Source organism: Exiguobacterium sp. 17-1, assembly GCF_023096305.1.
Taxonomy (GTDB): domain Bacteria; phylum Bacillota; class Bacilli; order Exiguobacteriales; family Exiguobacteriaceae; genus Exiguobacterium_A; species Exiguobacterium_A sibiricum_A.
Genome location: NZ_JALIGJ010000001.1, coordinates 230,687 through 346,029, shown reverse-complemented (window position 1 = coordinate 346,029; position 115,343 = coordinate 230,687). Strand labels below are relative to the sequence as shown.

At 47.8% G+C, this 115,343-nt stretch carries 104 protein-coding genes and 2 riboswitches (2 of these 106 running past the window's edge); of the genes, 41 read left to right on the top strand and 63 right to left on the bottom strand.

The window, feature by feature from the left end; translation table 11 throughout:
• The 10 genes from flgL to MUN34_RS01595 all read right to left on the bottom strand — a co-directional run.
• On the bottom strand, positions 1–536 hold the 5' portion of the coding sequence (gene flgL, locus MUN34_RS01640) for a flagellar hook-associated protein FlgL (RefSeq protein WP_247856729.1). Its footprint begins 424 nt before the window's first position; 536 of the gene's 960 nt are visible here — the first part of the coding sequence; its start codon is at positions 534–536; its stop codon lies off the left edge, out of view.
• A gap of 7 nt (positions 537–543) precedes the next feature.
• Positions 544–2,073, bottom strand: coding sequence for a flagellar hook-associated protein FlgK (gene flgK, locus MUN34_RS01635; RefSeq protein WP_247856728.1), 1,530 nt, complete (start codon positions 2,071–2,073; stop codon positions 544–546).
• A 12-nt stretch (positions 2,074–2,085) separates the two neighbouring features.
• The gene (locus MUN34_RS01630; RefSeq protein ID WP_247856727.1) at positions 2,086–2,493 is read right to left on the bottom strand and encodes a flagellar protein FlgN; all 408 of its coding nucleotides are present in this window, start codon (positions 2,491–2,493) and stop codon (positions 2,086–2,088) included.
• A 95-nt stretch (positions 2,494–2,588) separates the two neighbouring features.
• On the bottom strand, positions 2,589–2,837 hold the full coding sequence (gene flgM / locus MUN34_RS01625) for a flagellar biosynthesis anti-sigma factor FlgM (RefSeq protein WP_026827527.1): 249 nt from the start codon (positions 2,835–2,837) through the stop codon (positions 2,589–2,591).
• A gap of 36 nt (positions 2,838–2,873) precedes the next feature.
• A complete protein-coding gene (locus tag MUN34_RS01620; protein ID WP_152538817.1) occupies positions 2,874–3,095 on the bottom strand; it encodes a hypothetical protein in 222 nt (73 codons plus the stop codon).
• A 201-nt stretch (positions 3,096–3,296) separates the two neighbouring features.
• On the bottom strand, positions 3,297–3,944 hold the full coding sequence (locus tag MUN34_RS01615; protein ID WP_247856726.1) for a ComF family protein: 648 nt from the start codon (positions 3,942–3,944) through the stop codon (positions 3,297–3,299).
• A complete protein-coding gene (locus MUN34_RS01610) occupies positions 3,941–5,155 on the bottom strand; it encodes a helicase-related protein (RefSeq protein ID WP_247856725.1) in 1,215 nt (404 codons plus the stop codon). The genes MUN34_RS01615 and MUN34_RS01610 overlap by 4 nt, the downstream gene beginning before the upstream one ends.
• 159 nt (positions 5,156–5,314) lie before the next feature.
• The gene (locus MUN34_RS01605; RefSeq protein ID WP_026827525.1) at positions 5,315–6,160 is read right to left on the bottom strand and encodes a DegV family protein; all 846 of its coding nucleotides are present in this window, start codon (positions 6,158–6,160) and stop codon (positions 5,315–5,317) included.
• A 134-nt stretch (positions 6,161–6,294) separates the two neighbouring features.
• Positions 6,295–6,990, bottom strand: coding sequence for a response regulator (locus MUN34_RS01600; RefSeq protein WP_012371334.1), 696 nt, complete (start codon positions 6,988–6,990; stop codon positions 6,295–6,297).
• A complete protein-coding gene (locus tag MUN34_RS01595) occupies positions 6,987–8,159 on the bottom strand; it encodes a sensor histidine kinase (RefSeq protein WP_026827524.1) in 1,173 nt (390 codons plus the stop codon). The genes MUN34_RS01600 and MUN34_RS01595 overlap by 4 nt, the downstream gene beginning before the upstream one ends.
• Positions 8,160–8,257: 98 nt before the next feature.
• Here MUN34_RS01595 and MUN34_RS01590 point away from each other — a divergent pair, with 98 nt between their 5' ends.
• The 3 genes from MUN34_RS01590 to MUN34_RS01580 all read left to right on the top strand — a co-directional run bounded on the left by MUN34_RS01590 (position 8,258) and on the right by MUN34_RS01580 (position 10,390).
• The gene (locus tag MUN34_RS01590; protein WP_026827523.1) at positions 8,258–8,899 is read left to right on the top strand and encodes a YigZ family protein; all 642 of its coding nucleotides are present in this window, start codon (positions 8,258–8,260) and stop codon (positions 8,897–8,899) included.
• Between the two features lie 68 nt (positions 8,900–8,967).
• Positions 8,968–9,999 (top strand): LCP family protein, encoded by a 1,032-nt coding sequence (locus tag MUN34_RS01585; RefSeq protein WP_247856724.1) that lies wholly within the window; start codon positions 8,968–8,970, stop codon positions 9,997–9,999.
• Positions 9,974–10,390 (top strand): GNAT family N-acetyltransferase, encoded by a 417-nt coding sequence (locus MUN34_RS01580; RefSeq protein ID WP_247856723.1) that lies wholly within the window; start codon positions 9,974–9,976, stop codon positions 10,388–10,390. Before MUN34_RS01585 ends, MUN34_RS01580 begins: the two co-directional genes overlap by 26 nt.
• 127 nt (positions 10,391–10,517) lie before the next feature.
• Here MUN34_RS01580 and chrA read toward each other — a convergent pair whose 3' ends face one another.
• Genes chrA through MUN34_RS01560 form a run of 4 tightly spaced genes read right to left on the bottom strand, consistent with a single transcriptional unit; the run spans position 10,518 to position 14,412 of the window.
• Complete coding sequence (gene chrA, locus MUN34_RS01575) at positions 10,518–11,678, bottom strand: chromate efflux transporter (protein ID WP_247856722.1); 1,161 nt, start codon at positions 11,676–11,678, stop codon at positions 10,518–10,520.
• Between the two features lie 54 nt (positions 11,679–11,732).
• Positions 11,733–12,854: a DUF418 domain-containing protein gene (locus tag MUN34_RS01570; protein ID WP_247856721.1), complete on the bottom strand. Its 1,122-nt coding sequence runs from the start codon at positions 12,852–12,854 to the stop codon at positions 11,733–11,735.
• A 55-nt stretch (positions 12,855–12,909) separates the two neighbouring features.
• On the bottom strand, positions 12,910–13,953 hold the full coding sequence (locus MUN34_RS01565) for a glycosyltransferase family 4 protein (protein WP_247856720.1): 1,044 nt from the start codon (positions 13,951–13,953) through the stop codon (positions 12,910–12,912).
• A 57-nt stretch (positions 13,954–14,010) separates the two neighbouring features.
• Positions 14,011–14,412 (bottom strand): Rok-like winged helix domain-containing protein, encoded by a 402-nt coding sequence (locus MUN34_RS01560; RefSeq protein ID WP_026827517.1) that lies wholly within the window; start codon positions 14,410–14,412, stop codon positions 14,011–14,013.
• 292 nt (positions 14,413–14,704) lie between these two features.
• On the opposite strand from MUN34_RS01560, the gene MUN34_RS01555 reads away from it, so the two are divergent.
• Entirely contained in the window at positions 14,705–16,186 is a 1,482-nt protein-coding gene (locus MUN34_RS01555) for an N-acetylmuramoyl-L-alanine amidase family protein (protein ID WP_247856719.1), read from the top strand.
• Positions 16,187–16,333: 147 nt separating this feature from the next.
• Here the strand turns inward: MUN34_RS01555 and pgmB are convergent, their stop codons facing one another.
• A complete protein-coding gene (pgmB, locus tag MUN34_RS01550; RefSeq protein ID WP_026827515.1) occupies positions 16,334–16,996 on the bottom strand; it encodes a beta-phosphoglucomutase in 663 nt (220 codons plus the stop codon).
• 276 nt (positions 16,997–17,272) lie between these two features.
• Between pgmB and secA the strand changes: the two genes are divergently transcribed.
• A complete protein-coding gene (secA, locus tag MUN34_RS01545) occupies positions 17,273–19,633 on the top strand; it encodes a preprotein translocase subunit SecA (RefSeq protein WP_247856718.1) in 2,361 nt (786 codons plus the stop codon).
• Entirely contained in the window at positions 19,617–20,375 is a 759-nt protein-coding gene (locus MUN34_RS01540) for an SLAP domain-containing protein (RefSeq protein WP_247856717.1), read from the top strand. Before secA ends, MUN34_RS01540 begins: the two co-directional genes overlap by 17 nt.
• A 50-nt stretch (positions 20,376–20,425) precedes the next feature.
• On the opposite strand, the gene MUN34_RS01535 is transcribed toward MUN34_RS01540, so the two are convergent.
• Both MUN34_RS01535 and MUN34_RS01530 read right to left on the bottom strand, forming a co-directional pair.
• Positions 20,426–20,758: an Asp23/Gls24 family envelope stress response protein gene (locus MUN34_RS01535; protein WP_235188816.1), complete on the bottom strand. Its 333-nt coding sequence runs from the start codon at positions 20,756–20,758 to the stop codon at positions 20,426–20,428.
• Positions 20,759–20,809: 51 nt separating this feature from the next.
• Positions 20,810–21,877, bottom strand: coding sequence for an acyltransferase family protein (locus MUN34_RS01530; RefSeq protein WP_247856716.1), 1,068 nt, complete (start codon positions 21,875–21,877; stop codon positions 20,810–20,812).
• A 43-nt stretch (positions 21,878–21,920) separates the two neighbouring features.
• On the opposite strand from MUN34_RS01530, the gene MUN34_RS01525 reads away from it, so the two are divergent.
• A complete protein-coding gene (locus MUN34_RS01525; RefSeq protein ID WP_247856715.1) occupies positions 21,921–22,661 on the top strand; it encodes an SGNH/GDSL hydrolase family protein in 741 nt (246 codons plus the stop codon).
• 363 nt (positions 22,662–23,024) lie between these two features.
• A complete protein-coding gene (locus MUN34_RS01520; protein WP_247856713.1) occupies positions 23,025–23,498 on the top strand; it encodes a hypothetical protein in 474 nt (157 codons plus the stop codon).
• A 60-nt stretch (positions 23,499–23,558) separates the two neighbouring features.
• Here MUN34_RS01520 and MUN34_RS01515 read toward each other — a convergent pair whose 3' ends face one another.
• Both MUN34_RS01515 and MUN34_RS01510 read right to left on the bottom strand, forming a co-directional pair.
• Positions 23,559–24,158 carry an alpha/beta hydrolase gene (locus MUN34_RS01515; RefSeq protein ID WP_247856711.1) on the bottom strand — a complete coding sequence of 200 codons (600 nt, stop codon included), beginning with the start codon at positions 24,156–24,158 and terminating at the stop codon, positions 23,559–23,561.
• On the bottom strand, positions 24,155–25,093 hold the full coding sequence (locus MUN34_RS01510; RefSeq protein ID WP_247856710.1) for a ring-cleaving dioxygenase: 939 nt from the start codon (positions 25,091–25,093) through the stop codon (positions 24,155–24,157). The genes MUN34_RS01515 and MUN34_RS01510 overlap by 4 nt, the downstream gene beginning before the upstream one ends.
• Positions 25,094–25,270: 177 nt before the next feature.
• Between MUN34_RS01510 and MUN34_RS01505 the strand changes: the two genes are divergently transcribed.
• From MUN34_RS01505 to MUN34_RS01495, 3 genes are all read left to right on the top strand, one after another.
• Positions 25,271–26,164: an ABC transporter ATP-binding protein gene (locus MUN34_RS01505; RefSeq protein WP_026827506.1), complete on the top strand. Its 894-nt coding sequence runs from the start codon at positions 25,271–25,273 to the stop codon at positions 26,162–26,164.
• Positions 26,154–27,356, top strand: coding sequence for an ABC transporter permease (locus tag MUN34_RS01500; protein WP_026827505.1), 1,203 nt, complete (start codon positions 26,154–26,156; stop codon positions 27,354–27,356). The genes MUN34_RS01505 and MUN34_RS01500 overlap by 11 nt, the downstream gene beginning before the upstream one ends.
• Before the next feature lie 66 nt (positions 27,357–27,422).
• Complete coding sequence (locus tag MUN34_RS01495) at positions 27,423–27,854, top strand: hypothetical protein (RefSeq protein ID WP_026827504.1); 432 nt, start codon at positions 27,423–27,425, stop codon at positions 27,852–27,854.
• A 104-nt stretch (positions 27,855–27,958) separates the two neighbouring features.
• On the opposite strand, the gene MUN34_RS01490 is transcribed toward MUN34_RS01495, so the two are convergent.
• From MUN34_RS01490 to MUN34_RS01455, 8 genes are all read right to left on the bottom strand, one after another.
• Complete coding sequence (locus MUN34_RS01490) at positions 27,959–28,588, bottom strand: helix-turn-helix domain-containing protein (RefSeq protein WP_026827503.1); 630 nt, start codon at positions 28,586–28,588, stop codon at positions 27,959–27,961.
• 25 nt (positions 28,589–28,613) lie between these two features.
• Entirely contained in the window at positions 28,614–30,548 is a 1,935-nt protein-coding gene (locus MUN34_RS01485) for an ABC transporter permease (RefSeq protein ID WP_247856709.1), read from the bottom strand.
• Positions 30,514–31,278 (bottom strand): ABC transporter ATP-binding protein, encoded by a 765-nt coding sequence (locus tag MUN34_RS01480; protein ID WP_026827501.1) that lies wholly within the window; start codon positions 31,276–31,278, stop codon positions 30,514–30,516. Before MUN34_RS01480 ends, MUN34_RS01485 begins: the two co-directional genes overlap by 35 nt.
• On the bottom strand, positions 31,271–32,263 hold the full coding sequence (locus tag MUN34_RS01475) for a sensor histidine kinase (RefSeq protein ID WP_026827500.1): 993 nt from the start codon (positions 32,261–32,263) through the stop codon (positions 31,271–31,273). The genes MUN34_RS01480 and MUN34_RS01475 overlap by 8 nt, the downstream gene beginning before the upstream one ends.
• Positions 32,260–32,946, bottom strand: a complete 687-nt coding sequence (locus tag MUN34_RS01470) for a response regulator transcription factor (RefSeq protein WP_026827499.1) — start codon at positions 32,944–32,946, stop codon at positions 32,260–32,262. Before MUN34_RS01470 ends, MUN34_RS01475 begins: the two co-directional genes overlap by 4 nt.
• An 82-nt stretch (positions 32,947–33,028) precedes the next feature.
• Positions 33,029–34,945, bottom strand: coding sequence for an FtsX-like permease family protein (locus MUN34_RS01465; RefSeq protein ID WP_247856708.1), 1,917 nt, complete (start codon positions 34,943–34,945; stop codon positions 33,029–33,031).
• Positions 34,932–35,696, bottom strand: a complete 765-nt coding sequence (locus MUN34_RS01460) for an ABC transporter ATP-binding protein (protein WP_282104270.1) — start codon at positions 35,694–35,696, stop codon at positions 34,932–34,934. Before MUN34_RS01460 ends, MUN34_RS01465 begins: the two co-directional genes overlap by 14 nt.
• Positions 35,697–35,855: 159 nt before the next feature.
• Positions 35,856–36,359 (bottom strand): PTS sugar transporter subunit IIA, encoded by a 504-nt coding sequence (locus MUN34_RS01455; RefSeq protein ID WP_026827496.1) that lies wholly within the window; start codon positions 36,357–36,359, stop codon positions 35,856–35,858.
• A 174-nt stretch (positions 36,360–36,533) separates the two neighbouring features.
• Between MUN34_RS01455 and MUN34_RS01450 the strand changes: the two genes are divergently transcribed.
• Positions 36,534–38,240, top strand: a complete 1,707-nt coding sequence (locus tag MUN34_RS01450; protein WP_026827495.1) for a M3 family oligoendopeptidase — start codon at positions 36,534–36,536, stop codon at positions 38,238–38,240.
• Positions 38,241–38,429: 189 nt separating this feature from the next.
• On the opposite strand, the gene MUN34_RS01445 is transcribed toward MUN34_RS01450, so the two are convergent.
• Both MUN34_RS01445 and MUN34_RS01440 read right to left on the bottom strand, forming a co-directional pair.
• Positions 38,430–41,231: a putative bifunctional diguanylate cyclase/phosphodiesterase gene (locus tag MUN34_RS01445; protein WP_247856706.1), complete on the bottom strand. Its 2,802-nt coding sequence runs from the start codon at positions 41,229–41,231 to the stop codon at positions 38,430–38,432.
• A gap of 128 nt (positions 41,232–41,359) precedes the next feature.
• The gene (locus MUN34_RS01440) at positions 41,360–41,782 is read right to left on the bottom strand and encodes a CBS domain-containing protein (protein WP_012371366.1); all 423 of its coding nucleotides are present in this window, start codon (positions 41,780–41,782) and stop codon (positions 41,360–41,362) included.
• A gap of 176 nt (positions 41,783–41,958) precedes the next feature.
• Between MUN34_RS01440 and MUN34_RS01435 the strand changes: the two genes are divergently transcribed.
• The 3 genes from MUN34_RS01435 to MUN34_RS01425 all read left to right on the top strand — a co-directional run bounded on the left by MUN34_RS01435 (position 41,959) and on the right by MUN34_RS01425 (position 46,728).
• The gene (locus MUN34_RS01435; protein ID WP_247856705.1) at positions 41,959–44,205 is read left to right on the top strand and encodes a methyl-accepting chemotaxis protein; all 2,247 of its coding nucleotides are present in this window, start codon (positions 41,959–41,961) and stop codon (positions 44,203–44,205) included.
• 165 nt (positions 44,206–44,370) lie between these two features.
• Positions 44,371–45,525: a helix-turn-helix domain-containing protein gene (locus MUN34_RS01430; protein ID WP_247856704.1), complete on the top strand. Its 1,155-nt coding sequence runs from the start codon at positions 44,371–44,373 to the stop codon at positions 45,523–45,525.
• 21 nt (positions 45,526–45,546) lie between these two features.
• Positions 45,547–46,728 (top strand): CDP-glycerol glycerophosphotransferase family protein, encoded by a 1,182-nt coding sequence (locus MUN34_RS01425; RefSeq protein WP_247856703.1) that lies wholly within the window; start codon positions 45,547–45,549, stop codon positions 46,726–46,728.
• A gap of 274 nt (positions 46,729–47,002) precedes the next feature.
• Here the strand turns inward: MUN34_RS01425 and MUN34_RS01420 are convergent, their stop codons facing one another.
• The 11 genes from MUN34_RS01420 to MUN34_RS01370 form a co-directional block, all read right to left on the bottom strand.
• Entirely contained in the window at positions 47,003–47,311 is a 309-nt protein-coding gene (locus MUN34_RS01420) for a hypothetical protein (protein ID WP_247856702.1), read from the bottom strand.
• Between the two features lie 16 nt (positions 47,312–47,327).
• A complete protein-coding gene (locus tag MUN34_RS01415; RefSeq protein WP_247856701.1) occupies positions 47,328–47,972 on the bottom strand; it encodes a hypothetical protein in 645 nt (214 codons plus the stop codon).
• 178 nt (positions 47,973–48,150) lie between these two features.
• On the bottom strand, positions 48,151–49,515 hold the full coding sequence (gene rlmD / locus MUN34_RS01410) for a 23S rRNA (uracil(1939)-C(5))-methyltransferase RlmD (protein WP_247856700.1): 1,365 nt from the start codon (positions 49,513–49,515) through the stop codon (positions 48,151–48,153).
• Positions 49,516–49,544: 29 nt separating this feature from the next.
• Complete coding sequence (locus MUN34_RS01405; RefSeq protein WP_012371373.1) at positions 49,545–50,513, bottom strand: diacylglycerol kinase; 969 nt, start codon at positions 50,511–50,513, stop codon at positions 49,545–49,547.
• Positions 50,514–50,659: 146 nt separating this feature from the next.
• A complete protein-coding gene (gene gatB / locus MUN34_RS01400) occupies positions 50,660–52,093 on the bottom strand; it encodes an Asp-tRNA(Asn)/Glu-tRNA(Gln) amidotransferase subunit GatB (RefSeq protein WP_026827489.1) in 1,434 nt (477 codons plus the stop codon).
• Between the two features lie 13 nt (positions 52,094–52,106).
• Positions 52,107–53,549 carry an Asp-tRNA(Asn)/Glu-tRNA(Gln) amidotransferase subunit GatA gene (gatA, locus tag MUN34_RS01395; RefSeq protein ID WP_026827488.1) on the bottom strand — a complete coding sequence of 481 codons (1,443 nt, stop codon included), beginning with the start codon at positions 53,547–53,549 and terminating at the stop codon, positions 52,107–52,109.
• Positions 53,550–53,565: 16 nt separating this feature from the next.
• Entirely contained in the window at positions 53,566–53,856 is a 291-nt protein-coding gene (gene gatC, locus MUN34_RS01390) for an Asp-tRNA(Asn)/Glu-tRNA(Gln) amidotransferase subunit GatC (protein WP_026827487.1), read from the bottom strand.
• 201 nt (positions 53,857–54,057) lie between these two features.
• Positions 54,058–55,278, bottom strand: coding sequence for an Nramp family divalent metal transporter (locus MUN34_RS01385; protein ID WP_247856699.1), 1,221 nt, complete (start codon positions 55,276–55,278; stop codon positions 54,058–54,060).
• Between the two features lie 153 nt (positions 55,279–55,431).
• Positions 55,432–56,943 carry a sodium/proline symporter PutP gene (gene putP / locus MUN34_RS01380; protein WP_282104268.1) on the bottom strand — a complete coding sequence of 504 codons (1,512 nt, stop codon included), beginning with the start codon at positions 56,941–56,943 and terminating at the stop codon, positions 55,432–55,434.
• A gap of 72 nt (positions 56,944–57,015) precedes the next feature.
• Positions 57,016–58,560 (bottom strand): L-glutamate gamma-semialdehyde dehydrogenase, encoded by a 1,545-nt coding sequence (gene pruA / locus MUN34_RS01375; protein ID WP_114595027.1) that lies wholly within the window; start codon positions 58,558–58,560, stop codon positions 57,016–57,018.
• Positions 58,561–58,687: 127 nt separating this feature from the next.
• The gene (locus MUN34_RS01370; RefSeq protein WP_247856698.1) at positions 58,688–58,975 is read right to left on the bottom strand and encodes a HesB/YadR/YfhF family protein; all 288 of its coding nucleotides are present in this window, start codon (positions 58,973–58,975) and stop codon (positions 58,688–58,690) included.
• A 113-nt stretch (positions 58,976–59,088) separates the two neighbouring features.
• Between MUN34_RS01370 and MUN34_RS01365 the strand changes: the two genes are divergently transcribed.
• The 4 genes from MUN34_RS01365 to MUN34_RS01350 all read left to right on the top strand — a co-directional run bounded on the left by MUN34_RS01365 (position 59,089) and on the right by MUN34_RS01350 (position 63,290).
• On the top strand, positions 59,089–59,931 hold the full coding sequence (locus MUN34_RS01365; RefSeq protein WP_247856697.1) for a hypothetical protein: 843 nt from the start codon (positions 59,089–59,091) through the stop codon (positions 59,929–59,931).
• A 12-nt stretch (positions 59,932–59,943) separates the two neighbouring features.
• Positions 59,944–60,393 (top strand): thioredoxin-dependent thiol peroxidase, encoded by a 450-nt coding sequence (gene bcp, locus MUN34_RS01360; protein WP_247856696.1) that lies wholly within the window; start codon positions 59,944–59,946, stop codon positions 60,391–60,393.
• A 327-nt stretch (positions 60,394–60,720) separates the two neighbouring features.
• Entirely contained in the window at positions 60,721–62,370 is a 1,650-nt protein-coding gene (locus MUN34_RS01355; RefSeq protein ID WP_247856695.1) for a peptide ABC transporter substrate-binding protein, read from the top strand.
• Between the two features lie 269 nt (positions 62,371–62,639).
• The gene (locus tag MUN34_RS01350; RefSeq protein ID WP_247856694.1) at positions 62,640–63,290 is read left to right on the top strand and encodes a homing endonuclease associated repeat-containing protein; all 651 of its coding nucleotides are present in this window, start codon (positions 62,640–62,642) and stop codon (positions 63,288–63,290) included.
• Between the two features lie 211 nt (positions 63,291–63,501).
• Here MUN34_RS01350 and MUN34_RS01345 read toward each other — a convergent pair whose 3' ends face one another.
• Positions 63,502–65,199 carry a GGDEF domain-containing protein gene (locus MUN34_RS01345; RefSeq protein WP_247856693.1) on the bottom strand — a complete coding sequence of 566 codons (1,698 nt, stop codon included), beginning with the start codon at positions 65,197–65,199 and terminating at the stop codon, positions 63,502–63,504.
• 129 nt (positions 65,200–65,328) lie between these two features.
• Here MUN34_RS01345 and MUN34_RS01340 point away from each other — a divergent pair, with 129 nt between their 5' ends.
• Positions 65,329–65,937 carry a YktB family protein gene (locus tag MUN34_RS01340; protein ID WP_247856692.1) on the top strand — a complete coding sequence of 203 codons (609 nt, stop codon included), beginning with the start codon at positions 65,329–65,331 and terminating at the stop codon, positions 65,935–65,937.
• A gap of 32 nt (positions 65,938–65,969) precedes the next feature.
• On the opposite strand, the gene MUN34_RS01335 is transcribed toward MUN34_RS01340, so the two are convergent.
• The 6 genes from MUN34_RS01335 to MUN34_RS01310 form a co-directional block, all read right to left on the bottom strand.
• Positions 65,970–66,479 carry a hypothetical protein gene (locus MUN34_RS01335; RefSeq protein WP_247856691.1) on the bottom strand — a complete coding sequence of 170 codons (510 nt, stop codon included), beginning with the start codon at positions 66,477–66,479 and terminating at the stop codon, positions 65,970–65,972.
• A gap of 134 nt (positions 66,480–66,613) precedes the next feature.
• Entirely contained in the window at positions 66,614–67,687 is a 1,074-nt protein-coding gene (locus tag MUN34_RS01330; RefSeq protein WP_247856690.1) for an ABC transporter substrate-binding protein, read from the bottom strand.
• Between the two features lie 3 nt (positions 67,688–67,690).
• Positions 67,691–68,494, bottom strand: a complete 804-nt coding sequence (locus MUN34_RS01325; RefSeq protein ID WP_026827475.1) for an ABC transporter permease — start codon at positions 68,492–68,494, stop codon at positions 67,691–67,693.
• Positions 68,491–69,297 carry an ABC transporter permease gene (locus MUN34_RS01320; protein ID WP_247856689.1) on the bottom strand — a complete coding sequence of 269 codons (807 nt, stop codon included), beginning with the start codon at positions 69,295–69,297 and terminating at the stop codon, positions 68,491–68,493. The genes MUN34_RS01325 and MUN34_RS01320 overlap by 4 nt, the downstream gene beginning before the upstream one ends.
• Positions 69,297–70,394 carry an ABC transporter ATP-binding protein gene (locus tag MUN34_RS01315; protein WP_026827474.1) on the bottom strand — a complete coding sequence of 366 codons (1,098 nt, stop codon included), beginning with the start codon at positions 70,392–70,394 and terminating at the stop codon, positions 69,297–69,299. Before MUN34_RS01315 ends, MUN34_RS01320 begins: the two co-directional genes overlap by 1 nt.
• A 13-nt stretch (positions 70,395–70,407) precedes the next feature.
• Entirely contained in the window at positions 70,408–70,953 is a 546-nt protein-coding gene (locus MUN34_RS01310; RefSeq protein ID WP_247856688.1) for a helix-turn-helix domain-containing protein, read from the bottom strand.
• A gap of 185 nt (positions 70,954–71,138) precedes the next feature.
• Here MUN34_RS01310 and MUN34_RS01305 point away from each other — a divergent pair, with 185 nt between their 5' ends.
• Genes MUN34_RS01305 through MUN34_RS01295 form a run of 3 tightly spaced genes read left to right on the top strand, consistent with a single transcriptional unit; the run spans position 71,139 to position 73,171 of the window.
• Positions 71,139–71,984, top strand: a complete 846-nt coding sequence (locus tag MUN34_RS01305; protein WP_026827472.1) for a DegV family protein — start codon at positions 71,139–71,141, stop codon at positions 71,982–71,984.
• Positions 71,985–72,043: 59 nt separating this feature from the next.
• The gene (locus MUN34_RS01300) at positions 72,044–72,772 is read left to right on the top strand and encodes a TspO/MBR family protein (protein ID WP_026827471.1); all 729 of its coding nucleotides are present in this window, start codon (positions 72,044–72,046) and stop codon (positions 72,770–72,772) included.
• A 51-nt stretch (positions 72,773–72,823) separates the two neighbouring features.
• Entirely contained in the window at positions 72,824–73,171 is a 348-nt protein-coding gene (locus MUN34_RS01295; protein ID WP_247856687.1) for an iron-sulfur cluster biosynthesis family protein, read from the top strand.
• Positions 73,172–73,427: 256 nt separating this feature from the next.
• Here MUN34_RS01295 and MUN34_RS01290 read toward each other — a convergent pair whose 3' ends face one another.
• The 3 genes from MUN34_RS01290 to MUN34_RS01280 all read right to left on the bottom strand — a co-directional run bounded on the left by MUN34_RS01290 (position 73,428) and on the right by MUN34_RS01280 (position 76,969).
• Positions 73,428–75,470 (bottom strand): putative bifunctional diguanylate cyclase/phosphodiesterase, encoded by a 2,043-nt coding sequence (locus MUN34_RS01290; protein WP_247856686.1) that lies wholly within the window; start codon positions 75,468–75,470, stop codon positions 73,428–73,430.
• 192 nt (positions 75,471–75,662) lie between these two features.
• On the bottom strand, positions 75,663–76,424 hold the full coding sequence (locus tag MUN34_RS01285) for an anti-sigma factor (protein WP_247856685.1): 762 nt from the start codon (positions 76,422–76,424) through the stop codon (positions 75,663–75,665).
• Positions 76,424–76,969 (bottom strand): RNA polymerase sigma factor, encoded by a 546-nt coding sequence (locus MUN34_RS01280; protein ID WP_247856684.1) that lies wholly within the window; start codon positions 76,967–76,969, stop codon positions 76,424–76,426. Before MUN34_RS01280 ends, MUN34_RS01285 begins: the two co-directional genes overlap by 1 nt.
• 226 nt (positions 76,970–77,195) lie before the next feature.
• Between MUN34_RS01280 and MUN34_RS01275 the strand changes: the two genes are divergently transcribed.
• The 4 genes from MUN34_RS01275 (at position 77,196) to MUN34_RS01260 (ending at position 79,806) form a co-directional block, all read left to right on the top strand.
• Entirely contained in the window at positions 77,196–77,459 is a 264-nt protein-coding gene (locus MUN34_RS01275) for a metal-sensitive transcriptional regulator (protein ID WP_012371399.1), read from the top strand.
• Between the two features lie 148 nt (positions 77,460–77,607).
• Positions 77,608–78,132, top strand: coding sequence for a YceI family protein (locus MUN34_RS01270; protein WP_026827466.1), 525 nt, complete (start codon positions 77,608–77,610; stop codon positions 78,130–78,132).
• Between the two features lie 40 nt (positions 78,133–78,172).
• A complete protein-coding gene (locus MUN34_RS01265) occupies positions 78,173–78,976 on the top strand; it encodes an SMP-30/gluconolactonase/LRE family protein (RefSeq protein WP_247856683.1) in 804 nt (267 codons plus the stop codon).
• A 101-nt stretch (positions 78,977–79,077) separates the two neighbouring features.
• Complete coding sequence (locus MUN34_RS01260) at positions 79,078–79,806, top strand: MBL fold metallo-hydrolase (RefSeq protein ID WP_247856682.1); 729 nt, start codon at positions 79,078–79,080, stop codon at positions 79,804–79,806.
• A 99-nt stretch (positions 79,807–79,905) separates the two neighbouring features.
• Here the strand turns inward: MUN34_RS01260 and MUN34_RS01255 are convergent, their stop codons facing one another.
• Positions 79,906–81,516, bottom strand: coding sequence for an alpha-glucosidase (locus tag MUN34_RS01255; RefSeq protein ID WP_247856681.1), 1,611 nt, complete (start codon positions 81,514–81,516; stop codon positions 79,906–79,908).
• A 164-nt stretch (positions 81,517–81,680) separates the two neighbouring features.
• On the opposite strand from MUN34_RS01255, the gene MUN34_RS01250 reads away from it, so the two are divergent.
• From MUN34_RS01250 to MUN34_RS01235, 4 genes are all read left to right on the top strand, one after another.
• Positions 81,681–82,868 carry an aminotransferase class I/II-fold pyridoxal phosphate-dependent enzyme gene (locus MUN34_RS01250; protein ID WP_247856680.1) on the top strand — a complete coding sequence of 396 codons (1,188 nt, stop codon included), beginning with the start codon at positions 81,681–81,683 and terminating at the stop codon, positions 82,866–82,868.
• A gap of 62 nt (positions 82,869–82,930) precedes the next feature.
• Positions 82,931–83,034: riboswitch (SAM riboswitch) on the top strand.
• A gap of 83 nt (positions 83,035–83,117) precedes the next feature.
• The gene (locus tag MUN34_RS01245; protein WP_247856679.1) at positions 83,118–84,131 is read left to right on the top strand and encodes a methionine ABC transporter ATP-binding protein; all 1,014 of its coding nucleotides are present in this window, start codon (positions 83,118–83,120) and stop codon (positions 84,129–84,131) included.
• On the top strand, positions 84,121–84,786 hold the full coding sequence (locus MUN34_RS01240; RefSeq protein ID WP_026827460.1) for a methionine ABC transporter permease: 666 nt from the start codon (positions 84,121–84,123) through the stop codon (positions 84,784–84,786). Before MUN34_RS01245 ends, MUN34_RS01240 begins: the two co-directional genes overlap by 11 nt.
• Positions 84,787–84,820: 34 nt before the next feature.
• Entirely contained in the window at positions 84,821–85,636 is an 816-nt protein-coding gene (locus MUN34_RS01235) for a MetQ/NlpA family ABC transporter substrate-binding protein (RefSeq protein ID WP_247856678.1), read from the top strand.
• A gap of 279 nt (positions 85,637–85,915) precedes the next feature.
• Here the strand turns inward: MUN34_RS01235 and MUN34_RS01230 are convergent, their stop codons facing one another.
• Positions 85,916–86,800 (bottom strand): CAP domain-containing protein, encoded by an 885-nt coding sequence (locus tag MUN34_RS01230; protein WP_247856677.1) that lies wholly within the window; start codon positions 86,798–86,800, stop codon positions 85,916–85,918.
• Between the two features lie 355 nt (positions 86,801–87,155).
• Here MUN34_RS01230 and MUN34_RS01225 point away from each other — a divergent pair, with 355 nt between their 5' ends.
• The gene (locus tag MUN34_RS01225) at positions 87,156–87,512 is read left to right on the top strand and encodes a hypothetical protein (protein ID WP_247856676.1); all 357 of its coding nucleotides are present in this window, start codon (positions 87,156–87,158) and stop codon (positions 87,510–87,512) included.
• Between the two features lie 23 nt (positions 87,513–87,535).
• Here MUN34_RS01225 and MUN34_RS01220 read toward each other — a convergent pair whose 3' ends face one another.
• A complete protein-coding gene (locus MUN34_RS01220) occupies positions 87,536–90,283 on the bottom strand; it encodes a chitobiase/beta-hexosaminidase C-terminal domain-containing protein (RefSeq protein ID WP_026827456.1) in 2,748 nt (915 codons plus the stop codon).
• A 754-nt stretch (positions 90,284–91,037) separates the two neighbouring features.
• Between MUN34_RS01220 and MUN34_RS01215 the strand changes: the two genes are divergently transcribed.
• Together MUN34_RS01215 and MUN34_RS01210 are read left to right on the top strand one after the other, a co-directional pair.
• The gene (locus MUN34_RS01215) at positions 91,038–93,071 is read left to right on the top strand and encodes a thioredoxin domain-containing protein (RefSeq protein WP_247856675.1); all 2,034 of its coding nucleotides are present in this window, start codon (positions 91,038–91,040) and stop codon (positions 93,069–93,071) included.
• 198 nt (positions 93,072–93,269) lie between these two features.
• Complete coding sequence (locus MUN34_RS01210) at positions 93,270–96,854, top strand: SH3 domain-containing protein (protein WP_247856674.1); 3,585 nt, start codon at positions 93,270–93,272, stop codon at positions 96,852–96,854.
• A 119-nt stretch (positions 96,855–96,973) separates the two neighbouring features.
• Here MUN34_RS01210 and MUN34_RS01205 read toward each other — a convergent pair whose 3' ends face one another.
• From MUN34_RS01205 to MUN34_RS01185, 5 genes are all read right to left on the bottom strand, one after another.
• Entirely contained in the window at positions 96,974–98,059 is a 1,086-nt protein-coding gene (locus tag MUN34_RS01205; RefSeq protein WP_247856673.1) for a universal stress protein, read from the bottom strand.
• Positions 98,056–98,577: a potassium-transporting ATPase subunit C gene (locus MUN34_RS01200; RefSeq protein WP_026827452.1), complete on the bottom strand. Its 522-nt coding sequence runs from the start codon at positions 98,575–98,577 to the stop codon at positions 98,056–98,058. The genes MUN34_RS01205 and MUN34_RS01200 overlap by 4 nt, the downstream gene beginning before the upstream one ends.
• Before the next feature lie 13 nt (positions 98,578–98,590).
• Complete coding sequence (gene kdpB / locus MUN34_RS01195; RefSeq protein WP_247856672.1) at positions 98,591–100,654, bottom strand: potassium-transporting ATPase subunit KdpB; 2,064 nt, start codon at positions 100,652–100,654, stop codon at positions 98,591–98,593.
• A gap of 17 nt (positions 100,655–100,671) precedes the next feature.
• Positions 100,672–102,312, bottom strand: coding sequence for a potassium-transporting ATPase subunit KdpA (gene kdpA, locus MUN34_RS01190; RefSeq protein ID WP_247856671.1), 1,641 nt, complete (start codon positions 102,310–102,312; stop codon positions 100,672–100,674).
• Between the two features lie 323 nt (positions 102,313–102,635).
• A riboswitch (cyclic di-AMP (ydaO/yuaA leader) is annotated at positions 102,636–102,787 on the bottom strand.
• Positions 102,788–103,027: 240 nt separating this feature from the next.
• The gene (locus MUN34_RS01185; protein ID WP_026827449.1) at positions 103,028–103,222 is read right to left on the bottom strand and encodes a hypothetical protein; all 195 of its coding nucleotides are present in this window, start codon (positions 103,220–103,222) and stop codon (positions 103,028–103,030) included.
• Between the two features lie 170 nt (positions 103,223–103,392).
• On the opposite strand from MUN34_RS01185, the gene MUN34_RS01180 reads away from it, so the two are divergent.
• Positions 103,393–103,872, top strand: a complete 480-nt coding sequence (locus MUN34_RS01180) for a glutathione peroxidase (protein ID WP_026827448.1) — start codon at positions 103,393–103,395, stop codon at positions 103,870–103,872.
• A 105-nt stretch (positions 103,873–103,977) separates the two neighbouring features.
• On the opposite strand, the gene MUN34_RS01175 is transcribed toward MUN34_RS01180, so the two are convergent.
• Together MUN34_RS01175 and MUN34_RS01170 are read right to left on the bottom strand one after the other, a co-directional pair.
• Positions 103,978–104,547, bottom strand: coding sequence for a hypothetical protein (locus tag MUN34_RS01175; protein WP_247856670.1), 570 nt, complete (start codon positions 104,545–104,547; stop codon positions 103,978–103,980).
• Between the two features lie 104 nt (positions 104,548–104,651).
• A complete protein-coding gene (locus tag MUN34_RS01170; protein ID WP_247856669.1) occupies positions 104,652–105,719 on the bottom strand; it encodes a glycerate kinase family protein in 1,068 nt (355 codons plus the stop codon).
• A gap of 140 nt (positions 105,720–105,859) precedes the next feature.
• Here MUN34_RS01170 and MUN34_RS01165 point away from each other — a divergent pair, with 140 nt between their 5' ends.
• From MUN34_RS01165 to MUN34_RS01150, 4 genes are all read left to right on the top strand, one after another.
• Positions 105,860–109,405 carry a CDP-glycerol glycerophosphotransferase family protein gene (locus MUN34_RS01165; protein ID WP_247856668.1) on the top strand — a complete coding sequence of 1,182 codons (3,546 nt, stop codon included), beginning with the start codon at positions 105,860–105,862 and terminating at the stop codon, positions 109,403–109,405.
• 199 nt (positions 109,406–109,604) lie between these two features.
• The gene (locus tag MUN34_RS01160; protein ID WP_247856667.1) at positions 109,605–110,294 is read left to right on the top strand and encodes a zinc ribbon domain-containing protein; all 690 of its coding nucleotides are present in this window, start codon (positions 109,605–109,607) and stop codon (positions 110,292–110,294) included.
• The gene (locus MUN34_RS01155) at positions 110,291–110,710 is read left to right on the top strand and encodes a hypothetical protein (RefSeq protein WP_247856666.1); all 420 of its coding nucleotides are present in this window, start codon (positions 110,291–110,293) and stop codon (positions 110,708–110,710) included. Before MUN34_RS01160 ends, MUN34_RS01155 begins: the two co-directional genes overlap by 4 nt.
• Positions 110,711–110,713: 3 nt before the next feature.
• Positions 110,714–110,920, top strand: coding sequence for a hypothetical protein (locus tag MUN34_RS01150; RefSeq protein WP_247856665.1), 207 nt, complete (start codon positions 110,714–110,716; stop codon positions 110,918–110,920).
• A gap of 72 nt (positions 110,921–110,992) precedes the next feature.
• Here MUN34_RS01150 and MUN34_RS01145 read toward each other — a convergent pair whose 3' ends face one another.
• Positions 110,993–111,901: a Gfo/Idh/MocA family protein gene (locus MUN34_RS01145; RefSeq protein ID WP_026827442.1), complete on the bottom strand. Its 909-nt coding sequence runs from the start codon at positions 111,899–111,901 to the stop codon at positions 110,993–110,995.
• Positions 111,902–112,060: 159 nt separating this feature from the next.
• On the opposite strand from MUN34_RS01145, the gene MUN34_RS01140 reads away from it, so the two are divergent.
• Positions 112,061–113,314 (top strand): SH3 domain-containing protein, encoded by a 1,254-nt coding sequence (locus MUN34_RS01140; protein ID WP_247856664.1) that lies wholly within the window; start codon positions 112,061–112,063, stop codon positions 113,312–113,314.
• A 152-nt stretch (positions 113,315–113,466) separates the two neighbouring features.
• Positions 113,467–114,078, top strand: coding sequence for an AmiS/UreI family transporter (locus MUN34_RS01135; protein WP_247856663.1), 612 nt, complete (start codon positions 113,467–113,469; stop codon positions 114,076–114,078).
• A gap of 270 nt (positions 114,079–114,348) precedes the next feature.
• Here MUN34_RS01135 and MUN34_RS01130 read toward each other — a convergent pair whose 3' ends face one another.
• On the bottom strand, positions 114,349–115,275 hold the full coding sequence (locus tag MUN34_RS01130; RefSeq protein WP_247856662.1) for an LCP family glycopolymer transferase: 927 nt from the start codon (positions 115,273–115,275) through the stop codon (positions 114,349–114,351).
• 31 nt (positions 115,276–115,306) lie between these two features.
• Positions 115,307–115,343, bottom strand: the final stretch of a protein-coding gene (locus MUN34_RS01125) for a hypothetical protein (RefSeq protein WP_247856661.1). It continues 704 nt past the right edge of the window; the window shows 37 of its 741 coding nt (coding positions 705–741); its start codon lies off the right edge, out of view; it ends in the stop codon at positions 115,307–115,309.

Here is a 115,343-nt window from a genome sequence, read left to right as displayed (position 1 = left end):
CGTATGACTTCTTCTTCTTTTTGAGTTGGGTCACCGTCTGTAAATACGGTATTAACCGCCTTACCTGGTGTCGTTAAATATTCTTTCAGACCTTCCATCGAAATGAAGGGTTGATCCGTCTTTGTTCCATTAAAAATGGCTTTTTCATTATATTTCGTGTTCGCCAGTGTCCCGATATGTTCAATCAACTGACCCACTTCGCTCTGAATTGCTTTCCGTTGCGTGGCATCATACGTATCCGTCGCAGCTTGTGTCGTCAATTCACGGACCCGGCTCATGGCGGATGTCACTTCGTTGAGTGCCGAGTCCGTCAAGTCCATCCAACCTGTCGCTTCATTGACATTTTTTTTGAACTGTCCGACTTCACGCACTTCTGTCCGGTAACGAATCCCTTGCATTGCGACGACCGGATCTTCAGATGGTCGCTGAATCTTTTTTCCACTGATCAATTGTTCCTGCATCGCACTCAGTTTTTGATAACTGGCGGAGAGATGTCCGATATTCGTTTTCGTCAGCATCGTTTGTGTTACACGCATTTAGTCATCACCGTCCTACGATTCCCATACCATTGATGATTTTATCAAGCATCTCATCAACCGTAGTAATATTACGCGCTGCCGCGTTGTATGCATGTTGGTACTGAATCATCATCGTCATCTCTTCATCGATCGAAACAGCAGAAACCGACATACGGCGCTGTTCCGCACTTTCCATCAAGACGGCAGAACTCTGACCGAGCCGAGCGACCTGATCTGTTGCGACTGCCATGTCTCCAATGACGTTTTGATAAAACGAACCAATTGTCGTCGTCGTATCGGATCGTTCAAAACGAATGCTTGCCGTCTTCATGTTGGCCAGCTTCAAGGCACCGGCACTATCACCGATGTTCCCGTCTGTCGAGGTAGCAATGTTATCCAGGCTCTTTTTAATGTCTGCTCCAAGCGTAATCGACTTCGCTGTGATTGCTCCTCCGTTGGAAGAAACAAAAAATTCACTTGTACCCACTGTTTTGTCTTTTTTTACATTCGTCGCATGCGCTTCGTTGAATGCTGTCGCAAACGTTGCTGCCATCTCATCCAGGTGTCCCTGCATATTGACATACTCACCCGTTGCTTGACCATCCTCAACGTGTCCATACATCTCAATCAGACCAATTAATCGACCTGATGAAAAACCGCCGGCTGCGTCAAATGAGATCGTTTGTGAATCTGTTTTGAATCCTGTATAGAGACCATTGTCATCTGTTGTAAAGGTCAACGTTCCTGCTTTGGGTAAATCCGAATCCACTGCAAGCAATTTGTCACCATTCGGTAATTTGATTCGAACATCGATCCGACCTTCTGCCGTTTTAACCGTATTCCCAAGTGTTCCTTGCTGAATCGCATCACCGTCGACTGACACCTTTTCAAAATCAACGTACTCTGCAAGTTCATCGAAATAACGGTCTCGTTCATCATAAAGTGCATTTGGTAACACACCAAGCGGTTCGACCGTGTGAATTTCTGCATTGATATTATGAATCTTTTTGAATAGATCATTTACTTTTTTTGTTGAGACCTCAATTTCACTTTTCAGGTCACCTTGTACTTGATTAAGTGCCTTCGCCATATAATTAAACGTTTGTGTCAATGTCTCCGCTTTTTGACGGACGACACTCCGGGCACCTGAATCCTGGGGATTCGTTGATAAGGTCTGAAGGGATTCCCAAAACCCGTCAAATGCTTTGGACAAACCGGTGTCCGACGGTTCATTGATGACATCTTCCATACGACCGAATGCTGCTTCTTTTGTACCATAGTAAGATGTCTTCGTCGCCTCGTCTCGATATTGTTTATCGAGCATGACATCACGGACACGTTCGAGGAGTTCACCTTTTACACCCGTACCAATCTGACCCATTTTCCCCGTTCCGATTGCCATCGACAGTTGTTCCGTCGTCGCCATGACAAGACGTTGCCGTGAAAAGCCGGCCGTTCCTGCGTTGGCGATATTGTTTCCGGTCGACTGGAGCGCCCACTGGTTCGTCGTCAGTGCACGGCGACCGGTTTCAAGCCCCATGAATGTTGATCCCATGTATTTGCCTCCTTATGCATTTCGATTGAAATGTGCGCGATCAAGCGCGGACTGACCATATGTAAAATCATCTGCTTCTGGTATCAGCAATTCAAGATGCCAGTTTAAGTAATGTAACGACTGGGTGAGTAGATCAGCATTCAACTCGTTGAGTACTTTTAACTGACCAATCGTTTGGAGCAACCGACGCATGGAATTGACATCCTCCGGGTGGGTTTGAAGCCACTCCGTCATCGTCATCGTGCCCATCTGCGTCAGGCGTTGCTGTTCCAACTGTTCGATTAGTTTTAAATGAATCGGCTCTTCCTTGACGAGTTGCGAAAGACGTTGCATATCGTTTTGAATCAAGACCTGCTTTTTTTCTTCTGCCAATTCAAGTAGTGCGGCATGTTCCGCCGTCAGCTGATCGATGAGTTCCATCCGTCCTGTCCTCCTCTTCCGTCTGTGTTCGTTCATATAAAAAGCGACCCGCGCATCCGTGCCCCGAGTCGCCTCTATTGTTTAGGTTAATCTTCTTACAAGTTCAAGAAACGTTCCGCAATTTTCTTCGCATCCGGTTTGTAGGTTCCGTCCTGAATGGCTTGTCGAAGAGATTCGATTTTTTCGGTCCGTGAAGGCGTCGTTTCGTTAAAACGCAGACGCGCTTCGCTTGAAATCGTGACTTCATCCGGCCGACTGGTACGTGTTGGTTCTGTTCCTTCTACTTTTTGATTTTTTTCGTACGTTTTAGGCATGTTAACCCACTTCGTAGAATCAATTCGCATGTGAACACCTGCTTTCTAGACTACAAGATTCTTAATTCAAGTTCGATACGTTCGCGGTTTCGAAGGGGTAGAAGAATCAAGCATCGCTTGGGCGAGGTCACGTCGTAACTTTTCACGACATTCGGCACAAATCGTGCCATCACGGGAGGGCTTCCCGCAACTCTCACACATGATTTCCATCTGAGAAATCTCAGAGATCAACAATCGCCCTTCTTTGATGTAACGGAAGACCGCTTCTCTCTTTACTCCGATAGCCATCTCAACATCTTTAGGTGAGGTTCGGACTTTTCGCCGTTCTCGCAGGAACTCACGCACCTTCTCAAAATCAGTATGATCTTTTCTGATACAATCGACACACAGATCAGAAGATTGACGAACAAATAACTTCCCGCAAGTTTTGCAGTTTAATACATCCATTTCCTTCACCTCATATTGAATATCGGCAGGAATGAAGATTTTTTAAACACTTCGAAATAAAGTTACCGCAGAAATTTCTTTCGCACCGGCTTCATACAGCCGGGAAGCCGCTTGGTGCAAGGTGATTCCGGTCGTATAGACATCATCGACCAACAAAATCGTTTTTCCGGTCACCGGCTGAATGACGTGATACGGATTGTCCCGTTCAAGTCGATCATGCCGCGTCAGATGACTGAACGCGACTCCGTCCGTCCTTTCCAGCACAAGCCGGACCCGTCCCCGCATCATCCGCGCCATCAGTTCCGCCTGGTTAAAGCGGCGTTCGCGCAACCGAGCCGGACTAAGCGGAATCGGGACAATCCAGTCCTGTTTGACTTTTACCTTCTTAAGCTCTGTTTTAAACACGTCGAGCAAAGCCGTGTCCCCGAGAAACTTATACCGTTTCATGAACGCCTTTGCTTGCGTCTGATAAAGAAATAACGGGTGCGTGACCAGTTGTTGTCCCTTGTTACGCCAGTTCTGACAATCCGAACAGAGCAACGTTCCTGGTTTGCCGCAATCCTCACACTCCCCGCATTCCCCTCTTTTTACAAATTCTATTTTACAGGTCGGACACAGGGTTTGCCTAGTCCAGACATTTGATAAGGTCCAACTGGGTAAATAGTCCTGTCCGCATAACTGACAGTTCATTGAAACCCCTCCCGGTTCGCTCGTTTGATTTGGTCAATCGCTTGATACATCGCATCGGACCGGTCATTCGCAAACAATACGACGTCTCCTTGAGGAAAATCAGCACTTCGTCCGACACGTCCACTGATTTGAATCAAGGCGGCACTGCTGAAGGACTGATCGGCATCGAGAACTGCCACTTGAACATCCACTATCGTCACGCCCCGTTCGAGAATCGTCGTCGTCAACAGAATACCGGTCGTTTGGCGAAAACGCGCGACTTTTTTGACCCGGTCCGGATCAGCCGCATGGACGGTTTCACAGTTCATCCCTTGCTGATGCAAAAAAGTCTGCCATGTCTCAAGCGCGGCGACTTGCGGAACGAATAGTAAACGCGGTTTTGTCTCATGCATCCGGAGCCAGTTCACGACGTCGTGTTTCATGTAAGGAATCTGCAGGCGGGGTGTCGGTAACGGAAAACCATGATAGCGGCGCATCAAGCGGATCGTCGGTAGGCGTTGATCGCGAAACGAGGGCGTCGCACTGAGTAAAATCAAGGAAGCGCCGGGAGCCGCCGCCTGACGAACATAGCGGTGTAAGGTCCGATTGGTTCGGTAAGGAAAAGCATCGACCTCATCAATGAAGACGACGTCAAAACAATTACGGTAATGAATCAATTGGTGCGTCGTACTGATCGTGATGTCGCCAAGCCCCAATCGATCTGCGGATCCTCCGAACAGTGAAACAATGGTCGCCTGTTGAAAAGCCTGTCTCAGATGCCCCGCCAATTCCCGGACGACATCCGCACGCGGCGTCGCAATCAGGACACGGCGATTCGTAGAGAGCGCCCGTTCGATACCCGGAAACAACATCGGTGTTTTCCCGGCGCCGCACACGGCATGGACGAGCAGCTTCGCTTGTTGATCAATCGTCCGGATAATCGCATCGGCGATTCGTTGCTGATCACTCGTCAAATTCAGTTCCGTATGGCGATCGGGACGGACAGGATCGAGCGGGCGTGGGTCCGTGACAAGACGGTCACACGTCCGCAGTTTTCCAAAAATCAAACAATGTCTGCAATAATAACAGCGTTTGCCGCACGTACACGGTCCCCGGGTCGGTAACTTTCCGCACCGCTCGCAACGCCACGTCACAGCCGGTCGGTATTCAAGGGGATAATCGACCGCCGTGTCGAGCCTGTAGTCCGGAATCAATCGTCCACGTAAATCCATAAGCCACTTCCTTTCGTTGACTGATTCACCTTTTCGGCAAGACGGACAAACTTCCTGCTCGCGTTCGTAAGCGCTAATTCGGGATATTGGAACGAAAAAAGCGTACCTGCTTTCGCAGATACGCCGTTGTTTCGTGTTTGTCCTGCGGATAGCACAGGCTTACGCTTCTTGATACCAGGTGATGCCGATCGCACCGGGTCCTAAGTGGGTCCCGATGACCGGACCAAACACACTCATCTCAATCCGGGCGTCCGGGAATCGTTCTTGCAAGACGGCAATTTCCGCTTCCGCTTTGGACGAGTCTTCTGCGTGAATGACGCCGATGACATAACCGGCACCCGTTCCACGGATCGTTTCTTCCATCATTTCTTCAATCCGTTTGACCGCGCGTTTAAACGTCCGGATTTTTTCAAATGGTACAATCTTTCCGTCGACGAAATGAAGAACCGGTTTGATTTTCAGGAACGAACCGACGACCGCTTGCGTCATGCTGAGACGTCCGCCGCGTTGCAGATGTTCCAGGTCATCGACTACGAAATACGCGCGGATGACTTCTTTTAACGCTTCGAGACGGGCGACGATTTCAAGCGCTGTCGCGCCTGCGTCACGCATCCGAACCGCTTCCTTGACTAAAAAGGCTTGCGGCATACAGGAAATCCGTGAATCAATCGGATGGACCTGGACGTGTTCGACCATCATGTTGATCGTATGTAAGGCCTGGTATGTCCCGCTGATTCCACTTGATAACGTGATGCCGATGATGTCCGTCCCCTGCGGAAGTTGCTCAAACGAATCAACGAGATCGCCGATGTTCGGCTGTGAGGTCGTCGGTAAACTCCCCGTCTGAATACGTTGATAAAAATCAGGTACGGAAATGTCGAGTCCTTCACGATACGCATCTCCGTCGAAGATGACACTAAGCGGTGCAACATGGACATTGTTTTCTTCACAATAGGTAGTTGGCAGATAGGCAGTACTATCCGTTAAAATCACAATCTGGCTCATTCGTGAATTTCCTCGCTTTTAAGAGTTCCGTCGTGACATAAGGTATTCTGACAGGTCACAATCGTTTTTTATCATATCACAGGTTGAAGTCTAAAAAAAAGAAAGACGGAGCCGAATCGGCTTCCGTCCTGATGTTAAACGACGACGACCCAGCCGCGGCGAATCGCTTCGACGACAGCGCCGGTTCGATCGGGCACATTCATCTTACGTAAAATGGAGGATACATGGTTTTTAACGGTCTTCTCACTGATGAACAGCGTATCGCTGATCGCCCGGTTCGAGAAGCCGTCCGCGAGTAGCTGCAAGACTTCACATTCTCGGCGTGTCAAAACATGTAACGGTGCTTCGGCGACACGTTTTTCGATGGGTTGAGAAGACATGGTCTGCTTCATCTTCATCAGACGACGGTACTCCTGTAACAAGTTCGGTGTGACTTTCGGGTGAACGTATCCGCCTTCCCGGTACACAGACCGGATGGCATTGACCAGTTCATCCGTCGCCATCTCTTTTAAGAGATAACCGACTGCCCCTGCACCAAGCGCGTGCATGACATATGTCTCGTCATCGTGAATCGACAAAATGATGACCCGGACTTCCGGATGGACTTCCATCAGACGTTTCGTCGCTTCGACGCCATTGACTTTCGGCATATTTATATCCATTAAGACGATATCTGGCTGATGCGCTTCAACGAGTGGAATCACGTCTGCTCCACTCTCGCCCTCCGCGACGACGACGAACTCTTCTTCGAAATCAAGAATCCGTTTGACGCCTTCCCGGAATAACTGATGATCGTCGATGATGACTACTTTTACTTGCTCGTTATTCACAGTGTTTCTCCTCTCACTCCGGATTCCTCAACCGGAATCCTTACCTTGATGACTGTCCCTTTACCTGGCTGTGTCTCAATCTCAAACTCACCATCTATCAATTCAATCCGTTCCCGCATCCCGATCAGTCCAAATGACTCATCACACGATTCGACGATCGAATCAAAATCAAATCCAATCCCGTTATCCTTGACATGGATCCGAACAGAATGTTGATACTGTTCTATGATAATACGAATGTCCCCTGCTTTGGAATGCTTAACTGCATTTTGGACCGCTTCCTGGACAATTCGGAAGACAGCGACTTCATAGGTGGATTCAATCCGTTCGCCGCCCCCGAGGTAATTAAAGTGGATCGGGATGTTGGAAATTTCCTGCATATGTCGTAAATAACGTTCGAGTGTCGGGACGAACCCGAGATCATCGAGTGTCATCGGACGTAAATCATAGATGATACGTCGAATGTCGGCTAATCCATCGCGGATCAATTTCCGCAGGCGGTGGATTTCTTCAAAGGCTGCTTCTGCGCCATTGTGCTGGTGGATCTTTTCTATTAAATCGGCCCGAATCAAAACGTGAGCAAGTGTCTGCGCAGGACCGTCATGCATGTCGCGGGATAAGCGGCGCCGTTCATTTTCTGCCGACTGAAATACTTTTAAGCCCATCTCCTGTTTTTGCATCGCTTTTTCGTACTTTTCGTTCATGACCTGCATATCGTCCGTCAAGAAGTTCAGCACGACCGAAACCCGGCTGATCAGCATGTCGGCGCGTTCAATCGTTTCATCCAGTTGAATCAAACGTCGTTCGAGTTCGTCCCTTCGCTTCCGGCAGTTCATCTCATCGCGCTGATTGATGAACGATTCGAGTTGGAGTGCGTTGGCTGTCTCATAAGCAGTCCGGATGTCTTGTTCTGAGTAGTTGTCGAAGTTCTTGCTCACGATGACGAGTCGCGCTTTCGAATCCTTAATATGTCGTTCTAGCCGTTCAGCTTCTTTAATATAGTCGTGAACGCGTGTCTTCAGTTCCCGTAACTCCTGCTGGATTTCAGCATACTGTTCCCGTGAACTTTCCGTAATCCGGACGATTTCTTCCCGGCTTTCTTCTACGACACCAATGATGTTCTGTACGATATCATTCAAGGACAGTCGCTCCCCCATCTCATTCGTCATACTACTCCCTCCGTTCCTTGCCAGTCCCCACGGTTGTCTCTCTCTCGAATCGTCGTTATGCTAGAAAGAACTAGTTAACGAGGAGGACATTTTTGATTATGACATTATTTAATTATTATACAGTAAAAGAAAACGGTTTCCATGAAATCATTATCCAAAAGTCACGATTTATTACATATTTGGCGCGTGCCACCTCGGAAGAAGAGGCACAGCGCTTCATTGCGGACCTCAAAAAAAAACATTCGGATGCCAATCATAATTGTTCCGCCTATGTCATCGGCGAGCGAAATGAGATTCAAAAAGCAAACGATGACGGCGAACCCAGCGGAACGGCAGGCGTCCCGATGCTTGAAGTCTTAAAGAAACGGAATCTCCGGAATACCGTCGTCGTCGTGACCCGTTACTTCGGCGGCATCAAACTCGGCGGCGGCGGATTGATCCGCGCTTACGGCTCCAGTGTCTCGGAAGGCTTGAACGCTGTCGGCATCGTCGAACGGATTGCCCACGATTTAGTGGAAATCACGGTCGACTACACCTGGCTCGGAAAGCTTGAAAATGAATTACGGGCAACCGAACATATCATCGATCAGATTCATTATCTCGATCATGTCAAAATCGATGTCTGGGTCGAGGAGACAGTTGTCCCCACCTTCCTCGAGTGGATGACGAATTTGACGAACGGCCAGGCCCTGCTCGAGAAAACCCATTCCCGCTATGTCGAACGTGACATTCAACCTTGACCTGCTATACTGATTGTAAAGAATTTAAAAGTTTTTTAATAATTCAGTAAAGTAAGGAGTAATGAACCGTGGATGATTCCAAACGATCCCGTTCTACCAAACAAAAACCAAAGCGGTCGTGGTTTAAAGTGTTCGTCACCGTTTTTCTGGTCGTATTCATCGCCGGAGGTGCTGCATTTGCCTATGTCGCCAATAAAACGTTTCAAACGGCCAAACAATCAGAAGTCGAACTGTCGCGTGGTGATAAATCAGATAAGCGGGCTGCTGCCGTCGACTTAACGAAAGATCATTTTTCCGTCCTCCTCGTCGGAACGGATGAACGCCCAGGTGATACGTCCTCCCGTGCCGATACGATGATTGTCGCAACGTTCAATAAAACGGATAAACAAGTCAATTTGCTGAGTATTCCTCGTGATTCCCTCGTCATGATCCCATCTGTCGGGTACGAAGATAAAATCAACCATTCCTATGCGTTCGGCGGCATTGATTCAACGATTGAGACCGTCGAAAAGTTGCTTGATATTCCGATTGATTATTACGGTTCCATCAATTTTAATGGTGTCGTCGCAATTGTCGATGCCGTCGGCGGCATTGAAGTCGATGTCAAATTACCGATCAATACGTTAAACTCTTCCGATAAAAAGGGCGGCGTCAAGCTCGAGCCCGGTCTTCAACGGTTAAACGGTGAGGAAGCTCTTGCCTACGCCCGGATGCGTTATGAGGATCCGGAAGGTGATATCGGACGGACAAAACGACAGCAACAGGTCGTCCAGGCCATCATCGATCAATCGACATCCTTTGGATCCATTACAAAGCTGAATAAATTGATGGATGCGACGGGTGATAATTTCACGACGAACATGTCACTGACGGAAGCCTTTCAATTACAACCGTTCGTCAAATCTTTGAACACCGTCAACCGGATTGATTTAAAAGGAACGGATACCAAAATCAACGGTTCCTACTATTATCAGCTCGATCCAAGTTCCCTCGCCGATGCGAAAACGATGTTGAAAGAACAGTTGAACTTGCCTGATACAGCGGATGAATCAACATCTACACCAGAGGTTATCGATGATTCGACGACTGGTAGCAACTGATTATCCCGAACTTTATCGGCTCCAACAACGGGCTTACCGGGTCGAGGCGGATTTAATCGGCGCGACTTCACTTCCACCGCTTCTTCAGACGGAAGCAGAATTGTTTCAGGAGCAGCCGATCGGCTACGTCATGCATTTTGACGAACGACTGGTTGGCGCTTTGACGATCGAACAGGAGACGATTACACGCTTAGTGGTCGCACCGGAACATTTTCGTCAAGGGATCGCTAAACAGTTGCTCCGACACACCTTGACGAAACACCGGCTCCACTTCGTCTCTACCGCCGCGGATAATCTACCTGCAATCGCTTTGTATCATCAATTCGGATTTCGACAGATCGACCAAGTCAGCCTTGACGCGATTGTCCTCGTAAAGCTTCAACGTGGGTGAAGGTCCACTCACCGGGGTATCGTTTCAACAATTCATTCTAATCAAAAAAACGAACGCCTTCCTGTTTTAAACAGAAAAAGCGTTCGTTTTTTACATGCCATTTACAATCCGTTTGTTTGGTCGTGCTTCAAATCCAACTCATGATCGTTCCAATAGCAGCTCCGGTGAGGACGATACGAAGTGGTGACTGATGATAGAAGCGAAGCAAACAGAACAGTCCGAAAGCGACCAAAAAGTCAATTCCTGTTTTGACACTTGATGTGAAGATCGGATCATACAAGGCAGCAAGCAGAATGCCGACGACCGCTGCATTGACACCAATCAACATTCGTCCGACCTGTTTGTTGCTACGGACACGGTCCCAAAATGGTAGCACACCGAGGACGAGCAGGAAACCGGGCAGGAAAATCGCGAGAGTCGCAAGAATCCCACCCATCAGTCCGTTCACGACCGTTCCAAGATACGTCGCGAAGGTAAAGAGTGGTCCCGGAACGGCTTGCGCTGCCGCATATCCAGCCAGAAAACTATCATTTGTCAAAAAGCCCGGCACCAGGGACTGTTGTAAAAACGGCAACACGACATGTCCGCCGCCGAACACCAGTGCACCGGCACTGTACATGATACTCGTCAGTTGAAGATTTCCCGTCGCATTCGTAGCCAGGAACGGTGTCAAGATGAGCAGCACTACGAACAGCATCAAAGCACTGACACTGAGCCATTTCGGGACACGGATATCCAGCCTCCCTCCGCTTTTTAGTTCATCCTCCTTGAACAGCCATAATCCGAGTACGGCCGCGAGCAACAGGACACCGACTTGCGCGAGCGGGTGAGCGAGCAACAAGACACCGGCCAACGCCAGCAACATTAAAAATAACCGTTTCGGCCCGACCGCAAGTTTGGTTCCCATACCGAGAACGGCGTCAGCGACAATTGCGACCGCAACCAGTTTCAAACCATGGATGAAACCTGCTTCCGTCAAATCGAATTCGGTCGCGAGCACTGCGAACAGGATCAGCAAAACACTTGATGGTAACGTAAAGCCGATGAATGAGACGAACGCACCGACGATACCTCCCCGCACTAGGCCAATCCCCATCCCGACCTGACTCGAAGCCGGTCCGGGCAAGAATTGACAAAGGGCGACGAGATCGGCATATGCCTTCTCATCCACCCATTTCCTTCGCTTAACGTATTCCTCGTAAAAGTACCCTAAATGGGCAACGGGTCCGCCAAATGATGTTAATCCGAGCTTCAAGGACACGATAAAAATTTCGATCCATCTGTTCATATCACCACCTCCACGGTAAATTATACGAAAAATTTGTAAATTTCCTGTGACCATTCAGGTGTTTCGTGATTTTTTCCCGCCATATGTGACAGTTCTCCAAAAAGTCTCTACAGGACCTTGACGATACCGCTTCAAGTACCAGCTTGAGAACAGGATTTGCACGACTAATATGACGATGACCAGCAAAGTACCTTGCCAGAGCGGAATCGACCCGTATCGTCCGGTCACGAACAGCACCAGTGTAAACACAAGCGTGTGCGTGAGGTAATTCGTCAAGGCCATCCGCCCCAACACTTGAAACCCGATTAGCGGATGCCCTGACCGGACAAGTAAGGCCACCCCCGCCGCATATGCGACAGCGAGTGTGCGGCCCGAGAGCCAGACAAAAAAGTAATTGATCAGTCCATCCGGGACACGTCCTTGATGAATCTGAACGATTGGATAAAGCAACGGTAACGAAAACAGCAGACTGACACCGAACACGAGACCGATTGTCCGGGTCGCCGGCGGACGGATCGTAAACCGTTCCATTAAGTAAGCCCCGATTAAAAACAGGGAAAGAATTTCCGGCCAAATCGCCAAAGAATTATTTAAGCCGTGCGGTAATTGAACGGTCGCATGATAGGTGACGAATTCCATGACGTTACGTGCCGCCACGATGGATTGCAGGGTCGTATCCGGATCCGGAATCGACCGGTCCCCGACAGACTGGGCATATTGATAAATTGAAAGATAACGGAAGAAGACATACAGTTGCAAGGCGAGACCGATCCATAATTTCGTCGCCGGTCGTGTGTGGACAAAGGCAAGCAACATCAAGCCGCAAAGGGCATACGTCTGTAAGATGTCCCCTCTCCAAAACAACAGATGAATGACGCCGAACAGAAACAAGGCCATCAAGCGGCGGACAAAAATCCACAGTGATTTTCTCTTCACCCGTAGCCGGTTGATGAATAAGATAAAGCCGGCTCCAAATAAAACGCTGAACAACGTGTAAAATTTCGTTTGGATGAACAGGTCAAAAAGTAGACGTAACACCTGATCGGCAGTTCCCATCTCACTCGTGAAGCGTTCCCCAAGGAAACTTGGCATATTGACAAAGAGGATTCCGCATAAAGCAAACCCCCGCAACACATCCAGATAGACAATTCGGTCTGCTCGTTCAATCGGATTCATCTTGACTCTCCCATCGCCAAATCAGCCGCTCAAATCCCTTTGAGCGGCTGATTGGTCATTTTGATGTCATACGTTCCAACAAATTCAGTAACGGTCGATAACGTTCTCCCAGTAATCCAAGCGATTCGACTAAAATATCGAGTACCAGCAATAACATTAACAAGGAAACTAATGCCCCAAGTGAAGTCGTTTGCGAAAAGAGGACCGCCGTCATCCCGAAGACGGCACACAATCCGTAGATGACAAGAACTGCTTGCCGCATCGTAAATCCAAGGTCGAGTAACCGGTGATGAAGATGGGCTTTATCAGGCGCAAACGGTGGTTTTCCTTGCAAGACCCGGCGCACAATCGCAAACAGCGTGTCCGAAATCGGAATCCCGAGCAGGATGACCGGAACCGCGAGCGAAAACAATGTGACGTTCTTAAAGCCGAGCAACGACAAGACACCTAACATATACCCGAGGAATAACGACCCGGTATCACCCATGAAAATCTTTGCCGGATAAAAGTTGTGGAATAAGAATCCGAACGTACTCATCAAGAGCAGAATCGCGACAATCGTCACGTAGACGTTCCCTTGAATGACGGCCAGACTGATCAGCGTCAGCAGGACGATACTTGAGACACCGGCTGCGAGACCATCCAGCCCGTCAATCAGGTTGACGGCATTCGTGATACCGATGACCCACAGGAAAGTCAGCGGGACACTCCACCAGCCGAGAAACAGTTGTTGATCGAACGGCAGATTGATGAACTCAATCCGGATACCGCCATTTAAGACGACTACGGCCGCGACGATCTGTCCCATTAATTTCAAACGGGCATTTAATTGAAAACGGTCATCGAGTGCTCCCGTCAAAATCACGACAAAGCCTCCGACCAAGATATGTGTCGCATAGGGACTGGAAGGTTGCAAAATAAAGTAACCGATCATGAATGCGATGTAAATCGCAAGTCCGCCTAAACGCGGCATAATTCGTACGTGTACCTTTCGCGCGTCCGGACTGTCAACGGCACCGACTGCAATCGCAAAGCGTTTTACAACGGGTGTGATCAGTAAGGCCGCGATAAAACAGACAATGGACGCCGTCCATAACATAATAACATCACGCTCCTGCGCGAATTATATCATAAAAAAAAAGAGCCGACGAGCGGCTCACATGAAGATTGGGACTTCTGCAGATGGATCATATGTATAGATGCCGCGTCCGACTTTTTTAATCGCAGGATTCGCTTGTTCCACTTTGGCCATCAATTGATAAATGTTACTGATTTGGTGACGGTACCGGAGTTCCAGTTCCATTTGGATATCACGTGCCGACATCGATTCGCGTTCACGCATTAAGTCACTGATTTGGTGGACATACACTTCCAGCGGGTAACGCTGGTTCACACGGCGTTGTTTGAGGGGACGTTCTTGTGTCACGGCGATTTCTTTTGTTGACTCGCTTGTTCCCCGGCTTAATTCCGCGATTAAATACTCAGCGCGCCGTTGCAGACGACGGTATTCCTCTTCAATTTCCATCAGTTCTCGGTAGATATGTTCACTCGATCCCATTTGTTAACCCACTTTCCTAAATTAAACATAAATATTTCAGTTATGTTTCAATTGTATGTTTTTTGAAATAAAATACGCTACTTTTTGCCTCTTTAATATATAATTTTATTATATATTTAATTATTCTGTAATATTTTTCTCACATTGTCTATTACTTGACTACACTTCATATTAACAGAAAGGAGCAAGAACGGAATAGATAAATTATAAATTAAACTATTTCAAAAATGCTTAATTGACTATGTAAGGTTTTATACGTATTCATTCTACTTAAAAGGAGACTGGAAATTTAATGGACAAATTAACTAAAACCTTAACATCGGCCCTGGTACTTTTTCTTCTGATCACCATCGCTTTTCCGTCCTCATTAGTATCGGCTGCATCTGGTATAACGTTTACGAAAACAACCTATCAAACAACAGATTTACTAAATTTGCGTTCGTCTGACTCGGTTTCTTCAAAAAAATTAACGACGATTCCAAAGAAGACGTCTCTGACATCCAACTACCGGATCGGTGAATGGTACCGTGTCACGCACAGCGGCAAAACCGGTTATGTGCTCGGTCAATACTTAACGAAAGTCGTCAGCGGAACGAAATTTGAAGAAACAAACTACCAGACGACGGATGCCTTATCGTTGCGTCAAGAAGCTTCGACGTCTTCAGCACGCCTCCTGACCATCCCGGTCAAGACGACGCTGACGTCGAGTTTCCGGGACGGCAATTGGTACAAAGTGACGTATAACAAACAAACCGGTTTTGTCTCCGGTGCCTATTTAAAGAAAGTAACGGCATCGTCGACAGCCTACACGACGACTGAACGGCTGAACTTCCGGAGTGCCCCGGCAACATCCGGTGCCTTATTGATGACGATTCCGAGCAATCAGGTCGTCCAGTCCCTATCCATCAGTTCCAACTGGCATAAAATCACTTACGGCGGGAAAACCGGATATGTCATGGGCACCTATTTGAAAAAAGGATCAGCACCCTCGACTGTACCGTCTGCCGGAAATGCCGATTACAGTGGTGTCAAGATGTACGTCCTGATTGATTCCGGCAGCACCGTCGCGTTACGGGCATCCGCTTCCGTCCTCAGCGGACAACTCACGCGTCTCGGCCGCGGTACGCCGGTTCTCGTGACGAACAGTCTTCATAAGACACGTGGTTTTGTTGCTGTCCAAACACCTGACGGCCGACGCGGATATGTCGAAGCCACTTATTTGACGCTCTTCCAACCTAGTCCGTCTAATCGTCCATTGATCGTCCTCGATCCCGGACATGGTGCTTACGATCCCGGCGCCGTCCGGGCAGGGATTGCAGAACGGGACATCGTCTTATCTGTCGCGCGTCAAGTCGCCGGTCTTCTACAGGGAAAAGTCGATCTGACGCTGACGCGTTACACAAATGATTATTATCCGTCACTCGGGGACCGGAGTGCGATGGCGAATGCCTTGTCGACGTCACGGTTCGTCAGCATCCACATCAATGCTTCGAATGGTGCCAGTGCGTCCGGTGCGGAAAGTTACTACTATAAAGGAACGACTTCGGTTCAACTCGCACAGGCAATCCAGCAACGGTTGACAGCATACGCCGGTATGCGTGACCGTGGTGTCCAGTTCGCCAACTACGCTGTCATTCGCGGTACGCAGGCACCGGCCGTCTTGGCGGAACTCGGTTTCTTATCCAATGCGTCTGACCGTGCGAAACTGGCGGACCCTTCTTATCAGGCGCGTTACGCCCAGGCGATTGCCGACGGTATCCTCGCGACACTCTAAGTATTGTAAAAACGCTCCTTCCGTTTGTCGGAACGAGCGTTTTTTTATATGACAAAAGGACCGCTCAGGGAAGCGGTCCTTTTGTACTCACATGAAAAGAGATTGATCAGATCAAACCATCTGCCATCAGGGAATGGCAGATGTTCATTAGCGACTAGCTAGAATCTGCTCAAGGGAAAGCAAATCCGTCGAATCGACACGATAGTCTGCCTCATGTAACGTCGTTTCCGGACCGACTCCGACAGCATACATACCCGCTGCATGAATGGCCGTAATTCCTGCTGCTGCATCTTCTACACCGATACAACGTTCAGGTGCGACATCAAGCGCCTCTGCTGCCCGTAAAAACACTTCAGGGTGTGGTTTCGACTGGGCAACGGTTGCCGCATCGACGATGTCGTCAAAATAATGTCGAACTCCAAGTGCCTCAACGACAGTCAACGCATTTTTAGAAGCTGACGCCATTCCGATTTTCAGCCCAGTCGCACGGATTTCATCAAGGAACGCAATGATTCCCGGCAGAAGATCCTGTTCTGAGATGTGTTGGATCAACGTGACGTAATGGTCGTTCTTCTTCGTTGCGAGCGCAACCTTCTCTTGTTCCGTGAAAGCATCCTGCTTTCCGCCAAGTGTTAAAATCCGCTCCAGCGAATCGGTCCGACTGACGCCTTTCAGTGTTTCATTGAACTCCCGGTCGAACGGGATGTCCAGTTCCTCACCCAGTTGTTTCCAAGCCAGATAATGATACTCGGCTGTATCGGTAATTACGCCGTCCAAGTCAAAAATGACCGCTTCAATCGTTGGTGCCATTCGACATCCATCCTTTCATCCATCGTACATGAAAGACAAGAAACCGAATGATTTGCGCAAACGATTGCACTTGCCTCAAGAATTATTTTACCTGTTCCCTTCATCCTTTGCAAGCGTTATCAAAAAACAAATAAAAATGATTGACCTCCCCCAAAAGAAACCGTTTTCAATTCTAAGGGAATGTTTTACTTATTTCGTTCTTTACTATTCGTTTTACAATTTTTAACTGTTATAATAAAAACGAGTTTGACAGTCGAACCGAAGGAGTGACCAACTATGTTTCAGCGTGTTAAACAATTAATAGATGAACAGAGCCGCAGAATGCGTCGTTACGAAAAAACAGTTTTATTAATTAACAGCTTAGAAGCAGAAATGGAACAAAAAACGGATGAAGAATTAAGGCTTTTGACAGAATCCTTAAAAAATCGTCTCCAGGCCGGCGAGAAGATTGAAGCCATTACAGTGACCGCCTTCGCACTTGTTCGCGAAGCAAGCAAGCGGACACTCGGACTTCGTCATTATGATGTTCAGTTACTAGGTGGACTTGCCCTTCTCTCCGGACAAATCGCCGAAATGGCGACCGGTGAAGGAAAGACACTCGTCGCTTCACTTGCCAGTTTCACTCAGGCTTTGCACGGTCAAGGAGTCCATGTCATCACGGTCAACGAATACCTCGCCCGGCGTGATGCGGAACAGATCGGTCAGATCCACCGTTTCCTAGGTTTGACGGTCGGTATCAATTCAGCCGAACTGTCATTCGAAGAAAAACAACAGGCCTATGCGTCTGACATTACATACGGAGTCGGAACGGAATTCGGTTTCGATTACCTGCGCGACCATCTGGTCATGCGACAAGAAGATCGTCTGCAACGCCCCCTCCGCTTCGCCTTGATTGACGAAGTCGACAGCGTCTTGATTGACGAAGCAAAAACACCTCTCATCATGGCGGAACGCGATACGGTCCATGAAGGACTACAACAATTGATTCGTCATGTCGTAAAAGACTTTAAAGAAGACGAAGACTATTCGTTCGATGAAGAAATCAAAGCAGTCGCTTTGACGGATCAAGGAATTGAGACGATCGAACGAATTTTTGGGATTGCTCAGCTGTTTGCCGCTGAGCACGCCGTCCTGTTCCACTATGTCATCCAAGCACTTCGAGCCCACGTCGTTCTCCAAAGGGATGTCGATTACATCGTCAAGGACGACAAGATTGCGCTCGTCGACTTATTCACCGGCCGGTTGATGGAAGGACGAAGTTTATCGGACGGTCTCCATCAAGCCCTCGAGGCGAAGGAGCACGTCAGCGTGACCGAAGAAAACCGGACGACAGCGCAAATCACGATTCAGCATTACTTCCGCTTGTATCATCACGTGTGCGGGATGACCGGTACTGCTGCCACGTCTCGCGATGAATTTTTGAAGACTTACCGGATGGATGTTGTCTCAATTCCACCGAACCGTCCTAAAATTCGGATTGACGAAGCCGATATCCTATTCTTGACGAGTCCCGAGAAATATTCAGCCATTGCGGCAGCGACCGAAACGGCTCATTTGACGGGGCAACCCGTTTTAATCGGAACGACTTCCATTGAACAATCCTTAAAGGTTGCCGACGTCCTTGATCAACGTCAGATTCCCTACGAGATTTTGAATGCCAAGACCGTCGATCAAGAGATTCGGATCATCGAGTCTGCCGGCCGCCACGGTCGGGTGACGATTGCGACGAACATGGCAGGACGCGGAACGGATATCCTGCTTGATGATGCGGCGAAGGCACAAGGCGGCTTGTTCGTCATCGGTACGGAACGGCATGAGTCCGTCCGGATTGATAACCAGTTGCGTGGTCGGGCAGGACGCCAAGGAGATCCCGGTCTGACCAGGTTCTACCTGTCGCTTGAGGATGAACTGCCTCGACGCTTTGCACGTGAACGGTTAGAGCGCGTCAAAAAGAAAATCGGTCCTGTCAGCGGTCCGATCAGTACAAAAGAAGCTCAGCAACTGATGGCCTATGCGCAGGAAACCTGTGAATCCGTCAATCGCAGCGTCCGTGACGACCTCGTCCAACTTGAAGAGGTCATCAGCGAACAACGCCTTGCCATCTACCGTCTCCGCAATCAAATCGTTGATTCGACGACGCTTGATCAATTCGTTCAGCCATTTGCTGCCCGGACAGTCCACGCCTATCTCGATCAATACTTGACGGATGATCTCGTTCCGGAAGAGTGGCCGATTGAATTATTGACGACGGAACTGGAACAGCTGCTGCATCAACCTATCGGACTTCCCTTGGCCGACTCGATCGAGACCATCAAACAGCAAATGGAGCCGCTGATTAGTTCAGTCGATCAAAAAATGACGTCGCAGATTGCCGAAGATGAAGAAACGGTACGACGTTTCATGTTACTTGCACTGGACGAACAGTGGACGAGTCATTTAACAGCGATGAACTCGCTTAAGGAAGGGATTCATTTACGCAGTTACGGTCAGGAACAGCCGGTCCGGATTTTTGAACGGGAAGGCATGGATTATTTCCGTTATGCAATCTTCAGTTTTGAAAAACAAGTCGTGTCTGGACTATGTCGTCTGGAAGAGACTACTTTGCAAGGAGGACTGCTTCATGCAACCGTCGATTGATTCTGACATTCAACCTGCGCTTTATTTTACCGAGGATATGCCGATCGTCAAAGAAGACGAGTACGTCTTTCGATACGCACTCAATCAGTTACCTAAACTTGGACCGAATCAGTTAGCCATCCATCTTTTTCAAGTATTACAAACCGAACCGTTGCATTTGATCGCTTTGTTCCAAAATACACTCGCGCGTTCGTTTCAGCTGAATGATCTTGTCGTCCTCGTTCTGTCAGGTGATCAGCTCGTCGCCAGGAAGACGTTTACGATCGAGGAAGTACCGGTCCTTCTTCCGATAGCGACCTTACCGCTTTGGCTCGAGTTTTCAGATGAAGAGCAGTTCGTCGATTTGTCGACATTGGACGCTCCGCTCGAGCTCGTCTTCTCGAATGAACAGTTAACGGATCTCGTGATTGATGATTCGTTCACTGCTCCGGAACAGCGCTTGATTCGACAAATCGCTTTCTCTCACCCTGCCCCGCCGACAGATGGTTGGTCACTGTTGCCGGTCTCGATTTTCAAGCAGGAACAGAGCGTCGAGGCAATCGTTCTCGTCCGCAATCCGAGTGGACAGTCTCTTGAACTCGACTCCCTCTCGTTTGAGTTGCTGCTTGGTGGTCAAGCGGTCGCCGCAACCCGGCATGCCTCGGTGACCGTGTCTCCGCAAAGTGAACAAGCAATCCGTCTGCGCTTTGAATACACAGCACATCCGAGTGATTCATTGTCTTTACGGTACCTGCCGGAATGATTTCCTCAAAAAAATGGACTTCTCGTCAATGACGAGAAGTCCATTTTTGATTATCCTTTTAATAAACCGATTACACGCACGTTAATGGCTTTCGGTTGGAATGCCAACATGTTCTCCATATCTTGCGCAATCCGTTCCTGTACTTTTCCTGCCGTCTTGATGATCGACATCCCGTATTTGATATGGACCGAAAGACTGACCGTAATCGCACCGTCAACATCCTCGACCTTCACGAGTTTGACCATCTGTTTTTCCTGTAACTTCGAATCGTCTTGTGTAAAGGCAATCCCTTCGGTTTCTTGAACTGCTACCCCGGCAATCACTTCAATGACTTGTTGGGAAACGTTTACGACACCATCCGCATTGTTTAAGTTATATGACATACTTTCCACGCCCTTCATCTATTAATCGCTCTACCTTAAATTGTATAGCATTTAACCTTTTTTTGAAAGGTCTTGTCGTTCTTCGACGATTGGACGGATATCGATTTCAATCAGCGGACGCATCAGACGGACGACGAACGGATGGATAATCACGCCGACAATCAACAAGGCAACACCGATGACGATGAGCAAGGCGAGCCAGGTTTGCGGCACGAAGGCTGTTGTCACGTATTGCCGCCATGCCATGACGAAGAAGACATGCAGCAGGTAGACATACAAGCTGAGCTCACCCGCCCGTGTCACGAGCGGCAGACGACGCATCGGAACGAGCATCATGAATCCAAGTGATGCTGTAATCGACAGGAAGTAGATGACACTGTGCTTCAACACTCCAATCCAAGCATCACTGTCATACTGTTCGACATACGGGAAGCGGTGTTTGAATGCATTCGCCAAAGCGACGATTTCTTGCGGCGTATCGCGCCATGCTTCATAAAGAAGGAAACCGATGACACTTGCGAATGCCAGTCCGCCAATTAACCGGACATTCATTCTCCGTTTGAAGCTTTTCGGCATCTCGAAAATCCGGATGAACTCATGTTCCGACAAGTAATTCCCGAGCAGGAAGTATGGATAGAACATGATCAATTTACGTAAGGCCAAAAAGCCTGTGTTTTCGAGTTCAAAGCCGTACAATAAAGCAAAGGCGAGTCCGAACCAGACATAACCGCGTAAATGGACGACATACGGTGTGACGATATACCAGACAACCATGACGAATAAATACCAGAGTGCCCAGTAGGGACGTAACAGATGTGTCCCGAGATTTTGTCCGGACAACAACGGCAATCCTTCTCCAAACGTTGCCCATGAACCAATCAAGATTTGCCAGACACAATAGACCGCAAACAGTTGAATAACACGCAAGTACTTGTTTTCACGGAAAAAGTAGCCGCTTAAAATAATAAATAATGGCATGTGAAACGAATAAATGATCAAGTACACCGTTTCGAGTAATTTTCCATCGTAATCAAACCGTAAATCCGTCAGCATATGGCCAATCACTACGAAAATGACAAGGAATCCTTTGATATTATCAAACCACGGATTTCGATTCATGTTACACTACCCCTTATACTCCCTCGAAAGGAACGATTGTTTTATGAAAAAAGCACTAGTCATTCTCTCGGTCGTCGCAAACGTCGTCCTCCTCGCCTTATTGCTCGGACGCAAACCGATCGAGCTATTCGAGCAGGCCTTTCCTGCGACGAACACACAACCCATCACGACATTCCAATATACGAAAAATCCGAACTACGTCCGTTTGAATAGTCTCTTTCATACTTATCAATACCCAAAATCACCGAATTCTGTCATGCTCGGTGACTCGATGACGAATTTTGGTGATTGGCGGATCCTGCTCAATGATCCGACGATTGTCAATTTCGGGATTCCCGGTGATACGACGGAAGGATTTTTGACGCGGCTTGACCTGATTGTCGAGATGAAACCCAAACGTGTTTTCTTGATGGGCGGCATCAATGACATCCGTCACTTCACCCCGATTCCGACGATTACGGAAAACATGACGACGATTGTGACGACACTGCGAAAAAATAACATTGATGTTGTCATTCAGTCAACGTTACCCGTCGCACCAAAATATTCCGATTCGGTTCGCGTCAATCGTGACGTTGAAGCCTTGAACCGAAATCTTGAACAGCTTGCAGAATCTGCTGATATTCCCTTTGTTGATTTACGACCGGAGTTGACGAATCAACAGGGTTATCTCCAAAACCGGATGACGTACGACGGTCTTCATTTGGTCGGCGGCGGCTACCTGCGATGGAGCGACGCTTTAAAACCGTTTGCGGAACGGATTCAGATTACGGAAAACAAATAAACAGCAGTCGAAAAAAGGAGATTCCGATTTTTACGGAATCTCCTTTTTCGACGTTCATCTACGCGGTGACAGGCACCGTGTTATCAGTCTTCCTGGTTTTTAACACCCATGTACGCGGCGACGCTCGATGCTGAAAATACAGCGATTGCGACGATACCGACTGCAATCCATACGACTTGATCCATCATTTCTCCCCCTTGTATGTAACCGTTCACTTTCTTTTTTTAGCGTACACGAAATTCGTCAAGAAAGAAACACATTTTCTATGTCTAACGACTAGACGTTTCGGGAAAAAGTAACTATAGTAGAAGGACAACTATAAATTGTCAGAAAATTCGATTATTTAACAAGGAGGTGATTCTGATGTCAACCCCAATCCTGAAACCCCGACTTCAGATGAAGCAACAACAACGAAGTATAGTCAACTTTAGTTATTGGTTCGTCATCGGTCTCATTGGATGGATGATGCTCAGTTTCGTAACTGGACTTCGAGACCGACTAGCAAACCTTCCCATCTACGAAAGCGTACCACTTATGTTAGCTGTTCTCCTGGTAACCGGTGTTGTCCTGAAAATGGCCCGGGATGAATGGTGGATCCGGTATCTCAATCGTCAAACTCAATTTTACATCGGTCATGAAACGGTCGTGACCTGGTGCCTCATCATCGACAGCATGTGGTTAATCCGTAAACCGATGCGCCGCGAACTCCGTCATCTCTATCGACACATCACCCAAACGAAAGCATCACCAGAAGCCATCGAGACACTTGCGAACGAGCTTGTCGAACGTGGTATCCTCATCGTCTATTCCCGTCCTAAGAGCGATCATCCTGCTTGAACACAAAAAAAGCATGGAATGCCAGGACAGATTCCTGAACCCCATGCTTTTTTTGTGTTGTTATTTTTGAGCGATCCAACTTGCTGCTGCTTCGATGGTCGGCATGACGAGCTGATGACCGTGGTTCGACCAGGTCACATCGACCGTAGCCCCCGCCTGTTCGAAAATCGCTTTCAGGTCTTCCGTCTCCGAAGCCGGGCAAATCGGATCATTGGTTCCAGCCCCGATAAAGATTCGCATCTGCGACGAATCTGGTAACGTCATGCCGCGACGCGGTACCATCGGATGAAGCAAGATCGCCTGTTCAAACAACCGTTCTTCGAACATCATGTTCGCCGCGATGTTCGCACCGTTCGAATAACCGACCGGGATGACGTCTTGAAGGGAAAAGTCATTTGTCCGGCTCATCTCTTTCACGAACTCAATCAAACGTGCTGTCCGAAGGGCAAGATCTGCTTCATCAAAGACCCCTTCCGCCAATCGTTTGAAGAATCGGGGCATCCCGTTTTCCGTCACCTCACCCCGGACCGACAGATAACCGGCCTCCGGATCGAGGAGTCGGACGAGTCCGACTAAATCCTGTTCGGTTCCGCCTGTTCCGTGTAATAAAAGAAAGATAGGTGCGCCTGGTCGTTTAGCCGGTTCAAATAAATGAATCATATGAGTCTCCCCTTTGGTAGTGTGATGGGTGCGACATGTCCTTCAATTGTCGCCCGGTGTGCTTCGAATTGTTCCGGTAATTTTAAGTCTTCTCCGAGCGCTTCAAACGCTTCATCGACCGTAAACCCCGGATTGTCAGTCGCAATTTCATGCAGAATCCGTCCCCGGTCATGGAAGTAGATCGATGTAAAGTAATTCCGGTCCTTCACTTCCGTCGTCATCAATCCGAATGTATTGATTTGTTTCATCCAGTCCAGTTGTTGTGCCTGATCGTCGGCCCGCCATGCAATATGATGGACTGTCCCGGCACCCGGACGGCCAGCCGGTACGTTCGTATGCAAAATATCGATGGTATTGCCGAAGTCGCCTTCCGCTTCATAACGATCCATCATCTCGGAACGTTTCGCAATCGTTAATCCGAACGCTTCCGTCAAGAGACGTGCCGTATCTGCCGGATCGTGCGACAACAAGGTCGCACCGGCAAATCCTTTGATAGCGACGTCCGTTGATATCCCGTCGATTTCGAAGCGGCTGTTTGCTCCTTTGCTTCGTTCGACCAGTTCAATCTGTAATCCGTGCGGATCTTGGAAGGCGAGTTGTTTTTCTCCGAAGCGTTCTGCTTCTTCGAAAGTCACCTGTTTTTCAGTTAAACGATTTTTCCAAAAGTCATAACTACCTGTCGGAATGGCATATGCCGTCGTACCGACTTGCCCCGCCCCGACTTTCCCTTGCTGAATGCCTTCAAACGGGAAGAAGGTGATGATCGTTCCGGGTGCACCCGATTCATTGCCAAAATAAAAGTGATAGGTTCCCGGATCATCAAAGTTGACCGTTTTCTTGACGAATCGTAATCCGAGCGTCGTACCGTAAAAGTCGAGATTTTCCTGTGGATTACCGACCATTGCTGAAATGTGATGAATGCCTTTTGTTTTCATATGCGTTCACGCCCCCTTCTCTTCATTTCCTTTAACACAATATTAGTAACTAATTTACTAAAAGTAAACAATTATGCTTGAGTCATCGTTTTGGAACCTTTTTCCCATTTTCTCGTAAAGACAATAGACACTTGAACTTGATTATGTATTTCATTTGAATGAAGGAGGACTGATTCCATGCTTGAAATTAAAGCCATCACCAAACGATTTGGTGCGTTCACAGCCGTCGATGATTTATCATTCGAAGTACCGGAAGGACAGATTTTCGGATTACTCGGAGCAAACGGTGCCGGAAAAACAACGACGTTCCGGATGTTACTCGGTTTATTACAACCGACGGAAGGATCCATCACCTGGAAAGGACAACCGATTCCTTTATCTAAAATCGGTTATCTTCCCGAAGAACGCGGATTGTACCCGAAAATCCGTGTCGATGAACAATTGATTTTTTTAGCCGAACTACGTGATATGAAACGAAAAGATGCCAAACACTCTTTACTCGAATGGCTCAACTACTTCCAAATCCCACAGTATGAAAAGATGCGCGTCGAACAATTATCAAAAGGAAATCAACAGAAGATCCAGTTGATTTCTGCCGTCCTACATAAACCTGACTTGCTGATTTTGGATGAACCATTCAGCGGACTCGATCCCGTCAATGTCGAACAACTGAAAAAAGCGGTTCGGAAACTGACGGCAGAAGGCACGACCATCGTTTTCTCAAGCCACCGGATGGATCATGTCGAAGAACTGTGCGAACACGTCGCCATTCTCGATCACGGGAAACCGGTCGTCGCCGGTTATCTTCCGGAGATCAAGGCAGGATACGGCAAGACACGTGTTTTGTTGACGACGGATGCGCCTGCCCTGCTTTGGGATGCGTTGCCGGGCATCCTTCAAGTCGAATCGGACGGAACCGGTCACAGTTTACAAGTCGAATCAAAAGAAGCTGCCGACTCCCTGCTCCGTCATTTGATCACAAAAGGATTCCATGTCGAGCGATTCGTTTGGGATCAATTATCCCTGCAAGACATCTTCATCGAGGAGGTTGGAAAACGTTATGAACCGTAAATTCCTGACATTGTATCGTTTTAGTCTGTTTCAAAAATTACGGGCGAAAAGTTTTCTCATCTCGACCGTCCTGATGATTGTGTTCCTCGTCGGATTCAGCAACATCGAGCGGATCATCGACTGGTTCTCAGGAGACGATCCGAAAATCGCAGTCGTCAGCTCCCTCGAGGCTCCGATCATTCCTGTCTTAAAAGAGGTCGGCATCAAAACAAAGATCACCGAAAAAGACTATTCCCTGAAACAGGCACGACAAGTCGTTGACAAAGGAACGTATGACGCAGTCGCCTTATTGTCTGATGATCCGTACCGGGTGACGTTAATCAGTGCTAGTCCGGAACAGGAGTTGCAGACACAATTGTCTACTGCTTTAAAACAAGTCCGCGACCAGACGATCATCACTAAAGCCGATGTCGATCCGGCATTACTTGCTTCGCTTGCCGCTCCGATCGACGTTAAACAGGAATTGACATCGACCGGCGGTAAAAGCGAGGACGAATTGTTCGCTGCGTCTGCTCTCGTCTATGTGTTGCTGTTCCTGATGTACTTTACGATTGCCATCTACGGCGGCATGATCGTGACGGAAATCGCCAATGAAAAATCATCACGTGTCATGGAATTGTTGATTTCTGCTGCCAGTCCGATTCAGCATATGTTGGCGAAAATCACATCGATTGCCACCGTCAGCCTGATTCAATTGTCGTTACTCGTCGGAGTCGGCTATTACAGTGCCCAAAGCAGCAGTCTGTTTGATCAGCTGTCGCTTGATTCGCTGAGCGTCAAGACGATTGTTTATCTGTTCGTCTTTTTCTTACTCGGTTATCTGCTGTATGCGACGCTCCTCGCTGCACTCGGTTCGCTCGTCAGTCGGGTTGAAGATGCCCAACAGGTCACCTTGCCGGTCATCATGTTGATTGTCGCCGCTTTCACGGTATCGATTTTCAGTTTGAATGCTCCCACGAACCAGGCAGTCGTCATCCTGTCATTCGTGCCGTTCTTTACCCCGATGTTGATGTTCTTGCGCGTCATGCTGACGGAAGTCCCGGTCTGGCAAGTTGCTTTATCCCTCATCCTGATGGGGATCAGTATCGCACTCGCTCTGTTTGTCGGAACACGATTCTATCGCGGGGGTGTCCTCTTTTATGGATCAAATCCGTTGAAGCAACTGCGTCGTATTTTAGGTGGACGCCAGTAGTAGTTTACAAGACGAACCGTTTCCGCTATCGTTAGGTGAGAAAAAGCCTTGAGGAGGAATTACGTTATGCGGTCTCGTTTTTGGGCAGCGATTTTATTCACAGCTGCCGCCATCGTCTCGTCCCTTGTCATGTTCACGAAATTTCCACAAGCAAGTGAGACATGGAAGCTGGTCCTCGCTTACGGCGGAGTGACATTCATCGTCAGTTTATTTTATTGGTCTTTCGTCGCTGTACGCGTCCAGTCCTCTCGTTTATACGGTAGTTGGATCGGCGTTTTTATCGGCGGAACGACGGTGTTACTCGTTTGTGTCGCTCGTTTCCTGATTCGCGGAGACTTCATGATGATTTTAAAATGGCAGGCCATGCTTGGTAGTCTGACTTTAAACTTCGGTTATGTCGGCTGGGTGCTTGTCATCGCCAATGCCCTCATCGGTTTCTTGATTGGACGGACACGACAAAAAGGACGCCGGTCACCACGTCCTGCGCCACAGCGTTAATCCATCTAAAAACAGAACTGACTTGAACGTCAGTGTTCATACAAACGAGGAAGACGGATATTACATCCGCCTTCCTCGTTTGTTTATCTTTCCATTCGAATCGTTTACTTCCGGTGATAACGTGCCCGGTCAACTGATTGACTGAACTTCGTATAACAATCGGTTGCTGTCGTCTCGGTTTCTTCCGTCAGACGGTTGAGGTATTCATCGAGTTGAAGCATCGTCGGGAGTTTGTCCGCAAACAGTTCGAACGTCTCGGTCGCCTCTTCCCGTTGCAATTCCCCCGCCTCCATGACTGCTTCCACTAATTCGTGAAAAATCCGCTGTTCCGTCGCATTCATCGTCTGTTCAATCCGTTTGACGTCTTCGTCATACATTAAATCGAACAGGCGCATCCGTTCTTCCAGTTGTTGTTCAATCATCGTTTCGTCTTGTCCCATCGTCTGTTCATACGCCAATCGCATTTCTTCGAGCGGCGTTCTTTCCTGCATGACGAACTTCAAGGACTCCCCGGTCCAGATGTGTCGTGCCAAGTAACTGGAGTCGATATGCAGGGCCTCCGCCAAAGATTCGATATACGCTTTCGTTGGATAGACTTCGCTGAGTTCCGTACGACGAATAAAATAGGGTGCAACCCCAAGATTTCCCGCCAACTGGTCGATTGAAATTCCGGCACGTTCTCGTAAGATTCGGATGCGGTCACCGTATCCCCGGTAAGGTGAATGGTCCAGCATGTTATCCCTCCTCGCTATGCTATTATCATACCCTTGAATCGGGTATCGGATACATCGAACTTTCGCACGATTTTTTCAGCAGATGCCGCGGATAGCGGACCCATAAAGGCAAGATACTGATGAAATAACAGCAGGTGACGATTCCGATCCAAATAAAGGACAAAGGAAGAAATGGACCGATTTTCAGTCCCTCTTCCGATAAGATGACCTGAAAGAGCAACCAGGCATGGAAGATCGAAATGAAGTACGGGACCATCAAAACGGTACCGTATTTCACGAACAGAAACCGACGGATACTCCGTTTACTGAAACCGAGTGCAAATAACGTCTTTAAGCGTTTTTGTTCACGTTCTGCCGTCATCTGCATCCAGACGTGCAAGAAACTTGCGTTGATGACAAACAGCCAGATCGTCAACAGGATGACGACAAACGAGACCAGACGGATGATGCGAATCCCGTCCAGTTTGTCTTCCGTCTCATTGATTAGCTGGTACGGAACCGGAGTTTTTTTGCCGAGCTCTGCTTTGGACTGAATTTCCCGGACAATCGACATCCAACGGGTCCAGCGGTCCGTCCCGTAATCGGCATACGATGGTGTATCAAATACCCGGATATGGAATACTGGACGATCCATCGTGGCAAAAGCACGGTCACTGACGACGAATAGTGTTTCAATCCGGTCATTGTATCCGAATAACAGACGATGTTCCGCCATCGGTTCAAGCTGGTAGCCGGCTTGCTTCATCTCGGCTTTTGCTTTTTGCATCGTCGGTGTCACTTCCTTGACTTGAACCGGACGGGCCGGAATCATGAAGGTCTGTTTGTCCGTCAACAGCGTCCGTTGCTCGTGACCTAGATGCTTCATCAATTCGTTATAATCCGATAACGGAATCATGTACCGGGTCTTGACTCCTTTGAGCTGGACATCCTGCCGGTATTTGTCCGGAAACGTTTTTATCATCGTCCGTTCCAGTTTTTCCAGACGCTCGGACGGGACGGCAGCTTCTTCGTAATAGACCAGTCCGAATTGATTGTTCGACGAGAGATCAAATCCGATCAGCTGAAAGATAAAGACGAGACCGACGGCCGTCAACGCACAGGAGGTCAAGATTGTCCCGAGCGCGACCAGCGTACTGTTCGTCTTTAACTGAATCGCGATTTCCGAGACGATTAACTTTCGTAACGACAATCGTCGCGGACGATACAGTTTGAGCACCATCGGAATGACATGACGACAGAAAAAGAACGAGCCGACGAAGATGATGAAAGGAAAGAAGAACAAAAAAATATTTTGTTGTGTCAATGCCATGAAATATCCGTAAAACAGAATAAGCACTGCCACTCCCTGCATCGTAAGACCAAAGCGGATCCGAAAGCGCGAACGGGACCGGACAGGACGGTCCGGTCGGAATTTATAAATCGCAAGGACCGTCGCAATTAAAAGGGTCAGGAGCGCCCCTGCAATCAGGACTAAAAACGAGGTAATGGACAGCTCGATTGTCAGCCGCGGTAAGAACATGACTTTTTCAATCGAGAGTAACATCAGTTTCGTCAGAACGACACCGAGCGTGATACCGCCCGTAATGGCCATCCCGCCGACAATCAGGATTTCAATCATAAAATATTTCAGGAAATGCGAAAAGCCGCTTCCGAGCGTCCGCATGATCCGTAAATCGTTTTTCCGGTGCTCGAGCATCGTATACGTCGTCGAATAAATAAACAAGACACTAAAAAATAAGATGATGACTTCGGCAATGAATACAAACACCATCGTCAGTTCGATGACCTGATTAAGCTGGCTTAAGACTTTGGCGATATTCTGAAACGATTCGCTGACGACGAGATTCCAGTAACTCGTCGCAATCGTCATCGCGACGATGATCGTCAATGCGTATCCGTAGTACAGTCGCTGGTACCGCTTGATATTACGTAGGGCGTATTGCAGATAAGTGATGTTCATCCCCTCCTAATAACGAGAGCGACTCGATGACACGCTGAAAGAACACCCGGCGTGGTTCATCCCGGAACAATTCCGTCTGAATGCTGCCGTCTTTCAGGAACAGGACGTGATTGCAATACGAGGCGACCGTCGGATCATGGGTGACGATGACCATCGTCATCCCTGCTGCATTCAATTCTGCCAGCAACTCCATGACGTGTTTCGTCGCCTGAAAATCAAGAGCCCCCGTCGGTTCGTCCGCGAGCATCAGACGCGGCGCGTGAATCAGGGCGCGCCCGATCGCTGTCCGTTGCCGTTGCCCGCCGGACACTTCATCGACTTGTTTATCGAGCAACTCATCAATCTGCAACCGTTTCGCGAGATGTTGCATCTCTTCCCGGGCTTCCTTCGTTTTTTTCCCGCTGAGCATCAAGGGGACGAGCATATTTTCAGCCACCGTCAACGAATCCAGAAGATTGAACTCCTGAAAGATGATCCCGAGCGTCTCACGCCGAAAGCGGGTTGTCTCTTTTCGTTTGAACGTTGCCGTATCAATACCTTCAATCAAGATGGATCCCCAACTTGGTTGATCGAGCGTCGCCAGCAGATTGATCAAGGTTGATTTCCCACTGCCGGATGGTCCCATGACGGCGACCATTTCCCCTTCTTCGACCCGGAAATTGATATCCGTCAACGGTTGTTCCGTCACTTTGCCGGGATAGACTTTTCCTAACTGTTTGACTTCAATCATCTTGTTTCCCTCCTACAAGTGTCAGACGACAGGTCGTTCCAACACCTTCCGTGCTGTCGAGTTCAATCGTATGTCCGAGCTTTAGACAAATCTGACTGACGAAGTACAGTCCCATCCCGGTCGATTCTCCGTAGCGTCGTCCATTTTCGCCCGTGAAAAACGCATTGAAGACACGCGGAACGTCGCGTTTCGGAATCCCGACACCGTCGTCTTCAATCGTCAACACGATTTTTCCGGATTGTTCGACCGCCCGGATGTAGACTTCGTGACCATGACCGGTCGTATATTTAACGGCATTCGTTATCAATTGCAACACTAAAAAACGGAACCATTTCGAATCGGTATAGATGTAAAGATCAGCTGAAAGCTCAAGCTTCGGATAGACTTTGTTTTTGACGAATAGCCGTTTTTCCTGATTGATGATGCTCGTCACTAACGTCCGAAGATTTAAACGCTCCGCCTTCAAGTCCGTTTCAATCGCTTCGAGACGCGACGAATACAGCATCTGATCCAGTCCGATTCGCATCCGGTCGACTTCATGGCGTAAGTCCGCCTGAAACTGTTCCCCTGGATGTTCGAGAATCAATTCGATGACCGAAAGCGGCGTCTTCATTTGATGGATCCATTGATCGACATACCGGTGTCGTTCTTTTTCTTTCCGCCGCTCCGCAAACAGACTGTTCCGAAAGACAGTCTGCTGCCGTTCTAAAAAGTGCTCGACGGCTGCCGCAAGCGGTTCGTCGCTGTCCGCCCGGATTGGTTCGGCGACCGATTGAATCGGCGTCTGCAAGCGTTTGAGCAACGGCAACATACTAAAGAAGCGGTAACTTAAATAAATCAGCAAGGCGATTGCATTTAAGAGAGCGATGTAAAAAAAGGCAGCTGGACGATAGAGGTCATATAACCATAAGATGAGGAACAGGGCTACCATCTGTCCGCTGAAGAAAAGAATACCCGGAATCGTATGTCTGAAAAAAAGTCTCATTTGTCCAAGACCAGTTTGTAGCCGACTCCCCGGACAGTTTCCAGTCCGCCGATTCCGATTTCCGCCAATCGTTTCCGTACACGGGTAATGTTGACATTCAGCGTATTTTCATCGACGAACGCTTCATCATCCCAAATCCGTTCCAGCAAGTCACCCCGACTGACAATGCGTGGACTCACCGTCAACAACATCTCTAAAATCAATCCTTCTTTTTTGGACAGCTCAATCGACCGTTCTTCATATTCGACGATATAGCGATCCAAATACAACGTAAGACCGGCACGGCTGACCGTCCGCTCGTCACTTTCCTGGGACAGTGTCCCGTAAGCACGTCGTATCTGACTTTTGATTTTCGCAATGACGACGGCTCCCTGGAATGGTTTGACGATATAGTCATCTGCTCCATATTCGAGTGCCATGACTTGATCCATCTCTCCGACACGAGCCGAGATGAACAGAATCGGCGCCCGCGTCTTCATCCGGAGCTGCCGGCACCAATAAAACCCGTCAAACTTCGGCAGGTTGACATCCAGCAGGATGACATCCGGTTGTGTTTCTTCGAATCGAGCGACGACATCTCCTAATCCATCTTCGTGAATGACATTAAAATCGTACCGTTCCAACAGTTCTTTTAATAACAGCGCAATCTGTTGATCGTCTTCGACTAATAAAATTGTTTCCATCTGCAGATTCAACCCCTTCTTTCTCCATGATACCGAACAAAAAATGGACTGGAAACGATTATTCGTTTCCCGCCCATTTGAATTAGATGACGATGCGTCGATAAGCACGCACCGTGACGAGATAATATAAGAGATAAACGACGGTATAACAACCGATTGCAAGCGACATCGGTAACCGCAAATCATAGTTTAATAATTTTTGCAGAACCTGCATCGCAAACAGACTGTGGACTAAACCAAGCAAGTACGGCAAGACAAACATGAATCCGACCGAGCGACGGATGATACCGGTCTGCTCTTGCTGATCAACACCAACCTTTCGGATGATAGCAAACCGTTGTTTCGATTCTTCTGCTTCCGCAAGCATTTTAAAGTAGATGATGGATCCGGTCGCCAGTAAAAAGACGAGACCAAGGAATCCGGCAGCAAAGGCAAGCAGCCCGGTCGTCGCGGTCGTCATGGCGTAGACAGGATAATAGGCTGCCATCTCCGTCTCAGCTTTTTTACCGTACAACTGTTCCAGTCGGTTGATCAGCCCGTCATCCGACCGCTCATCAGAGAACTGATAGTTCGTCAACATGGCTGCTTTTTCCGGCATCATGGCAAAGGTATCATCCGAAACAGCAAAGGCCAACCGCTTTTTCGCATACAGTTGAGTGAGTGGTAGATTCGTCGCACCGGTAATCCGAAAGGACGAATGCGTGTCTTTAAACGTCACTCCGATGGGTGACTGAACGGATTCCTTCAATAAGTCATTTCCTTTGAACGTCTCAAGGACAATCGCTTCGCCTGTACCCGGCTCCGGTAAGAGGGTTTTCCCATTGTTTTTGGCCAACTTCTGATAATCGGAATAACTGATATAGCTGAACTGTCCCGGCTCCCCGTCAAATCCGAATGTCTGGTAGGACGTTGTAAAGGACAACGGGTTTGGCAACTCCTTCATCGAATGAGTCACCGTCTTGACGTTGACCATTGTCCGCGACTCAATCGTTTGGTTCGATGACCGGATCAATTTTTCTGCGGCTTGTTGCTGTGTCGCAATCGATAAACTGTACGGCATTTGTTCCTCGACTGTCCGGTCAATATAATAATAGATCGACGTTGCTGTCCCGACGGTCGTCAGCGTGACGGCAGTGATGACGGTGATTGTCGACAACATGACGGCATTGGATTTAATCCGTGACATCAATTGCCCGTGTAAAATCAAGTTCGTGCCACGGTAATGCCGAAGACGTTTACTGAGTACACGCAGTAAAAAAATCGTGAAGTAGCTCATCGTTCCGAACGTACCGACGATGATACAGATCATCAAAATGGGTGCAACGACCGTGAAGTGTTCCAGTAACGGTTTTCCCGTCAAGTAGTAGCCGACCCCGATCAACATCACTGATAACACGGCAAGAATCGGATGTACTTTCGGGACTGTCTCCACCTGTTGCTTCGCCTTAAACAGTTCAATCAACGTAAACCGGTAAATCGTCCGGGCTGAACGAAGTGCAATCACAAGGAAGATCGTCAAGAAGACAACAACCGTCTGACCGATTGCACTGGCATTGATTGAAAAATCTGCTTCAATCGTCATCCCCATCACGTACGCCAACAGTTGGACAAAGTACTTCGAAGCAATCGTACCAAGCAAAACTCCAATCAACAGACCAATCAATCCATACCCCATCGTCTCAAGAAACAGCAACTTCGCAATTTGCTGGCGTTCGAGACCAAGTAACGCATACAGCCCGATTTCCTGTTTCCGGCGTCGTAAGAAAAAATCACTCGAATACCAGATGAAAATGGCGGAAAAGAGTGCCAGAATCACACTTGACCCTGTAAAGACCGTCCCGAGTTTCCCGTATAATTCATTAGCCTGCAACATCGCTTCATTGGAGCGGATTGCTAAAAACGTATAGTAAATTAAAATCGCAAACGTGACCGCACCGAGATACATCACGTTCTGACGGATGTTCTTTAAATTCCGGAAAGCTAACTTAAACAAGTTCACGAACCACACCTCCGAGTTCACGTTGGACTTCCATGATCTGCTCGAAAAATTCTTTACGTGTCCCGAACTGATGAATTTCCCGGAACAATTCGCCGTCTTTGACGAACAGGACCCGCTCCGCATACGACGCAGTCATCGGATCATGCGTCACCATCAAAATCGTCGCCCCCTGTTCGTTCAGACCGGCCATCGCTTCAAGCAGACCCGTTGCTGATTTTGAATCGAGGGCTCCGGTCGGCTCATCCGCTAAAATCAGTGACGGCTGATGAACGATGGCGCGTGCGGCGGCCGTCCGTTGTTTTTGACCACCCGACAGTTCAGACGGTCGTTTTGCGAGTAACTCCTCGATTCCAAGTTCTCGGGCGACAAATGCGACACGCACCAAGATATCGGCCTTCGGGACCTGTTGTAACGCCAGCGGCAAGGCAATATTTTCTTCGATGGTCATCGTATCGAGCAGGTTGAAATCCTGAAAGATAAAACCGAGCTGTTCCCGCCGAAAACGGGCCAACTGTTTTTCCTTCATTGCGGTGACCTCTTCCCCGTTAATCTGAATCGTACCGTCCGTCGGTTGATCAATCGTTGACAACAGATTTAACAAAGTTGATTTCCCGGCTCCTGACGGCCCCATGATGCTGACGAATTCTGCATCGTGAATCGTCAGTGTCGTTGGCCGGAGGGCCTCGTGGCGGGCATTTTTCGTATGATAGACTTTCGTAATCTGTTCTGCGTGTAAGATGGCTTTCATCATGTATTCCTCCCGTATTCTTCATGTTGCTTTTAGTATACGGAGCAATATGTCTTTCAAAGAATCGGCTAGACTTTCATTCATCTTACAAAACAGTAAGCTCGGGTATGAGACGACAAAAAATCCCCTCGTCTAGGACAAGGGGACTGATTCGTTGCGAGCTTATTTATGTGTTGCTTTGAAGAGTTCTGTTTCGCCTGCGACAACTGATGTTCCTTCAGCTGGTACTGCAGAAAGTGTAAATTGATCGTGGTTTGTCACGATGATTGGTGTGATTGTTGATGGTGCATTGGCACGGATGAAATCAAGGTCGAACTCAACAAGAACGTCACCGGCTTTGACTTTATCGCCAGACTGAACATGTGCTGTGAAACCTTCACCTTTAAGGTTAACTGTGTCTAATCCAACGTGGATCAATAACTCAAGTCCGTCTTCGCCTTTAAGACCAATTGCGTGTTTTGTCGGGAAAATCGTTTCGACCGTTGCGTTGATCGGTGAAACAACTTTACCTTCTGTTGGTTCGATCGCGATACCGTCGCCCATCATTTTTTGTGAGAAGACTTGATCGGGTACGTTCTCGATGCTGACGATTTTACCTGTAAGGGCAGAAGCAATTTTCGTGTTTCCTTCATCATTACCACCAAACAATTTTTTAAAGAATCCCATGATACTATCCCTCTACTTTCTCGATCGTTTTCTTCTTAAAGAAGATTCGATTTTTTTATAGGAGCCAGTTAAATACGAACTCGCTCACGTTCTCACAAAAAGCATACGTTTGTAACTCTGGTTTTGCAAGTATTTTTGTGTGATAATAGTTAGAAATCACAAGGAGGCGCTTACATGTTAACATTTTCAGAACTTACATATGTCCGTCCTGACCTGAACGTCCTTGAAACTTCTATGCATGCTGCAATCGCTCGTTTGCGTGAAGCAACAGATGTAGATACAGCAAACAATGCCATCTCTGAGATTAATACCCTTAGAAATCAATTTGAAACAGCCAGTCAATTGGTGGAGATCCGTCACACGATCGATACACGTGATGGGTTTTACGAAACGGAACAAGGTTTCTTTGACGAAGCCGGTCCGGTTTATCAAGGATACGTCTCGAGTTATTATCAAACGTTGACGACTCATCCCCTCCGTTCTTCGCTCGAATCAACATGGGGGAAACAGCTTTTCTTACTGGCGGAAGCAAGTTTGAAGACGTTCTCTGACGCCATCATTCCGAAACTCCAGGAAGAAAATCGTTTGGCAAGTGAATATACGAAGTTGATGTCGGCAGCGCAAATCGAATTTGACGGCAAGACATTGAACTTGTCCCAGTTTGGCCCATACCTACAGTCGGCCGATCGGACTGTCCGAAAAGCAGCTTCTGAAGCGCGTTACGGCTACCTCAAAGAACATGGTGATGCGATTGATACGATTTACGACAAGTTGGTTCATGTCCGGACTGATATCGCGAAGACACTCGGCTTCCCGTCATTCGTCGAACTCGGTTATGCCCGGATGCTTCGTGTCGACTATGATCAATCGATGGTCGAAAACTACCGGGAACAAATTCTCGAGACGATTGTTCCAATCGCCACATCCCTCAAAGAACGTCAGCAACGCCGGATTGGTGTCGATTCCCTTTATTATTACGATGAAGGATTTGCTTTCAAATCCGGAAATGCAACGCCTCAAGGGGAAGAAGCGTTCATCATCGAAGGCGGAAAGAAAATGTACCGCGACATGTCACCGGAAACAAATGAGTTCTTCGAGTACATGTTAGAACGCGGTGCACTCGACTTGACGGCGAAGCCGGGGAAAGCCGGCGGCGGCTATTGTACGTACATTGCCGACGAAAAACTTCCGTTCATCTTCTCGAACTTTAACGGAACAGCCGGTGACATTGATGTCCTGACACACGAAGTCGGACACGCGTTCCAAGTCTATGAAAGCCGTCACTTTACGGTCCCGGAATATGGATTCCCGACGTACGAAGCGTGTGAAATCCATTCGATGTCGATGGAATACTTCGCCTATCCGTGGATGGAAGAGTTCTTCGGAGATCAGACGGCTAAGTATAAGTTCAGTCACCTTGCCGGTGGCGTCACGTTCTTACCTTACGGAGTCGCCATCGATGAGTTCCAACATGTCATCTACAATCAACCGGAACTGACACCAGCAGAACGCCGGACGGCATGGCGTGATATTGAGAAGAAATATCTGCCCCACCGGAACTATGAAGAAAATGATTATCTCGATTCAGGGGCTTGGTGGCACCAGCAAGGGCATGTCTTCGGCAGCCCGTTCTATTATATCGATTACACGCTTGCGCAAGTCTGTGCCTTCCAGTTCTATGCATGGATGGAGCAAGACCGGGAAGCTGCTTGGAAATCATATCTCGAGCTCTGTAAGGCCGGCGGATCGGAAAGCTTCCTGACGCTCGTCGAACGTGCCGGACTGAAATCACCATTCGCTCCTGGAACGGTCGGTGCAGCCGTCGAGCCCATCAAAGCTTATTTATCAGAAACGGATGATCTCGCACTCGACCGTATTTGATTGATTCGCAAGAAAGAACATCAAAAAAAACGAACCGAAGGATCCCTTATTAGGGGTATCCCTCGGTTCCTTTTTTGTTGCAATCTGTGATTTCCCTGCAATAACCGAAAGACGGTCCCGTTCAAACGAAAAAAGACCGCTTCCTCAAATTAAAGAAGAAGCGGTCACCTTGCATAATTTAGCCGGACATCATCCAGACAGTTTGACACCCTCTTGATACCCGTTATACCAGGTCTCAAATTCATCGGCTGGAATCGGACGGGAATAATAGAAACCTTGACCATATTCACAGTCCAGTTTTCGTAAATTCTCTCCCTGCTCTGCTTGTTCGATTCCTTCCGCCACGACATCATACTTTAACGTATGGGCGAGTCGGATGATTGTCTCGATTAACGGCGCGTTCGAACAGGCATCCGTTCCACTGATAAACGAGCGGTCAATCTTCAGACGTTGAATCGGAAGACGGCTTAAATACGACAAGGAGGAATAGCCGGTACCAAAGTCGTCAATCGCCAGTCGGTAGCCAAGCTGATGCAGCGTCTGCAATGCATCGAATACACGCGTATCGGAAAAGACACCAAAGGATTCTGTAATTTCAAGCTCCATACGTTGCTCAATCCCGGGATAAAGATCCCTGACATCGGTCAACAGCTCGACGATCCGTCCGGAAACCAGCTCTTTGACGGATAGATTGGCAGACACACGAAGTGACTCAAGCGGCGTCCCTTCCCATCGTCTGACCTGATTGACAGTTTCCTGAACAACCCACATCCCGATTTCTTCAATCAACATCGATCGTTCGGCAATCGGGATGAAAACGGCTGGACTAATCATGCCGCGCTCTGGATGGAACCAGCGTAGCAAGGCTTCGCATCCGTCGACCGTTTTTGTCTTCAGATTGACTTGAGGCTGATAAAACAGTTGCAGTTCATTTCGGGCAATCGCTTCCCGTAACTCCGCTTCCAGGACAACTGACTCCCGGTATTCTTCACTCATCCACGATTCAAACCAAATCGGTCCACCTGTTTGTTCCCGTTTAGCATGTTGCATCGCGATGTCGACCGAAGACAGCAGCGATGTCACCGCGACCGCGTCATCCGGATAACGGACCATACTCATGCTGATGCTGACATCGATTTTTTCACCATCAATTTGATAAGGACGTTCCAAGATTGTTTTAAGGTCCCGGTAATCAACGATCTCCTGTTGGAAGATCAAGACGGCAAACTCATCGCCGCCGATCCGGGCTGCCGAACCTGTACCGATGAAATGACGCCGTAAACGATTCGCCAGTTCCTTTAAGATTTGATCTCCGGCACTGTGCCCGTAGATATCATTGATACGTCTGAACTGGCGTACACCAATCGTGACCAGCTCTCCCGGCTGTGGCGCAGCGATTGCTTCTTCCATCTTTTGTTCAAACCCGTTCCGGTTCAACAAGGATGTCAGCACATCATACAATGCCAGTTGCGTAATCCGCTCTTCTCGTTTGAATTGATCCGTCTCGTCATGACAGGTCAAATAAAGTGCCGTCCCGGTGTCATTTTTCGAGGGGACATGAATGATGTTGACGAACATATTGCGGATGTCTTGTTTGAAAATCATTTGGCAACGGATTGTCTGACTGTATCCTTCAATCGCCCGATTGAGTGCCCGTCGAAACCGATTTAAATCTGCCGGATGAATCAGTTCTTCAATCGTCATCAATTCAGACGATTGGGCCAGGTGTTTGAAACGGTCGTTACTACTAAGCAATTGAAAATCAGACGACAGAGCGACGATTGGATTCGTATTTTGAGAAAATAAGGACTCAATTTCTGCCTTCTTTTGTTTGATTTCCTTCGTTTTTTTATCGTTATAATCCAACAATCCAGAAATGATTGTCGTCATTGTCCGGAAAGCTGCGACTACAGGATGAAAGTCATTTGATTCCGGCACCTGATGATGCGACTGCTTCGGACCTTCCGCAAAAAAGTCTGCTTCTGCCTGTAAAATATGTAAGTCCTTTTGGAATGCCCGCAATAAGGATAACGTTAACCAAAGCAGCAACAGGATGACACAACAAGTTGCAACAAACATCAACCAGGCATTTCGGATGAGTGTTGTCCCGTGTTCGGTCATTTCGCTCTGAACATTAGTAATCCCTTGGTCAAATGAGCGATACATACTTGCCTGATACCGACCCGCCACTTCATCTATCGTTCCATATTGCCGGAGTTCCGGTTGATTGATTGTCGCATCCATCATCCGTAAGTAGGCGTACATCTGGTTGCTCATGACGGAAATATCACGGCGACGATTTTCATCTTCCGGTCGCATCGTCGCATAAAGGGACTGGATTAACGCGTTGTTCCGCAAATTCAACTCTTGACGTACCTGACGAAGTCGCAGTAAATCAATCGAATCCACTTGCCCGTCTTGATTCGCACTCACTAAGAACTGCCCTGCCCGTCCAAATTCTTCCTGCATTAAAAAGAGATTCGAGAAGAAGGAATAATAGGTCCCCGTCTCTCCACTTAAATACAGTTGGTTGAACAACACTTCACTTTTATACGCAGTCGCTGCCCAGAAAAATTGATGATCTGACTCATATCCTCCAGCTTGCAAACGGCTGATTTCAGATAAAAGATCTTTTTCGGCAGGTCCTTCCATCTGTATTTTTTTCAGCTGTCGTTCCAGCGCTTTCAGTTCAGTTTTTGTTTGTTGCCACGTATCGGTCCGTGCCGGAACGGCATCTTCCGTCGTTTCACTTAAGGTGAGGTAATACTCACTCGTCAAATCCCGTTCGACTTGATTGAGTCGTTCAAAAATATCCATCATACCGCTTGATCGTTTGAACTGATACCCGTCTTCAAGATTTTTAACTAGTTGTTGCGCCGCGATTAATAACGCTAACAGACCAATAACTGAAATCATCCATGAGAACGTTTTGTAGTAGGAGCGTTTTCGGAATGCTTCTACGATGGAGACTGGTGATAAACGTCGCAACACATCGTCCTCCCTAACTTGTCATTATGTTTCTATATCGTCCAATGCAACCGGTTCGTGAAGTGAAAAAGGGTCAATAAAAAGCACTTCTTTTCACTTTCCGTGAAAATTAGTGCTTTTTTTACTAGATTTCAGTATTGAACGTTTTCCCGAGCCACTTTTTTAGCAAAATAGTCAATGATATCGCGTCGGCGAATGATTCCGATGAAGTGTTTTCCATCATCGATGACCGGTACGAAATTTTGATCGGTGATGACTTCAATCATCTCTTCCATCTGTGCCGTGATCGAGACCGGCTTGTACCGGACACGCTGTTTGATGTCCGTTAACCGGGTTTGCAGCACATGATCATAATCCGCATGTTCAAGATTTTTTTCAAGCGCCCACAGGACGTCACCTTCCGTCAGGGTTCCTGCATATTTTCCCTTGTCATCAACGAGTGGGACCGACGTGAACCGATGATGTTTCATCTTTTCAAGTGCTTGTCTGACCGTTGATTCCGGATCTAAGTATTTAACTTCGTCTTTTGGTAATAAGAAAAAAGCAATATTCATTTCTGTTCCTCCCTAGCCACTCTGAGACACCCCTTCTATTTTATCATGAACTCCGGTTACGTTCAGTTCCCAAATCATGAAAATCTCCCCACAATTCCTTCATATTTAGTACTACCCTTCCGATAATCAGAATAGACAGATTTTAAAGACTATTTCAAAAGATAGGAGAATTACATATGCGCCTTCCGATAACACGCCGTCTTTTCGTCGGGTTGATTTTATTACCGGCCCTCACGTTAGGAGTCTCGACCTGGTTTTCCTACGATCAGACGAGTCAGACCGTCGAACGACTGGTCGATTCGACCTCCCAAACTGCCTTAAAACAACTTGAGCAATCATTTTCCCGCATCATCGATGACACGAAAAAAGATACAACGCTGTTAGCAGGTCTTCCGTTCAACCGGACAAACGGACAACTACCGAATTACATACGCAACACGCCGGAACCGGGGACGGAACTGCCCTCCCAAAAAGCGAAAGATATCTACAGCGTCCTTGAAAAATACGGTTCATCCAAAATCGAAAATTCCTTTGTCCAGTATGCGGATATCAAGGGCGGTTATTTAAACTGGCCGAAACAGGAAGCCGCGTCGGGGTATGATCCCCGCCAGGACGTCTGGTACAAACAGGCGTTGGAAAATTCGAGTACGGTCGCGATGAGCGAACCGTACTATGATCAAGCGACCAAGCTCTCCGTCATCGGTTTTTCAAAAGCAGCGCTCGATGATCAAGCGAATATCAAAGGGGTATTATCCGTCTATAAAAGTGTCGACCGGTTATCGGAAGACATGAAACGGATTGAAATCGGTCAAAAAGGATTCGTCTTCAGCTATACAAAAGACGGTCAGATCGTCACACATCCAAATAAAAATTATTTCTTTAAGAAAGTCGACCAGTTACGTGAAGATGGAAAAGCGTACTTTGAAGCACCTAAACAAATGATCAGCCAGGAATCCGGTTCGACGATCATGGAGGTCGGCGGAAAAAAATCAGTCGTCATCTGGCAACTGTCCTCGAAGACCGGCTTCAAACTAGCTGTCGTTCTCGATTATGCCTCGTTGTATGCGCCTAAGGATGCAATGCTGACACAATCGTTGATCAACTTCGTCATTGCGATCGCCTTGGCGACTTTGATCGCCTGGCTCATCGGCCGTTCCATCAATCGTCCGTTAGCCGGTCTTCGCAGTGAAGCGTTAGCCATCGCAAACGGTGATTTACGGGCAACGACCCGTCCAAAACGATGGATGCGCGACGAGCTGTCGGATCTCGGCGACAACTTTGACGCCATGCGCCAAAAACTTCGTCAAACGATTACCGCGATGACACAGTCAGCCGGAACCGTCCGTGATGCTTCACAAGACTTGTCATCAAATGCGACCCACGTTCAAAATGCATCGGTTCAAATCGGACAGACGATGGAAGAAATCGCTGCCGCCGGCGAGACACAAACGAAACAAGCAGAACGCTCCTCCCATGCGGTATATAGCGTTAAAGAACGGTCTGTTGCGATGCAGGCTACCGCTGCCCAAACGCTGTCCGAGGTCGCTTCTGTCGCAGAAGCAGCGACACGCGGCAGCAGCTTAACGAAACAAACCATCACGGATTTATTACAGCATTCCGACTCGCTGGAGAAGGAAATCCAGAATACGTCCGATTTCCTCAGCAATCGGTCTGAAGAGATCGGCAAGATACTCGGAACGTTACAGGCCATTTCGAGTCAAACTAATCTGTTGGCCTTAAATGCTGCCATCGAAGCGGCACGTGTCGGGGAACAAGGACGCGGGTTTGCCGTCGTTGCGAGCGAAGTACGTAAACTTGCTGAGGAAAGTGATCAGTCCGCCAAACAAATTAAACAGTTACTCGATAACATCCAACATGAAACACAGACGGCGATGGGTGCGATGAACGGCGTCATGGATGACTTAAAACAATCACTGGAATCCGTCAAGACGACCGGTGTCGATTTCGAGCAGATTGCCGGTTCCGTCCAGCACGTTTCGAAACGAACAGAGTCCTTGACGGGTGACATCAGCGCGCTGACCACTGCCACCGAAGAAGTCTCTGATGCGATGGGAACCATCCTTGCCCTGACGGAAGAGAATGCTGCGGGAATCGAGACGAGTGCCGCAAGCATCCAGGAAACCAATGCAACAATCGAAGCGGTCACGACGGCCGCTGCTCATCTCGCTCAAATTGCAACGGAACTTCATGCCTTAACGGTCGATTTCCAAGTCGATGAAACGACCGTCGAGGACGAGCTTCTCTCGCCTGCCGAAGGACCGGAATCCATCGTTCCTGACAGGTCTTACGACGAAGTGGCTGCAGCCTCGCTTGATGAGCTGTCTGAAAATGAGCCCGTGTCAACTGATAGCGAATCGGCTGATCCAGTCGACTCAGACTCGTATGACGACGCTCACCGTTAATCGATTTCCCTTACGACCGAAAAGACATCAACCGCCTGAGCACTTGGGCCGTTGATGTCTTTTGATTTTTTGAATGTCCCGGTGTCCAGTTGATTCTTGCTATACAATCACCCAAACACGACGTAAACTGAAAACAACACGTTTCCAAAGAACGGAGGAATTCCAGTGTCGCCCTTATCAAAAGCAGATTTGACTCAAATCGCAGAGAGTCTTTACGGGACAACTGGTTTTTTTGTTTCGTACCAGTCCCTGACCGGTGAGGAACTGGACATCAGTCCTGCTGCCCCTTCGCATCCGAGCCGTTTATCGATTGAACAGGAATGGCCGGAACCGGATCAGACACCGCTCCTGTATACCTTAAAAGATGGCACAGCTTACCTGTTTATTCCTGTCGAGGAACAAGGCCAGTACCGGATTGGTCCGGTCTTACTCCAGTCGGCCCTGTTCCGTGCGCACATTCAGGATGAAACCTTCCATCAATTTTATAAAGCGTTGACCCGGACGACGGAAAACCGATTGATTGACTGTGCTCATTTAGTCCACCGTCTATTGACCGGTCAGCAACTCGCCAAACGGGACATCCGGACCGAATCGGAAAGCGAGGATCAGGAAATTCCATTGATAGCCGATGTTTCCCCGCATACGGCAACGACCGCCTACATCAAGGCCTGGGAGCGGGAGCAACAGATCATCGAATGGATTTCTTCCGGACAAAGCGAACGCCTGGCGACGACTTATTCCCTACCCGCTTACGGCGAATTTGGATCACTCGCACGTCATCAACCATTGCGGGCTGAAAAAAATCTGCTGCTCGGCACGGTGTTGTTGAGCGCACGGGCTGCCATTAACGGCGGACTAGAACCGGATGAGGCCTTTATGCTCAGTGACCGGATGATTGAATCGATTGAGGCAGCAACCAGTATTTCCGAACTGCGAAACCGTCACGTCCGGATTACCGTCAGTTTTGCAGAAGCCGTCAAACAGATTCAGGAGTTACGCCATTCGCCGCATGTACTTGCCGCAATCCGTTACATCCAGCAACATCTTTATGATCCGTTGTCGGTCTCATCAATCAGCCAGGCGATTCACGTTTCGTCAAATTATTTATCCGTCCTGTTCAAGGAAGAGACGGGACTTCCGCTTGCACGCTACGTCATTCGTGAACGGATCCGTGAAGCGAAACGTCTGTTGCGTTCGACGGATGATTCCTTGCTGACCATCTCGAACAAGTTACATTTCTCGAGTCAAAGCCATTTCAGTCAAGCGTTCAAACAGACGACGGGCGAGACGCCGACTCATTACAGACAACATCATTTTTAATCTTTTTTAAAGGAGTATGACATGACACAGCTACTTACGAAGATCCGCCGAAAGAAAATCCACAAAGGATTACTTCTCTATCGGCTGTTTCAAAAGCTTCCGGTTCAACCAAACCTTGTCCTGTTTGAAAGTTTTTTAGGACGCGGTTATTCCGATAATCCGAAGGCGCTTTACCTGACGCTCCAAAAACAGCATCCGGAACTTGAACTCGTCTGGATTTTTGCCAAAGAACCGACTGCTGCAGTCAAGGCAGCTTGTCCGAACTGGGTATTGCGGAATAGCCCGAAATACTATTACCTGATGGCCCGGGCGCAGTACTGGATTTTCAATACGCGTCAGCCGCTCAGCTTAAAAAAACGACGGGAAACGATTTATTTACAGACCTGGCACGGCACTCCTTTAAAACGGCTGGGACTCGACATGGACGAGGTCCATATGCCGGGTACGAATACCGAACAGTATAAAAAGAACTTTTCTGCCCAGGCCCGGGAATGGACCTATCTGCTTTCACCCAACCTCTATTCCAGCGCCATCTTCAAACGGGCCTTTGATTTTCGGGGACTGCTTCTTGAAACCGGTTATCCGCGAAATGACCTGTTGTATGCACCTGACCGCCAGCAACAAGCCGAACAGATCAAGCAGTCGTTACAATTGCTGCCTGACAAAAAAGTCATCTTATATGCACCGACTTGGCGTGACGACGAATTCGTGACAAAGGGACAATACCGTTTCAATCTCAAGCTGGATTTGGAACAGATGCAAGCCCGTTTGAGTGACGACCATATCGTTCTGTTGCGTATGCACTACTTGATTGCTGAACACCTTGATTTGACAGCGTTTGACGGTTTTGCATACGACGTGTCCGCTTACGGTGATATCGCGGAGCTGTATCTGATCAGTGATCTGTTGATTACGGATTACTCGTCCGTCTTCTTCGATTATGCTCACTTGAACCGTCCGATGTTATTCTTTACGTATGATTTAGAGAAGTATGCTTCCGTCCTCCGGGGATTCTATTTTGATTTTGAAGCGGTCGTTCCCGGTCCTCTGTTAAAAGAAAGTGACCAGGTCATCGACTATATTGAAAACATCGAAACACAATCCAAACAGTACGAAGATAAATACGCAGCGTTCCAGGAACGCTTTTGCAGCCTGGATGACGGGAAATCCAGTCAACGGGTTGTTGATGCGTTGTTTAGATAACATTAAATAAAGCTTCCTTATCTGCATTGATTCGCAGGAAAGACTTCGCTTTCCTCGGGCGAACGGCGAGCCTCCTCGACGCATACGCGTCTTCCGGGGTCTCACCGGTTTCGCTTTTCCCGCAGGAGTCTTCGTCTTTCCTGCTCTTTTGCATACGCATTTTTATTTTGCGGCATCACTAAAAAACCGGAATGACTTTCTTTTTCTATACAAGAAGAAGAAAGTCATTCCGGTTTTTTGTATATCACTTTAAGAAAAACCCGATTAAGTTAGTTCATCTTCTTGGTCGTCGTCGGAGCGATTGCTTTGGCACCAGCTCTTCAAATTCCGGATGAACATAAGCAGGTCTTTTTCTCTCCCAATCTTTTCCCAGTAACTTTGTCGCTTCTTCCCAACTATGAACGACAGGCGACTTCGTCTGAAGAAGGGCGTTCAGATTATCTTCATCTTCTTCGTCAAAAAATGCGGATTCGTTTGTTTCTTTTAGGAATACCCATTGTCCGTCCGGTTGTTTCTGTCCCATCAAGGTGACACGTCCACCTTCAAAGCGTAGTACCAGTATTTCTTCCCATGTTCCCGTCAAATGATCGTCCTCCGTTTCAATTCCCACGAAATTTGGTTTGATGCAACTCGACAAGTTCTCCAAAGCGAACATTTCGATCTGCTACCTTTTGAGGAGACGGATGATAGTAGTCTGCCGTTCCCTGTTTTTCTTTTCCGAAGAAAGGAACCCCTGATGCTTTGATTCTTCTCATCCACTCTTGTTTCGCTTGATTGAGATAAAACCATGATTTCCGGTTTTCGACACCCCAACCGAGAAGCAACCAGGGATGTGTCTTTAATTCTTCAACAGACGCAAAGGAGTCACTCGAATCGTACATTTCAAGTCGGGATAATTCTTCGAAATATTTAATCGACTCGACATTTTTCCCGTGACGAAGTTGAAACAAGTTATACAAATGGAATCTTCCGGATAAGGGTTGTTGATCCGTATGAATCTGTTCAACGATCCGGATCAGCTGTTTCATAGTTGGATCATTTGCGTGGATGGGTCCAGTCGCTCGTCCAGTCGCATGAAGAACTATGTCTAGATCTTTTGTTAATTTTGCGGATCCCGGATTCAGCAACAGGCAGGCGCCAAGTGAGTTAGTCCCTTCTCCCCATTGCAGATACGTTTCGTTCCGATGAATCCGGTCCCCGACTTTTACAAAAGTACCAAATGCTTGAACGTTCTGATGAGCCATACTTGACCATTCTCCCCTTCAAAATGGAATATATAAATTTATATTTACATTTTATCACATTTTTAAAATGAAATGTTTCGTCCGGCTTTCACTTAATAGTCTCTAATTCAGACAAAAAAAGACTCCATCGATGAAACGAAATTTCCGTTTCATCGATGGAGTCTCAAGGTTAGATTGATTAGTTTTCTTCACGCACGAACAAAGCAACGCTCTCGACGTGTGTCGTGTGTGGGAACATATCGACCGGTGTGACTTCCATCAGCTTGTAGCCGAGTTCAGCCAAAAGCTTCGCGTCACGCGCTTGTGTCGAAGCGTTACAAGAGACGTAGACGATCCGCTTCGGTGCGACTTCAGCAGCAGCACGGAGGAATTCTTCGTCACAGCCTTTACGCGGCGGGTCAACGACGATGACGTCAGGCTTGATGCCGCCTTTAACGAGTGCCGGCATGACGGTTTCTGCAGTTCCGTACTCAAACGATACGTTGTCGATACCATTTGCTTTTGCATTCCGGCGTGCGTCGTCAATCGCTTGTGGGACCATTTCGATACCGTAGACGTGTTTCGCCTGTTGCGCGAGCGATAATGAGATCGAACCGATACCGCAATACGCATCAACGACGATTTCATCGCCAGTTAACTGAGCGTATTCCAGCGCTTTTCCGTACAGTTTTTCCGTTTGTAACGGATTGACCTGGAAGAATGAATGCGGTGAAATTTCATACGTCAATCCGGCAATTTGATCGCGGATGACAGATGGTCCGTGTAAGACGATGTTACGTTTTCCTAAGATGACATTCGTCTCATCCGGATTGATGTTTTGCTGGATCGATGTGACGTTCGGGACAGCTTTTAAGATGCCTTCGACGATTTTATCAGCACCGCGCAATTGTTTGACCTTCGTCACGAGGACGATCATCAATTCGTTTGTGTGGTAACCGTGGCGTGCCATGATGTGACGGATGACACCGCTGTTTTTCTTTTCATCGTAAGCCGGAACCTTCAGGTCAGCCAGTACTTTCCGGACGGCTTGAATTGCATCATCATTCTCTTTATTTTGGATCAGACAGTAATCCATGTCGATGATCCGGTGACTGCGTTTTTGATAAAAACCGGCCATTAACTTGTTGGATTGGAACGCGACCGGCACTTGTGCCTTGTTGCGGTAACCCCATGGATCTTCCATACCCATCGTTTCGTGGATCGGAATCTCAAGACCGGCAAGACGCGCGAACGCATCACGGACACGGTTATGTTTGAATTTCAGTTCCGCGTCATACGAGAGATGCTGCAGTTGGCAACCGCCGCACTGGTTGTAGACTGGGCAAGGCGGCTCGACACGATCGACACTCTTCGTTTTTTGACGGATAATCCGTCCGAAGCCGTATGATTTCGTCGTTTTCGTAATTCTGATTTTGACTTGTTCCGTCGGCAAGGCACCGGGAATGAAGACGGTGTAGCCGTCAATCCGGGCAACCCCTGAACCGTCGTGCGTCAAGTCGACGATATCGACGACTTGCTCATCGTTTTTTTGTACTGGGATCATATTATTTTCCTCCTAGAAAATCCCGCGTCTTACGCGAGATTCGTTTCTTGTTCTTGTGCCTGTAGCTGTAAGTTGATCGTTTCCATCTCGTCGATCCGGAACTTCGGCGTCATGACGTCGAAATGTGATTGAAGATTCGTCATCTCCCCTTCACAAATTCCGCCAAACTCGCCATCGATGTTCAAGCTCATCTCGGATGTATTTCGCATCCGGACAAACGACGTCGTCACATGTTCAATACATGGATCCGAGAAGTGGTCTCCCTTTAACGCCAACCGCATGACACGGATTAACTCAACGAGATTACATTTTTTCAAAATGAATAAATCAAAGCGTCCATCATTGAGGGAAGCATTCGGTGAAAGTTTTTCAAAACCGCCTACAGAATTGGTGTTCGAAGTCAAAAATAACATGACTTCGCCTTTAAAAATCCCGCGTTCGTGTTCGAGCTCGACATAGGTCGGACGGATTTGCGGGAGTTTTTCCATCCCTTTGACGTAATACGCCAACTGTCCGAGTGCCGTCTTCAGTTTTGATGGAACTTCGTACGAGAGTTCCGTCATGATGCCACCACCTGCGATGTTGATGAAGTAGTGGGTACCTGTCGTCCCTTCGATCTTCCCGATGTCGACGGGCATCGTGTACCCGGTACAGATGACATCCATCGCACCCTCAATCGTCAAAGGAATCCGCATCGCCCGACCGAAGTCATTGGTCGTTCCGACCGGTAAGACACCCAGTTTCGGACGAACCGGATACGAGGCCATGCCACTGATCACTTCGTTTAACGTACCATCTCCACCTGCAGCAACGACAAGGTCAAATTCGGCTTCACAGGCCCGTGCTGCTTCATATGTCGCGTCACCGACCGCTTTCGTCGAATAGACGGAAGTCTCATAACCCGCTGCTTCCAGCCGGTCCAAGATATACGGCAGATTACGCTTTACCATCTCTTTCCCGGAAGTCGGGTTATAAATCACTCGCGCTCTAGGTCTCATAAGATTTTCTCCTTTTTTACTCAACCGATCCATTTGATACATAACTGTTTTATTTTACATGAAGTTCTGGCACATTACAAAGGCAAAAAAAGAAGCACTGCTTCCTTCTCTTGATTTAAGAGAGGAAATCAGTGCTTCAACAGAACTTATTTTAATTTTTCGAGTTCTTCGTAGAACAGTTGATCAAGCAATGCCGGATTCGCCATTCCTTTTGTCTTTTTCATGATTTGACCGATAACGAAACCTTTTTTCCGGTCACGGCCGTTGACGAGTTCTTCGACAACCGCCGGATTTGCTTCAAACATCTCGACAACCAGTCCGCGAAGGAGTCCTTCGTCCGAGATTTGGGCAAGTCCTTGTTCTTCGACGTAAGCACGCGGCTCGACGCCTTGCTCGATGACGGCCGTGAAGACTTGTTTCGCGATTTTTGATGAAATCGTGCCGCCGGCAATCAATTCGATCATTTCCGCGAGACGGGCTGGTGTCAACTTGATCGTGTCAAACGTTTCCGTCGATTTGTTCAAGTGACCTTGGACTTCCCCGACTGTCCAGTTGGCAGCGGCTTTCGGTTCAGCACCGGCTGCAATCGTCGCTTCGAAGTATTCGGCCATCTCACGTGTGACAGTCAATTGTTTTGCGTCATAGGCGGACAGACCAAGCGCTTCCTGGTAGCGCACACGGCGGGCATCCGGTAATTCCGGGATACCGGCACGGATTGCTTCTTTCCAGTCATGATCAAGAACCAACTTAACGAGATCCGGTTCCGGGAAGTAGCGGTAATCAGATGCTCCTTCTTTAACCCGCATCAAGACCGTTTGTTTTTTCGTTTCGTCAAAACGAAGTGTTTCCTGACGCATGACACCGCCGGATAACAACAACTTACGGTGACGGTCTTCTTCGTATTCCAGACCTTTTAAGACGTTTCCGAACGAGTTCAAGTTCTTCAGCTCGGTTTTTGTTCCGAACTTCTCTTGGCCGTATGGACGAACGGAGATGTTACAGTCGCACCGTAACGATCCTTCTTCCATCTTGACGTCCGAGACACCCGCATACTGTAAGACTTCTTTGAGACGTTCGAGGTAGGCGACGGCTTCTTTTGCTGAACGCATGTCGGCTTCACTGACGATCTCAATCAACGGGGCACCTGTCCGGTTGAAGTCGACGACCGAATGATTAGCACCGGTGTGGTTCATCTTCCCGGCATCTTCTTCAAGGTGAACGCGTTCAATCCGGAAACGTTTTGTTTCGCCGTCGACCTCCGCATCGATGTAGCCGTCAAAACCGATCGGCTGATCAAACTGCGAAATTTGATACGCTTTTGGTGTATCCGGATAAAAATAGTTTTTCCGGTCGAATTTCGTTTGATCGGCAACCTGACAGTTCAAGGCCATGGCAGCACGAACGGCGAGTTCGACTGCTTTTTCATTAATTTTCGGCAGGACACCAGGATGTCCGAGACAGATCGGGCACGTCTTCGTATTCGTTTCCGCTCCGTATTCCCGGGCACAGCCGCAAAACATCTTCGTATTTGTATTTAATTCGGCATGGACCTCAATACCGATGACCGTTTCAAAGTTCATAAGGCATTCTCCTTTATAACTTCGGAAGCGCGAATCCACCGGTCGCAAGCTCGAATGCATGCGCAGCACGATAAATCGTCGCCTCGTCAAAGTGTTTTCCGATGATTTGCAGACCGACAGGCAATCCGTCGACGAGACCGGCTGGAACCGAAATCGCCGGGACACCTGCCAAGTTGATTGGAATCGTCAGGATATCGTTCGCATACATCGTGACCGGATCATCGTTCTGTGCCCCGAGTTCAAAGGCTGGAGTCGGTGCAGTTGGTCCGATGATGACATCGTAGTTGGCAAGGACCTGGTCAAAGTCTTGTTTAATCAACGTCCGTGCTTGTTGTGCTTTTTTATAGTAGGCATCGTAATAGCCTGAGCTGAGGGCATACGTGCCAAGCATGATCCGGCGTTTGACTTCGTCACCGAAACCTTGAGCGCGCGAATACTTGAAGACATCTTCGAGTGCATCAGCTTCCGCGCGGACACCATAACGGATTCCGTCGAAACGTGCCAAGTTCGATGATGCTTCTGAAGAAGCGAGCAAATAATACGTCGCGAGCGCATATTTCGAGTTCGGGAGCGACACTTCGTCGACCGTCGCACCAAGCGATTCAAGTTTCTTGATTGCGGCACGGATATTTTCCTTAACACCTTCACTGATTCCTTCGCCGAAATACTCTTTCGGAACGGCAATCTTCAGTCCTTTGATATCCCCTGTCAGTGCTTGTGTGTAATCCGTCGGGTTGACGTTCGCTGACGTCGAATCCATGTCACAATGTCCGGCAATCGCACTCAATAAGTACGCATTGTCTTCGACCGTCCGTGTCAATGGACCGATTTGGTCAAGTGATGAGGCGAAGGCAACGAGACCGTAACGCGAGACGAGACCGTATGTCGGTTTTAAGCCGACGACACCACAGTAAGCAGCCGGTTGACGGATCGAACCACCCGTATCAGAACCAAGACTGAACAAGACTTCGCCTGCCGCGACAGCTGCTGCTGATCCGCCTGACGAACCGCCCGGTACGTGTTTTGTGTTCCACGGGTTACGAACCGGCTTGTAGGCCGAGTTTTCGTTTGATGAGCCCATCGCGAACTCGTCCATGTTGAGTTTCCCGATTGTAATGGCTCCTGCTTCATGCAGACGCTCGACGACCGTCGCATCATGCGCCGGAACGAAGTTTTCGAGGAACTTCGAACCACACGTCGTCGTCATCCCTTTCGTGACGATGTTGTCTTTGACACCAATCGGTAACCCGAATAATGGGTTCGCTTCGTGCTTTGCAATCTCGTCCATCCGTTTTGCTTGTTCGAAAGCATCTTCGTTTAATGATAAAAATGCGCCGATGTTTCCGTCAACGCGGTCAATCCGGTCAAACGATTCCTGGACAAGCTCGGATACTTTGACTTCTCCGTCTTTGACGAGTGTGTGTAAGTTCTTTACACCATGTTCAAAAAGTGACATATCGGTGGTCTCCTCCTTATTCGAATACTGCCGGGACACGGACTTGTCCGTCTTCCCAATCAGGTGAGAGTCGTTCTACTTCCGTGCGCGGAAGCGACGGACGTACTTCGTCTTTACGCAAGACGTTTTTGAGATCGAGGACGTGTGTCGTCGGTTCGACGCCTGTCGTATCGAGCTCATTTAATTGTTCAGCAAACCCGAGAATCTTCTCAAGTTGAACGGTAAATTGTTGGACTTCTTCATCTGTTACGGCGAGACGTGCTAAATGCGCCACATGGCGGACTTGTTCTTCATTAATCTTTGCCATCTGATTCCACCTCCGGAACTTTTTCAATATATTTTACACTATTTCTAATCATAGCACTTTTTGTCCAGACAAAAAAGACGATGGTGCATCGGGGGGAGGTCCGCACCATCGTCCTTATAGGGGTAGCAAAGCTTCCGGGCAGAAAGCTTCTAGTAATGAATTACCCGGGCTACCGATAAGCAAAACAAGAAATCTGATTATTCAAAATAAAAGATCAACTAACAAATAGATGTTGAAGACGATGACGATACTGACGATCGTCCAAGCGACACCTTTCGTCAGCGTCCGGTTTTTATATTTGCCCATGATCCGTTCACTTGATGTCGCACGAATTAACGGGATCAAGGCAAACGGAATCCCGAACGATAATGCGACCTGGCTCCAAATTAAGGCACGTGTCGGATCAAATCCGGATAACAGCAAGATAATCGCCGGTAACATCGTGATACTGCGTCTGAGGAAGATCGGAATCTCCATCTTCAGGAAACCGCGCATGATGGCATCCCCGGACATCGTGCCGACACTCGATGAAGCCAGTCCGGAAATCAACAGCGCTCCGCCAAACAGATAAGGTGCTGCGCCCCCGAGAGACGTCCCGAGTCCATGAAAAATACTTTCCAGCGTCTCGGCCTGTTGGCTCGTCCCGAAGAAAACTGTCGCGGCAATGACAAGCATCGCGGCATTGACCGCTCCCGCAATCAGCATCGCCGCCCAAATGTCCATTTTCTGAATCCGTAACAAACCTTTTTTATCAGCAATGTTTCCCATCCGGCGTTTCGTTAAATCGGAATGGAGGTAAATCGCATGCGGCATGACTGTTGCCCCGAGCATCCCCGCTGCCAGGACAATACTCGACGTTCCGGAAAATCCGGGAATCAATCCCCCGGCGACATCCCGCAGGACCGGTTTAACTTCGATGACCTGAATTGCAAATGCCAGGGCGATGACAAGGACTAATGCTCCGATGACGGCTTCAAAATGCCGTAACCCTTTCCGTTCGAATCCGAGGATGACGAACGAAGCTAGTGCCGTCAACAGTGCTGCAATTTTTAAATCGATGCCGAACAACAGATTAAAGCCGAGTGCAGCTCCGACAAATTCAGCCAAATCTGTTGCCATGGCAACGAGTTCGGCCTGTGCCCAGTAAATGATCCTCATGACCGGTGATAACTCATCTCGAATCACTTCTGCCAGACTCGTATTACTGATCAACCCCAGTTTCGCTGACAGCGTCTGAATCATGACGGCCATCAGGTTCGCGGCGACAATTACCCACAGCAATAAAAATCCGTACTGTGCTCCTGCTGTCATGTTCGTCGCGAAATTCCCCGGGTCGAGGTAAGCGACGGCAGCCACGAACGCCGGTCCGATATAGTGTCTTTTTTTCAAACGCTCCACTGGAACGATCGGTTGACTTACCACTTTGCCTCACCTCTCTTTAGTTGTTAGTATACGCTTTTTTTGCACATAGGCAACATATATGTTTTATGTAAAGATATGTTTACTAACTTAGTTTCTTCTATATAAAAAAAGAATGCCCGGTGCACGAGGCACCAGACACTCTTTTCGTAATCATTACACGACTTTCCGTTGTTGTTCCGCCCCTTTGAGTTGAGCCTGCACCTCATCAAACTCATCATACATCGCTTGACTTGGTGCTTTCGTCAAGAGACTGCCGACAACGAGTGCAATGGTAGACGCGATGAACGCAGGAATCATTTCATACATCTCCGAGATGTAAAACGGAAGATCTTTGACATAGATTTTCACTAAAATCCAGGCGATGACGACAACCGATCCCGTAATCATCGAGGCAAGTGCACCATGTTTGTTCATCCGGCGCCATAACAGGCTGAATAAGACGACTGGTCCAAACGCAGCACCGAATCCGGCCCATGCATATCCAACCAGCGTCAAGATGGATTTCTGAGCACCAAATGATAGGGCAATCGCAAGCAGTGCGACGACGAGAACCATAATCCGTCCCATGACCATCAACTCTTTATCTGACGCATTCCGTTTCAGGAAACGCTGATAGAAGTCATTGGTTGCAGCACTCGACGAGACGAGCAGTTGCGTCGAGATCGTCGACATGATCGCCGCGAGTAATGCCGCGAGTAATAATCCCGTGATGAAACCCGGGAACAGATCACGTGACAGTTGAATGAAGACGTTCTCCGGATTATCGAGTGTTCCGCCTTGTTGTGTGAAATAGGCGTATCCGAATAATCCCGTTACCATGGCTCCGACAATCGAAAACGTCATCCAGATCATTCCGACCCGACGAGCCGATTTCATTTCATGCAGGTTTCGAATCGCCATAAAACGGACGATGATGTGCGGCTGACCAAAGTAACCGAGACCCCAAGCAAGCAAGGAAACGATACCAATCACAGTCTGCCCTTTGAACAACTCGAGTTTCGAACCATCCGTCGAACGGATTGTCTCAAGCGTCTCATTGATCCCACCGCTGAGCGCAAGCGTCACGGCTGGAACGATCAGCAAGGCGATGACCATGATCATTCCTTGAACGACATCCGTCCAACTGACTGCGAGGAACCCGCCCAGGAAGACATACGCAATGACGACACCTGCCAAAATCCATAAGCCGGTTGTATATTCAAGCCCGAAGACGGATTCAAACAAACGACCGCCGGCAACAAAACCACTTGAAGCGTACATTATAAAGAATATTAAGATAACTCCAGCTGAAACTGTACGCAGGACACCACTTTTATCATGGAACCGTTTTTCAAAGTAGTCGGGAATCGTAATCGCATCCCCGGCATGTGCCGTATACGCACGTAAACGTGGTGCAACGAGCAACCAGTTGGCATACGCACCGAGCAGTAACCCGATGACAATCCATCCACTGGACAGACCAGTTGCAAACATGGCGCCTGGTAATCCCATCAATAACCATCCACTCATATCACTCGCTCCGGCTGAGAGCGCTGTGACGACAGGTCCGATTGTTCGTCCTCCCAGCATATAATCGTTCATGTTTTTTGTCCGATAATACGCGACGACGCCTAGTGTGACCATCAAACCCAGATACAACAAAATTGCGAACCACATTCCGTTCATCTCGTGCTCCCCCTTTTCTAAAGAAAAACGGGTATGCAGGTCGCATACCCGTTTCATCTATTAAACATCATTTTAGAACATTTCAGAAGTAGTTTTTGCTTGAAGGTGTAAAGTCAAGTAATCCGGTCCGCCTGCTTTTGAATCCGTCCCTGACATGTTGAATCCGCCAAACGGCTGGTACCCAACGATTGCGCCTGTGCAACCACGGTTGAAGTATAGGTTACCGACATGGAAGTTCGCACGTGCGTATTCCTGGTTCGTACGATCTTGAGTGATGACCGCACCCGTCAAACCGTACTCCGTGTTGTTTGCGATATCAATCGCTTCTTTGAAGTCTTTTGCTTTCGTGAAAGCGACGACCGGTCCGAAGATTTCTTCCTGCATCAAACGATCAGTCGGTTGAACGTCAGCGACGATTGTCGGCGATACGAAGTATCCTGTCGAATCATCCGCTGTACCACCCGCTGCAATCCGGCCTTCTTGTTTTGCGACATCGAAGTACGATGTGATTTTCTTGAAAGCTGCTGCATCGATGACAGGTCCAACGTTGTTCGTCACGTCGACCGGGTTACCGATACTGAGTTTGTTCGTGTTTTCGACGACTTTCGCGAGCAATTCGTCATAAACCGAATCAAGTGCGACGACACGTGAACAAGCAGAACATTTTTGTCCCGAGAAACCAAATGCCGCTTTTGTAATCATGTCTGCCGCATAGTCAAGATCAGCCGACTCGTCGATGACCATCGTATCTTTTCCGCCCATTTCCGCGATGACGCGTTTGAGCCAGATTTGACCGTCGTTCAATTTCGAAGCGCGTTCGTTGATGCGGAGTCCGACATCTCGTGAACCCGTGAAGCTGATGAAACGCGTTTTCGGGTGATCGACGAGGTAATCGCCGACTTCCGCGCCTGGTCCCGGAATGAAGTTCAAGACGCCGGCCGGAAGACCCGCCTGTTCCATGACTTCGACGAATTTAGCAGCAACAACCGGTGTCGTCGATGCTGGTTTCAAGAGGATCGGGTTACCTGCCACGATCGCAGCAACCGCTGTTCCTGCCATGATGGCAAGCGGGAAGTTCCATGGTGAGATGATGACACCGACACCGAGTGGAATGTAGTCGTACCGGTTGTATTCACCCGGACGGCTCTCGACTTTTTTACCTTCTTTTAAGACGAGCATCTGACGCGCATAGTATTCGAGGAAATCGATTGCTTCTGCTGTATCCGCATCCGCTTCGTTCCATGGTTTACCTGCTTCTTTGACGAGATAAGCCGAGAATTCATGTTTACGTTTGCGGATGATGTTCGCTGCTTTGAATAAGACGTCCGCACGAACACTCGGATTGACGAATTTCCACGTTTCAAATGCTTTGACGGCAGCTTGCATTGCATCTTCAGCGTGTGCTTGTGTCGCTTTCGAAACGCGTCCGACGATTTCTTCTTTGTTTGCCGGATTGACAGAAACGATTTTGTCCTCTGTCGTCACACGTTCTCCCCCGATGACGAGTGGATAATCTTTCCCAAGCTCTTTCGATACAAGTTCAAGCGCCTCTTCGAACGCTTTCTTGTTTGCTTCCTGTGAGAAGTCCGTGAATGGTTCGTGTTTGTACGGAATCATCTCTATTCCCCCTTTTATACTTGCTTTTAATCGCTTACATTCTCCATTGTACAGAAGCATGTCGCCGCTTACAATTATTCTAGACAAAAAAATGAAGAAGACCGATTCGGTCCCCTTCATGTCCTGCTTATTGCTTCGCCTGTGAAAAGACAATTTCTTCGTTTTTGACGGATACTTCGACATCCTGCCCCTGGAACAGCCAGTCATCTTGATCGGAAACGACGAAATGAATCCCGTCGACGGTTTCTTCAACCGCTGCCCGGTCGACGGTCTCCATGTGGACTCCGACTGAGAAACCTTGCGTTAAATCGGTTGATCCGCCGTATTTAGCGAAAAATCGGATGGTATCGCCTTCCTTTGCTTCCATCTCTTCTTTGAAGTATTGTAATGCCTCGTCTGTTACGTGAATTTTCATCTTGAACCCACTCTCCTTTATGATAGTGTACCTATTCCCTACTCAAAAAAGCGAATTTCCTGTATGGTGAAGACACAAAGTATTGATGTTGTTCATATAGGAGGAACTGGAATATGAAACGATTATTGACGGTACTCGCGTCAACGAGTATCATCCTCGTCGGATGTGGAAACGATTCTGCTCCGTCTACTGATACTGAATCCCCGAAGTCAACGGAAACGAAACAAACAAAACAGGCAAGTCAAGATGTCCTCGATGTTTATGCAACGTATCAAAAGACAATTGGTCAATCAGGTACGGCTGATGCTGAGGCAATTGCCTCGATTGAATATACAGGTGATAAAAAGTTATTACGGGCCGCGACGCTCGGTGCCAAAAATTTAAAAATCAAACCGGGTAAAGTCGTCAAAAGTTTTCAGAAAGGTGACGTCGCCTACATCATTCACGAGTTCAACGATGAAGACGGGTCTCCTTTACCGAACCGCGCTTCAAAACTGTTCCTAAAACAGGACGGAGAATGGAAAGTCGTCATCGTCCCGACGAAATTCAATCCCGAAGTCTTTACGACGCTTGCCTCGCTGTTTGAGTCCTTTAATGCCGATGAATATGGGGTCAACGCCAAAGCGGCGGAAGCGGTCGGTAATACAAAAGAAGACGAGCAAGATGAGGTCTTTACACGCGTCAATGCCCAGACCGATTACATGGCACTCGAAATGAACAGTAATATCTTAATGATTTACGGTCCTGCTCTTGGTAACAAAGGCAACCCAGAAACGCTTGTCCATTATTATGAAGATTATGCCGACTGGTACCGTGAAGAACAAGCCTTGTTGCTGAAGACGGCGAAAGCCGGGACGGACTTCGAAAAATATTTGATTGCTCTCGACCCGTTAAAGGAAAGTTTACAAAAGAAACTTGAAAAATATGCCGACCAGTTAAATATGGAACTCGGTTGAGGAGGATTATTCATGAGCACACTCGATTTTACACTCCCGAATGCGCAGGGAGACATGATCTCATTAAGTGATTTCCGTGGGAAAAAAGTTATTGTCTACTTTTATCCGAAAGACTCGACACCCGGTTGTACGACGGAGGCCTGTGATTTCCGTGATGCTTCCGCAGCATTCGCTGCAAAGAACACGGTCATTCTCGGCATTTCGGCTGACAGTCAAAAGCGTCACCAGAATTTTATATCAAAATACGAACTTCCATTCGACTTATTGTCTGATGTCGATCATGCCGTCTGTGAACAATACGGTGTCTGGCAACTGAAGAAGAATTACGGAAAGGAATATTATGGAATCGTCCGTTCCACTTTTTTAATCAATGAATCCGGTGAATTGATTCAGGAATGGCGCTCCGTTAAAGTCAAAGATCACGTCTCAGAAGCACTTTCTTTCCTCGAACAATCGAATTGACCGAGTTAAAACACGCCATTTTAATGAGCGTGTTTTAATTTTGGAATCATTTTTACCTCCCAATATTATCCTCTCCAAAAATTATTTTTACAAAAAAAACGTTGATATTACACGAAATTTTAATCAATTTGAAATAATCTGAAAATAAGCTATTGATTTTTCTGAATATTGTATTTATTATTGGTAACAAGTTGATCCGGTGCTTTCCTTCAACAAAATAAAAGGCGATGACCCCTCTTATTTTTTTAATAGGACACCGGATCGCTATTCTGATCGGTACTCATTTTTCAATCATATATATTCATTCTTGGGAGGGAACTTATTATTATGAAGACGAAAAAAACACTTGCACTCGTTGGTGCGCTAGCCATCGCCGGATCAAGCCTCGCTGCTTGTACATCGACAGATGATTCAAAAGATACTTCAGGTTCGAAAGACACGAAAAAGGCGTCGGACAAACAGGTCCTCAACCTGACAAGCGGTTCAGACATCCCGGCACTCAGCCCGACCGTTGCAACGGACTCGGTTTCATTCACAGTCTTAAACAACGTGCAGGAAGGTCTCTTCCGTCTCGATGAGAAACAAGAGCCGACACCTGGTGTTGCGGAAAGTGTAGACGTCTCTGAAGATGGTCTTACATACACATTCAAACTGCGTGATTCGAAATGGTCGGACGGCAGTGACGTCACGGCAAAAGACTTCGAATATGCTTGGAAACGTGTCCTTGATCCGAAAAGCGGATCGCAATATGCGTACATCATGTATATCATCGATGGTGCTGAAGCCTACAACACAGGAAAAGGAAAACCGGCTGACGTTGGTGTCAAAGCGGTTGACGACAAAACACTCGAAGTCAAACTGACACAACCTGCCGAGTACTTCAAAGCGTTGACTGGCTTCGGTTCATTCATGCCGCTGAAACAGGAATTCGTCGAAGAAAAAGGAAAAGACTTCGCGACGAATCCGGAGAACTTCCTCTACAACGGACCGTTCCAACTGACGGACTGGAAAACAGAGGTCGGCTGGAGCTACAAGAAAAACGATCAGTACTGGGATGCCGATACGGTCAAACTGGAAGAAGTGAACTACAAAGTCGTTAAAGAAACATCGACTGCCGTCAACCTCTATGAAAAAGGCGACATCGATACAGTCGGTCTGACAAGTGAATTCGTTGATCAATACAAAGACAGTGAAGATTTCGATACACGTCTTGACGCTTCAATGTACTATATCCAAATGAACTTCAAGAACGAACTGCTCAAAAATAAAGACATCCGCAAAGCAATCGATTCCGGGTACGACAAAGAACAGATGGCGAAAGTCCTCTTAAACAACGGATCGATCCCTGCTTACTACTATGTACCAAAAGAATTCGCTAAAGGTCCGGACGGAAAAGATTTCCGTGACGGCAACGAAGGTTTCGGATCATTCGATGCTTCGTCAGCTAAATCTTCATTCGAAAAAGGTCTCAAGGATATCGGTAAGAAATCCGTCAAGCTTGAGCTTCTTTCATACGATGACGACAACTCGAAGAAAATCTCTGAGTACCTCAAAGGCGAGTGGGAGAAAAACCTTCCAGGTCTTGAAGTTACAATCAAACAGCAACCGTTCAAAAACAAATTGGACCTTGAGTCTAAAGGTCAGTTCGAACTTTCATTCGCCGGATGGGGCCCTGACTACCAGGATCCAATGACATTCCTCGATATGTGGATGACTGATGGGCCGTACAACCGTGGTAAGTACTCAAGCGACAAGTACGATTCACTCATCAAGTCGGCGATGAAAGAAACAGATGCTGCAAAACGTTGGCAGTCACTGAAAGATGCGGAGAAAGTCTTACTTGAAGACGACCAAGCTATCTCAGTCATGTACCAACGCGGTGCTTCCCTCTTACGTAAACCTTACGTCAAAGGAATCGTCAACCACAAAGTCGGTGCGGATACTTCGTTCAAGTGGACGTACATCGAAGGAAAATAAGCATGACTTAAGACCAGTCTCGCCCCATGCGAGTCTGGTCTTTTTTTCCATATGAGACAAATGTACTGTTTTTATCCTGTTCATTAAAAATTGGTAACATTCTGTTTTCATTTGAATTACTTCCATTTATACTTAGCAGAAGAATGATTTTCACTTTATTTACAATATTTCACGGTAATTATTCATAATTAATGGAAAAGTGCCGATATATTCTATACAGAGGACTTTTGCCTCAACTATTACGATTCACTAGGAAGGAGGACTCACCCTTGAAACAACGTGTACTTACGAGTCAGCAGACATGGACGGAAGAACAACTGGAAATGATTCAAGCCATCCAGGCATTAGGCGAGCTCATTCAAGATCGTCCCCGCCGGACGATTTATCGTCGCTATGCCATCGAACATGGTTGGCCACAACCAGAGAGCATCATTCGTCAGTTCGGATCTTGGCCGGAAGCTTTATCAGCAGCCGGTTATGAATGGCACATCGATCAACAACCGGAAGAACTCGAGCGTGCGCCGAAATATACGAAAGATGAAATCCTGAAATCGTTTCACCGGTATGCTAAGGATGTCGGATCGACCATCACTTTAAAAAAATATCAGATCTGGCGAAAATCGGTTCATCATGCGCCGAGTCATTATCATATCGTGAAGATGTTCGGATCTTGGCATGATGCGTGTACCGCTGCCGGATTAGAAGCCAGCGTCACGTATTCCAAAGCGGAACTTGCCGCTTCACTCCGCCAAGCCATCGAAGAAGTCGGTTTTTCGCTCTCATTTGAAGCGTACCGTGAATGGGCGAAACGAAACAACAAACCATCTACAAAAGCATTGTTACACCGTTATGGTTCTTGGTCCGCTGCCATTCATGCCATCGAAAGTGAAATCCGTATCAGCAACCAACAAGCTCAATAATCCTGCCTTCATCTTTTTTCTTAAACAGAATTCATTTATTCCAAACCTCCTTCTCCTGTAGAATGAGGTTTTTTACATGATATGACGTCTCACACACGTTTCTCCGCTTTACCTCCCCTGCGGCATTTAGAATCCATCGAACACGCTTTACAATGACGCAAGGACGTCAAAAAAACCGTTGACAGAGCGTCAACGGTTCCTGTAGTGAAAGTTAAACAACACGTTCTTTCCATTCTTGATACGATGCGACACGATCGCGCCCTTGGAACTTGGCACCGACATACATCGCCCGGTCGGCATTACGGATCAGACTCGCCAAATCCCCCAGTTCGTTTAACGTATCGACACCGATACTCGCCGTGATACTTAACGCACTTTCTTCCACCTGAATCGGATTGGCGTGTAACGTCTCGCGAATCCGTTCCGCCACGATTTGCGCCGATTCTAGATCCGTATTCGGTAACAAGACGACAAATTCTTCGCCGCCATACCGGGCGACGAGATCCGTAATCCGTGTCGCCTGCATTAACAGTTTGGCGACTTCGAATAATACGACGTCCCCTACCTCATGCCCATACGTATCATTGATCTGCTTGAAATGATCCAAATCAATCATCAAGGCTGAGAACGGATATAGATCCCGTTGTCTGATCCGGCGGTCGCCCCACTCCTGTAAGGCACGGTAGTTCGGCAATTTCGTCATCGCATCGGTCCGGCTGTCCGTCAAGAGGCGTTCACGCTCCTGAGCCCGTTCGACCGCCCAAGAAAGGACACGTAAGGCCCGGTACAGCTCGTAGCCAAAATCTTTTGTAAACTCACCGCTTGCCTCGGATGCCAAGAATAAGGAACAGTTGATTTTCTCTGTCGCTTCCGGCTGGATGAACAAAATGGACTGGGTTTCTTCCGGAACACAATCGTAGAGACGGATATCCCATTCCTGTTGCATCCCATACAGCAGGACTTCTTCTTTGTCTTCGATGATTTCTTCAATGACAATCCCCCGGACATGATCGGCCTTTAATTTCCGTCCATCCTTCAACGAATAGTACACGGAATGACCATCACTGAAGTCAAACTTGATCCAAGCAATATCAGGACGAACAAAATGATTTAATTGCCGGAGATACCGTTCGATGATGAACTGGGCGTCGCCGTCTTTCCAGGCTGCTTCTTTTAAACGTTCAATTTGTTCCCAGTGTTCGATTCGGTCACTGGCATGAACGGAACTGCCAAGCGAACGTTTGATGATGAAGAGGGCAAATGCTGTCATGACCAGACCACTGTTTCCGTTGTTTTGCACCATCAATGTACTGAAAACACCAAACAGTAACTCCGCCGCGATGACAACCGCCTCAAAACGTAATAACGGTAACATGACACTGCTCGGGATATTTTCACCAAGTAAAAAATTCGATAATTTGTATTGGAACAATAAGACGCACCATAAAATCACGACCATGACGAGCAACGGTCCCACATTCTGAATCAAGGTGAAGTCTTGCCCGTGTGTTCCGCCTAACGCATTGTAGGCAAGGCCAGCCGGCAAGATCAGTAATAATTCGAGCGTGACGTTAAACGGATAATTATGTAGCATACGTCTCCGTCCGATTGCCGTGTGAACAGTCCGTAATTGATAAATCAACATCGTTAATTGACCGACACAGACGGCTGATAATAAGCCATATGTTAAAAAAGTAAAAAGAACGAATCCAAAATGAAAGGTAAAACTCATATGTCTTCTGCGAACCGGATCAATGACAAAAATCGTAGCCAAGACCACAACCAGCATGAATGTAAAAAAATCGATGCTAGGACTGTAGTCTCTTGATTTCGCCAGTAAGTCTATCCCAATGACCACAAGAAAAAAGACAATCCAGCTTCGAAGGAGATATTGTTGAAAGCGACGCACGTTGACTTCCCCTTCCCAAAACATTTTTGTATATAAATGGAAAACATAATTTTATTATTCCTTACCTGAGCATGGAAGTCTATTCTTAACGTGCTAATTTGATACACTGACAGTAGAGGTGATCATTCAGTGACTAATCAATTTACAGAAGAAGCATTCAATGCGTTTCAAATCGATGGACTGGAACAACGGATGGAGGCGATTCGGGAACGGATACAGCCCGTCTTCAGACAGATCGGCCAAGACGTTGCTCCGGATTTAACCGTTCATCTTGCGGAAGATATGTACGTGCATATTGCACAACATGCACGTCGGAAAGTAAACCCACCCAATGATACGTGGATGGCCTTTTCCCCTAACAAAAGAGGGTATAAAAAACATCCTCATTTTCAAGTCGGTCTGTTCGATGACCACTTATTCATCTGGTTAGCCTACATTTATGAGCTTCCGAACAAATCACAGTACGCTACTAAGTTGTTGGAACAGCAACAACTCCTGCATGCGCTCCCGTCTGACTTCGTCATTTCCTATGACCATATGAAAAAGGACGCACAGCCGATTGATGAGATGACGCTCGAGCCAGGCCTTGTTCGCTTCCGGGATGTAAAAAAGGCAGAGTTTTTAGTGGGTCGCCATATCTCGGCAGACCAAGTCAGTGCGATGTCACATGATGACCTAGTCCAGATGATTCGAAATACCTACGAACAACTCGTCCCAATCTATAAAAAGATTAAATAAAAAGGATGGCCTAGAAGGTCATCCTTTGTTCGTTAGTTATATTTTACTAGAATTGACATGACTTGTGTACGGTCAGAATTTAAATTTAGATAAATGTTGACCTCTTTTGTCGAAACGGTCATCAAGTTAAACGTTTTATCGAGCTTCGCAGTCGAGTACGCTTTTTTGACTTCTTTGACTGTAATCGTCCGGTCAATCATTTTAGGGCTGTACACGATAGCCGAAACTTTCGCTTTGCGATCAGGCACACCGAATGTTGAGCAATAATGAACGGCTTTGTTTGGTGTGACCAATCCTTTACCGCTTTGGCACCATGTTGAATTCTTTTCCCCTTTGTACGCAGTATGTACTTGCGCCAATGTTGTTTTTTCCAATGTGACTTTTCCATCAATCGATTTAGCTGTTGCCGCAGTCGTCTTGACCTGTTTCAGCCAATCGATATCCGTCGGCTTCGCCGCCTCGACAGATTGGTTATATGAAGGACCAGAGACGAGGCTCATGGTAAGTGCAGCAGTTAAGATAAGTCCAAAAATTTGTTTCATGATGTGCTCCCCCTTGAAATGCTTTGATAAATATCTCATTCCCCCATTTTCGAAATAATATTCACTTTAGATACATTTCTTCAAAAAATATTTCAAAAAAAAGTTATTGCCCATTCGGACAACAACTTTTCTTGTTATTTCTTATGCATTTTGAACTCTAAAAATAGTTCGTTATAATGAGCAAGCATTTCCTTACCTAAGTTTTCATATACTTCAAGTGTATCTGTCACCTGTTTATCCGGATAAAAACGTTTGTCTTCCCGCACGTCACGATCAAGCAATTTTAAAGCTGCTTCGTTTGGCGTCGAGTATCCGACATAATCCGCATTTTTGGCGGCATTTTTCGGATCCAACATGAAGTTGATGAATTCATGGGCACCTTTTACGTTTTTAGCCGTTTTCGGAATGACGATGTTATCGAACCAGACGTTTGATCCTTCCTTTGGAATCACATAGTTTAAATTTTCATTTTCACTCATGATTTCATTCGCATCACCGGACCAGACGACACCAATCCCTGCTTCTTCGTTCGCGAGCAACAACTTGATTTCATCCCCGACGATGGCCTTGACGTTTGGTGTCAACTCCATCAGGTTCGCTTTCGCTTCCTGCAGCTTGGTTTCGTCCGTCTCGTTGAGTGAGTAACCAAGACTGTTCAGGCTCATCCCCATCACTTCACGTGCTCCGTCCGCGAGAAGGATTTGATTTTTCAGTGCCGGATCCCACAGGTCTTTCCAACTGGTCGGTTTTTTCCCGTCAATCAACTTTTGATTGTAGACGATCCCGACCGTTCCCCAAAAATAAGGAATCGAGTACCGGTTGCCCGGATCAAACGATAAATCAAGGAACCGTGGATCGATATTTTTTAAGTTCGGGACTTTTTTCTGATCAATCGGTAAGACTAACTTTTCTTCGATCATCTTCGCAATCGCATAATCGGACGGGACCGCGATATCATACGTCGTGCCCCCTTGTTCGATTTTCGTCAGCATTGCTTCGTTCGAATCAAACGTCTGATAGACGACTTTGATGCCAGACTCTTTTTCGAACTGGTCAATCAGTTCCGGATCGATGTAATCGCCCCAGTTATAGATGTTCAAGACGTTTTTTCCTGAGTAACCTTGTGTCGCATTCAACCGGTTCAAAGCAAACAGGATGATGCCGGATATTAAAAAAATCGCGACAAATAATTGAATGAGCTTTTTCATCGATCATTTCACCTCCGGTCGGGACAACTTCATCGCAGAACGCTGGTTCAGGAAGTAGTAGCCGATGACGAGTAAGAACGTAAACAGGAAAATCACGGTCGACAAGGCATTGATTTTCATCGAGATTCCTTGACGCGCGAGTGAATAGATTTCAACGGACAACGTCGTGAATCCATTTCCCGTGACGAAAAACGTTACGGCGAAATCATCCAGTGAATACGTCAATGCCGTAAAGAAACCGGCAAAGATACCGGGTGTGATGTACGGCAAGATGACTTTCGTCAGGACATCGAGTCGGCTTGCACCGAGGTCACGTGCCGCATCGACGAGTGTCGGACTCATCTCCTGCAGTTTCGGCAGGACTAGAATGACGACGATCGGGACAGAAAACGCGATGTGTGACAACAGGACCGACGTAAAGCCGAGCTTAATGCCGAGCATCGTAAAGAAGATCAGGAACGACGCACCGATGATGACATCGGGACTGACGATCAGGATACTGTTAAGCGTCAACAGCGACGTCTCGATCCGCTTTTTCCGGACCGCCTGGATCCCGATGGCCCCGAGGACACCGATGATCGTCGAAATCGCTGCAGACAGAAGTGCGATGACCAGCGTGTTTAAAACGATAATCAAGAGTCGGGAATCCTGAAAGACTTCCTTGTACCAATCCCACGTAAAGGAATCAAAGTTCGTCATGTTATCGGCACTGTTAAACGAGTAGAAGGCCAGATAGAGAATCGGTGCGTACAAGATGATGAAGACACCGATCAAGTACAGATTCGCTAATTTTAATCGTTTCATCATGTCGTCGCCCCTTTCTTCCGTTTCGTACTCGTCAATGCCAGAATGATGGCCATCGCAATAATCAGGAAGACGGCAATCGTCGCGCCCATGCCCCAGTTCTGCGTGACAAGAAATTGTTGCTCAATCGCTGTTCCGAGTGTGATGACCCGGTTCCCGGCAATCAGACGCGTGATCATGAATAGCGACAGCGCCGGAATGAAAACGAGTTGGCAGCCCGACTTCACCCCGTCCAGTGTCAACGGAAAGACGACACGACGGAACGTCATGAAATTCGACGCCCCGAGATCACGGGCTGCAAAGACGAGCGATGGGTTCAGTTTTTCAATCGCATTAAAGATTGGTAAGATCATGAACGGAATAAAGATATAGACGGAAACGAACACGAAACTGAAATCCGTGAACAAAATCTGTTTCCGGCCGATTCCGATCGCTTCAAGCGTCTGGTTCGCCCATCCGTATGTGCTGAACAGACCGATGAACGCATATGCTTTCAACAGTAAGTTGATCCATGTCGGTAAGATGATCAGTAGCAACCACAATTGTTTGTGCTTTGTTTTCGTTAACAGATAAGCTGTCGGATAACCGATGGCGAGTGAAAACAACGTGATCAAAAAGGCATACCAAAACGAGCTGAGCGTCATCGTCAAATACGTCGATGTAAAGAACTTCTGATAGTTAACGAACGAGAAGTGCCCTTCGAGATCAAGAAACGAATAATAGACGACCAGAACGATTGGTGCGATGACGAACAACGCAATCCAAAAACTATACGGAATCAGGTACCAGTTGCGTGTCTTCTGCATCACAGCACCCCGTCATATGATTCGAGTCGTTTATCAAATTCCTCTTCCGTCTCATTTAGACGCATGACATGAATCGCTTCCGGATCAAACGTCAAGCCGATCTGTTCACCGACCGTCGCTTTTTTCGTACTGTGGACGAGCCATTCGTTTCCAACTTCATCCATGCAGGCAATCTCATAATGTACGCCGCGGAACAACTGCGAATCGACCGTCACACGCAGCTTGCCTTGCGCGACACTCGTAATTTCCAAGTCTTCCGGACGGATGACGATTTCAACCGGTTCATTTAATTCGAGACCACGGTCGACACACTCAAATTCTTTTTCAGCGAATGAGACGCGGTAATCCATCAACATTCGTCCCGGGATGATATTCGACTCCCCGATGAAGTCGGCGACGAAGCGGTTGATCGGCTCATCATAAATATCCGTCGGTGTACCGGATTGTTGAATCAGACCATGATTGAGGACAAAGATTTCGTCCGACATCGCGAGTGCTTCTTCCTGATCGTGAGTGACGAAGATGAATGTGATGCCGAGACGCCGTTGTAAATCACGCAGCTCATACTGCATTTCTGTCCGGAGTTTTAAATCGAGTGCCGATAACGGTTCATCCAGTAAGATGACTTCCGGTTCGTTGACTATGGCCCGGGCAATCGCGACACGCTGGCGTTGTCCGCCTGACATCTCCGTGATTTCACGGTTCTCGTAGCCTGATAAGTTGACGAACTTCAGCGCATCGAGCACACGCGTCTTGATTTCCGCTTCCTTCATCTTTTTAATCCGTAACCCGAAGGCGATGTTCTCAAAGACGTTGAGGTGCGGGAACAAGGCATAATCCTGAAAGACCGTGTTGACTTGCCGTTTGTTGGCGGGGACATCGTTGATCCGTTTTCCGTTAAACAGGATATCGCCTTCTGTCGCCTCAGTGAATCCGGCAATCAGCCGTAAGACCGTCGTCTTCCCGCAACCGGACGGTCCGAGCAACGTGTAAAATTTTCCTCGTTCGATTTCAAAACTGACTCGTTCCAGAACCGTCTGATCGTCAAAACGTTTCGTCACGTCTGTAAATTGAATGATCGTATTGTTGTCTGCCAAATCTTATTCCTCCTTATAAATACGAATCCGTGGCTGTCACGAGTACCCTCGTTTCTGCCTTTGAATCATTTCGTAGTTGATGAATTTCTGAAGCTTTATAATAGAGTGTCTCGCCTTGCGCTGCCACGAATGATTCCCGACCAAGCCGCAACGTGACCGATCCTTCGAGTACATACACGAACGTTTCCGACCCGGACGGTTCGTATGCTTTAAAATGTCCTCCCGGTGCCAAGTGCAACAAGACGGGCTCCATTTCCTTTTCATTCGATTCCGGAATCAGCCATGTCACATGATACCCTTGTTCCAAGTCCTCATACCGCGTGACGTCCTTTTGCGAATAAACCACCTTTTGATTCAACGTATCCTCGTCAAAAAAATCTTTTGCCGAGATACCGAGTACTTCAAGCAGACTGAACAGCGTCTCAATCGACGGCGAACTGATTTCGCGTTCGATTTGCGAGATGTAACCTTTACTTAAATCCGTTCGCTCCCCAAGCTCCTCTTGCGTTAAGCCTTTTTGAAGACGCAGATTTTTAATTTTGTTTCCGATCGTCCGCAATCCACGCCCTCCTTTTTGTATAACAGTTTAGTATAAGACGACTTCAAGTTTACTAATCACGTACCGATTATAGCGTATTGGGTCAGTTAATCAACTAAAATGTTTAAACTTTTAAAGGTTCATTTGACAGCGATAACGCTTACACCTACAATTAATATCAGGTACTAAAATAAGGAGGAAACAGCATGAAGATTGCATGGATTACAGATAGCACGACGATTTTACCCGATTCGATTTCTCAGCACGAAGACTTGACTGTCGTCCCTCTTCTCGTCATGAAAGATGGCGAAAGTTTTACAGACGGTGTCAATGTCCAGGCCGAGACCGTCTATCAATGGATTGATGCGAAACATAAGGTCACGACCAGTCAACCGTCCATCGGTACGTTCACTGAGCACTATGAGCGGTTAAAAGAACAGTATGATGTCGGCTTTGCCATCCATCTTTCAAGCGAGCTGAGCGGCACGTATAACGCTTCTGTTCAAGGTGCTGAAATTGCCGGCTTCCGTTTGATTGCGATCGATTCCCGATGCGGCATCTATCCGGCAGGCCAATTGCTTGCGGAAGCGATGCAACTGGCAGCAGACGGGATGCCGGTCGAAGAAATCGAGCAGTATATTCTAGAGCGCCGCTTCGACCATCACATCGAGTTCACTGTCGCGAACCTCGATCAGTTGCAGGCAGGCGGACGGATTTCCTCGACGAAGGCATTTGTCGGTAATTTACTTCAGTTGCGTCCGCTGTTTCATTTTGAAGATGGCAAAATCGTTCCGTATCAGACGGTTCGAACCTTTAAAAAAGCCCATGCCAAGATTTTTGACCACCTCGTTGAAATGCTTGAGAGTGGAACGGTCACCGATGTCTCGTTGTTCCACGCGACTGCTTACGATTTGGCACTCGAATGGAAAATGAATCTCGAAAAGCGGTTCGATGTCACGGTTCGCATCGATAACTTAACGCCTGTTCTCGGCTCGCATACAGGTAATCCAGCCATCGGGATGTCCTTCTTAAACCCGACGAGCCGACGCTGATGTCTAAAGAGGCGACAATCCGGGTAAACCTCCTTTAGAGATTAAAGGAGGTTTTTGTATTGAAAAACAAATGGATTTGGCTCAATTGGCTTGGCTTTGTCTTTACTATTGCCGTCAATGCACTGGACGGCGGAAAAACCGGACGGATTTCGGATACGATCAGCACTTATTTTAAACCCGCAGGTTATGCGTTCTCGATTTGGGGACTCATCTATCTTGTTTTACTCGTTTGGCTCATCATGCAGACGATTCCGAAGTTCAAGGAACATGATATCGCTAAAAAAATCGGACCGTGGTTCTTGATCAGCTGTCTGTTCAATGCTGGCTGGATCGTTACGTTCTCATACAAGCTGTTTCCGTTGTCGGTTGTCGTCATCGTCGGTCTTTTGATTTCCCTGATTGTCATCTACTCCAAAATCGACCGCGAGACAAAAGCTTTACGTTTTAAATTACCGTTTTCGCTTTATCTCGGCTGGGTCTCGGTTGCGACGATTGCGAATATCTTCTTGACCATCGATACGGAAAACATCAACTCATGGCTTGGAATCGGAGATGCCGGCTGGACGATGATCATGCTCGGTGTCGGTGTCATTCTGGCGTTGTTGTTCATGTTCGCTAATCGCGATCCGATTTATCCACTCGTGTTCGTTTGGGCTTATATCGCCATCAATTTCCAGTCGGACAATGGACTTGTCGATACGGTTGTCCTCGGAAGCGTCGTCGTCCTGCTCGCCGGATATGTCTTCTTGCTTGTACGGATGCGTCGTCAGGTTCAACTGAGCAAGTAACGTTATTTTCTACCTGATTCGTCGTATACTGGTATCAAAGGAGTGAATGTTATGCAGATTACATTTACAGAAACTGCACTTGATCGCATCGATCAATTACGTGGTGATACGGAAGGCCAATTACATCTGTATTACGATACAGAAGGATGCGGATGCGGGAACTCAGGTATTTTCAGCATTCGTCTCGTCTCCGCCGCAACGGATGAAGATATGACGATTGATTCAAATGTCGGACCCGTCCTTGTCAAACGGTGGTCGAGTCATTTTCTCGATCAGGAGATGACACTTGACTACAATGCAGAGAAAAAATCATTGATTTTAAAAAGTGACGGTCAATATTTCAATACGAACGTCCTCGTTACCGATCAGACCGGCTGCCAATTGACAGCCAACCGGTAAGACGATAAAAAAAGGCAGCTTCCCTCGTGGAAAGCTGCCTTTGTAGTGTGATGGACAGACAGGTACTGGATTGAGTAGAGAGCTTAGCAACTATCGAAATGTACGGCGATTCTGTCTGCATCTTGCACAAGTCGAACAAATTCCTGCCCGGAATCTGTTCACGAAGCCATTGCGTCCCCCATGTTCGCACACATATTCCTCGTGTGCTTATCTAGTATACGTAAAAAGAGATGCGTTGGATTGAGCTGATGTGCTGTCAGACCACATTCAAAACGGTTCGCTCGATTGTCTGTTGGTCCAAATCCTTGACCTTGACGGGACGGCTGTAGTAGTAGCCTTGTCCATAGTCGCATCCGAGCCGTTTCAGGAATTCATGTTGTTCAAGCGTTTCGACGCCTTCCGCCACCACTTCAATCCCGAGACTCTTCGCAAGCTGGATAATCATTTCTGTAATCGCTGTTCCCCGCTCGTCATGCGGTACTTCGTCAATGAATGACTTATCAATTTTTAAGATATCAATCGGTAAATGCTTTAGGTGGGTCAAAGAGGACAGACCCGTCCCGAAATCATCGAGTGCAATCGTTAAACTCAATTGCTTCAATTCTCCGAGCATCAACAAGGCCCGTTCAAGGTTCTCCATGACAGACGTTTCCGTAATTTCCAGCTGAAGCTGCAGTTCTCCACCATTCTTCAACGAGTGATGAACGATTTCCTTAATCATCAGGTTATGTGATTCCGACCGGAAATGCATGGCCGACAAATTGACGGAGACTTGACGGATGAAGTGGTCCTCTTCCCGCCAGGCTTCCATCTGCTTGACGGTTTCTTGCAGCACCCACTGGGTCAGTCGATGAATCAAACTATATTTTTCAGCGAGCGGAATGAACTCGGCTGGGGAAATGAAACCAAATTTCGGATGATTCCATCGAATCAGGACTTCCGCCTGCTCCACTTTCCCTGTTGCCAACGCGATTTTCGGTTGATAGACGAGATTAAATTCTTTAAAGTCCGTCATCGCCCGGCGTAAGGACCCGACAATTTGTTGTTCCCGACGATCCGAATGAAGCAGTTCATCATAGATGACGAAACGGTCCCGGCCTTCATTTTTTCCAGCACGTAAGGCGCTTTCCATCTGACCAATCCGTATCTCCAGCGAATCCTCTTCGTTCGGAACGATGATTCCGACTGTCGCTGTCAGATGAATCTCTTGTCCGTCGAGAAAAATCGGTTGTCGAATCGCTTCCAGTACATTCGTAAAAGCCTCTTCCAACAGATCAGGATCAATGTTTTGAATCAGAAAAAACTGCGTACCGTTGTAACGAATACAAGCCTCGTCTTCTCGAAGTAACGCTTTAATCCGGTCCGCAAATTGCCGAATGACAGCATCTCCCTGATCAAATCCAAATGTGTCGTTAATCCATTTGTAGCCGTCCAGATCAAGCAAGGCCATTGTCATCTGCTTTTTCGTTCGACTATATTGTCCATCAACTTTCGCCATATGATAATCGAGCCAACGCCGGTTATGCAATCCTGTCAAATGATCGGTGTAAGCCATCATCTGTAAGGCGCGCCGCTCGAGGTGAATATACAGTCCGACGATCAACAGAATGATTAAAAAGACCGGAACCGCCACATCACTCAATATGTTTGAAGTGACAGGACGGGCTGTAATGTCTACCCCTGAAGAACTTGGAATGCAGAATGCCGTACCAAGCATCCCAACATAATGCATCGTTGAAATGCCGAATCCCATTAAAATCGCAACAGGAATTAAAATTCGTTTTTTATCGACGTGCCGCGTCACATAAAGCAGCAGAAGGGCGACATAGGCGACCGTAATGGCAATCACAATCGATAACGTGAATAAGGCCGTATCATAGCGGATATCCCCACCAAACTGCATCGCAATCATTCCGAGATAATGCATCATCGCAATTCCTGTTCCCATTAACGTTCCGGCAACGATGACTTTTTTCCTCGTCAGCTCCGAATAATATAAGAGATAAAAGGCAATCCAGGCAGCCGTCACGGCAGGAATGATTGATAAGAACATCAACACCCAGTCGTATTTGACCGGTACTGCCAACTCGAATGCACCCATCCCAACAAAATGCATGCCCCAAATGGATAATCCCATCGTCAAGGAGGACACAAACAGTGCTCTTTTTTTCAAAGATACGGCTTTTGCCAAACGGCGATTTAATTCAAGTGAGGCATAGGATCCAACGATGGCGACGATGACCGATAGGATGACCAATGTCTCTTCATAGTGTTTCGTTAAGGTGATCCATTCATTCATGATAAGTGCCTCTCTTTTTTAACTGACATTCCTATTAGTATCGTCTTCTTGTCGGTATTTCTTCAGTCTTCTGACAAACTTTCGTTAGAATAGATCGGCTTTTTTCTAAAATACACGAATAAACTCGGAAAAACGTATGCAAAAAGGGATGCAATCGAAATTGCACCCCTTTCTATGAATTGAGACTGGCTTTTATAACGTGACGGAGGCGACGACTTCACCGGTCGGTTTTTCTAAGTCCGGTTCCGGTTCAACCGTGATCGCAACCGCATCAATCGTTCCATCTCCTTTTACCGGGAAGACGGCTGCTGCTTCTCCATCCTGTTCGATTACACCGTTTGCACGGGGAGTATCGCCTTGAATCGTCCATAGTTGATACAACTCGCCCTCTTTAAGTGGCGGTAAATCCTTCAGTTGGACAAGCATGAACTCTTTATCATCTTTCGTAAAAATCATACTCGAACCCTTGATGGAGGCCGTACTTTCAAAGTTGCCCATCCCTTTGACTTCGTCCATCGCAAACTCTTCCGCTGGAGAAGACTCGTCTTGCGAAAGAAAGTACGCGTTGGCACCAAGCGACAGGATTAAGGCTGCTGCGATACTCATGAGCCAACCGAGTGGCACAGAACGTTTTTTATCTTTTTTCGAGCGTGCTGCATCAAGTTCAGAAACGCGGTCGGTCTCCTGAACAACCGGTTTCGAAGCCGGTGCTGTTCCCGGTTCGCTTTCTTGATTCGTTGATCCAAGGACCTCACCGAGAATCCGTGACTTCATGCCTGTTGGTATTGGCCGTTCCGGAAGTGATTCCGCGATGGGTAGCATCAAGTCTTGCATCTCTTGAAGCGCCTGTTTGCAGTCATCACAAGTCGCCAAGTGTGCTTCGAACGCGTCGCGATCGGCAGCTGATAATGTTCCGTTGAAGTAGTCGATTAAATCATGACAACGTTCTTCCATCAACGTTCCCTCCCGTCTAATATTTTTCGGAGTGCCTGGATGGCACTCCTGATTCTTGTTTTTACCGTTCCGAGCGGTACATGTAGCTGATCTGAGATTTGCTGTTGGGTCATTCCTTTAAAATAAACGAGTTCAATTAACTCTTGTTGATCTGGTTTCAGTTCACTGACGGCATCCCGGACTTCAGATGCGGTTTCACGCTCGATGACCGTCCGTTCGACCGGTTCATCATATCCGCCGTCCCGCTCCTCGACCTCAATCGTCGGCTGGCGTTTCTCACGTCTCAGGCAGTCGAGCGCTGCATTGCGGGTAATCGTTAATACCCAAGAGGAAAACTTCCCTTTATCGGTATTAAAATCGACCCGTCCGTTCCATATCTTCATCCAGACTTCTTGAATGACTTCCTCTGATAAACGATCATTATTCGTAAAGCGATGAGCGAATGAGAACAATAGCCTTTCGTACTTCTCATACAGTACTTCGAGAGCCTGTTCATCTCCACTGCGCATCTCATGATAAAGCGATTCATCGGATTGAGTATGCATCCTTCTCCTCCTTGTGATCAGTCAGCCTTATCATATAGTATACGCAAGCTGACGCGAAATCGTTTTAGTTTTTTATCTTTTTTCATTTTTTTGTCCACCACATCCATATTCCCTATTCTACTAAAAAATATAGCTCAAAAAGCGGTTGGATTGACAGCAATACCATGATGGGCATAGCATAAAGATATCGAATAGACGGATTGCATCTCAGAATGGAGGAAAATACATGGATTATGATCGGAAAATGAAGAACCGGGTCAGCCGCATCGAAGGACAACTTCGCGGTATCTTACGGATGATGGAAGAAGGACAGGATTGCCGTGATGTCATCACCCAACTTTCTGCTGCCCGCTCCGCCATCGACCGGACGATTGGTGTCGTCGTAAGCTCAAATTTGATTGAGTGTGTCAAAGAGGCGGAACAATCCGGCGAAGGACAGACCGAGGAATTGGTCAAGGAAGCCGTTAATTTACTGGTAAAAAGCCGCTAATCGATTCATTGGAATCGTTAATAGTCTTGCTCTGCTTAGGTGCGGTGCAGGACTTATTTTTGTTTCCGCCGTATGTTTTGGAATCGAGATAAAAAGGAACAATAAAAGGCATGACTAAAAGTGACTTGAACATGAGGAGGAACCGAACATGACCACGTATCAACTCGATCAGGACCACAGCTCCATTACATTCTCAGTCAAACACATGATGATTTCAAAAGTTAAAGGAGAATTCCGTGACTTTACCTTTGAGGTCAGCGGGGAAGCACACGATCTAGAAAATGCCTCTGCTGTCGTAACGATTCCGGTCGCTACAATCGACACGCGCAGCAACGATCGTGATACACATTTGAAATCAGCTGATTTCTTTGATGTCGAGCAGTATCCGAACATTACTTACCGTGTGACTTCGTTCAAAAAACACTCCGGTGATGAATACGAAGTGACCGGTGACTTGACGATTAAGGATGTCACGCGGACAGAAACGTTTAAGGTCGAGTATGAAGGCAGCGGTGTCGATCCTTGGGGCAATACCCGTTCCGGCTTTGAAGTCGATGGAAAAATCAAACGGGAAGACTACAATCTCACTTGGAACGTCGCCCTGGAAGCTGGCGGTGTCTTAGTCGGCAGTGACGTGAAGTTCCAATTACACCTCGAGTTCATTCACGGATAATTATCAAATAGAGATCATAGTATATGTAGGGGGAAATCAGATGACCGTTTCACTTTTTATCGATGTTGCATGTAAGACCGGGGAATCACCCGTGTACGACGCCAAAACAAAACGATTTTATTTCGTCGATATTCCGGGCAAACTTCTATTTTCATATGACTTAACGACAGAGGCTTTAAAACCTTACCAGTTACCAAGTCCCATCACATCGATCGCTTTGACGGATGCGCCGGATTTCCTTCGCGTCACGTCGGCACACGGTTTCGGAACGTTCGACTTAAAGGAAGGACACCTGTCCCTTGAAACCCAATTGACGCTTCCTGCTTCCGACCGGATGAACGATGGGAAACTCGATCCGTCGGGTCAGTATGTTGCCGGAAGCATCAATGAAGAAGACGGTGAAACAGCGTCGCTTTATCGCTTGCGTCATGACGGTTCAGTCGATGTCTTGCTTGAAAACTTAACGAACTCAAACGGACTCGTTTGGTCGGAAGACGGTAAGACGCTTTACCACATCGATACGCCGACGAAAAAGGTCTATGCTTTTGATTATGCGGCGGATCAACCGTTGACGAACCGTCGTGTTGCCATCGATTTAGAAGACGAGGATGGTTTCCCGGACGGCATGACAAAAGATCGGGACGGTCACGTCTTCATCGCCCATTATGCCGGGTCGTGCTTAACGCGTTGGAATCTTGAAACAGGTGAAAAACTCGCCCATGTCGAGTTCCCTGTCTCGAATCCGACATGCCCGATTTTGTATGAAGACCGTTTGCTCGTTACGACGGCCGCGGACGGCGACGACGCCGAACATGCCGGTGCCGTTTTCGAAGTCACGTATTGATGTTTAAGACTCCCTTTTGAGGGAGTTTTTTTGTGGACGCCTGTACTAAAACAGGCGATACTGAAAGAGAAGCGAATATTTTGACGAGGGAGTGTACCCGGATGCGTATTTCATCGATTGAACGGCTTCATCAACTGCAAACGACCCCGTCCTTTTTCCCGGTCAACTGTTACCTATTTGAAGAAGCAGACAGCCTTACCTTGATTGATACAGGAATCTCACTGAATGCCAAAGCCATCTATTCCGTCATCAAGTCTTTTGATAAACCGTTACAATCCATCATCTTGACCCACGCGCATGCCGATCATGTCGGTTCACTTGATTTTTTAGCGAGTGCCTTCCCGCTCGCTGAAGTATCCATCAGTTATCGGGATGCCGCCCTGCTCAGTGGCGACGAATCGTTACGCGAAGGCGAAACGACACCTCTTAAAGGCGGGATTCCGAAAAACATCAAGACCCGTCCTGATCGGTTACTCGAAAGCGGTCAACAGATCGGCAGTTTAAGTGTCATCTCTTCTCCAGGGCATACACCGGGATCGATTTCCCTTTGGCACGAAGGCAGCCGGACCTTGATTGCCGGTGACGCCTTCCAAACCCAAGGCGGTTTAGCCGTCTCGGGTGATACAAGATGGCAGTTTCCCTTCCCGTCCCTTGCGACGTGGGATAAGGAAGTGGCGCTTCAATCGGCGCATCAGTTAACGGAATTGACACCGGACGTCCTGGCGGTTGGTCACGGACCGCTCGTTGTCGCACCGAGCTTTGACATGCGTCAGGCCGTCGATCGGTTCGAACAGATCCTGTCCTCGAAAAAACGAAATGGTTATACTTGAACATCAGTCCGACCAAAAAATCCGGACAGCTTCCTGCTCCTCATTTCTTAATGAAGAGTAGAAGTTGTCCGGATTTTTTTTGTTGACTGTTCCCGCTGTTTACGGCATCTCGTATCGATACAAACGGGCTTCATACGGTGCTAATCGATTCCTATCAGACGTGTCATAATTCGTTAAAATCAGCTGTTCTTCCGGTAATCCGAACGTCGTCGTAACCGGTTCATCATGGACATTTAACACGATCCGCCAAACCAACCCGTCAAGGACCCGTTCATAGACATACAAGTACGGATCTTGAATCGCTAAATCACGATAAATGCCGTAAACCATGACCGGATGTGCTTTCCGTAAGTCAATTAATTTCCGGTAAAAGGCCAGTACGGAATCCGGATCCTGCTCTGCCGCTTCGACGTTGATTTCACGGTAGTTCGGATTGACCGTCATCCACGGTATCGAAACGGTAAAACCGGCTGCTTTATCCGTATTCCATTGCATCGGTGTCCTAGAGTTGTCACGTGCCCGTAACTGCATCGATGACAGAACCGTTCCGGGTGATTCGCCGGCCGCAATCCGCTCGGCGTATTGATTCCGAAACGCAACGTCCTGATAGGACTCCGGATCAGAAAAACGGATGCCGGTCATACCGATTTCTTCCCCTTGATAAATGTACGGGATGCCGGGTAACGTATGGAGCATCAACCCCAGCAACTTGGCACTTTCGACGCGATACCGTTCGCTTCCGAACCGCGTCACCTGACGCGTGTGGTCATGGTTGTTCAAAAACTGGGACGCGACGCCGCTTGGATAAAGTGCTTCATACCAGCGTTTTTGAATTTGTTTGAAACGTGGCAAATCCATCGTCTCCATATCATCTGCGACCTCAAAATGAAACAACGTCCGCAATTCCTTCCGTTCTTCACCGACGTACAGCAATCCGTCTTCCGGTCCGACGAACGGAATTTCACCGACCGTAAAGAGGTCCGTTCCCGCTAGGACTTCTTGGTGCATCTCCTGCAACAATTCGTGAATGCCCGGTTGGTTCCCTAAGTACGATAAATCCAAAGGATCCGCGACATCGTCATACGTCGCCCGTTTCTTGATCAGGTTGATGACGTCCATCCGGAAACCGTCGATGCCTTTATCCGCCCACCAGCGCATCATCGAATAAACAGCTTTTCGGACAGCCGGATGTTCCCAGTTCAAGTCCGGTTGCTCCGATGCAAACGAGTGGAAATAATACTGCTCGCGTGTCTCATCCCATGTCCACGGGCTCGGTGCAAAATACGACCGCCAGTTATTCGGAGGTGTTCCTTTTTCCCCGTCCTGCCAAATGTACCAATCGGCTTTCTCGTTCGTTCGACTGCTGCGGGATTCCTTAAACCACGCATGTTGATCACTTGTATGATTGACGACTAAATCAAGAATCAATTTCAGATTCCGTTCATGAGCTGCTGTAATCAACTCTTCCAAGTCGGACATCGTCCCCGCTTTTTCCATGATGGTATAGTAATCAGAAATATCGTACCCGTTATCAATATCGGGTGATGTATAACAGGGATTTAACCAGATGACATCGACACCAAGAGATGCGATGTAATCCAACTTTTCAATCACCCCGCGTAAATCGCCCATCCCATCTCCGTCCGAGTCCTTAAAACTGCGCCAATATACTTGATAGACAACAGCTTCTTTCCACCAGGTCCGATTCATCCCCATCATCTCCTTTATGATTCAATCGTATTCTAATTCAGTGTATCAAAAACATGAAAGACTTCGGTTCTTTTTACCAATTATCAGCAATTATTAAAAAACCCTTTTCTTTTTTCTGAAAATTCGTTATCCTTGACGACAATACCCAACAAGGAGGAAAACAGATGAAACATTTTGCCCCATCGATTGCGATTGATCGGTTACCTGCTCCGGTCTTCGCCGAGCTTGCTCAGCGGATCGGTGCCGTCAAAGCCGCCGGCCACGATGTCATCACGCTTGGTCAAGGAACGCCGGACCAAACCACGCCCGTACATATTTTGGACGCATTAAAAGAGGCCATCAATGACACCTCCAATCTGCAGTACCCTCCGTTTCGCGGTCATGATTTCCTCAAACAGGCCGTAGCCGATTTTTATCAGACGGAGTTCGGCGTGACGATTGATCCCGCTTCTGAGGTCGCCATTCTGCTCGGCAGTAAAGCCGGTATCGTCGCCTTACCGCAAACGATCGTCAATCCCGGTGAAGGTGTCATCGTTCCGGATCCCGGCTATCCGGATTACTTATCCGGTGCAGCACTTGCCGGTGCTTACCCGATCACGTTACCGCTCCTTGCGGAAAATGCTTTTTTACCTGACTACACGTTACTCGATACGACGGATGTCGAACGGGCCCGGATGCTGTTCCTCAACTACCCGAGCAATCCGACCGGCGCGACGGCGACGGCGGAAGCCTTTGAGCAGACCGTTGCCTTCGCTGACGCAAACGATATTTGTGTCGTCCATGATTTGGCGTACGGCGGCATCAGCTTTGACGGTCCGACTAGAAGTTTCCTCCAGACAGAAGGGGCGAAAGACGTCGGAATTGAACTGTTTTCGTTATCGAAACGCTTTAACATGTCCGGTTTCCGGATTGCCTTTGCGATTGGTAATCCGTCCGTCATCTCAAGTATCGAGACGTACCAGGAACATTTATACGTCAGTGCCTTCACACCAATCCAGCACGCAGCGACCGTTGCTCTCTCCAGTGATCAAACATGCGTCCGTGAACTCAGTGCTCTGTACGAAGCCCGTCGTGATGCCTTGTTCGGTAAGTTACAGGAGATTGGTTGGGAAGGACCGGTTCCGGGTGGTTCATTCTTCGTCTGGTTACCCGTCCCGTCCGGTTTTACCTCACAAAGCTTTACCGACCACCTGCTCGATAAAGCACACGTTGCTGTTACGCCCGGACATTTCTTCGGCGAATATGGCGAAGGTTATGTCCGGATCAGCCTGATTGCCGATGCCGAACGATTGGTCGAAGCTGCTGAACGAATCGGTCAATTGAATTTGTTTCGCCAGACCGTTGCGGAATAATTCTGAAAAAACGTTTGACAAATGGGAATGATTTCCGTTACAGTAAGTCCCAACAGCATAATTACTTATCGAGAGCGACCGAGGGATTAGGCCCAACGACGTCCGGCAACCACCTTTAAGGAACGGTGCCACATCCTACAGAATGTTTCATTCTGAGAGATAAGTTACGAAATCTTACACTTCGTCGCTTTTTTCTGGTTGCTCTTAACTGGAAAAAGGCGATTTTTTTGTATAGGGAGGAAACGACAGATGATTGAATTTAAAGGCATCACCAAACGGTTCGTTCGTGACCGGACACCGATTTTCGCATTACGCGATGTCAACTTAACGATTCAGCAAGGTGAAATCTTTGGCATCATCGGTGAGTCTGGTGCCGGAAAAAGTACATTACTCCGGTTGATTAATGGACTGGAGACGCCGACACAAGGAACGGTAAAAGTATCGGGCATCAAACTGTCCGACCTCTCAAAAGGCAGCTTACGCGAACTACGACTGAATATCGGGATGATCTTTCAACATTTCCAATTGATTCAATCGCGGAACGTTTCCGACAACATTGCGTTCGCCTTAAAAGCAGCCGGCGTTAAACGCAGTGATTTCCCAAGCCGGATCAAAGAACTCGTCGCCCTGGTCGGACTTGAAGGATTTGAGACGAATTTTCCGAGCCAGCTCAGCGGTGGTCAAAAGCAACGGGTCGGGATTGCCCGCGCCCTTGCCAATAATCCGAGTGTCCTGTTGTGTGATGAAGCAACGTCAGCTCTTGATCCGGTCACGACACTGCAAATCCTGGAACTGCTGAAAGACTTGAATGAACGACTCGGCCTGACAATCATCCTCATCACCCACGAGATTGATGTCGTCAAACAAATCTGCCACCGCGTTGCCGTCATGGCGCAAGGCGAAGTCGTCGAAGTCGCAAGTACATACGACTTATTCAGTCAGCCGACCCATGATGTCACGAAACATTATGTCGATACGGCACTTCAAATTGAATTACCGGAACGCATCTTACGGACGACACCCGGTAAAATCATTCGCCTGCAATTCACGGGTGAGAAGACCGGCGAAAGTACGTTATCGGAAGCAATCAAACAGTTTGATATCTCTGTCAGCATTCTCCACGGCAAGGTCGATTATATCCAAAACGTCGCCTTCGGAGTCCTGATCGTCAGCTTGACTGGTCCGACGCTTCACGTGAATAAGGCCCTGACATGGCTTGAAGAACAACTCCACACACTTGAGGTGATCCAGGATGTGGCTTGAACGAATCGAAACCATGTTACCGGATCTTACAAAAGCTTTAGCCGAGACGGCCCTGATGGTCGGGATTTCACTGGGCTTTGCCCTCGTCATCGGCATCCCGCTCGGAATTTTACTTTTCATCACGGACCGGGGACTGTTTTTCCAAAACGTCGCCGTTCGCAGCATCTTGGACTTTTTCGTTAATATCGTTCGTTCGTTACCGTTCATCATCTTGCTCGTCGCGCTGATTCCACTGACGCAATTGTTGCTCGACAATACGATTGGTCCGACAGCCGCTTCTGTCAGCTTAAGTGTTGCCGCCATTCCGTTCCTCGCCCGACTCGTCGAGACATCACTCCGTGAGATTCCACCGGGCTTGATCGAAGCTGCTGAGGCATGCGGCGCAACACCGTTTCGTATCATCATCAGCGCCCTGTTACCGGAAGCCCTTCCCGGAATCATCCAAGCGGTGACGTTGACGACAATCAGCCTGATCGGCTTTTCTGCCATGGCCGGCATCGTCGGCGGCGGCGGTGTCGGCGACCTCGCCATCCGCTTCGGTTATTACCGGTACGATAACGTCGTCATGATCGTGACGATCATCGTACTCGTCGTCATCGTCCAAAGTATTCAAGGACTCGGCAATCAACTTGCCCGCCGTGCTGATAAACGTTAACTACAAATAGAAAACCTTAAGGGAGAGAATGAAAATGAAAAAACGTTATGCCTTTTTAGCAACAGGATTACTGGGAGCCGGGATTCTTGCCGGCTGTGGCGACAGCAGTGCGAAAGAAGAAACCAAGTCGATTAAGATCGGTGCGACGAGCGGTCCTTACAGTGACATGGTCAAAGAAGCGATTCAGCCTGGTCTTGAAAAGAAAGGCTATAAAGTCGAAATCGTTGAATTCAGCGATTACATCCAGCCGAACATCGCGCTCGGCAGCGGCGACATCGACGCGAACTTGTTCCAACATTCGATCTATCTGAAGACGTTCGCGAAGGAAAAGAATCTCGATCTTAAAGGGCTGATCACTGTTCCGACGGCACCGATGGGCTTATACAGTAAATCCTATAAGTCGCTTGATGACGTCAAGACAGGCGCGGAAGTCGCAACACCAAACGATCCGACCAACCAAGCCCGCGCGTTAAACTTACTCGCTGAACAAGGCTGGATTGAGTTGAAGCCGGATGCTGATCCATTGACGGTTTCTGAAAAAGACATCGTCAAGAATCCGAAGAAACTCGTCATCAAACCACTTGAGGCAGCACAGTTGCCACGTGCCATCGAGAGTGTTGATATTTCTGCTGTTCCTGGAAACTTTGCCCTTGCTGCGAAATTTGATTTACTCGATGCGCTGGCACTCGAAAAAATGGATGAGCAGTACCGTAACTTAGTTGCTGTCAAAACAGCAGATGAAAAGAAACAGCTCGCGAAAGACTTGACGGCTGTCGTGGAGTCAGAGGACTTTAACACTGTCATCGAAAAGTCCTTTAAAGGCTTCAGTAAACCCGAGTGGGCAAACTGATGTAATTCTTTTTGTCGATTAGCTCGTCTAAAGATGATATAAAACCCCTGAAACAGCTGCCTCCCCTTACAAACGGAGGTGGAACGGTTTCAGGGGTTTTCCATTAAATAGGGACTCCTGGAGAAGACAGGGCTTCGTCAATCAAAAGCCCGCTCTCATTTTTCAAGATAGAATTCAAATTTAGATAGCGCGTCATCCATCTACAGATTGATCCACACAAAAGAACCTCAATCCTGCTTTCGCAAAATTGAGGCTAAGTGCACTGTTTGGTTTTAACTTTCACTTCAACGGTGTCCGGAAATTAATCGTAAAGTACGGTGAATTGTCCCGGAACGCCACACCGGTATCTGCCTGTTTGAAGTCCTTGTTCATGATGTTATCACGGTGTCCTTTTGAGTTCATCAATCCCCAATGTGCTGCAAAGACATTCGGATAGCCCATCGACAGATTTTCTCCGGCTGCCGAAAAGCGAATTCCTTTTTTCTTCATCCGATCAAACGGATCACGTCCTTCTGGATCGGTATGAGAGAAGAAATTATTCTTCGCCATGTTCTCACTGTGTGCCCGTGTGACAGGTTTCAGCGCATTGTACGGAGTGAGTGCTCCGAGCTTATAATCGGCCCGGTCCCAGTTCATCAGACGCAACATCAACTTCTCATCCGTTGTCCGTAACTCACTTGAAGCCTTACCATAAAATCCACTTTTTTTCGCTTCGATTTCTTTCGGTATCGCAAGTGTCGCTTTGACTTTGTTACCGTCGTGCTGGTCAAAGAAATATGTCACATACCGGTCATTTTTTTCATAGACCGCGGCATGATCAAGGTTCAACAAATAGTTCGTATTGCCTTTCCGGTACGATTTGACGGCTTTCCAGCCTTTTTTCGCAAGGGTCGTTTCCGTGTCTTTGTTTAAAACGGCCCCTTGCGTCGTTACGCCGTTTTTCGAACGGTACTTCCCATAATCCTTGCCGTCTTTCGTCAATGCCACGAACTCTTCCGTTGCCGTCCGCCTGACTTCCCAGTCATAACCCGGGTATTCACTTGTATATCGATCAATCAGCGTTCCTCCACTTTTCGGATAATCCGCTTCTGCTTGTTCCATCGGGATGTTCTCATAACTAAAGAAAGCAACAGCTGCTATTCCAAGTACTAACCACTTTTTCATCCGTTTGCCTCCTCGCTTCTTCCATTGACTTCATTTTAAAAGAAACCCGTCCGTTCGAACAGCCTAAGCTATCGTTTCAAGTGAAATCACATGATTCAGCAACCCGCTTCACACTTTTGACACATCTCAGATTTTGCGTGTAAAGGAGGTCTGACGTCTTTATTCATCGCATTCTCACACTATTATCATACATAAAATAAACTATTCTTTCCCTGTTGTTAAAATGTGTGAACATTCTTTTATTTTTATTCCCTTTAAATGTTGTTGCCGTTCCTGAAAACCCTCGCTATCATTAGAACTCGTAAGGAAAAAATAAGGAAATTCTATATAATATCTACTTCCAAAGGAGTATGCCATGATTCTACTTTATTTTATCTATGAATCGATCACGTTTTTACCGATTCAACAGTATCTGTTTTCCGGATGGCTCATTTTAGTTTTGCTGACCGTCTCGTTCAGTCTCGCCAATGCGCATGAGGAAGTCCATATCAGTCAACGGTTCGGTTTCGAACTTCTCGTCCCGGGTGTCGGTCATCTGTTACGTAAACAATTCCTTCCAGGCCTTGCCATTATCCTGTTATTGATCATCATTCATTTTACGTATATGTTCCGTGCCATCCCATTAAACCTCGCACTATTGCTTACCCTTTTGATCAGTCTGCTGTCCTTTTTCTCACTCTTTATCCGAATACACAAAAAAGCGGACCATTAAGTCCGCTTTTTTAATACAATCGCTTAGTATTTCGTTGTTTCTTTTAATTTGTACCCATTCGACAGTTCAAGCCAAATCGTTTTACCTTTTTTCGTTTTTACCTGGATGTACGGACGACCTTGAGAAACACGCAGTTCAAGTAAATCTCCTTGCTGATCGGCATGTGTTTCGCTTGCCTTGTCCCATTTACCGGCGAGTTGACGCTCGATGAAGATATGCTTTCCTTTTTGAACGGCACGCCATTTTCCGATTTCTGCTTTACCGTTGACTGCAACGGCGCTTTCCATTCCTTGAATCGAGATGATGGCTGGATCGTGGTCACTTGCGCTGCCGTCTGCTTCCATATAATCCGAGTTGATATTGACGATATCAGACGATGTATACGGCTTCAGGTTTTTCGAAATCAAGACATGGTCGAGCACCTGTGCGTTTCCGTTATACACATAAGAATAACGTTCCGATTTCGGAAGGTCATCGACCGTGTTCCAAAGGTTGTCCCCTTTTAAGATATCAAGTGTTTTTGAGAACTGGAAGTCATTCAAGTCACCCAGTACGACGACGTTTGAATCTTTCACTTCTGTTTCCAGTTCGTTGACGAAGTTTTGGACGATGCCAGCGATTGCGTGACGCTGAACCTCACTCTTACGAACGACCGGTTGATTTTTACCGAAGTCCGCTCCATCGCCGCCTTTTGAATTAAAGTGGTTAACGATGACGTGATACGATTCACCTTTAAAGATGAATTCGCCGACGAGTGGTTTCCGTGAGCTGGCGAAGTTTGGATCGTTCGGTTGAATACGACCCGGGTTGTTCGTCAGCTTACCGTTTTCAACGGCAACAGCTTCTGTCGCTGTTCCTTTTTCACCTGGTGCAAGCGAAACACGCGCTGGGTTATATAAGAAACCGACACGGATATTTCCGCCGGGCTGTCCGCCGTCTTTTTTATCTTCCGGTGCGATATCCGTATAGGCATAACGGACACCTGTTTTCGCTTCGATTGCTGTAATCAATGTTTCAAATGATTTCGATGCATCGACTGTGCCGCTGTCTGTCGCCCCATCGTTATCCTGCATTTCTGTCAAACCGACGATATCCGGTGTTTTCAAGAATGTCGCGATGCCTTCCGAGACACGGTCGACTTTTCCGGCATCTGCCGTCGAAGCAAAGTTTTCCACGTTGTACGAAGCAACCGTCAGACGCGAATCGCCTGTTTCAATGTTCGTCGGTTGACGATCGACTTCACTTGTAATCAACTTCGGTAAGTCAGCTGCTTTCGCGAGCACTTTATATGCCGAGTAGTTATAGCTCATGACACCTTCAATTGTACCTTCGAAACGGTCTCCTGATTTCGCACGGTACGAGCTGCTGCCCATCTCGACGAACAGACGCTCCGGATTGGCATTATCCGCTGTCAGAATTGGTGTGCCACGTTTCGTGTAGACTTTATCCGCTGTTTGCGTCCGGACTGGAATCGTCCGGTTGGCTTGCGGTCCCGTGACGATGGCATTCGGAAGCGCGACACGCATTCCTTCGACACTCTCGTATAAATCAATCGCATCTTCAGCCGGATCAAATTCAGCAAATGAATCGTTATCGATGACTTGCGTTGGAATCAAAACACCGTTTTCCCCGAGAACGATACTCGCCGGCAATCCTGTGTTCAATGCCCCTTTAACGAGATTGACTGTACTGATTTCTGTGACGGCGAGATCCGTATCAAACTTGTCACTGTATCCGCCAAGCAACCATTCCTTGACATACCCTGTCGTTGCGACGGTCTGGCCGACTGCTGCGCCGTGATTTTTCGCGTAGACCAACACCCCTTCAGAGGTCTTGCTGTTATTATCCGGATTTGGATCCTGCATGTAGAAGTTGTTCGCATCGACGACATAGGTGACGACACCCGTCGTCCGGACGAGTTGATCCGCGTATGGTGATGTATGCGCTACCCCTTGAATGCTGCTGATTTTCGTGATTGGAGGTGCGATGTAATATTTGAATGTCGAAACAGCCGACGTTTTTCCATCTTTGACGGCAACCGCTTGAATCGTTACTGCATCATTGATTGTAATCGGACCAGAGTAGACCGGACTTTCGGCAGTCGGAGTTGATCCGTCGACTGTATAGTGAATCGTCCCTTCTGCTGTCAATGTCACTTGATCCCCACGTTCGACTTCGCCGACCGGTGACGCCGTCGGTGCGACTAAAACGTCTCCTGCTTCAGCAGCGTGTGTACCGAGATCCGTCAACGTATCGACCGGGAAGCTCGTCCATTGTGACGGTTCGTATGTTTTCGAGCCGGCTGTCACGTTTGATTTCCGGACAAGTGTCGTATCTTTCGCAAAATCAGTGCTTGAGCCGACCGGTCCGATGATGTCGAGAACGACATCACCTTTTTTCAAAGCCACCGGATCATTTCCGTTGAAGTTGAGTGATCCCGTTGTTTGTTGTGCTTTTCCTTTAATATCTGCATTTGCACTTGAATTGGCAATGACAAACGTTTTCCCCGGTTCAATCGTTCCCGACAATGTGATTTTCGACTCCGTCGGTCCACCATTCGTGTATTGAACAAGTGTGTAATCTGAAAGATTGATGATTTGACCCGAACCATTATAAATTTCGATTGCCTTGTTGTTACTTGAACCCTCTATGTACTCGGACAAGATGACGCCTTCGCCTTCTGCCCCGACCGTAATACCTGCTTGTGGAAGAATTCCTGCTGTTAATGCTCCGACCAATGCCCACTTCCCAAACGTACTGACGTTCTTCATGATGTTAACCCCCTATGAATTTTCTGACACTTCTTCATATTATCAGATATATTTACGAATAGTGTATATTTTATGTAAAAAAAGACCTTAATATTCGTAAAAGAATTAATTGTTAACGCTTACAAAAATTAATCATTCGTCTTTGCGTTACAAAGAAACATGAAAGACATACAATCGCTTAAAAAAGAGCATAAAAAAAACGCCTTATCAGCGTGTCTGTTTTTAGGTGTCATGAGAATCGAGGATACAGGTGATCAAAACACCTGAAACGACGAAAGCCCTACCTCTCTTTCGTTGTTACGGCTCCTTGGCCGCGCCAGCTGAATCAAGCGTTTTAGCAAGAATCAAGTTACGCGTTGGGTTGCGTATTTACTGGGATTTTTAGAATTTCGCTCGGAATGAGCTGAAAAGTATCGAATGGAAGGTTTATCTTGCTGGGTCAACTTCTTCTAGCTAAACAGAAGAAGGACAAAATAAAAGCGATGACTTATGTCTGACTCATTTGTCAGTAAGGTCTAAAAATCCTGACCTGATTATTAAATTGTGTATTTTAGTGATGGATTCTCACATGAGTGATCATCCCCGATTCATGACAAAGTTTAATATATCATGTTTTATTTTATAAAGTCAATCTTTTTTTACATCTTCTATTTTTTAATCCGAGTCCTTCTGTTGATTCCCACTTCAAACACCGCTATCGTTAAGGCTATTAGAAGATGATTGACATTACTATAGAAGAAACGAGGTTTTAAAGATGGCGATGAACCGACTGATCAATGAAAAAAGTCCTTACTTGCTCCAACACGCAACCAACCCTGTCAACTGGTATCCATGGGGGGAAGAAGCCTTTTCCGCTGCCCGTGCGGCGAATAAACCAATTTTTCTATCGATTGGTTATTCGACTTGTCATTGGTGTCATGTCCTGGCTCACGAAAGCTTCGAAGACGAAGAGACGGCTCGTCTGCTCAATGATCGTTTCATCTCGATTAAAGTCGACCGGGAAGAACGGCCGGATATCGATCAGATTTACATGACGGCGGCACAACTGATGAACGGACAAGGCGGTTGGCCGCTCAGTGTCTTCCTCTCCCCCGATCAGACACCGTTTTATATCGGGACCTATTTTCCGAAGACCCCGCAGTTCAATCGGCCGAGCTTTCGGCAAGTCATTCTGCAACTCAGTGAACATTACCGGACGGATCCGGACAAAATCCAACGGGTCGGTCAGGAAATCATCCAAGCATTAACGACAATCACAGACTTCAACTCATCAGATCAATTGGACGAAGCAGTGGTCCATGAGACGTTTGATCAGGCAATGCGTCAGTTTGATGTGGAGCACGGCGGGTTTGGTACAGCACCGAAGTTCCCCTCACCTTCCTTACTGACTTTTCTGCTCGATTATTACCGGTTTGCAGAGGATGAGACGGCTTTGCAGATGGTCATGCGGACATTAACCGCGATGCGTGACGGGGGGATTACGGATCATGTCGGTTTCGGTCTTTACCGGTATACGGTCGACGAACGCTGGGAAATCCCGCATTTCGAAAAAATGTTGTATGACAACGCGTTATTTGCAACGTTATGCATCGAGACGTACCAAGTGTCCGGCAGAGAACGGTTCAAACAATACGCAGAAGAAGTTTTTGCCTATATCGAACGCGATTTATCCTCTCCGGATGGCGCTTTTTATTCGGCAGAAGATGCGGACAGTGAAGGTCGTGAAGGACTTTTCTATACGTTCACTTTCGATGAACTCACGGATTTACTCGGGAAAGAGGCCGTGTTCCCATTGCTCTATCAAGCGACACCTCAAGGCAACTTTGAAGGACGGATTGTTTTTCGGCGGACCGGTCAATCGATCCAACAACTGGTGGCTGATCGCGGTTCTTCCATTCAAGACATTTTGATCCAACTCGAGCAGGAACGACAAACCTTGCTGCAGTTCCGCAATCAACGGACGCGCCCGTTCCGTGATGATAAAGTATTGACCTCCTGGAACGCTTTAATGATTTCTGCCTATGCGAAAGCCGGACGTGTTTTTGATGATGCCCGCTATACGCAACGCGCAACACAGGCATTGACGTTCCTCGAAACACATTTGATGGCAGGCGACCGTTTGCATGTCCGTTACCGCCAAGGTCATGTGCAGGGAAATGGTTATCTCGATGATTACAGCTTTTTGACGGAAGCGTATCTGGAATTGCATCAAACGACACAGCAGATCATCTACCTGAAACAAGCCATCACGCTGACAGAGCGGATGATGAAAGACTTTTCTGACGAGGATGGCAGCTTTTTCTTCACTTCAATCGATGACGAAACGTTGCTCGTTCGTCCAAAAGATGTATATGACGGTGTCAAACCCGCCGGAAACAGTACGGCTGTCTCGAATCTCCTCCGCTTATCGCAGCTGACAGGCCGGACAGATTACCGTGACCAGGCACAGCAGAATTTCACGACGCTCGCTTCAGAAGTCAAATCACAACCAACGGGCTTTGCCAGTCTTATAAGCGTCTATACCCGGACGTTGATGGAGCCAAAAGAATTGATCGTACTGACAGAAAACTATGGGGAGGTCGAGTCCTTCCTGACGCAACTCCACCAACGACGGTTGCCTGAACTGTCACTTCTCGTCGGTGAAAAAACGGTACTTCTTGAAATTGCTCCGTTCATTGCTGAGTATGATCCTCCGACCCAACAGGCAACAGCCTATCTTTGTCGTGATTTCCAGTGTGATCGACCGACAACAGATCTCTCCGAACTTCTCCGAAAAATCATCATATGACTTAATTCCCTTCTGTTTCCCAAAACAGAAGGGTTTTTTAAAAAACTAAACCCCTTTTTTCAAAAAAAATCTAAATATACTGTAGATAAATGTTTTATTGTCGATAGTAAGTATAGGCAAATTAATTTCACAACTTAGAATTGACATCCTAGAGCCCGATACGTCTTCGGACGAATTCTAACTAGGAGGATACGATCTTTGAACACGACACTATTCACGAAAACCTTGAAGATGCTGGTCAGCTTCATCCTGGTCCTCGGCATATTTGTTTCTTACAGTCCATCGCTCGAGGCCGCAACGACCAACGCAACGACCTACCGTCTGTCTGCTGATACTTATCTGTATGACAAGACGACATCTTCACGGAAACGCTTGTTGACGATCAAGACCGGAACTATCGTTTCATCCACGTATGCGTCGGCTTCTGGATTTTTCAGAAGAGTTTCATACGGTGGAAAAACGGGATATGTCGCGTCAAAATATCTAGCAGCATCTGATAACAAAGAAACGATCAAGGGACAACGGTTCCTCGTTTCGAAAAAGACGACCCTTCATACGTCGGCGTCGGCTACAGCGCCTGTCATCGCTACATTAAATGAACAGGATGCGTACTACAGTTCACAAAAAATCACGAATTCGTTTGGCGAAGTCTGGTACCGCGTTAACTATGACGGTAAGACCGTTTATGCGCGTGCCTTGAACACGACACCCATCGCCTATACGAAAATGTCGAAAACCGCTTTAAAGACGACAGACGGTTACATTCTCCGTCAATATGCCGGTACAGCCTATCCGCGGCAGATTGTCGTTCCAACAGGTACTTCCCTGCAAACGACCGGACGAATCGGTGACTGGTACAATGTCACGTATGCAGGCAAGTCAGGGTATATGCATAAAGGGGCATTCGCCGGCTCTTCGAAACAAGAAGTGACGACGATTCCGGAAACAGCGTTCAAGACGAAATCTGCTCTTGTCCTGTATGACACGACGGACGGAACAAAACGCCCGCTCGTCACGATTCCAAAAGGTGCGATCGTCAAATCGACGGCTCGTTCCGGTCTCTATCACCGTGTCACGTACGACGGGAAAACAGGCTATGCCTTGACTGCTGCTTTGAGCGAATATACGGCAAAGGTCAAGTTAGCATCGTCACGGTTCCTGTTGACGAACTCGGTTGAAATCAAAGCCACTCCGTTCTCATCCGGTGCGACACTGGCCGGCTTACAAACAGGTAACGTCTACTATACGACACAACTCGTGACGAATCCGATCGGTGAGCAGTGGCATAAGGTCTCAAAAGACGGCAAAACAGGTTACGTTAAAATCAACCAAGGAAACACGATCAAGTACTATACCGTCCACGATCTTTCTTTAAAGACGACGACAGCGACAGCGATCCATTCGTATGCCGGACCTTCTTACGGAATCATCAAAACGATTCCAAACGGGACCGTCATCAAGATCCAGGGTCAAATCGGAAACTGGTATAAAGTCTCGTATGACGGAAAATCAGGTTACGCCTCAGGTACGACGTTTACGGATTACGTGACGACACAACCGATTCCAGCAACAGATATCAAACTTCAAGCGGATGTCGCGATGAAAGCAGCACCAAAAGCAACAGCTGCAACGGTCACGACGTTTAAGACAAATGATATCTATCAAACGAATCAACTCGTCACGAACGGTTCTTCCAAATGGCACCGTGTGACAAAAGATGGCCAGAGCGGATACGTCCCTGTCGACCAGGGAACACCTGTCGCCTACAGCTCAGAGAACCTGGCGATGAAAGTAACGGAAACGACTGTACTGCGTACATATGCAGGAAATTCATATGCGACTGTCGCCACGATCACAACAGGTACGAACGTCCAGGTCATCGGAAAAATCCAAGATTGGTACAAAGTGTCGGCTAACGGGAAAACCGGTTATGTCGCTGCGGGTACGATGACAGAATTGATTACGAAAAAGACATTGCCTGCTTCACGGTTCGTTTTATCGAAGTCGGTCGATGTGAAGAAATCCCATCAGTCGACGGCAGATACATGGACGAAACTAGAAGCAAATGATGTCTACTACACGACACAACTCGTCACGAACGGCCGGTCGGAACAATGGCACCGCATGACGATTAACGGGAAAACCGGTTATGTTCGTATCAACCAAGGAACATCGATTGACTACAAAGCATTACCGGCAACAAAGTATAAAACGTCAGCTGCAACGCCGCTCCGGTCATATGCCGGACCATCTTACGCTCCGGTCACGACGATTCCAAACGGAACAGTCATTACGGTGACAGGTCAAATCGGTAATTGGATGAAAATCACTTATGCTGGTAAAAGCGGTTATGCGGTTGCTTCCGCTTTGACGGAGTTTTCGGAAACAAAGACGATTGCAGAAGCCCGCTTCTTACTCGATGCTCCGATTGCTGTCAAAAGTGACGCAAAAGATTCAGCGACGACAATCGCCAACTTAAACAAAGGCAATGTCTATACGACGAAAACACTTGTCACGACATCCGCCAATGGACAGTGGCATCAAGTCATCATCAACGGAAAAACAGGTTACATCAAACTCGGTCAACCGACTTCACCAATCACTTATGAGCCGATTGAAAAATCGTTTGTTCGGGCAACCGGGACGACTTCACTCCGGTCTTACGTCGGGGATGCCTATCAACTCGTCGCTTCCATTCCGGCGAACACGGTTTTACCGGTCACTGGAAAAATCGGCAGCTGGTATGAAGTTTCTTATGAAGGGAAGACGCTTTATGCGTACAACGGAACAATGGTCATGACATCTGCCAAACTGAACGTCTATAATTCGGTTGCGACTCCGTATACGTTTGACAGCTTCATCAGTGCCCAAATGAAACTGAATCCAGCACCACAAACTGATTTATATGCTTCCAAGCTGATGTACATCAGTGCAGATTACGTTCGCCTCGGCGGTGCACTTGATCCTGTCAATGGAACGATTGCCACTGTCACGGCAACGACACCGCTTAACATCCGCTCTGGTGCGACGACTGCCAGTCACGTATATGGTCAGTTCAAACCAAATGCGATGATTAAGGTCTATCAAAACGTCAGCGGATTCTACACGACGTATCCGCGTGTCTATACATCGACGACAAGATATTCAACAATCTATTGGTTGAATGCCCTTGAATCCGATGTCCGTGATGCGGCTGATCCGTTAAAAGTCGACCGTCAATCATCTGCCTATTATCAGTTCCTTGACTTATCCAAATCAACAGGTGCTTCAGCAGCGACGTTGAATAACATCCTCGCGACTAAAGGAATCTTCGGTAAATGTACGACAGGCAGTTGCGGACAAGCCTTCATCGATGCAGGCGCAAAATATTCGGTCAACGAAGCCTACCTGATCTCACATGCTTTACTTGAGACCGGTAACGGGACGTCGAAACTTGCGACGGGCGTCATCTGGAACGGACGGACTGTCTACAACATGTACGGAATCGGCGCGTATGACTACGATGCCATCAATACAGGTGCTGCGTATGCGTACAGCAAAGGGTGGTTCACACCGGAAGCCGCCATCGTCGGTGGTGCTGAATTCATCAGTACGACATACATCCATAATGCATACGATCAAAACACACTCTACAAAATGCGTTGGAGCCCGATGCGTCCTGGTGTTCACCAGTATGCGACGGATATGGGCTGGGCGGTCAAACAAACAACCCAGATCTATAAGCTCTATGAACAAATGGATAGCTATACGGCTGTCTTTGATATTCCAGTCTTCGCACGTTAAGGAATACAAAAAAATCCAGACATTGAATCAAATGATTCGTTGTCTGGATTTTTTGTGTGCTTTAATCGTCGCCATCTGACGGAAGACGTCTCCTGCATTTACGCGGAAGAGACACCCTGTCAGACTTGGTCATCCGAGACGATTTGCAAATCAATGCCCCGGTTTTGACGCATGATTTGAGTAACGATCGAGCCGCGCCGGATCTCCTGCCAACGGGTCCGTGCGGATTGACCGAGCACGATTTGTGTGATGCGGTGATGTTTTGCGGCCGCCGTGATGGTTTCCGCAATCGAACGTTCCCCTTGAATCCGAATTAAGACTTCTGCGTCAAACAAGGCACCACTTTCGCGTAACATCGCCAGTATTTCTTTTTGAGATGCCGCTAGCTGATTTTCCGGTTTGGGTAGAATCGTCAAGATATAGAGATCCGCTTTCATCCGGCTCGCCATCCGAAATCCACGATAAATCAACTTTCGCGCATTTTCATTCAACTGGACGCAAACCAAAATTCGTTCCTGTAGTAATGTCGGATCTTTTTCAATCAGCAGACGGGCTTGATACACTTGATCGTCGACTTCATCTGCGACTTGCCGGAGCGATAACTCCCGTAAGCTCGCTAAATTTTGTAAGGAGAAAAAAGAATTCAAGCTCTGTTCGATTTTCTCTTTTTTATAGATTTTTCCATGTTCCAATCGCTCGCGCAAGGTTTGCGGTGTCACGTCGACCAGTAAAATCTCGTCCGCCTCACCGAGGAAGGGATCCGGAATCCGTTCACGTACTTCGACCCCAGTCATTTCTTTCACCTTAAACAACAAGCTTTCGAAATGTTGGATGTTGACGGCCGAATAGACATTGATTCCCGCTTCAAGCAGGACGGAGACATCCTGATACCGTTTTTTTCGAACTGATCCGGGAGCATTCGTGTGCGCCAGTTCATCAATCAAAACGATATCCGGCTTCCGGGCAACAATCGCGTCGACGTTCACCTCAAGAAAAACCTTCTCTTTATAGTGCACTTCGAGTAACGGAACCTGCTCGAGCCGTCCAATCATCTCTGCCGTATCGCGTCGGCCGTGTGTCTCAATCAAACCGATGACGACGTCTTTTCCTTCCCCGACTAACGCATGTGCATCCGCGAGCATCTTATACGTCTTTCCGACACCGGGAGCCGAGCCGATGTACAGCTTCAGCTTCCCGCGTGTCATGATTGACTCCGATCAAGCTTCAGATTCAACATCAGAACGTTCACGTATTGATTATTCCCTGCTTCCTTGTCAATCAATCGTCGAACCGTATCAGGCGACAGATTTCGTTCGGTTGCAATACGTTTCACCTGTGCCCGTGCATAGTCGAGCGAGATGTGCGGATCGAAGCCAGAACCGGATGTCACGCGGGCATCGTCCGGAAGCGAAGCGCCGTCCACTTGGTTCTGTTTCTCGAATTCCGCCATCTTCTTGCCAAGCTCCGGGTTCGATGCTGCCAGGTTATCCCCAGCAGATGATCCCGCTAATTGATCGACTGCTGACGGACGTCCATGGAAGTACTGTTTGGACGTAAAGGGTTGTGCGATCAATTCCGATCCGATGAATTTTCCGTTTTCCTGCACCAGTGAACCGGCTGCTTTGTCCGGGACAAGTAACTGACCGAATAAGGTCAGCAAAGCGGGAAAAACAATCCCGCACAACGCTGTGACGAAAACCGTCACACGAATGGCCTGTTTCATGATTCTGTTCTCCTTATAGGATGCTTGCAAGCAAGACATCAATGATTTTAATGCCGATGAACGGGACGATGACGCCGCCAAGACCATAGATGAGTAAATTCCGGCCGAGCAGTTGATCTGCCGTCATCGGTTTATACGAGACACCTTTCATCGCCAGCGGAATTAGCATCGGGATGATGATCGCGTTAAAGATCAGTGCCGACAGGATGGCCGTCGTCGGGGAATCGAGTCGCATGATGTTCAGCAGTTCCATCTGAGGAATCGCCACCATGAAGATTGCCGGAATGATCGCAAAGTATTTCGCGACATCATTGGCAATCGAGAACGTCGTCAACGCGCCGCGTGTCATCAGCAACTGTTTCCCGATTTCGACGACTTCGATGATCTTCGTCGGATTGGAATCGAGATCAATCATGTTGGCTGCTTCTTTTGCTGCCTGTGTCCCGCTGTTCATCGCAAGACCGACGTCGGCCTGCGCAAGCGCCGGCGCATCGTTCGTTCCGTCCCCCGTCATCGCGACCAAGTGTCCGGCGTCCTGCTCGCGTTTGATGACCCGGATTTTATCTTCCGGTGTACATTCGGCGACGAAGTCATCGACTCCGGCTTCCTGGGCGATCGTCGCTGCCGTCAATGGATTGTCACCGGTACACATGACGGTTTTAATCCCCATCTCCCGCAGGCGGTCAAAACGTTCCCGCATGCCTGGTTTGACCGTATCTTTCAAGTAAATGACACCTAAGATCGTCGAATCGATGGCAACGACGAGCGGAGTGCCGCCGAGACGGGAAATCTGCTCGACCGTTTCCTGCAGATTGCTAGGAATGTCTCCTCCTTGATCTGCAACCCACTGTTGAATCGCTTGACCGGCCCCTTTCCGAACGCGGCGACCGTCTGCTAAATCAAGTCCCGACATCCGCGTTTCCGCCCGAAACGGAATGATTTCCGCCCCGTCCAACTGTTTTTGTTCAATCGGCATGTTTCGTAATTCGGCAAGTTCCAGGACCGAACGTCCTTCCGGTGTCTCATCGGCAAGTGATGAAAGCGTCGCGCCGGCAAAGACGGCTTCCGTCGTCGCGTCACCGACCGGTAGAATATCGGACGCCATCCGGTTCCCGAACGTAATCGTACCGGTCTTATCGAGAATGATCGTTTGGATGTCTCCTGCCGCTTCGACCGCCTTTCCACTCATCGCAATGACGTTAAAACGGGTCACTCGGTCCATCCCGGCAATTCCGATTGCCGATAACAATCCGCCGATTGTCGTCGGAATCAAACAGACGAGCAGTGCAATCAAGATCGGACCCGACAAGCTGAATCCTAAATAATTCGTAAAGACAGGCAGTGTCATGACAACGAGTAAAAAAATCAGTGTCAAGCTCGTCAGCAAGGTCGACAGCGCCAACTCGTTTGGTGTTTTTTGCCGGCTTGCCCCTTCGACGAGCGCAATCATCTGATCGAGGAACGACTCGCCGGGATTGCTTGTGATCCGGACTTCGATTTCATCACTGACGACTAACGTGCCGCCGATGACAGACGAAAAGTCGCCCCCGGCTTCTTTGATGACCGGTGCCGATTCTCCGGTAATCGCGGATTCATCAATCGATGCCAGACCTTTGATGATTTCCCCGTCCCCCGGTACATATTCACCGGTCCGGACGAAAACGATGTCGCCTTTACGCAGTGTTGCCGAGGACACGTTCTCGATCATTTGACCGACTCGTTTGCGTGCCGTGACATCGGCTTTCGAAGCTTTCAATGAATCCGCCTGCGCTTTCCCGCGTCCTTCAGCGATCGATTCAGCGAAATTCGCGAATAAGACGGTCAGGAACAGGATGATGCTGACGGCTAAGTTAAAGCCGCGCATCTCATCGATGAAAATGGTGTACCCGATTGCCAGCAGGCAACCGATCCAGACGACGAACATGATCGGTTGTTTGACCATATGCGCCGGATTTAGTTTTTTCAAGGCATCAAGTGTCGCTTGTTTCGCAATCGACGGATTGACGGCTGATGTTGACGCTTTTTCCGGAACGTTCGGTTCCTGCTCAACGGATTGATGTTTGATTGGTTCCATCATATTTCATTATCTCCTGTTCACATCGTCAGCCAATCCGCGATAGGTCCAAGTACGAGCACCGGCAAGAATGTGAGTGCACCGACGAGTACGACCGTACCGAGGAAAACTGTACCGAATAGTGGGGTATCTGTTTTAAACGAAAATTCATCTTGTGGAACAGCCGGTTTTGCTTTCAGTGATCCGGCAATCGCAAGCATCAGGATCAACGGAATGTAACGACCGAAGAATAGGGCAAACGACGTCGAAACATTCCAGTAGACGTTCGCATCGCCGAGTCCCTCAAAACCGGAGCCGTTGTTAGCCGTCGCTGAGGTGAACTCATACAAGACTTGTGACAGGCCATGGTACCCGGGATTGGAAATTGCCCCGACACCTGGTGCAACGTACATCGAAATCGCTGTTCCGACCAGAATCAGAAACGGCGGGACGAGCAAGGTGATTGCCATTAGTTTGACCTCAAACGTCTCCAGCTTCTTGCCGAGGAAGGTCGGTGTCCGGCCGATCAACAGTCCCGTCAGGAAGACGGCAACGAACGCGTACAGCAGTACGTTCAGGAAACCGGCGCCCGTTCCGCCGTAAACGACGTTCAGCATCATGTTTCCGAGCTGAATCAGTCCGGCAAGCGGATGAAGAGAGTCATGCATCGCATTGACGGCACCGGTTTCAGCGGCTGTCGTAATGGAACTGTACAAGGCGGTTCCGACTTGACCGAATCGGAGTTCCTGACCGTGTGCGGTCGGATTCGCAAACAAACTGCCGGCCATTCCGAACGTCATCATGACAAACAGGATCGTCATCACACCGAGGAACAGACGGCCCTGCTTCGCTGAACCGATGATTTTTCCGTAAGCGACCGGAAGTGACATCGGAATCAACAGCATCAAAAACATCTGGATGAAGTTAACGTATTGGTTCGGGTTTTCAAACGGATGCGCTCCGTTGGCTCCGAAGAAACCACCGCCGTTGTTCCCGAGCTGTTTAATGACTTCAAAGGCAGCGACCGGTCCGCGGTAAATCAACTGCTTCGCGCCTTCGAGCGTCGTGACGTTGACGGCACCACCGAACGTCTGCGGTACACCAAACAGAATCATCAACAATCCAAACACAAACGAAACCGGTAACAGGATCCGGACGATGAAACGGACAAAGTCGGCATAAAAATTTCCGAGCGGTTTGTTGGCAAGTCCGCGAATGACTGCCATACAAACGGTGAACGCCATCGTCGGTGCGACGAACAGCATCGTTCCGAGGACAAATGTCTGCGACAGATACGATAACGCTTCACCTGAATAGTGCTGTTGATCGGTATTGGTCATGAAGCTGATTGTCGTATGCAGTGCGGTCGACCAGTCAAGATTAGCGGCACCGTTCGGATTCAGAGGCAAACTTCCCTGAAAACGCAGCAACAGATACCCTCCGACAAAAAATAACAAGTTGACGAGTAACAGACTTTTCGCATAACCGACCCACGATTGGTCTTGTTTTCGTTCATCCACACCAAGTACAAGTAAAAATCGCCGTTCAATTTTACCGAACGAATCCATTTTCCGGTCTTCGACAGGTGCAAAATAGGTTCCGATGTAACGGCCGAGCAAGACGGCTGCTCCGAGTGCAATGATGAGCAATATCCAAAACTGGATTAAAAATTGAGTCCACATGATTTGTTTCTCCTATGCGATTAGAATTTTTCTGGATAAATCAAACAATAACTCAGATACAAAAAGACAAGGCAACCGGCAGCGAGTAAAAACCATGTCATTTCCGGTCACCTGCCCGCCATTGAATCCGTTCAATCAGACCAATCATCAAAAATGACGTTCCGAAAAAGAAAACAAATAACAAAACACTCCAAAGATCCCCCATTTTGAAATTACCTCCATATTATTCAATATTTTTACAATTAAACACGACAAAAAAGACGATGCAAGGCAGTAACGGCCCCAGCATCGCCTTAAAAAATTGGCATCACTGAATAAGAGTCGTTCCCTCCTAAAAACGCCTGCGGGGTTAGCTGTCGGATTCGGGCATACCTAGGATTTCGCCCTACTTCTCATTTCGAGAAGATTCACCCCGTGTCACGTATCGTGACGGTTGGGTCCCCCGCTTCAATCATGAATTCGGCGTACTTTGAGATCGAAGCATTAACATGTTAGTGTTCGTTGATGAGATGGATATTACTCCGATTATTCAAGCTTGTAAATAGAATTTCTAAAAAAAATATAATCAGACTTTTTGATGACTTATTTTATAAAAATAGTGTTTTTAACATGTATGCTATAGAAGAAAAAAAACCGCAGGAACCGATTCCTTCATCTGAATGGAAAACATCCTTCAGCAGGAAATCGGACTGCGGTTTTTTTGAATCAACATCGGTTATGATTGCTCATTCAGTTTGGCCTGGACCGTCAAAGGAGCTAGCATCGTCACCCACAGGGCGACCACTCCAGAAACAAGAATCACAATATCGCGTTCGAATCCGAGGGTCAGCAATGTAATACAGCTTGCGACCAAGACGAGACAAAGCGTCGCGATCATGACAAAACGCGATTGTTTCAACATCTTTCTCATGTGGCATCTCTCCTTTCCTTCCAAAGTCTTTTATATTTTATCAAATATCGGCACGATTCAGAGCGGCTGACACCGGATTGTGAAGGGATTGTCATCTGACAACCGTTTTTCAGGCGAAAGCCGGAGGCATTTGCTACACTGGAATTAAGACCATAAGGGGGAATTTAAACATGTTACAGGAGCAGACATTTCAACGGATCGATGGTACGGAAGCAACATTAAAAGATTATCCGGGACAGGCTTGGCTGATCGTCAACACAGCGAGTAAATGCGGTTTGACACCACAGTTTGAAGGACTGGAACAACTTCATCAGGACTACCGGAAACAAGGACTCGTCGTCCTCGGTTTCCCGTGTAATCAGTTTGCCGGACAAGATCCGGGAACGGACGAAGAAATCCAGAGCTTTTGCCAAATGAACTACGGCGTGACGTTCCCTGTCTTCTCAAAAATCGAAGTCAACGGGGAAGGTACACATCCTTTGTTCGCAGAATTGAAAGCACTTGCCCCGAACACGACGGGCGAGCAGGACGTCGAATGGAACTTCACGAAATTTTTAGTGACGCGTGACGGGGAAGTCACACGATTCGCACCGAAAACTAATCCGACGGATCTTGTCGCAGCCATTGAACGGATTGTCGTTCCGGTTTAACATCGCTTCGTACGAAGCACATCTTTCCATCAGACAAACGGGGGAGCGGATTTAACATCCGTCCCCCTGTTTTCTTTCTATTTCTTTTTGCTGATACAAAACAACTCACGGTGTCCCCGGATCCAAATGCCCTTTGATCATTTCTTCCGCCAACACTTTCACATCCTCGACATCCCGCATGTCTGTAAACGGATGCCCCCATACATCGAGCGATTCGATTTCTTCGATCGGCTGGGTCCGGAAACGTTTTCCGGTCGGTTCAAATAATCCGGCAGCCGTGGATTCGAAGGCGGCATACTTTAGCAACCATGGTTTATCGAGCAACAGTTTTGTCGTCTGTTTCGGGTTTTTGAACATGACGTCTCCGACCAGGACGACTGGATCAAATCGTTCGTGGAGCGGATGTGTGTATTGAACGGAAACAATCAGCGCATGATTCGAGACTTTCTCATTTTGACGTGTGTAAGACCGAGTCAAAAAATGCGGAACAAGCGACTCCGCGCTGTCTTTCGTCTGATGAATGCTGATACCGTGTTCCGTTTGGACGACGTCCGGTAAAATCGGTTCGTAACCCCGATTGGCGAGTTGTTGATCGAGCTCCTTGAATAACAATAATGTATGTTCGACGAGTGCCCGGACTTGTCGAAATGACAGTTGAATCGACTGATTGATCATGATGGTGACCTGCCTTCCAATTGATAGAGTAATATAGTTTCTTTTACCCTAAGCGCTGTCGCTTCATTCCTTTTCCAGTCAACCATTTCCCTAAATTAGAAAAGTCATTTCGGGTTTAAACGTCGGACGATTTGCTCTGCCCGTCGCGCCAGCCGCTGTTTCGTGACGAACGGATCGAGTGTCTTCACTTCATCCGGATCATGAATCGCTTCGCAGATCCACGCCTGTTCCAGCCGTTCCGTGACTTCTCCTGCCAGTAAGATACAAGGAATACCCGCACGATCAGCTAATGCACTGACTTGTGAAGGAAGCTTTCCCATCGCGGTTTGTCGGTCCACCCGCCCTTCCCCCGTCCAGACATAATCTGCCCGTTCGATTCGTTCCTTCGCATGAATCATCCTTAGGATGAACGATGCTCCCGATTCGATCGAAGCACCGAGCGCGTATGCCGCTCCACCAAGTCCTCCGGCAGCCCCCGCCCCTTTGATGTGTTCGATTTGAAGCCGGCGTCCAATCTCTGTTAACCGTCCATCGAGTACAGCAATTTCGGATGCGTTCAATCCTTTTTGAGGTCCAAAGACACATGCAGCTCCTTGTTCACCGGCATATGAAGCTGTGACATCTGCTAAGACATGTAAGGACATGCCTGTTTTCGGCAGACGAAGTTGCTTTGTTTCCATCAACGGATTCGTTTGCCACGAAATCGGTCTGCCTGTTTGCGTCAACAAGTCAGCCCCCAGTTCCGCCAAAAAACCAAGTCCGCCATCGGTCGTCGCCGTACCGCCCAGGGCAAGAAAGATATCAGATGCATCAGTCGCCAACACGTGTCGGACGAGACGCCCGACACCCCGTGTATGTAACGAAAACGCATCATCCTCCGGACGTTTCAAGTGCAGCCCGCAAATCATCGCCACTTCGACCACCGCAATCCGGTCTTTTTGAGCATAGGATACTTCAATCGGACGACCGGCTAAATCGATTGTCGGAGTAATGATTTTTTCAAATCCATTGGCGGATAACACGTCAATCGTCCCCTCTCCACCGTCCGCGACAGGACTCCAATCAATTGTCGCGTCAGGATCGGCGTGTAAGATTCCAGTCTTGATGGCACGCGCTGCATCCGCCGAACCGAGACAGCCTTTGAAGCTGTCGATACCGATAAAATGATGCATCTTGATTGCCTCCTGTGACTTGTCTTTTTTTTGACCATCTAAAAAAAGTAAAATATGATATGATAATTGTCATGCACACGACACGTTTTGTTTGTTTTCCCGTTGAAAACAGACGATTTTTTATGAGGAGGTTCTATCCCGTGAGTCTTTCAAAGACATTATTACGGATGGCACGATTCGGAAAAACGATTTTGCCAACACCGAAAAAAAACAGTTCATCACGCCCTAAGTTCAAACAATTCCTACAACTGGATTCGACATTCCAGGAACAGACCTTTTCAGGAGAGCTTTCTGATACTACAGTGACGGTCGAAGCCTTACTCGTTCGCGACCGTCTTTTGAACGAGGTCATTACATTACCTAATACGCACAGTTCAGGAGGACATCAGTTTTCCTTTTCGTTGACGCACGACATACTTCCTGCCCTCGTCGATCGTGTCCTTGAAAATCAGGAACTGACCGAACAAGAACAGCCGCCACTTCCGGAGATCGCTGACGACATGCTGGTGAACTTAGAGACAGATGCTGCTGACGATACGACTGAAGAGGAAACAGAACTCCCTTCCGGACGCTTCTCGCTTTGGCTCAAATTCTCAAAAAACGTTGCTGATTTCAAACCCGAGACGCTCGAAAAATGGGAAACAAACGGCTTACCGAGTCGCGCTACACTGACAGCGGATCGTTTCACGCGGGAAATCATTCTCGGACGGTTCTCGGAAACCCGGATTGCCGTGCCTTTAAAACCACTACTTGATGCGGACTTCCAACATGTTGCCCATCTGTACACGGATTTAAAAGGTAATCTTCGCCTCTTGTTAAATAAGGAACCAAAGGTTAAACCGAAGATGCAAATTGATGCGATTGATTCTCCAATCGCCGATCAAACGGAAATCAAAGGGAAAATCTTTACCCGGCATGCTTTTATCCGAAAAGGAACGTTACAACTCGTACACCGCGAGACGGGTGAGCAAATTCCGGTCCCGATTGACTGGGTATACGACAATGCCCGGAGTGCCGAAAAATTCGGTCTCTACCGGTATACGTACCGGACAGTCATCGATTGGACACGTCTGCACCGTGAACACAAAGCCTTACAAGAAGGCATTTATGATGCTTTCGTCGCTCTTGACTATTACCATCGTTCTGTCCCGACGTTACTTCGTCTTGGTCGGGCACGTTACATCACCCGTCAATTGACACCCGAAACACGGGGTCAAGGAGACGCGACGACAATGCATATCATCCCGTACTTTACGGTCGGACATCGGAATCTGTCATTTGAAATGACGGAATTCACGAATGACAACTATGCCTATTTGAATCATATGATGAAGTTTGCTCCGCTCTATCGCCTGTTTGCCGAAAAGAATACATGGCTCGTCGGCGAACGTCCTTATAAAGCACAAGACAACGGTTATCATTTCTTTAAATACATGCGCGAGACGTATCCCGACCGTCCTGTCTATTACGTGATTGATCCTGAGTCCAACGAATATCCTCAGGTTGAACAGTTGGGACATGCGTTGCCGTTTAAATCAAAGGAACATATTTATCATTCACTCATGGCAAAAAAAGTCATCGGGACACATCATGCTGAATATCTTTATCCGCTTCGCTCGGAAGCGTTCAAACGGAAGATGAAGGCTGATCGCGTCTTTATCCAGCACGGTGTCCTCGGAACGAAAAACATGGACGACCAGTACGGCAAGTTCGCACCGGCGTTCGATACAGATTTGTTCCTCGTCAGTTCAGAACGGGAAAAACGTCTTGTGACTCAGGACATGGGGTATCCGGAACGGGAAGTCCGGATTACCGGTCTGTCCCGCTTCGATGCTTTGCTTGCCAAAGACGTCGAAGTCAAACGACAAATGTTGATCATCCCGACGTGGCGTTCTTGGTTACAGACGCCGCTCCAATTCTTTGAATCGGAATATTACCGCCAGTATCAAACGTTGCTGACGAGTGAACGCTTACACCAATTTGCGGCCGAACACCAGCTCGAAATCGTTTTTTGTCTGCATCCGAACATGCAACAATATACGAGTCACTTCGAGGACTTACCGATCACGGTCATCCATCAGGGTGAACGGGACGTACAGGGATTGATGAAGGAAAGTCTGCTCCTTGTGACCGATTATTCAAGTGTCGCGTTCGACTTCAGTTTCTTGAATCGTCCGGTTCACTACTTCCAGTTTGACCCGGTCCGCTTCATCGGACCAAAGGGTTCTTATCTGGATCTGGCACAGGAACTACCGGGACCGATCTCATCGACACTCGATGAGTTGTTTAATGATCTCGACGCGACGGCTGCTCGGTCGTTCGCGATGGCGCCGGAATATCAAACCCGTGCCGCTGCCTTTTTGCAACCGGTCGAGTCCTCGTATTCGGAAAAAATTCTTCAAACAATCATCGATTTTAAGAAGGAACGGAATTGGATCGAACAAATCCAGACGGCGGAAGCCGCCAATATTCTTTTCCGTCTCTATCGTCGGAGCCGGTTCTACTTCCCATCAATGAAACTGGCCTATCGTTTAATGCAACGGTTACCGGTCGACCCGAAACTCGTTGTGTTTGAAAGTGGACTCGGCAAACAGTATTCTGACAGTCCGCGCTATATCTATGAAGAATTAAAACGACGTAATCTCGATTATAAGGTCGTCTGGGTTTACCATAAGCGCCTCTATCTCGGGGATCCGAACGCCAAAGTCATCAAACGTCTGTCACCGGCGTACTTCTATTACCTGGCGACGGCGAAGTTCTGGGTCAACAACCAAAACTTCCCGCATTACTTCACACGCCGGAAAGAGACGACCTACATTCAGACCTGGCACGGGACACCGCTCAAGAAGATGCTGTTCGACCTGGACGAGATTCATGGACGGGACGAAGGGTACATCGACCGGGTCACGAACTCGATCAAGCAGTGGAGCGTCCTGTTGTCTCCGAGTGCTTATGCCTCGACGATTTTCAAAAGTGCCTTCCGATACGAAGGACCGATTTTTGAATCCGGTTATCCGCGCAATGACTTGTTCTTCTCGAACAATCAACCGAAAACCATCGAGTCGATCCGGACGAAACTCCAATTGTCGGATGATAAGAAAGTTATTTTGTATGCGCCGACTTTCCGCGATCATCAGTCGCTCGGCAACGGAAAGTTCTTCTTTGACTATCCGTTTGATTTCGACCGTGTCGCGGAAGCGCTCGGTGATGAATATGTCTTCTTGATCCGGACACATGTCCTTGTGACGAAGAAACCGCGGATTCCTGCTGAACACCGGGAACGTTTCATCGATGTCACGAGTTATCCGGATATTCAGGAACTCTACTTGATCACGGATTTATTGATTACCGACTATTCGTCTGTTTTCTTTGATTTTGCGAACATGAACCGCCCGATGTTCTTTTATGCCTACGATCTTGATTTATACCGCGATACATTACGCGGTTTCTATCTTGACTACTACAAGGACTTACCGGGACCGATTCTCGAGACTGAAGATGCCTTTATTGAGGCCTTGGCCAACATTCCGCAATTGACGAACGACTACCAGTCACGACTCGACGCCTTCCGGGAAGCCTATTGTGCGATGGAAGATGGCTTGGCGGCTTCACGTGTCGTCGACAGCTATTTTGCGAAAGACACACTCGAGTTAACCGAGCAACCAGACAGCAGTTATTCCGTCTAAAAACGTGTTTATTTCACATGAACAAGGATTCTTTCCACACCCGTGGAGAGGATCTTTTTTTCTGTTCAGCCGAACAACCACTGGCTCCAGCCAATCACGTTTTGATTTGATTTCCAATTAATGTTATTCTAAATTAGAATTTCAAAAATATTATCTGCCACAAAAAATAGTATGTCATTTTACTCAGGAGGGATGATTCATGGAACGTTGTTCACTTTGCGGAACACCATTAGAAACTGAAGCGACAGCATGTTCCTACTGCAAACATCCTGTCCTCAAAAAACGGCAATTCGATGAGGAACTACCTGTGACCCCCGTCAATTCGAGCCGTTATGTCTTATCTTTCATTATCGTTTTCGCGATTACGATTGGAGCCATCGGAACGTGGTATGCCTTGACGCAAACCGACTCGACCCACACGACACTGGTTGCGCCGGTCCAGGCCTTACCCCTGTCGGATTGGTCCGATGAAACATCCGCCTATAATCAAACCTATTCGTCGGAAAACCCTCCGGCCTCTTACGATATCTTGAAATTTGTCCGTCAATATACACAAACGGTTCCGGAAACGGCTAATTATTCAAAAGCGACAGATACACTGGAAACGTTCTCTGCCATCCAGTTTGCGACCTTGGATGCCTTCCAATCAGAAGTCGATGCGTTAGGGAAGATTCATGCGGCTTCCGACAGTCCGATTCCGCCGCGTCTCCAAACGGTTGATTTTAAGCGGTTCGTCTCAAAAGGAGATTCCTATCAGGTGAGGACGGTCGAAACCTATCAGCTCCCTGCCGATCAACAACTCGTCACGTATGATGTCCGCTACAACGTTCGGTTACATACGGATCACCTGCAAATCACGCACATCATCCGGACGGAGGTGCACGTATGAGAATGGTTTCCCTGCTTCTTTTATGTAGTCTGCTGATGGGATGTGCCCAGGAACCGTCACGTATCCAGGACGAACTGGATTTGGGACAATACACGAAAGCCGTCGACCAATCAATCCGTCAGGCCCCGATGGATGATGCAGCTCGGTTGATGGTTCGCCTGGAAACACAATTTGCGAGTTATCGTTTTGATGACACCATTATTACTGCCCGAATGATTGAACAGTTACCATTGACACAAGATAATCCGGTTCGCTTGCGTGCCAAGTCGATTCAGCTAAGTGCCGAAGCGATGATGGACCGCTTAACACAAGCAACGGGTACTTACCAAATCGAGCGCAGTATTCTCGATGATGGTCAGGAGGAAAAACCCTTCCCGGCCACGGGTCAACTCAAGGTGTCGTTCGGTAAACCGTAGACGTTGCTGGCGACGGTTCAGTATCAGCAGTTCGGAACGACCGATGCGCTCCGGAGTGATACGGAGACCGTCCGCTTCGAACCGGATTTATCGGCCCGCCTCTCTTTCTCCGAAGGGCTTGTCAGTTATGTTTTCAGCCGTGCGGGTCTGACCTTAACCTTCGAAGGTCCGGGTGGCAAACGAATCTATCAATTAAAAAAAGCTGATTAATGTCCAAAAAAACGACCGTTCCCTCTCAATCATTGAAGAGAAAACGGTCGTTTTTTTGGATGTATCAAAGATTTACAACGTGTCTAATCGTTTAACGATTTCTGCGCACAACTCATGCGTCGCCAGGCTGTCTTTCCCCGTGACGGACGCCGAAGGATTTCCATGGACGGTCTCGATGAAAGCATCGACCATCTCGACGAATCCGCGGCGTTTTAGTGTCGGCTCCCAGTTATCGAGCGGAAGACGTAACGTGCCGGCTTTTGTCAGTCGTTCCACCGACGTCACATCTGTCGCAATCCGTTTTTCGTTCGGACCCATCACTTCGACGCGTTCTTCCGTCACGCCATTGTTTCGGTTCATGATGCCGATCGCAGTGATGCCGTTCGATTCGAATTGAATCGTCACGTGATGCAACAATCCGTCGACTTTTTTGCCGCGGACCTGCAACTGTTCGATTTCGCCTCGCCCCGTCAGAAAACGGAGTGTATCCGCGACGTGGACGAAATCATCAAAGATGAATGTCTTCGCATCCTCGATGAAAGATGTCCGGTTTTTTTGCATGACGATCAGGTTCGGTTCTTCGACTTCAAGTAAAGTCCGATGTGCTGACGCGAAACGGCGATTGAAGCCCGTGATGAAATGCAGGCCTTGTTCTTCCGCCTGTTCTGTTAAGGCCCGAACTTCCTCGACTTCGAGCGAGACCGGTTTATCAATGTAGAGATGGACGCCGGCTGCAAGAAGCTGTTTCGCTTGTTCAGCATGGACTTTCGTCGCCGAATGGATCATCGCGACTTGAATCCCCTCTTTAATCACGTCTTCAAGTGAAGATAATGTTCCAGCAAAGCGATAGGCATTCCGCAAGCGTTCTGCTTTTTCTTGATCCGTCGAAACGAGATAGACTTCTAAGTCTGTCCGCTCCGCATAGACTGGTAAATACGCCTTTTGGGCGATATCCCCTAAACCAATTATTGCAATCTTCATCTGATTTCCTCCTTGAACACGTCTTTTGCTCTCATTCCCTATGTTAGCCTGTTTCATGCCGTTCGTGTAGTGAAAGTATTTTTTTGAAAAAGAAGATAATTTCCTTTTTTTGTTTTATGATAAGAACATATTTTGCAAAAGGAGGGAATGAGTTTTTTTATGAAATCATTATTCAGGATTGGTTTGACACTCGTCCTGCTTCTTACCTTATGTCTCCCGGCCTTACCTGCTCAAGCAGCGAGCTACCAAGTCATCGTCACGTCGACGATTGGGGCGAACATCCGGTCGAAGCCAAGTACGAGCTCATCTGCAACCATTACCCGTCGTGCCCCGTATAAAGCTACGTTTACCGCTGTGTCTTATTCGAACGGTTGGTACAAGATTAAAGATGGAGGCGCCTACCGTTATCTGTCGAATCAGGTCGCCAAAAAAGTCGGATCCAGTTCCGTCAAGACATATAAGATCATCGTTTACTCGACGGCAGGCGCAAACGTCCGCACGTCACCAAGTACGGCCTCCTCTAAAAATATCAAACGGCATGCTACATACAAATCAAAGTTCAACGCTGTTTCCTATTCGAGTGGCTGGTACAAGGTCAAAGGGAAAACGAACTACTATTATGTCTCGAATCAAGTCGCCAAAAAACTGACGACGAGTTCCCCGGCTCCAACGGGCGGCAGTTATCCGGTCGCCTCGATGCGTTACTTCAAACTCGGTTCATCCGCTTATGAACTGACGAAAGAAAGTTTTGCCCGCCGTTATCCGGCCAGTACGACGAAGTTACTCACGGCAATCGTCGCCTACGACGCTGCTGCACAAAAAGGAACACTCGATCAGACGTTTACACTGACATATTCGATGTTATCTGTCCCTTCCGGCAGCAGCACCGCCGGTTTCCGTTCAGGTGATAAAGTCACGATGCGCCAACTGTTAAACGGTATGTTGATCCGCTCCGGCAATGATGCCGCGAAAGCAATCGCAGTCCGGACAGCCGGCTCGGAAGGAAATTTCGTCTCCCTCATGAACAGCCGTGCGAGCCGCATCGGCATGTCGGCCAGTCATTTCATGAATCCGCACGGCTTCTATCACCCAAGCCACTATACGACCGCCGCGGATATGCAGAAGCTTGCTAACACATACGCCAAGTACAGTTATTTGATGACAGTCAGTGGACGCAAGTCCTATCAGACGGCCGTCAAAGGACCTTATGCGCGGACGTTGACGTGGTATCACACGAATACATCACTTCCGGGCGACACACGTGTCTATGCAAGCAAAACCGGTTACACTCCGGAATCTGCTTATACACGGGTCTTCTTCATCAAAAAAGGTTCAACACGTTACGGTCTGGTCACGTTAAAAGGGACCCTTCCACAAACGGAAACGACGTTACGCTCCGTCCTCAATCGTTAAGAACAGACTCTCGGATTCGCTTTCTTCGGAAAGTGGAATCAAGAGTCTTTTTTTGTTGATTTCACCTTAAAAATTTCACTTGCAATGGAAGCGAATTCATCATATGGTGGATATAACAATCAGACGTCTGACGTCTTAATGGAGGAATTCACGTGGGAAATGTAAGTTTGTTATTCGGAGGCGTCGCCCTCTTTTTAAATAGTCTGTCGCTGTTTGGTAAAGTCGACTTGAAGAGTGCGGGTGTCTTCAGTCTGTTAACCGGGTTACTTCAGACGTTCATCGCGACTTGGCTCGTCATCGGGGCAGCCGGAGATCCGGCATTGACGTTCGGCTATGCGAGCATCTATTTATTTGCGTTTACGTACCTGTATGTCGGCATCACCTTTTTATTCGGTCTTGATGGTAGCGGCGTCGGTTGGTTCTCCCTGTTCGTCGCCATCTCCGCGCTGTTTTATGCGGGAGTCAACTTCAGCACCGGTGATATCATCGGTGGTGCGACCTGGTTATTCTGGGTCATCCTTTGGGGATTGTTTTTCCTCGGGATGGGATTAAATATAAGTCTTGATGCTTTGACGGCACGTGTCGCCATCGTGCTCAGTTGGCTGACGTTGATTGTTCCGGCCCTCGTCGGACTCCGGTTCGGGACGACCGGTGCCAACTACCAGCTTATCTGGAGTGCAGCCGCCATCATGACGGTCTTGTATTTCATCTATGCGGCTGTTAAGTTCCTGCCTGTCCGCACGGTTGTCCGTTCGAAAAACTAAAGACAACAATCCATCCTGGTTTCAACGTCGGGCATGAATATGAAAAAGGGCGGCGGATTTTAATCTGCCGCCCTTATCTCGTAAAAAAAGAATCACTCGCTACACGCAACTCCTACAGGAAGAAGCACATTTTTGCGCTGTCAGAGACAAACAAGACCCGCTTTCCTGCCTGAATGAGGCAGGAGAACTGGCTTGTGTCTCGCCTGAGGAAAGTGCGTGAAAGAAAGAGTGATTCCTTTTTGCGTCAGCTCCTTTTCAGTAGCTAAAATATCACTTCAGTTCCTTTTGCAACTCAGTCTGGACCTGTTTCAGAGAAGCGGCTGTCGGATGCCAGTAATAGATGTGATCCGATTCAATGCCGCCGCTTCCTTCAAGCGACAACGTCTCGACCTGTTTCAGACTGTCCCGGTAATCGGTCGCAAGCTTCCGGACGACAGGGAACGGAATATCCGTTTTGACATTTTTACCGAGTGCCGTCAAGACATCATTAAAACGCGTCAAGGAAAAATCAGCCGTCAGTTTATCCGCGACGGCCTGAACGACTTGCCGTTGCCGAATCTGTCGTCCAAAGTCACCCCGCGGATCATCGTGACGCATCCGGGCATAGGCGAGAGCTTCCTTCCCGTTCAGTGAAACTGGACCTTTCGGGAACTGCATCTCATAGTAAGAAAAATTAATATCATTTTCAACCGTCACTCCGTCAACGGCATCGACTAGATCGGTGAACCCTTTGAGATTGATTTCAGCAAAGTAGTCGATTCGCAGATCGAGTAGATGCTCGACCGTATCCCGTGCCATTTCCGGACCTCCGAAGGCATAGGCATGATTGATTTTATCGTTGGAACCGACGCCGATGATTTCCGTCTTCAAATCCCGCGGGATGCTAAGCATCTTGCTTTCGCCGGTTGTCGGATTGACCGTCACGACGATGATCGTATCACTCCGTCCGGCCTCACTCCCACGTTGATCGACACCCAGCAATAAGAACGACAACGCCTTTTGTTGATTAGCCGGTTTGCTCTTCGAGGCTTTTTCCGGTTGAGACGATGTCGTCGCCTCGACATGTGTCTGATCCGGAACTTCCGCCTGCTTACTCGTCTGATGATCTGCCTGCTGGATGTACCCACCTGATCCGAAAAAAACGAGCAACCCGATACCAACCATTGTTACGATCAGCCACGTCCATTTTTTCATCATGATTTCCCCTTCTCCTTCGGATCAAGTCGATTTACGATTGCTGGTCGGAGACAATCATCACCGCATTG

Excerpts from the sequence above, each read along its gene's own strand:
- MUN34_RS01555 (WP_247856719.1), top strand. The coding sequence starts at position 14,705 with ATGGACAAATTAACTAAAACCTTAACATCGGCCCTGGTACTTTTTCTT.
- MUN34_RS01605 (WP_026827525.1), bottom strand. The coding sequence starts at position 6,160 with ATGAGCCAGATTGTGATTTTAACGGATAGTACTGCCTATCTGCCAACT.
- MUN34_RS01595 (WP_026827524.1), bottom strand. The coding sequence starts at position 8,159 with ATGACGAATGAGATGGGGGAGCGACTGTCCTTGAATGATATCGTACAG.
- MUN34_RS01180 (WP_026827448.1), top strand. The coding sequence starts at position 103,393 with ATGTTACAGGAGCAGACATTTCAACGGATCGATGGTACGGAAGCAACA.
- MUN34_RS01290 (WP_247856686.1), bottom strand. The coding sequence starts at position 75,470 with ATGAATGAATGGATCACCTTAACGAAACACTATGAAGAGACATTGGTC.
- MUN34_RS01330 (WP_247856690.1), bottom strand. The coding sequence starts at position 67,687 with ATGAAAAAGCTCATTCAATTATTTGTCGCGATTTTTTTAATATCCGGC.
- MUN34_RS01470 (WP_026827499.1), bottom strand. The coding sequence starts at position 32,946 with ATGGAAACAATTTTATTAGTCGAAGACGATCAACAGATTGCGCTGTTA.
- MUN34_RS01500 (WP_026827505.1), top strand. The coding sequence starts at position 26,154 with ATGAACCGTAAATTCCTGACATTGTATCGTTTTAGTCTGTTTCAAAAA.
- MUN34_RS01270 (WP_026827466.1), top strand. The coding sequence starts at position 77,608 with ATGACCACGTATCAACTCGATCAGGACCACAGCTCCATTACATTCTCA.
- MUN34_RS01490 (WP_026827503.1), bottom strand. The coding sequence starts at position 28,588 with ATGCTGGACCATTCACCTTACCGGGGATACGGTGACCGCATCCGAATC.
- pgmB (WP_026827515.1), bottom strand. The coding sequence starts at position 16,996 with ATGGCACCAACGATTGAAGCGGTCATTTTTGACTTGGACGGCGTAATT.
- bcp (WP_247856696.1), top strand. The coding sequence starts at position 59,944 with ATGAGCACACTCGATTTTACACTCCCGAATGCGCAGGGAGACATGATC.
- MUN34_RS01320 (WP_247856689.1), bottom strand. The coding sequence starts at position 69,297 with ATGCAGAAGACACGCAACTGGTACCTGATTCCGTATAGTTTTTGGATT.
- MUN34_RS01215 (WP_247856675.1), top strand. The coding sequence starts at position 91,038 with ATGGCGATGAACCGACTGATCAATGAAAAAAGTCCTTACTTGCTCCAA.
- MUN34_RS01475 (WP_026827500.1), bottom strand. The coding sequence starts at position 32,263 with ATGAGACTTTTTTTCAGACATACGATTCCGGGTATTCTTTTCTTCAGC.
- MUN34_RS01325 (WP_026827475.1), bottom strand. The coding sequence starts at position 68,494 with ATGATGAAACGATTAAAATTAGCGAATCTGTACTTGATCGGTGTCTTC.
- kdpA (WP_247856671.1), bottom strand. The coding sequence starts at position 102,312 with ATGTGGACTCAATTTTTAATCCAGTTTTGGATATTGCTCATCATTGCA.
- MUN34_RS01240 (WP_026827460.1), top strand. The coding sequence starts at position 84,121 with ATGTGGCTTGAACGAATCGAAACCATGTTACCGGATCTTACAAAAGCT.
- MUN34_RS01285 (WP_247856685.1), bottom strand. The coding sequence starts at position 76,424 with ATGGAAGAACGTTGTCATGATTTAATCGACTACTTCAACGGAACATTA.
- MUN34_RS01535 (WP_235188816.1), bottom strand. The coding sequence starts at position 20,758 with ATGTCATATAACTTAAACAATGCGGATGGTGTCGTAAACGTTTCCCAA.
- MUN34_RS01630 (WP_247856727.1), bottom strand. The coding sequence starts at position 2,493 with ATGGAACTCATCGATCAGCTGACGGCGGAACATGCCGCACTACTTGAA.
- gatA (WP_026827488.1), bottom strand. The coding sequence starts at position 53,549 with ATGTCACTTTTTGAACATGGTGTAAAGAACTTACACACACTCGTCAAA.
- MUN34_RS01230 (WP_247856677.1), bottom strand. The coding sequence starts at position 86,800 with ATGAAAAAGTGGTTAGTACTTGGAATAGCAGCTGTTGCTTTCTTTAGT.
- MUN34_RS01495 (WP_026827504.1), top strand. The coding sequence starts at position 27,423 with ATGCGGTCTCGTTTTTGGGCAGCGATTTTATTCACAGCTGCCGCCATC.
- MUN34_RS01450 (WP_026827495.1), top strand. The coding sequence starts at position 36,534 with ATGTTAACATTTTCAGAACTTACATATGTCCGTCCTGACCTGAACGTC.
- gatC (WP_026827487.1), bottom strand. The coding sequence starts at position 53,856 with ATGGCAAAGATTAATGAAGAACAAGTCCGCCATGTGGCGCATTTAGCA.
- MUN34_RS01245 (WP_247856679.1), top strand. The coding sequence starts at position 83,118 with ATGATTGAATTTAAAGGCATCACCAAACGGTTCGTTCGTGACCGGACA.
- MUN34_RS01225 (WP_247856676.1), top strand. The coding sequence starts at position 87,156 with ATGATTCTACTTTATTTTATCTATGAATCGATCACGTTTTTACCGATT.
- MUN34_RS01145 (WP_026827442.1), bottom strand. The coding sequence starts at position 111,901 with ATGAAGATTGCAATAATTGGTTTAGGGGATATCGCCCAAAAGGCGTAT.
- MUN34_RS01160 (WP_247856667.1), top strand. The coding sequence starts at position 109,605 with ATGGAACGTTGTTCACTTTGCGGAACACCATTAGAAACTGAAGCGACA.
- MUN34_RS01485 (WP_247856709.1), bottom strand. The coding sequence starts at position 30,548 with ATGAACATCACTTATCTGCAATACGCCCTACGTAATATCAAGCGGTAC.
- MUN34_RS01580 (WP_247856723.1), top strand. The coding sequence starts at position 9,974 with ATGATTCGACGACTGGTAGCAACTGATTATCCCGAACTTTATCGGCTC.
- putP (WP_282104268.1), bottom strand. The coding sequence starts at position 56,943 with ATGAACGGAATGTGGTTCGCAATTTTGTTGTATCTGGGTTTGATGGTC.
- MUN34_RS01530 (WP_247856716.1), bottom strand. The coding sequence starts at position 21,877 with ATGAATCGAAATCCGTGGTTTGATAATATCAAAGGATTCCTTGTCATT.
- pruA (WP_114595027.1), bottom strand. The coding sequence starts at position 58,560 with ATGATTCCGTACAAACACGAACCATTCACGGACTTCTCACAGGAAGCA.
- MUN34_RS01250 (WP_247856680.1), top strand. The coding sequence starts at position 81,681 with ATGAAACATTTTGCCCCATCGATTGCGATTGATCGGTTACCTGCTCCG.
- gatB (WP_026827489.1), bottom strand. The coding sequence starts at position 52,093 with ATGAACTTTGAAACGGTCATCGGTATTGAGGTCCATGCCGAATTAAAT.
- MUN34_RS01570 (WP_247856721.1), bottom strand. The coding sequence starts at position 12,854 with ATGAATCCGATTGAACGAGCAGACCGAATTGTCTATCTGGATGTGTTG.
- MUN34_RS01540 (WP_247856717.1), top strand. The coding sequence starts at position 19,617 with ATGCAACCGTCGATTGATTCTGACATTCAACCTGCGCTTTATTTTACC.
- MUN34_RS01335 (WP_247856691.1), bottom strand. The coding sequence starts at position 66,479 with ATGAAACAAATTTTTGGACTTATCTTAACTGCTGCACTTACCATGAGC.
- MUN34_RS01260 (WP_247856682.1), top strand. The coding sequence starts at position 79,078 with ATGCGTATTTCATCGATTGAACGGCTTCATCAACTGCAAACGACCCCG.
- MUN34_RS01280 (WP_247856684.1), bottom strand. The coding sequence starts at position 76,969 with ATGCATACTCAATCCGATGAATCGCTTTATCATGAGATGCGCAGTGGA.
- MUN34_RS01515 (WP_247856711.1), bottom strand. The coding sequence starts at position 24,158 with ATGATTCATTTATTTGAACCGGCTAAACGACCAGGCGCACCTATCTTT.
- MUN34_RS01480 (WP_026827501.1), bottom strand. The coding sequence starts at position 31,278 with ATGATTGAAGTCAAACAGTTAGGAAAAGTCTATCCCGGCAAAGTGACG.
- MUN34_RS01620 (WP_152538817.1), bottom strand. The coding sequence starts at position 3,095 with ATGGCTATCGGAGTAAAGAGAGAAGCGGTCTTCCGTTACATCAAAGAA.
- rlmD (WP_247856700.1), bottom strand. The coding sequence starts at position 49,515 with ATGATCCCAGTACAAAAAAACGATGAGCAAGTCGTCGATATCGTCGAC.
- MUN34_RS01305 (WP_026827472.1), top strand. The coding sequence starts at position 71,139 with ATGAAGATTGCATGGATTACAGATAGCACGACGATTTTACCCGATTCG.
- MUN34_RS01455 (WP_026827496.1), bottom strand. The coding sequence starts at position 36,359 with ATGGGATTCTTTAAAAAATTGTTTGGTGGTAATGATGAAGGAAACACG.
- MUN34_RS01560 (WP_026827517.1), bottom strand. The coding sequence starts at position 14,412 with ATGGGATCGAGTGAACATATCTACCGAGAACTGATGGAAATTGAAGAG.
- MUN34_RS01565 (WP_247856720.1), bottom strand. The coding sequence starts at position 13,953 with ATGTTATGGACGGCGTCCATTGTCTGTTTTATCGCGGCCTTACTGATC.
- MUN34_RS01200 (WP_026827452.1), bottom strand. The coding sequence starts at position 98,577 with ATGAAACAGGCCATTCGTGTGACGGTTTTCGTCACAGCGTTGTGCGGG.
- MUN34_RS01405 (WP_012371373.1), bottom strand. The coding sequence starts at position 50,513 with ATGAGACCTAGAGCGCGAGTGATTTATAACCCGACTTCCGGGAAAGAG.
- MUN34_RS01205 (WP_247856673.1), bottom strand. The coding sequence starts at position 98,059 with ATGACACGCGGGAAGCTGAAGCTGTACATCGGCTCGGCTCCCGGTGTC.
- MUN34_RS01275 (WP_012371399.1), top strand. The coding sequence starts at position 77,196 with ATGGATTATGATCGGAAAATGAAGAACCGGGTCAGCCGCATCGAAGGA.
- MUN34_RS01415 (WP_247856701.1), bottom strand. The coding sequence starts at position 47,972 with ATGGCTCATCAGAACGTTCAAGCATTTGGTACTTTTGTAAAAGTCGGG.
- MUN34_RS01520 (WP_247856713.1), top strand. The coding sequence starts at position 23,025 with ATGTCAACCCCAATCCTGAAACCCCGACTTCAGATGAAGCAACAACAA.
- MUN34_RS01365 (WP_247856697.1), top strand. The coding sequence starts at position 59,089 with ATGAAACGATTATTGACGGTACTCGCGTCAACGAGTATCATCCTCGTC.
- MUN34_RS01510 (WP_247856710.1), bottom strand. The coding sequence starts at position 25,093 with ATGAAAACAAAAGGCATTCATCACATTTCAGCAATGGTCGGTAATCCA.
- MUN34_RS01170 (WP_247856669.1), bottom strand. The coding sequence starts at position 105,719 with ATGCATCATTTTATCGGTATCGACAGCTTCAAAGGCTGTCTCGGTTCG.
- MUN34_RS01235 (WP_247856678.1), top strand. The coding sequence starts at position 84,821 with ATGAAAAAACGTTATGCCTTTTTAGCAACAGGATTACTGGGAGCCGGG.
- MUN34_RS01255 (WP_247856681.1), bottom strand. The coding sequence starts at position 81,516 with ATGAATCGGACCTGGTGGAAAGAAGCTGTTGTCTATCAAGTATATTGG.
- MUN34_RS01460 (WP_282104270.1), bottom strand. The coding sequence starts at position 35,696 with ATGATGAAAGCCATCTTACACGCAGAACAGATTACGAAAGTCTATCAT.
- MUN34_RS01435 (WP_247856705.1), top strand. The coding sequence starts at position 41,959 with ATGCGCCTTCCGATAACACGCCGTCTTTTCGTCGGGTTGATTTTATTA.
- MUN34_RS01610 (WP_247856725.1), bottom strand. The coding sequence starts at position 5,155 with ATGGATTTACGTGGACGATTGATTCCGGACTACAGGCTCGACACGGCG.
- MUN34_RS01295 (WP_247856687.1), top strand. The coding sequence starts at position 72,824 with ATGCAGATTACATTTACAGAAACTGCACTTGATCGCATCGATCAATTA.
- MUN34_RS01355 (WP_247856695.1), top strand. The coding sequence starts at position 60,721 with ATGAAGACGAAAAAAACACTTGCACTCGTTGGTGCGCTAGCCATCGCC.
- MUN34_RS01425 (WP_247856703.1), top strand. The coding sequence starts at position 45,547 with ATGACACAGCTACTTACGAAGATCCGCCGAAAGAAAATCCACAAAGGA.
- MUN34_RS01440 (WP_012371366.1), bottom strand. The coding sequence starts at position 41,782 with ATGAATATTGCTTTTTTCTTATTACCAAAAGACGAAGTTAAATACTTA.
- MUN34_RS01175 (WP_247856670.1), bottom strand. The coding sequence starts at position 104,547 with ATGATCAATCAGTCGATTCAACTGTCATTTCGACAAGTCCGGGCACTC.
- flgM (WP_026827527.1), bottom strand. The coding sequence starts at position 2,837 with ATGCGAATTGATTCTACGAAGTGGGTTAACATGCCTAAAACGTACGAA.
- MUN34_RS01185 (WP_026827449.1), bottom strand. The coding sequence starts at position 103,222 with ATGAGAAAGATGTTGAAACAATCGCGTTTTGTCATGATCGCGACGCTT.
- MUN34_RS01130 (WP_247856662.1), bottom strand. The coding sequence starts at position 115,275 with ATGATGAAAAAATGGACGTGGCTGATCGTAACAATGGTTGGTATCGGG.
- MUN34_RS01615 (WP_247856726.1), bottom strand. The coding sequence starts at position 3,944 with ATGAACTGTCAGTTATGCGGACAGGACTATTTACCCAGTTGGACCTTA.
- MUN34_RS01370 (WP_247856698.1), bottom strand. The coding sequence starts at position 58,975 with ATGAAAATTCACGTAACAGACGAGGCATTACAATACTTCAAAGAAGAG.
- MUN34_RS01505 (WP_026827506.1), top strand. The coding sequence starts at position 25,271 with ATGCTTGAAATTAAAGCCATCACCAAACGATTTGGTGCGTTCACAGCC.
- MUN34_RS01525 (WP_247856715.1), top strand. The coding sequence starts at position 21,921 with ATGAAAAAAGCACTAGTCATTCTCTCGGTCGTCGCAAACGTCGTCCTC.
- MUN34_RS01220 (WP_026827456.1), bottom strand. The coding sequence starts at position 90,283 with ATGAAGAACGTCAGTACGTTTGGGAAGTGGGCATTGGTCGGAGCATTA.
- flgK (WP_247856728.1), bottom strand. The coding sequence starts at position 2,073 with ATGGGATCAACATTCATGGGGCTTGAAACCGGTCGCCGTGCACTGACG.
- kdpB (WP_247856672.1), bottom strand. The coding sequence starts at position 100,654 with ATGATGGAACCAATCAAACATCAATCCGTTGAGCAGGAACCGAACGTT.
- secA (WP_247856718.1), top strand. The coding sequence starts at position 17,273 with ATGTTTCAGCGTGTTAAACAATTAATAGATGAACAGAGCCGCAGAATG.
- MUN34_RS01155 (WP_247856666.1), top strand. The coding sequence starts at position 110,291 with ATGAGAATGGTTTCCCTGCTTCTTTTATGTAGTCTGCTGATGGGATGT.
- MUN34_RS01265 (WP_247856683.1), top strand. The coding sequence starts at position 78,173 with ATGACCGTTTCACTTTTTATCGATGTTGCATGTAAGACCGGGGAATCA.
- MUN34_RS01140 (WP_247856664.1), top strand. The coding sequence starts at position 112,061 with ATGAAATCATTATTCAGGATTGGTTTGACACTCGTCCTGCTTCTTACC.
- chrA (WP_247856722.1), bottom strand. The coding sequence starts at position 11,678 with ATGAACAGATGGATCGAAATTTTTATCGTGTCCTTGAAGCTCGGATTA.
- MUN34_RS01590 (WP_026827523.1), top strand. The coding sequence starts at position 8,258 with ATGACATTATTTAATTATTATACAGTAAAAGAAAACGGTTTCCATGAA.